Raw genomic sequence first — 111,440 nt, 5'->3', positions numbered from 1 at the left:
GGTGGTCCAGCAGGGGCGTGGCGGAGGCGAGATGGGTGTCGGTGTGGATCGCGGGCATGTCACCGGCCGACCAGCGGGTCTTCCCGGCGAGGAGGGCGGTGATGCGGTCGGCGCGGTGGGGCGCGGCGAACTCGACGCCGAGGGGGGCGGCCGGGCCGCGCTGGTTGGCCATCACGGCGACGCCGTCGCTCAGACCGGCGCGCGGCATGGCGTGCCAGCCGGTCCACGCGTGGCCCGGTTCCCAGGCGGGCACCGGCCGGACACCGTTGGCCTCGGCGCGCACCGGCACCCGGCCCGCGACCCGGTGCAGGAGGCCGCCCTCGGTGTCGGCGGCCTGGACCACGTTGACGGGCTCGGCCCACGCGTCGAAGGCACGGTCCACGTCGGCGACCCGGCGGGCCCGCAGCAGCGGCAGCAGGGCGCCGAAGCCGAGATCCGCCGTGACGCGGGGCGGGTAACGGAGGCTGAGCGCGACCGGGGTGCCGTCGTCGAGCCCCTCGGGGCCGCCGGCGATCACCGGACCGCGCTCCGTCTCGATCACCTCGACCCGCACCGGCTCCTCCCCCGCCACCTCGACGGTCTCCGTGTGCCGGGCGGCGCGCCGCCAGGTGCCGTCGGGGCCGAGCGCCTCGACTCCCGCGCCGGTGCGCCGCAACCGCTCGCGGTAGAGGTCCTGGTAGTCGGCCATCGCGTTGGTGATGGCCCAGGCGACGGTGCCGGTGTGGCCGAAGTGGGCGATGCCGGGGACGCCCGGGACGGCGAGGCCGACGACGTCGAACTCCGGGCAGGACAGGCGGATCTGCTGGTAGACGCCGGGGTCCTCGATGAAGCGGTGCGGATCGCCCGCGATCAGCGCCTGGCCGGTGGTGGTCCGTTCGCCGCTCACCAGCCAGCCGTTGCTGCCCGCGGTGGCGGGTCCGTCGGCGGCGAACAGGCCGACGGCCTCCTCCCCCAGGTGCTCCGCGGCCTGCTCGCGCCAGAGCTTCGCCGGGAAGCCGGCGAACAGGATGTGGGTGGCCAGCCAGACGCCGAGGGGGGTCCACGGCTCCCAGTGGCCGGGGGCGAGGCCGAGGTGGGAGAACTCGGGGGCCGCGCCGCCGGCCAGGCCCTCGTTGACGCCGTCGACGTACGCCCGGACCCAGTCCGCCGTCTCGGGGTCCTGTTCCACCAGGGCGGCGAAACAGCGTCTGGCGGTGTCGTCGAGGCGGGCCTGTCTCGCGAAGCGGTCCCAGGGGACGGCGTCGGTGCCGAGGAAGGCGGCCGAGGTGCCCTGCGCGCGGTGGCGCTCGACCTCCAGTTGCCAGGCCCGGTCGCGGGCGGTGACGCGGCCCTGGGCGCGGGCGAGTTCGCGTGCGCCGGACGCCCGCAGGTGCGGGATTCCCCAGGCGTCGCGGTAGGTCTCGGTGGTCACCCTGCGGCCCTTCTCTTTCTGCGGGCCTTCCGCTCTTCCGCAAGCCTTGCGGTCTGCTTCGGGCGTTCTGGCCTTGTTCAAGCCTTCTGGCCTGTTCACGCCTCTACGGCTTCCGTTTTAGTTAGGCTTGCCTAACTTCGACGACAGCGTACGCGACCCGTGCGGAGCCGGTGCACGCGCAGGGGCGTACCGGCAAACGCACCGCACACCGGCGCGCGACCGGGCCCCGCGCGCGGGATCATCGACGCATGGACGTCACACTTCACCTCGCCCAGGACCCCGAGGCCGACGCGCTCCTCGGACGCTCTCCGCTCGCCGCGCTCGTCGGCATGCTGCTGGACCAGCAGGTTCCGATGGAGTGGGCGTTCAAGGGGCCGGCGACCATCGCCGGGCGGCTGGGCGCCGACGACCTGGACGCGCACGAGATCGCCGCGTACGACCCCGACGCCTTCGCCTCACTGCTCTCCGAGAAGCCCGCCGTGCACCGCTACCCGGGCTCCATGGCCAAGCGGATCCAGCAGCTGTGCCAGTACCTCGTCGAGCACTACGACGGGAACGCCGAACTCGTCTGGAAGGGCGTCGACGACGGGCGCGAGCAGCTGCGCCGGCTCGAGGAGCTGCCCGGGTTCGGCAAGCAGAAGGCACAGATCTTCCTGGCGCTGCTGGGCAAGCAGCTCGGCGCACGGCCGAAGGGCTGGCGGGAGGCCGCGGGCGCCTACGGCGAGCCGCGGTCCTTCCGGTCCGTCGCCGACATCACCGGGCCCGAGTCGCTGACCAAGGTGCGGGCGCACAAGCAGGAGATGAAGGCGGCGGCGAAGGCCGCGAAGAAGTAACGCCAGCCGGCGGGCCCTGCCCGGTCCGGCACGGCCCACCCCGGTCCGGCCTGCCCTGGTCCGGGCCGGGGCCGCCCAGACGGCGCGGGCCGCCCAGACGGCGCGGGCCGCCCAGACGGCGCGGGCGGCGCGAGCGGCGCGGGCGGCGCGAGCATGGACCCTGCCCGGGCCACCGAGCGGCTCTCCCGGGGCCGGGACCGTGACGACCGCGGGATCGCCCGGCTGGTTGTGGTCGGCGGTGTCGTCGTCGAGATCGTCACCAGGCTGCCCGCCCGGGTCGGGCCGCCCGCAGGCCCCGCCCGCGCTCGGTGAACGCCGCGGGCGCCACCCGGCCGACGCCGGGCCCCGCAGCACCCGCCCCGCACCGTCAACCCCGGGCGCGCCGTCAACCGCGGTGCCCGGGGTACGCCGTGCGGGCGGATCTCACCGCGGACGCGATGAACACCGTAGGTCCGCCGGGGAGATGAGCCCCATGAGCACCGTACGAAGCCTCCCGCGCAGCCGTGCAGGGCTGCGGGCGCTCGTGTTGCTGCTCGTCCTGCTCGTGCCGGGCGCCCACACCGGGGCGCACGCGGCGCCGGCGACCGCCGTGGCCTCCGGTGAGACGAGCGAGCACGACGGTCTCGACACCGCCCTGCGGCCACCGGCCCGCGCCGCCCACCGACCCGTCGCACCCGTGCGCCCCGCGCCGCTACCCCGCCCGGCGCCCGGCATGGCGCGGAGCCGGCCGCCGGCCGCGCCCGAGCGGCCGCCGTACGCGCCGAACCCCCTGCGTTTGCGTGGTCCTGCGCTGCTGACAGTCCCGGCTTCCCAGGCCGGTCAGCCCGCACGAGACACACCGACGACGCGAGGAAATCCGTCATGCCCACAGACCCGTACGCGGTCCTGCGCGCCCTGCTGCGCGCTGAGGCCGCCCGCAGCACACCGAAACCGCAGCTGAAGGAGGCCAAGCCGCAGCAGCCGCCGCAGGAAGAGGACCGCTGACCCGTCGGCGGAGACGGACCCACCGTCTCCGCCGCCCGGTACGGAGGCGGCGATCCGAAGGGGCCTCCGCGGGCGGGGCGGGAGCGCTCCGGGCACCTCGGGAGTGGTGACCGACGGCACGGTTTCGCTGTCAGTCATCTCGGGCCCCTGTTACCTTTCACACCGGTTCGTAGGCATTTTCCGGCCTCGCTCTCCACCGCCATGGCTGCGCCCGGACGGTCTTGGCCGGTAGGCTTTCCGTGTGATCTTCAAGCGCATCGGAAACGGCCGGCCGTACCCCGACCACGGCCGGGAAAGCACCCGGCAGTGGGCGGACGTCGCGCCGCGCCCGGTCCGCCTCGATCAGCTCGTGACGACCAAGGGCCAGCTCGACCTGGAAACCCTGCTCGCCGAGGACTCCACGTTCTACGGCGACCTGTTCGCGCACGTCGTGAAGTGGCAGGGCGACCTGTACCTGGAGGACGGCCTCCACCGCGCCGTCCGCGCGGCACTCCAGCAGCGCCAGGTCCTGCACGCCCGCGTCCTCGAGCTGGACTGACGTCCTCGAGCCGGACCGACCGACCCCTCTTGTCCGCGGTCTTCGCCCACGGCGCCCCGATACGTCTCCGAGGCGCCGCCCTTCCGCATGCCCGCCCTCGCTCGCCCAGGTGAGCCGGGCTGTTGACCCTTTCGGGTTCTCCTGAGCGACGTCGAATGATCATCTAGTAGGAATCACCGCCGAGTCGCACTACGCTGCGCCCATGAGCATGCTGACTCCCCCTGGCATGGGCGGCCAGTACCGGATCACGGGGGACAAGTACCCGCGGATGCGACGGCCCCGGCGGCGCGGCAGGCTCGCGCTCGCGGTGATCGCCTCCATCGCCGCGCTCGGCCTGGTCGGCTGGGGCACCCTGCAGCTCATCGACGTCTTCACCGGCGGCGGCAAGCGCGCCGCGGCGGCCGGTGTCCGGTCGGCCTGCGCCACCAAGGCGAGCGCCTCACCGGGTACGGGAGCCGCACTGCCGAAGCCGGGGCAGATCACCGTGAACGTCTTCAACGCCACGCCGCGCGGCGGGCTCGCCAAGCAGACCGCGGACGAGCTCAAGAAGCGCGGCTTCAAGATCGGCGAAGTGGGCAACGCGACCAAGGAGTTCGACAAGAAGGTCAAGGGCACCGGAGTGCTGCTCGGCCCGGCGTCCTCCCTGCACACCTCGCTGCCGGTGCTCGCCACCCAGCTGGGCACCGCCGAGCGCCGCACCGACGCCGCCCGCAAGGACCGGACGATCGACCTGGTCCTCGGCACCGGCTTCAAGGCGCTGACGAAGAAGGCGGCCGCCGACAAGGCGCTGGCCAAGCTGACCGCACCCGGGCCGACGCCCGCCGTTTCGAAGAAGAGCTGCTGAGCAGCCGTAGGACGATCGCGTTCGGGGCCGGGGGCTACTCGGCCGCGCCGTACAGGCGGTCTCCGGCGTCGCCCAGGCCCGGCACGATGTAGCCGTGCTCGTTGAGCCGCTCGTCGACCGAGGCCGTCACGACCGTCACCGGGGTGCCCGCCAGCTCGCGCTCCATGATCTCGACGCCCTCGGGGGCGGCGAGCAGCACCACGGCGGTCACGTCGTCGGCGCCGCGCTTGATCAGCTCCCGGATCGCCACGACCAGGGTGCCGCCGGTGGCGAGCATCGGGTCGAGGACGTACACCTGACGCCCGGAGAGGTCCTCCGGCATGCGCGTCGCGTACGTGGAGGCCTCGAGCGTCTTCTCGTTGCGGACCATGCCCAGGAAGCCCACCTCGGCGGTCGGCAGCAGGCGCATCATGCCGTCGAGCATGCCGAGACCGGCCCGCAGGATCGGCACCACCAGCGGGCGGGGGTGGGACAGCTTGACGCCGGTGGTCGGGGCGACGGGGGTCACGATGTCGACCTGTTCGGTGCGCACGTCCCGCGTGGCCTCGTAGGCGAGCAGGGTGACCAGTTCGTCGGCGAGCCGCCGGAAGGTCGCGGAGTCGGTGCGCCGGTCGCGCAGCGTGGTGAGCTTGTGGGCGACCAGAGGGTGGTCGACGACGTGGAGACGCATGGCCACAACAGTAGCCGTGCCCGATGGGGGCGGCGCCCCCGAGCGGATCAGCAGGCCCGCGCGCCCGCTGGCGGGCATCAAACCCCTCGTCGGAGGGAAAACGGGAGGTTACGACTGGGGTGGTGTGCCGATGGCTGACCGAGAGTCCCGCGAGGACACTTCACGGGAGGAGACCGACTCCGAGCGCAGGCGGCGCCGGGCCCGCTTCCTGCGGGAGCTGACCGAGGCCCGCGAACTGCGGGACCGCGTGCAGCCCCGCCGCGCCAAGATCGCGCGGCTGCGCCACGCCATGCGTATGCGCACCTTCCGCTGGTGACCGGAGGGCTTTCACGCCCCTCCGAGGGCGGCCGAGTGCGTGTGCCGCCCGGGGGGCCGCGTACGATCCCGCTCGTGGACGATCAAAACGAGCGGACACAGGGAGCGGAAGACGTCCCCTGAACGCCTTGTTTCTGCCACGATTTCGAGTGGGTGGGGCTCGGAGCACAGCTCTCCCGCCCGCGACCTCCGCCGGGGGGACCCCCAACCGGCACGCCTAGGACCAGTGGGAGAGTCACGGTGTACTTCGCCGCACTGCTCGCGCGCACCGAAGACGGGTGGGAAGCGAGCGACACGGAGCTCGACAATGTGGAGAGCCTGTCGGATCTGGCCGAACTGGCCCGTGAAGCCTCCCCGGAGGACGACACGGTGCTGGTACTCATCGAGCAGGAGGACGCCTGGTTCGGCGTCGTCCGGATCGATGGCGAGGACGACCCTCGCATCTACGTCTCGGACGCCGCTGCCGCCGCTCGCAGCTCGTACGGCGAGATCCTGCTCACGGACGAACTTCTCGGAAGGGATCCCGGCGACGACGGCGTCGTCGACCTGGACTCCCTCGACCTCGACGGTACGGAGGACGGTGAACCCGACAACGACACGGACGACGAGGACGAGGACGCCGACAGCGGCACCTCCGCCGACGCGGTGCCGCACAGCCCCGTCGGCGACAGCGAGATCCTCGACGACCTGGGCGTCGGCGAGAAGGAACTGCGCGCCATGGACGCCGAGGAGGCGCTGAGTCACATCGCCGAGGCCCTGGGCGCCGCGGAGGTCCTGGAGACCGTCCGCTGACCGGGGCGAACCGCGAGGGCCCGCCACCGGGTCCGGGCGCGAGTCCGGACCCGGTACGCGACCGCTGGCGGGCCGCGATGCTGCTCGCCCTGGCCGAGGCCGAGCAGGCGGGCCACGGCGGGGACGTCCCCGTCGGCGCCGTCCTGCTGGCCCCGGACGGCAGGACCGTGCTGGCGGCCGCGCACAACGAACGCGAGGTCACCGGCGATCCGACGGCCCACGCGGAGGTCCTCGCCCTCCGGCGGGGCGCCGCCGCCCTGAGCGAGTCGGCGCGAACCGCCTCCGCCCGGGCCGGCCCGCGGCCGGGAGCAGGCGGGTGGCGGCTGCCCGGCTGCACGCTCGTGGTGACCCTGGAGCCATGCACGATGTGCGCGGGCGCCCTGGTCCAGTCCCGGGTGGACCGGGTCGTCTACGGCGCCCGCGACGAGAAGGCCGGCGCGGCCGGTTCCCTCTGGGACGTCGTACGCGACCGACGGCTCAACCACCGCCCCGAAGTGATCGAGGGCGTACTCGCCGAGGACTGCGCGCGGCTGCTCACGGACTTCTTCCGCGCCCGCTGATCCCCCGACGTCGGGGCGCGAAACGGATTTCAAACCATGCCCCGCCTTGCTGTAAGGTCTCCCTCGGTAGCGTGTCCGAGCGGCCGAAGGAGCTCGCCTCGAAAGCGAGTGTGGCGCAAGTCACCGAGGGTTCAAATCCCTCCGCTACCGCTTGAGAAGGGCCCCGTCGACAGACGGGGCCCTTTGTGCAGTCCTGAACGATCCCGGCGAAGTGTGTGAGGTTACACTCGCCGCCGGTCAACAGGGGACCCACGAGGCACAACAGTCACAGGGGAGGCCGCGGTGGCGGTGAATTCGAAGAAGATCGCCGTCTATGTGGTCGTGGTCTTCGTGCTGTATGTGATCATCACGGATCCGGCCAAGGCCGCCGACTACGTCCAGATAGGCTTCGAGGGCATATCGGACGCCGCCAAGGCGGTCGGTGACTTCATGTCGTGGATCGCCGACGGAGCCAAGAACTGACGCGGCCGACGCGGCCCCTTCGCACCCGCCCGGGAGAGTGCACATGATCCGCCACCTGGTCCTCTTCAAGCTCGACGAGGGCGTCGGGCGCGACGACCCGCGCGTCGTGGAGGGCGTCAAGGCCTTCCGGGGCCTCGGCGACCGGATCGAGGAGCTGCGCTTCTGGGAGTGCGACTGGAACATCACCGACCGGCCCATCGCGTACGACTTCGCGATCAACTCGGCGGTCGAGGACACGGACGCGCTCCAGCGGTATCTGGAGCATCCGGCACACCAGGCCGGCGTCGCGCTGTGGCGGGAGTTCGCCACGTGGGTGATCGCGGACTACGCGTTCTGAACGCCCCCACTTCGAAGCCCTCCGCCGGAACGGCGGGGGGCTTTTCTGCGCCCTACGGCTCAACTTGCCTTCAACACGGCGTTATGGGGTGCTTGCCTACAGTGCACATGTCTTGTGATGCTATGACCGCTTTTGACGGATGAGTTGACCGATGGATGACCGATGAAGAGGTGGCGTTGACCGTGTCGGCCAGTACCGCGCCGCCCCAGGAAGCCTCACCGGCCATTCCCGCCGCGACGGCCGCCCCCGCCACCCCGACCGCCACAGTGGCCCCAGCCGCCTCAACCGCCCCAGCGATCCCCGTCGTATCCGAAGCCGCGTCCGTGCCCGCCCCGCCGGACGCCGCCGACACCGGGTCCCTGCCCGCCTCACCGGACGCCGCCGACGCCGCGGACACCTCGGCCGCACAGGCCACCCAGGACGCCCAGAGCACTCAGGACACCCAGGCCACCCAGGACCCCCAGGACGCCGCCCCGGCCGTCCAAGACGCCCCGGCCGCCGCTCCGCAGCGCAGTCGCGGCGCCGACACCCGGGCCCTCACCCAGGTGCTCTTCGGCCAGCTCAAGGAGCTCCGTCCGGGCAGCCCGGAGCACGACCGGGTCCGCGGGGCGCTCATCGAGGCCAACCTCCCCCTGGTGCGCTACGCGGCCGCCCGTTTCCGCTCCCGCAACGAGCCGATGGAGGACGTCGTCCAGGTCGGCACCATCGGACTCATCAACGCCATCGACCGCTTCGACCCGGAGCGGGGCGTGCAGTTCCCGACGTTCGCGATGCCGACGGTGGTCGGCGAGATCAAGCGGTACTTCCGCGACAACGTCCGCACGGTCCACGTACCGCGCCGGCTGCACGAGCTGTGGGTGCAGGTCAACGGCGCGACCGAAGACCTGACGACGGCGTTCGGGCGCACTCCGACGACGTCCGAGATCGCCGAGCGGCTGCGCATCACGGAGGAGGAGGTGCTGTCCTGCATCGAGGCCGGGCGGTCGTACCACGCCACCTCCCTGGAGGCGGCGCAGGAGGGCGACGGGCTGCCGGGGCTGCTGGACCGGCTCGGCTACGAGGACCCGGCACTGGACGGCGTGGAGCACCGGGATCTGGTCCGTCATCTCCTGGTGCAGCTCCCGGAACGCGAACAGAGAATTCTCCTTCTGCGCTACTACAGCAATCTCACCCAGTCGCAGATCAGTGCGGAACTCGGCGTCTCCCAGATGCATGTCTCACGCCTACTCGCGCGTAGCTTCCAGCGACTGCGCTCCGCGAACCGGATCGAGGCGTAACCGCAAGCACGAGCGAGATGTCACCGGTGAGAGCGAATCGCTCACCAGCGTGGATCCCGGCGTTTTCGCGTTGATAAACCGTCAGACCGCCTTTATCCAGGGCGTATTCGCATCTCACATGTCGACATGTCACTACAGCGTGTTGCCGACATGTGACATTCTGCCGGAAGCGCGTTTGCCGTGGCTCCGGCTCCGGTATTCAGGTGAAGGCTGCGTTCCTCAGACGGGAGCGTCCGCCGCGACCGTCCCGCGACCCAAAGGGGGTGGCATGTCCGCAGATCAGGGCAGCTCGAAGGTGCTCACGCTCACGAAGAGCGAGGTTGCGCCCACGCTCGTCGACGATGTTGTGGTCCTCCAGGCTCCGCCGGCCCCGGCTCCGGCTCCGGCTCCGGCTCCGGCGCTTCCGACCTCGGGAGCCATCGACACCCGCACCCTGTCCCGCTCCCTTTTCCTGCGGCTCGCCGCACTGGACGAGAACAGCCCCGAGCGCGCGTACGTCCGGGACACGCTGATCGAGCTCAACCTCCCGCTGGTGCGCTACGCGGCCGCCCGCTTCCGCTCCCGCAACGAGCCGATGGAGGACATCGTCCAGGTCGGCACCATCGGCCTGATCAAGGCGATCGACCGCTTCGACTGCGAACGCGGCGTGGAGTTCCCGACGTTCGCGATGCCGACCGTCGTCGGCGAGATCAAGCGGTTCTTCCGCGACACCTCGTGGTCGGTGCGCGTCCCGCGCCGGCTCCAGGAGCTGCGGCTGGCGCTGACGAAGGCCAGCGACGAACTCGCCCAGAAGCTCGACCGCTCGCCGACCGTGGCGGAACTCGCCGTCGTTCTCGGCGTGTCCGAGGAGGACGTCGTCGACGGCCTCGCGGTCGGCAACGCCTACACCGCGTCCTCGCTGGACTCACCGGCCCCCGAGGACGACGGCGGCGAAGGCTCCCTGGCCGACCGCCTCGGCTACGAGGACACCGCGCTGGAGGGTGTCGAGTACCGGGAGTCCCTGAAGCCGCTGCTGGCCAAACTCCCGCCCCGGGAACGGCAGATCATCATGCTGCGCTTCTTCGCCAACATGACCCAGTCGCAGATCGGCGAGGAGGTCGGCATCTCGCAGATGCACGTCTCCCGGCTGCTCACCCGGACGCTGGCGCAGCTGCGGGAGGGGCTCATCTCCGACTGAGCCCGCACAAGGACCGCCCGCGTCTTCCTATTTGACGGAGCGTCAGCCACCATGGCGCGATGCTTCGAGCAACCAGGGCGATCAGGGCGACCTGTGCGGCACGGGTGACAGGGACGACATGGACACATGGCCGTCGAGGCGTCGTGATCGGCGCGTCGGCGGCCGTCGTCTGTCTGGGCGGGGCTCTCGCGGCGTGCGGGGGCGGCGGTGGCGGCGGGTACGTCGCCACCGGGGCCGCAGGCGGACCACCCCGGGTTTCCGGTACGGCGGTGACGCCGACGGGAGACGTGACGCTGGTGCCGCTCGACGGGACCGGCACGAGGGGACCCGGTGACTCCCCCGCCGGCGACGGCAGTCGGGGCGGGGAGCCGGGCGAGGCGTCCGCCGGGACGACCGGACGCGCGGCCGAGGGTGGCGGGAACTCCGGCGCGGACCACGCCGACGTCCGTACCGGTGGCGAAGGCGGTGCCGAGTCCGGCCCTGCCGCGGCGAGTTCACCGCCGGACCCGTCGTCCACGACCTCTTCCGGGCCCGCCACACCGCCCGGGCCGACGACCACGCCTTCTCCCGCGCCGGGCGGTCCCGCCGTGCTGAGCTGGCAGGACCCCGTGCGCGAGCCGACGGACAAGCGGTGGTGCGAGCAGGTGACCGTGGTGTTCCGCAACAGCGGTCAGAGCGCGGTGCGTTCGGGGACGGTGTCCTTCGGGACGCATGTCATCGGGGCGCTCGGCATCGACTGGGCGACCGTCGAGTCCACCGAGGACCTTCCGGCGCCGATCGGGGCCGGCGCACGGAAGGAGCGCACCTGGACGGTCTGTGTCGACGCCTGGAGGGTCCCGCTGGGCATGCACATCGAGACCCGGGACGTCTCCGTCCGGTGGAAGTAGCGGCTGGTCCTACTTGAGGGCGAGCCAGGCCACCGCCGCGACGACGACCACGGCGGCGACCACCGCGAGGATCACGCCGATACGGGGACCGGCGGGAGCCGCCGCCTGCTGCTGCCGGCCCTGAGGGGCCTCGTCGACGAACGCGCGGAACATCTGGGTGTTGCCGGCGGGGTCGTGGTTGCCCTGGGGGCCCTGCGTGTTAGCCATGCACCGAGACACTAGCGAATCTGCGGGGACGACCCAAGTGGGGGCACCGCCCCTGCACCACCTCTCCCCACCAGCACATTTATGTTCGTAATACTTGCCTTTGCCAAGTTTTTATACCAACCCTCCGCCGTTTTATTTGCCTGTAGCAACCAACCTCCTCTATGGTTGCCCTAAGCAACGAATACGGGAGGTGCGATGGGCGAGCAGACGCGATACGAGGAGCTGATCCGTCAGTTCAGCGCCTTCGGCGCCGTGAAGCGGGAGATGGGGCGGATACTGCCGGGCGACTGCCCGAGCGGATCCGCCGCCGTACTGACCCTGCTCGCCCGCCACGGGGACATGCGCATGAGCAAGCTCGCGGAGCTGCTCGCCGTGGACATGTCGGTGACCAGCCGGCATGTCGCGCACGTCGCCGAGCGGGGCTGGATCGAGCGCTCCCCCGACCCGGCGGACAAGCGCTCGCGCATCCTGCGCCTGACGCCCGCGGGTCTGACGCAGGTGGACGAACTGTCCCTGCGCACCACGCGGATACTCGCCGAGCGCCTGAGCGACTGGAGCGACGACGAGGTCGGCCAGCTCACCCGGCTCATGGCACGGCTGCGGGCCAGCTTCGACGACTGCCGTCCCTCATCGGTGACACCCGGAACACCCGGGGCACCCGTACACCGGCCCACAGAGCCGCCCGTACTCGAACAGACCACCCGTACACCCGCATAAGCACTGAAGAGAAGGAAGTCCATGGCAACGACCACACCAGCCGGTGTGCGGGCTCACGCCAAGCACGGGGGAGGCTCCCCCGACGGCGTCCAGATGACGCACCGGCAGATCATGGAGGCGCTCTCCGGGCTGCTGCTCGGCATGTTCGTGGCGATCCTGTCGTCCACGATCGTCACCAACGCGCTTCCCGAGATCATCGGCGACCTCGGCGGCGGCCAGTCCGCCTACACCTGGGTGGTCACCGCCTCCCTGCTCGCCATGACGGCGACCACGCCCCTGTGGGGCAAGCTCTCCGACCTGTACAGCAAGAAGGCTCTCGTCCAGATAGCCCTCGTCGTCTACGTGCTGGGATCGGCCGCCGCGGGTCTGTCGCAGAACCCCGGCATGCTGATCGCCTGCCGTGTCGTCCAGGGCATCGGCGTCGGCGGTCTGTCCGCCCTCGCGCAGATCGTGATGGCCGCGATGATCTCCCCGCGTGAGCGCGGGCGCTACTCCGGTTACCTCGGCGCCACCTTCGCCATCGCCACCGTCGGTGGCCCGCTGCTCGGCGGTGTCATCACCGACACCTCGTGGCTCGGCTGGCGCTGGTGCTTCTACGTCGGTGTGCCGTTCGCGGTCATCGCGCTGATCGTGCTGCAGAAGACCCTGCACCTGCCCGTCGTGAAGCGGGACGTGAAGGTCGACTGGGGCGGCGCGTTCTTCATCTCCGCCGCGGTCTCCCTGCTGCTGCTGTGGGTCACCTTCGCCGGTGACAAGTACGACTGGGTCTCGTGGCAGACGTACGCGATGGTCGGCGGCTCGGTCGCGCTCGGCCTGTTGTTCGTGCTGGTCGAGTCCAGGGCCAGCGAACCGATCATCCCGCTGCGGCTGTTCCGCAACCGCACCATCACCCTGTCCTCGCTCGCCTCGCTCTTCGTGGGCGTCGCGATGTTCACCGGCACCGTCTTCTTCAGCCAGTTCTTCCAGCTGGCCCGGGACAAGTCGCCGACCATGTCGGGTGTCATGACGATCCCGATGATCGGCGGACTGTTCATCTCCTCCACCGTCTCCGGGCAGTTCATCACCCGGACCGGCAAGTGGAAGGTCTGGCTGGTCAGCGGCGGCGTGCTGGTGACGGCGGGCCTGGGCCTGCTGGGCACCGTCCGGTACGACACGGACTACTGGAAGATGGCGGTCTTCATGGCCCTGCTGGGCCTGGGCATCGGCATGATGATGCAGAACCTGGTGCTGTCCACGCAGAACCAGGTGGCCCCGGCCGACCTCGGCTCGGCCAGCTCCACGGTCACGTTCTTCCGTTCCCTCGGTGGTGCGGTCGGCGTCTCCGCGCTGGGTGCCGTCATGGCCCACCGCATCACCGACTACGCCCAGGACGGCATCGCCGGTCTCGGCCCCAAGTACGCCTCCATGGCCTCGGGTTCCAGCTCCGACTCGATCCCGGACATGGACAAGCTGCCCGCGCCGCTGCGCACCGTCATGGAGAGCGCGTACGGCCACGGCATCGCGGACGTCTTCCTGATCGCCGGCGGCCTGGCCCTGCTCGCCTTCCTCATCACCCTGTTCATCAAGGAGGTCCCGCTGCGGACCAGCGGCGCGCTGGCCCAGGCGGCCGCAGCAGACGCCGGCACCGACACCGCTCCGGCGACCGTGCCCGCGGCCACCGCCGAGCCCTCGGCGCCGATCGCGGCGAGGACCCCGGCGTGGGCCGACACCGGCGAGACCGGAACCGGCCCCGAGGGCACGCGGGAGTTCGCGTCCGTCGCCACGGTCGCCGTCGCGGAAGCGTCCTTCGGCGGCGACGGGAGCCAGGCCGGCCGCGCCGGCGTCCCGGTCAGCGGCTTCGTCCGCGGCGCCGAGAGCGCGCCCGTCCCGCAGGCCGCCGTCACGCTGATCTCGCTCGGGGGACGGCAGTTGGGCCGGTCGGTCGCGCAGGCCGACGGCTCCTACGCGGTGGACGCGCCGGGCACCGGTTCGTACGTCCTGATCGCCTCCGCCGACCGGTTCCAGCCGCAGGCGTCCACCGTCGTCGTGAACGGCGAGCCGGTGGCGTACGACATCCTGCTCAGCGGCACCAGCGGACTGAACGGTCTGGTGCGCGCCGCGGAGTCCGGGGTGCCCGTGAAGGACGCCATGGTCATCGTGACCGATGTGCGCGGCGACCTGCTGGCCACCGGGACCACCGGTGAGCAGGGCGAGTTCGGCTTCACCGAGCTGGTGCCGGGTGCGGTGACCGTCGCGGTGAACGCCGCCGGGTACCGGCCGCGCGCCCTGCCCGTCGAGGTGGGCGGCACCGGGGTCACCCGGATCGAGGTCGACCTCGACGCCGGCGCCCAGCTCCAGGGTGTCGTGCGGGCGCCGCACGGCCCCCTCGCCGACGCCCGGGTGACGCTGGTGGACGCGGCGGGCAACGTGGTCGGCACGGCCACCACCGGCACGGACGGCGCGTACGCCTTCACCGACCTGGACAGCGGCGAGTACACCGTCATCGCGACGGGCTACCCGCCGGTGGCCACGGCACTGACCGTCAACGGCCGCGGGACCGACGGCCACGACATTCGACTCGCCCACCCCGGCGAGTAGGACGACCCCGGCCCGTGGCGGCGGGCGCGCTCCCGGCGGAGCCGCGCCCGCTGTCACGGGCCGCATTGTCGCGACCAATTTGTCATGATTCGCAGGGAGAAGAACGGGATGGGACTGACCGCGAGGATCCGCACGCGGGACGGATGGGCCGTGTCGCACGCGGTCGTCACGCTGACCGACGGGACCGGTTCGCAGGTCGTGCGCGCCGAGGCCGACGGCGACGGGGCCGTACGGGACGCGACCGCGCTCGCTCCGGGGGCGTACACCGTCATCGTCACGGCCGTCGGGTACGCGCCGACCGCCTCGAGCGCGATCGTCACCGCGAGCGGGCGGGCCGAGGTCGGGACGGTGACGCTGGCCCGGCAGGGCGGGGCCGAACTGCCGCCGCCCGGACCGTGGACCGTCGACCCCGCGCACTCCAGCGTGGGCGCGGTGGCCCAGCACCTGGGCATCTCCAGCGTGCACGGACGGTTCACGGACTTCGCGGGGTCGGTCGAGATCGCCCCGGACGACGTGACCAAGTCCCGTGTGGAGGCGGTGATCCGGGCCGCGTCCATCGACACCGGCAACGGGATGCGCGACACCCACCTGAAGTCCGCGGACTTCCTCGACGTCGACAGGCACCCCGAGATCACCTACCGCTCGACCGGCCTGACGGCGGCCGGCGCCGACCGCTGGACGGTGCACGGCGAGCTGGGCATGCGCGGGGTGGTCCGACCGGTCGCCCTCGACCTCGCCTACCTCGGCACCGGGTCAGACCCGTGGGGCGGGACGCGGGCGGCGCTCCGGGCGACGGCCGAACTGCGCCGCGAGGACTTCGCGATGAACTACAACCAGGTGCTCCAGGCGGGCGTCGCGGCCATCGGAACGACCCTGAAGGTGGAGCTGGACATCCAGGCGGTGCAGGGGGATTCACTGCCGCAGGCGTGACGGGAGGGCGGGGGGCCCAGGACAGGCAGCACAGGCCGGCCGGGCCGGTCCTACATGAGGCCGACGACGCGCGGCGGTGCGAAGAGGTGGCGGGCCCGGTGCTCCTCGGCGGCCATGATCGCCCCCGTCCGCGAGTCGGGCTCCTCCGTCCGCGACTCGGCTTCCCCCGTCCGCGGCTCCGGTGTCCGCTCCCCCTCGGCCAGGCTCGCCCGGTGGTGGGCGCAGGTCTCGCAGCCGGGCTCCCAGTCGGGCAGCGACCGGCGGTGCTCGTCGGCCAGATGACGGGCCAGGCTGATCTGCGTGCCGACGATGCTGTCCGTGACGTCCCAGTCGACGCCGGGATCCTCCGCGGTCAGCCCGGCTATGACGGCCTGCACATGCTTCATCGCCTCGTACCTGCGGACGCATTCGGCGCAGTCCCACATCCAGGCGGGCGGCAGCGGCCACTGGTCCTCGGGGTCGATGCGCTCTGCGCTCATACCCGTCAACAGTAGGGGCAAGGGCCCGGACTCCGCCCGGTTCACGGCCCATTCCGCCGCCGCACCCGGTGACCCTCGCCGGCCCGTCACACCCGCCGCGCACCGCTCACGCGCTTCACCGGCGCGACGGCGGCCGTCCGTCGCGGCTCACCCGGGCCGCCCGGGCCACCAGGTCGCCGCACAGGTCGCGGAGTTTGACGTTCCGGTCCTGCGAGGCGCGGCGCAGGCGTTCGAGGGCGATACTCGCGTCGACCCGCTCCTGCGCCATGAGGATGCCGATCGCCTGGTCGATGACGCTGCGTGAGAGCAGCGCGGTGCGCACGTCGGCGGCGGACTCCCGGCGGCGCTCGACCCGCAGCGCCGTGTTGACCGTGTCGGTCGCCCGGGCGGCGAACGTACGGGCCGCGTCCCGTCCCGCCTCCAGCGCTCCCGGCTCGACGGCGTACAGATTGATCGCGGCGCCCGTCTCGCCCTCGACGTCGAGCGGCACCGCCAGCACACAGCGGACGCCGGTGGACAGCGCGTACGCCGGATAGGCGGACCAGCGGGTCTCCTCGGCCAGGTCGGGGGAGTACTGCTCGGTCCTGGTCTCGGCCGCGTCCACGCAGGGCCCGGAGCCGTTCTCGTACTGACGCTGGTCGAGGCCGTTCGGCAGACCGCGGCTGCCCGCCAGGGTCAGCAGCCGGTCGGCGCGGCGCACCGTGATGCTGCACGCGACGGCCCCGGGCACGTCCTGCACGGCACGGTCGGTCAGATCGCGCAGCAGTGTGTCGAGTCCACTGCTGCGGGCCATGGCCTCGTCCAGGGTCTCGCGCGTCTCAGAACTCATGACGGTACGGATATCCCGGACCGGCCGGTACACGCCCGTCCCGTTCTGTGTCGTTGTTCATGCGTCGTTGTTCATGCGTCGTTGTCATGTTTGTTCGTGTCGACGATGCGGCGGGCGATGTCGCGCAGCTTGACGTTCTCCCGCTGCGAGGCCCGGACCAGGCTGTCGAAGGCCTCGGCCGCGTCGATGTCCAGGCGTTCCATGAGTATTCCGGTGGCCTGGCCGATCAGGTCCCGGGTGCGCATGGCCTCCGTCAACTGCTCGCGCGTGGTCGCCGACTCCAGGGCGAGGCTGACGTGTGCGGTGAAGAGCCGGCCGATCCGGGTGGCGGCCTCGTCGAAGACGTTCGGCTTGCGCGCGTACGCCGTGAGCACGGTCAGGCGGCGGCGGTCGGCGCGCAGGCGCAGCGCCAGGGCCGAGCGCAGTCCTGCGTCGGCCAGGGCGGTGTCGGCGGAGCCGGCCTCGCTGTCCTCGACCCGCAGCACGGGCGTGGTCCACAGCCGGTGTTCCCGGCCCGTGGTCTTGGCCTCCGCCGAGCGCACGACCTCGTCGGTCCAGGCGATGGTGCGGCGGTGATGGGGTCGCTCGATCTCGGAGATGCCGGCGTGTTCGGCGCCGGGCAGGATGTGCACGGCGAGGCGGACCGCCGTGCGCAGGGTGCTGTGCGGAGTGGCTGTCTCGTGCAGTTGGCGGGCCGCGACCGTCAGTGCTTCGGCCAGCTCGAAACCCACCGGGAAGCGGGGCAAATCAGGAAAATCAGGCGAAACCACCACGAACCTCTTCGGCATGCACGGCCAAAACAGCCATGCGCAGGAGAGCTCCGCAGCACATTCCCGACTGCGAGCACAGGACAGACAGCACTTTAGCCGCTCGCTTCCGCACTCCTGCGCGCTCGTGGTGGAATGGCCCGACAGGTCAGGAAGCGGCCTACCGGAATCCGGACGGACGTCTGCCAGGTGAGACCCGTGACCTTGATCCCGAAACCGCTGAATCTGCCCGACCGCACCGTGCTCGCCCTGCCCTCGGACATCGACCTCGCCAACGCCGAAGCCCTGTTCGCGCACGTCATGTCCGCCGTGGACGCCCGCGCCGGGCGACTGCGGGTCCTGGTCCTGGATCTGTCCGAGAACCGGTTCATGGACTCCCAGGGCGTCCGCCTCATCGACGACGTACGGCGCCGGGTACGGCCCCGGGTGCGCGTGCGGGTCGTGGCGGCGCCCGGCAGCGTGGCCGGCCGCGTCCTCGAACTGACCGGCCTGCGCCGCGACGTCCCGGTCTACGACAACCTCACCGAGGCACTGGCTTCTTGTGTCTAGCCTCGCGACGGGGCGAACGTCGCCTGTTTGCGGCACCGGCTCGTCCGACCCTTCCCGACGGGCGGATTGTCGGGCACGGCCTAGGCTGGGCCCATGGCACCGAACATCGCGACCAACACCGCCGTATCGCTGGACGAGTTGCTGGACTTCGTACGGCCCCGGCACCACGCCATCCTGCTGACCCGGCGGGCCGACGGAAGCCCGCAGGGGTCGCCGCTGACCTGCGGGGTCGACGACTCGGGGCGGATCGTCGTCTCGACGTACCCCGAGCGGGCCAAGACGCGCAACGCCAAGCGTGACCCCCGGGTCAGCCTCCTCGTGCTGAGCGACGACTGGAACGGGCCGTGGGTCCAGGTCGACGGGACCGCCGAGGTCGTCGACACCCCGGACTCGGTGGAGCCCCTCGTGGAGTACTACCGCAACATCGCCGGTGAGCACCCCGACTGGGACGAGTACCGCGCGGCCATGGTCAAGCAGGGCAAGTCGATCATCCGGATCACCCCGGAGCGGTGGGGACCGGTCGCGACCGGCGGCTTCCCGGCGCGGCTGGTGGAGGGCTGAGCGGACCCGGCGAAGCCTGGTTTCGGCAGCACACCGAAGGCCCCGGGGACCGCACGCGACCGACCACCCCCTGCCCACCGGCGGGCACGGCAGGTCGAAGGCTGCGCGGGCCCGCCGGAAGCCCGGTCCGGTTCGGCGGCGCACCGAAGGCCCCGGCGACCGCGCGCGCGACCGACCACCACCTGCCCACCGGCGGGCACGGCAGGTCGAAGGCTGCGCGGGCCCGCCGGAAGCCCGGTCCGGTTCGGCGGAGTGCTCGCAATGAGCCGGACCGTTTCCTCTTCGGGTGATCAGGTCTCGGACCGTTTCACCATCGCCTCGATCCCGGCCACCAGCAGGTCCAGGGCGAAGGTGAAGTCGCGGTCCAGCATCTCCGCGACCGTGTCGCCGCCGCGGGCCGCCATGATGTCCCTGGACTCGTGGACGACGTCCGCGGTGTCCGGGGAGTCGACCACCGCGCTCATGGCCTGCCGGAAGTAGTCGTCCGCGGTCACCCCGGCGTCCGCGACGCGGGCGAAGAAGTGGCCCTCGATCGTGCCGTAGCCGTAGACGAACTGGAAGACGGCGGAGATGGCGCCGGTGACACCGTGTGCGGGCAGTCCGGTGCGCCGGATGACGCGCTGGACCTGGCGGGAGAACGCCAGCGAGTGGGGGCCGATGTTGAGGTAGCGCCCGGCGAGCGGCGACAGCCAGGCATGGCGCACCAGCAGCGCGCGGTACCCGGCGGCCAGCGTCCGCAGCTGGTCGCGCCAGTCCTCGTCGCCGGCGTCCGGGTCGGGCAGGGGCAGTTCGCCGAATGCGGCGTCCAGGGCGAGTTCGAGCAGGTCGTCCTTGGTGTCGACGTACCAGTAGACGGACATCGCCGTGACGTTCAGCTCGGCGGCGAGCCGGCGCATGGAGAACTTGTCCAGGCCCTCCGCGTCCAGGAGCCGGACCGTGACCTCGGTGATCCGGTCCCGGTCCAGCCCCGACGGCTGCCCGCCGCCCCGCCCGCCCCGGCGCGCCTTGCCCTCCAGCCAGACACTGGTCCGTGCCGCCCGCTGGGCTGCCTTCACCATGGCGCACCTTCCTCGACATTCCGACGCCGGTCAGCTTAAGCAAGCCTCCGGGGGCGCGGGGAACCGTGCGACCAGCCACAACGAACCCACAGCCGCACGACCGCCCGGCCACCGCCCTCTCAGGCGACCACCACTTCGGAGTGTGCCCGCTCCGCCCTGCGCAGCAACGCCGCGGCGACCAGTCCGCCGAGCAGCACGGCCACCGCCCCCACCAACTGGCTGGTCTCCAGACCGGTGGAGAACGCGTCCGTCACACGCCTCCGCTCCGCCGCCGTGGACGCCGAGGCCAGCGCCGCGGGCAGCGAGGCCGACGCGATCGGAATCAGCGCCGCGAAGCGGGAGTTCAGCACCGCGCCGAGGACCGCCACCCCGAGCCCGTTGCCGAACTCGGCCAGCGTGCCGTTGACCCCGGCGCCGACGCCCGCCTTGTCCGGCGGTATCGCGCTCATGATCGCGTGTGCCATCGCCGGGTTGGCGACCGCGCAGCCCGCTCCGATCAGCAGGAGGCCGAGCAGGGTGCCGCCGTATCCGCCGGAGGCGAGGGTCGCGATCGACACCAGGCCGCCCGACATCAGGACCATGCCCAGCGCGATCGACACCGGTGTGCCCAGCTTCGCCGTCCACTTCGCCGACAGGCCGGAGAAGTTGAGCGCCACCACCGTCAGGGCCAGCGGCGCGGTGCGCAGGCCCGCCTCCAGGGGGCCGTAGCCGAGCACGAACTGCAGGTGCTGGGTGAGCAGGAAGAGGGCGCCGCCCATGCCGAAGGTGATCAGCACCGCACCGGCCACCGCACCGGTGAACCGGCGGTCGCGGAAGAAGTGCGGGTCGAGCATGGGATACGGGATGCGGCTCTCCCAGTACGCGAACAGCGCGAGGACGACGACCGCGACGGCCGCCGTCACCAGGACCCGCCCCGAGGTCCAGCCGTGCCCGGGGCCGGAGATGATCGCGTAGACCAGCGCGGTCATGCCGATCGTGGAGAGCAGGGCGCCGAGGAGGTCGGGGCGGTCGCCGCGCGGGTTCTTCGACTCGGGGACGAGCGCCACGACGGCCGCCACGCCCAGCGCCGCGACGGGCAGGTTGATCAGGAAGATCGCGCCCCACCGGAAGTGGTTCAGCATGAACCCGCCGATGAGGGGGCCGGCCGCGAAGCCCAGCGCGTTGACCGCGCTCCAGATGCCGATCGCCCTGGGCTGCTCGCCGGGCGCGAAGATCTGCATCGCCACGGCGAGGGTGGTGGTGAGCAGCAGCGCGCCGCCCACACCCATGCCGGCTCGCGCCGCGATCAGCTGGCCGGTGGTGGAGGCGAGACCGGCCAGCAGCGACCCGGCGCCGAACAGGGCCAGGCCGGCGATCAGCAGCTTCTTGCGGCCGTAGCGGTCGGCGGCGCTGCCCGCGGTGAGCAGCAGGCCGGACTGCACCAGTGAGTACGCGTTGATCATCCACTGGATGTCGGAGGTCGAGGCGTCCAGTTCCCGGGTCAGCGAGGGGATCGCGACGTTGAGGACCGTGTTGTCGAGCAGCACGGTGAGCTGTGCGAGGCAGATGACGCCGAGGATCAGCCAGCGCTGGGGGTGGCCCTGGGGGCCCACTCCGCTTGGGGTGCCTGCGGCGGCTGGGGGGCCTGCGGTGCTTTCGGAGGCGGACATGCTGTACACCGCAGAACGACTCTTGTACGCCGTACAACAGAAATACGGAGGAGGGCGGCGACCCCTCGGTCACCGCCCTCCTCCGCACCCGAACGTCAGCTGCTCGCCTCCTGCGTGAGGTCGTAGAAGGTGGCCGTGCCGACCGTGACCTTCTTGAAGGTGCTCTCGACCCACGAGGTGATCTGCGAGGACGTGCCGTCGCTGCTGCCGCCCATGCCGCCGCCGGAGCCGCTGGAGATGAAGTAGTGGATCTTTCCGTCCGCCACGTACTTCTTGAACTGCGCCAGCGTGGGAGACGGGTCGGTGCCGTTGAAACCGCCGATCGCCATCACCGGCTCACCGGTGGAGAGCTGGTAGCTCGCCGCGTTCTGGGCGCCGATGGCGGCGGCGGCCCAGGTGTAGTCGCCGGAGTCGGTCTCCAGCAGCTTCTTGGCCTCGGCGCTGACGGTGGCGCCGTTGAGCAGGCCGCCGACACCGCCGCCCCCGCCCATCCCGCCGCCGTCACCGGTCTGGCCGCCGGGCGTACCGCCCTGCTGGTTCTGGCCCTGGGTGTTGCCGTTGCCGTTCTGCTGGTTCTGGCCGGGCATGCCTCCGCCGGGGAAGCCGTTGCCCTGCCGGCCCTGCGTGTTGCCGTTGCCCTGCTGGTTCTGGCCCTGGCCCGGCATGCCACCGCCGCCGAAGCCGCCACCACCGCCACCGGGACCGCCGCCCCGGCCGCCCATCATGCTCGCGCCGGCCGGACCGGCCGTCACGATGGAACCGGTGTGCGCGGAGTTCACCGTGCTCAGTGTGTAGGCCGTCGGACCGGCCAGCGAGGCCACGATGCTCAGGCCCACCGCGGCGAGCGCCAGCCGACGGCTCACCCTGGCGGCGAAGACCAGGCCGAGGGCGCCGGCCAGGCCGCCGATCAGCACCAGCCACTTCAGCCAGGGCAGGTAGTCCGGGGTGCGGTTGAGCAGGACGTACCCCCAGGCGGCGGCCGCCACGACCGAGGCCGCGAGGGTGATCGACGCCCAGATCTCGCCGCGCTTCTCCCACAGGACCGCCGCGCCCATGCCGACCACGGCGGCGATGTAGGGGGCGAGAGCCACCGTGTAGTACTGGTGGAAGATGCCGGCCATGTAGCTGAGGACGACCGTGGTCATCAGCAGCGAGCCGCCCCAGACGAGGAACGAACCGCGGGTCACCGACGTCCGCTTCAGCCTGCGGGTGGCCACCAGGCCCGCGACGAGCAGGATCAGCGCGGCGGGCAGCAGCCATGAAATCTGGCTGCCGATCTCGGAGTTGAACATCCGGTCCCAGCCGGTCTCGCCCCACTGCCCGGTGCCGCCGCCCCCGCCACCGCCGCCGACGCTTCCGGTCTCGTCGCCGCTGAGGCGGCCGAGGCCGTTGGAGCCGAAGGTCAGCTCCAGGAAGGAGTTGTTCTGCGAGCCGCCGATGTACGGGCGGGAGGACGCGGGCCACAGCTCGACGATCGCGACCCACCAGCCGCCGGAGACCACGATCGCCACCGTCGCCAGGGCCAGCTGCCCGAGCCGCTTCCTCAGCCTCACCGGCGCGCAGACGCCGTAGACGAGGGCGAGCGACGGCAGGATCAGGAAGGCCTGGAGCGTCTTGGCGAGGAACGCGAAGCCGATCGCGACACCGGCCCACACCAGCCACTTCGTACGGCCGTCCGCCAGCGCCCGGACGACGAGGTAGCAGGCGACCGACATCAGCAGCGCCAGCATCGCGTCCGGGTTGTTGAACCGGAACATCAGCGCCGCGACGGGGGTGAGCGCGAGCACGGCGCCGGCGATCAGACCGGCCGCGGGGCTGAACCGGCGGCGCACGGAGGCGTACACGACGGCGACCGTGCCGACGCCCATCAGCACCTCGGGAGCGAGGATCGCCCACGAGTTGAGGCCGAAGACCCTGACCGCCAGCTCCATCGGCCACAGCGAGGCCGGGGGCTTGTCGACGGTGATGGCGTTGGACGCGTCCAGCGAGCCGAAGAAGAAGGCCTTCCAGCTCTCGCTGCCCGCCTGGACGGCCGCCGAGTAGAAGGAGTTGGCCCAGCCGGAGGCGCTCAGGTTGTAGAGGTAGAGCACCGCGGTGGCCAGCAGCAGGCCGAGGAACGCGGGCCGCACCCAGCGGGGGTCCTCGGGCCTGCCCCGCCACAGTCTGCGTACGAAGGGCTGCTCGGGTTCGCCGGAATCCGGGGCGGGCGGCAGGGCCGGCGCCTGCGGAGCCACGGGCTCCTGGACAGCCGTACCGCTCGGGCCGGGTCCGGCCGTGTCGCCTGTCGGCGGCCCCCACGAGGAGGGACCCGGTCCCCCCTGCTGGCTCGTCCGGTCGTAGTGGGTGGTCATCGGGAGTCCCTCGGATCGGTGTCGGTGGGGCGCACCGGCTGCAGCTGCATGGTCGCGTCCCTCCAGGTGCGGTCCGCGGCTTCACCGGCGCGGAACTGGGTCGTGTCGTACGGAGCCTGCGGGCGCGTGGGGTGGCCGGCGGAGTACGGGTGTGCCGTCGGGCGGTGCGACAGCGGCGGGTACTGCCCGGCGGGCGGTGTCGTCGGGTAGGTGGGGGAGGACGGGGCGGGCGCGTCCGGGTGGTGGGAGGCCACCACCGTCGACTCGTTGCGGTCCGGGAACACCCACGCCCGGAAGAGCAGGAACCGCAGCACGGTCGCCGCGAGGTTGGCGGCGACGAGGACCGCGAGTTCGGTGGAGTGCGCCGGATCGCTGGTGGCCGCGTTCAGCGCGGCGAGCGATCCACTGGTGAGGGCGAGGCCGATACCGAAGACGACCAGGCCCTGCGCCTGGTGCCGGACGGCCCCGCCGCTGCCGCGCACCCCGAAGGTCAGCCGGCGGTTCGCCGCGGTGTTGGCGACCGCCGACACCAGCAGGGCGAGCGCGTTGGCGACCTGCGAGCCGCCGAACTGCCGGAAGACGCTGTAGAGCAGCAGGTAGAAGAGGGTGGAGAGCGCGCCCACGACACAGAATCCGACGAGCTGGCGGGCCAGCCCCTTCGGCACGTCCTGGATCTCGCGGTCGCGCGGGTCGTCACCGAACGGGCGGGTGAGCCGGTCCAGCGGCAGCGAACCGGTGGCCAGGGCCTTGCCCACGCGCAGCACCCCCTTGAGGTCGTCGGCCGCCGTCTTCACGATGTGCACCGTCGAGTCCGGGTCGTCGACCCAGTCGACGGGCACCTCGTGGATCCGCAGCCCGGCCCGCTCGGCGAGCACCAGCATCTCCGTGTCGAAGAACCAGCCGGTGTCCTCCACCAGCGGCAGCAACGCCTGCGCCACGTCACGGCGGATCGCCTTGAAGCCGCACTGCGCGTCGGAGAAGCGGGCCTGGAGCGAGCCGCGCAGGATGAGGTTGTAGGAGCGGCTGATGAACTCACGCTTGGCACCGCGTACGACGCGTGAGGAGCGGGCCAGCCGGGAGCCGATCGCCAGGTCGGAGTGACCCGAGATGAGCGGCGCGACCAGCGGCAGCAGCGCGTTGAGGTCGGTGGACAGGTCCACGTCCATGTACGCGAGGATCGGGGCGTCCGAGGCGGACCAGACCGTCCGCAGCGCGCGGCCGCGGCCCTTCTGCTCCAGCCGGAAGGCCCTGACCTCCGGGATGTCCGCCTCCAGCCGTGCCGACACCCGCGGGGTGGTGTCGGTCGACGCGTTGTCCGCGATCGTGATGCGGAACGCGTACGGGAACGTGCGCTTGAGATGCTCGTGCAGTCTCAGCACACACGGCTGGAGGTCCTTCTCCTCGTTGTAGACGGGGATCACTACGTCCAGGACAGGCGTACCGGCGTCTCCGGCCGGGAGGTGCTCCCGCGCCGGCAGAGTGCCGGGAGAAGAGTCGGTTCGCATACCAACGACTCTGGTCAGGCGCCCTGTTGTACCCATATGGCAGCGCTGTGCTGTGCCTGTGAGTGCGATTGCCAATTCGTTTCCGGCGCCGGACGGGGCGTCTGCGGGCCGAGCGCGGGCAGGTGCACGGTGAAGACGGTGCGTCCCGGGGCGCTGTCGACGGTCACGGCACCCTGGTGCGCGGACGCGACGGCCTGCACGATCGCCAGCCCCAGACCGGTGGAGCCGGTGGCCCGGGAGCGCGCGGAGTCGCCGCGTGCGAAGCGTTCGAAGACCCGCGGGAGCAGGTCGGGCGGGATGCCCTGTCCGTCGTCCTCGACGTCCACGCACAGCCACGGCCCGCGCCGCTGCACGCGGGCGGTGACGGTCGTACCGGGCGGTGTGTGCGTTCTCGCGTTCGCCAGCAGGTTGACCAGCACCTGTTGCAGGCGGGCGGCGTCCGCCGACACCAGCGCGGGCTCGTCGGGCAGGTCGAGCCGCCAGTTGTGGTCCCGGCCGGCCGCGCGCGCGTCACTGATGGTGTCCACGACGAGCGGTACGAGGTCGGTCTGCTCGAACTGCAGGGGCCGGCCGGCGTCCAGGCGGGCCAGCAGCAGCAGGTCCTCGACCAGGAACGTCATCCGGCCCGCCTCGGACTCGATCCGTCCCAGGGCGTGCCGGGTGTCGGGGCCGACCTGCTCTCTGCCGCGCCGGGTGAGCTCGGCGTACCCGCGGATGGAGGCCAGCGGCGTACGCAGCTCGTGGCTGGCGTCCGCGACGAACTGCCGTACCCGCATCTCGCTCTGCTGGCGGGCGTGCAGCGCGCCGTGGACGTGGTCGAGCATGCGGTTGAGCGCGGCGCCGACCTGACCGACCTCGGTGTGCGGGTCGGTCTCGGACTCGGGGACGCGTTCGCTGAGGTGCACCTCGCCCGTGTGCAGGGGGAGTTCGGAGACACGGGTGGCGGTGGAGGCGACCCTGCGCAGCGGGCGGGTGGCCACGCCGACCAGGACGTAACCGGCGATGCCCGCGGCGACGAGACCGGCGGCGGTGACGCTGAGCTCGACGAGGATCAGGGTGTTGACGGTGCTGTTGGCGTCGTCGGTGGGGAGGGCGACGTAGTACGTGTCGCTGCCTTCCGGGTTGGTGGCGTACTCGACGCGGTACTCCCCGATGCCCGGGATGTCCACCGAGTGGGCCTTACCGTCCTTGGCCACGGAGGCGAGGGCCGCCTTCTGCGCGGCGCTGAGTTCGTCGGCGTTCATGCCCTGGAAGACGCCGTTGCTGTCACTCTTCTGCTCGGCGACGGCAGCACTGACGATCTTGCCGCTCTTCACGTACGCGGCGATGGTCTTGGGCTGCGTCGGGACCTGCGTGACGAAGTTCGCGGCCTTGGCGCTCGCCGGGATGTTGTTGTGGGCGGGCGGGCTCCCGCCACCGCCGGGCGGCTTCTTGCCGTCCATCCGGCCGCCCACCGCGCGCATGGCGTTCTCGTGCAGCTTGTCGTCCAGCTGTTCGTACAGGTGTGACCGCAGCGCCAGCGTCGTCACCGTGCCGATCACCGCGCAGACCACGGCGATCAGTACCACCGAAGCGACGACGAGCCGGGTCCGCAGGGTGCGCGGCTTACCTGCTCGCTTCTGCGGTCGCGGCCGTCGTCGCCCGCTCATGAGACGGCGGGCTTGATCAGGTAGCCGGCTCCGCGGCGGGTGTGGATCATCGGCTCGCGCCCGGCGTCGATCTTGCGGCGCAGGTAGGAGATGTAGAGCTCGACCACGTTGGCCTGGCCGCCGAAGTCGTACGACCACACGCGGTCGAGTATCTGCGCCTTGCTGAGGACCCGGCGCGGATTGCGCATGAGGAAGCGCAGCAGCTCGAACTCGGTCGCGGTGAGGTGGATGTTGTCGCCGCTGCGCGACACCTCGTGGCTGTCCTCGTCCAGGGTGAGGTCACCGACGACGAGCACGGAGTCGGAGCGCCGGTCGGCGGCACCGGAACGGCGGATGAGTCCGCGCAGCCGGGCCACGACCTCTTCGAGGCTGAAGGGTTTGGTGACGTAGTCGTCGCCACCGGCGGTCAGGCCCGCGATGCGGTCCTCGACGGCGTCCTTCGCGGTGAGGAAGAGGACGGGCACGTCGGGCAGCTCGCGCCGCAGCCGGCCGAGGACGGTGAGCCCGTCCATGTCGGGCAGCATCATGTCCAGGACGACGGCGTCGGGCCGGAAGTCGCGCGCCGTCTGGAGCGCGCCCGTCCCGTCACCCGCACTCCGGATCTGCCATCCCTCATAGCGAAGGGCCATGGACAGCAGCTCGGTGATCGACAGCTCGTCGTCCACCACAAGCACGCGGACGGGGCTCCCGTCCGGCCTCAGCAGTTCGGTGCGCCCCTGGGGCGAGGTCGTGGTCATGGTGGACACCTTGTCGGGGTCCTCTGAGAACACGCTTTCACCAATCTGTGATTTTCCTGAGAAACGCACAGGCGGCTCTCAGGGAACACCTGGGGGATTCCTTGCCCCCGCCCCTTGTGCAACGGGTGTCCGGCCCACTCGGGCACCCGCGCTCAGAACAGTCCGTCCTGCACGACGGCAACCGCTTTCATGAACTCCTTCACGGGGACCGTCAGTTCGTCGGCCTCGACGGGAAGCAGCTCCCAGCCGGTCATCAGCCTGGTGTCGAGAACGACGACGGTTTCGCGGGGCTCGGTGACTCCGGTGGCGGGGGGTTCAGTGCCGGTGGCTCCGGTGGCGGGGGGTCCGGTGCCGGTGGCTCCGGTGGCGGGGGGTTCAGTGCCGGTGGCTCCGGTGGCGGGGGGTCCGGTGCCGGTGGCTCCGGTGGCGGTGCCTACGACTCCGGCGGTTCCGACTCCGGTCGCTCCGGAGCCGGTGGCCCCGCCTCCGGTCGCTCCGGCTGCGGTGACCCCAGCTCCGGTCGCCCCGACTCCGGTCGCGAGGTGCAGGTCCGGGCCGGCGGCCGCCACCAGCCGGCCGCTGACCACACCGCCCGGGGCAAGCTCGGTCACGCTCCCGACCGCGGCCGGGACGCCCGCGAGCCCGAACACCTCGACATGGTCGACGACTTGGCAGGGCGCACGCTCCAGTGACTCCGGCCAGGCGGCCAGCGCCACGGCCCGTGCGTGCAACTCCGTGACCTCGGCTGCCCGTTCGGCCGCCGACTCCGGCAACCCGGACCGCACCGCGCGCTTGTCGGCGTACGGAATCCGGTCCGGCACCCCGAGTGCGGCGCGCAGCAGTTCCTCGGTGCGCCGCGCGGCCATCAACGGACCGGCCCCGAGCCAGCTGAAGCAGACGGCCCCTTGTTCGAGCAGCCTCGCCGAGCCGCGCTCGAGCGCGGTGATGCCGACCTTGGCCATGCCTGGCCCGAACCAGGCCAGATACACGTGGTACGGCCGAGGGTCGTCGGCGATTCGTGTCCGCGGCCACCGAGTGCGCCCGGTCCAGCCGCGCACACTGCTCGCACCGCGCCCCCGTACTCCGCCCCGGCACGGCCGCCCGCACCGGACAGGCGTTCCCCCGCGCCCCCAGGCACGACCGCACATCCCCTTCCGCGACCCCGAAGGCCACCCGCTTCCCCCAGGTCAGCGCACTGCGCCGGCCGCCCTCCCAGGTCAGCACGGGACCGTCCGCCGCCCACCGCAGCCCCGAGCACTTCCATGCCTGTCCCATTGCTCCCGAGGGTAGGCGCCGGCACTGACAACGGCGTTCCGGCCCGGACCGACCCGGTTCAGCCACCGGATCGGCGGCGGCGTCCGGCGCCGCGGAACCCGTACCGGAACCCGAACCCGCACGCGAGCCGGAGCCGGACGTCGGACGTCGGACGTCGGACCAGGCACGTACACGGCCGCGGTCAGCTCGACTGGTTCACCCGCACGACGACCCTGGCGAACAAGTACGTCGAGGAGCTCCGGGACCAGGACGCCGACCGCAACAGGCGGTGACCCGGCCTCCGTTCACCGCCCGATGGTGCAGCTGGCCCTACCCCCGGTCCGGTAGGAGGCTCCATCGTTCCGGCGGGCGAACGACGGGATCGTAGACCTCAGTTGATCCAGAGCGGTCAGAGCGATCAGAGGTCTCGGGGGCACAGGCTCCCGCCCGGAGGGAAACGAAATGAAGACGAAGGCCACCGGCCAGGACGCGGCACGCCGGACGCCGACCGGCCCCGGCCCCCTCGCCTCCTTCATCCGGTTCGTCGGCTGCGGCGGCGGCGTGGGCATCCTCTCCAGCGCCGCCGTCCCCCTCCTCGCCACGCAGATGACCTGGGCCCTGGCGAACGCCGTCATCACGGTCGCCTCCACCCTCCTGTGCACGGAGCTGCACGCGCTCATCACCTTCGGCACCGGGCGGCGTGCGGGCTGGCGCCGCCACCTGCAGTCCGCCGGTTCCGCCACGGCCGCCTACCTGGTGACCTGCGCCGCCATGTTCCTCCTGCACGCGGTACGGCCGTCCCCCGGCATGGCCTGGGAACAGACCACCTACCTCGGCGCGGCCGCCCTGGCCGGAATCGGCCGCTTCCTGCTGCTGCGCCTGTTCGTCTTCTCCACCCGGCCCGCGACCGACAGCCGCAGCACCGGCCGTCGCATCAGCCGTAGCCCCGGCGGTGGCGGTGCCGGCAACAGCAACGGCCGTCAGCACGCCGCGTGGAGGCCGACCGGCAGCCCCGCCCTGGCCGGCACGACCTGTTAGTCCGCCGGTCCGCGGACGGTGGTCCGCCGGCGGTCTACCTCCCGTCGCGCCCGTCCACCTGAGCCGCTTCGCCACGGCTGACGGTCATGGCCCAGCGGACGGTGGAGGGGGCCACGACGGAGACAGTCCCGCGGCGGTCCACCCCGGTCACGTCGAACTGGTTGTAGACGGTGCTGACCTCATCGGCAAGGCACTCCAGACCGAAGGACACGCGGATGGAGGACCGGACCTCGATCCGCCCCTTGCCGAGGCAGCGGACCTCGAAGGAGAGGGCGTCCCCCTTCCTGCCCTCGTCGAACGAGAAGGTGCCATTGCCGTTCGTGCCGTTCCGGCGACCGGCGAGCGTCTGGCCCGCGTCCGGTTCGGGAGCCTTCCGCAGGGAAGGCGGTGGCACGGCGGACTGGGTCGCGGCGGACTGGGTCGCGGCGGGATCGGTCGCGGCCGGATCGGCGCCGGCAGGATCGGTCGCGGCCGGATCGGTCGCGGCCGGATCGGTCGCGGCAGGGGACGCGGTCCCCGCCGTCCGGCCGACGGCGCTCACCGCCGCGGGGGAGTCTGTGCCTCGCGCCGCCTGTCCGGCATCGACACCGGCATCGCTGGTGGCGGAGGTACAGGCCGTCACCGGAAGAAGCAGCGCGGCGCAGACGACGCTCAGACCTGCCGGGGCCCTGCGGAACATGACAGATCTCCTTGGTCAGGGAAGGCGAGGCGCGCGATCGAGGACCCACCGGCGGCTGTCGCGATCATGCCAGCGTGAGGGGCGGAGCCACCACCTCAGTCGATCGTCAGTCGATTTCCTGCTCAACAGGCAACCCACACACCGTTTTCACCGGTCTCACAGGGTGCTCACAGAGACGGTCACCGAGGCGCGTGGGGTGCGTCCGTGGTGGTGGCCGGTCGTGAGCTGTCCAGTCCGATGCCTTTGACCATGGCACTCGCAGACGAGGAACCGATGACCAGTCAGTTACACCGCAGCCGCCTGAGGCGCTCGACGCTCGCCACCGGAGCCGTGCTCGCCGTCGTCGTCACCGCCGCCGGGGCTGCCCCCGGGGCCGGCGCCGCCCCGGCCAGTACGGCCGGAAAGCCGAAGCTCAAGCTGATCGCCGCGTCGAAGGCCGTGACCATCGACCGGTGGGAGGGGGAGCCCGGGGTCTATCTGGACCTGGGTACGTACGTCACCGTCGACAAGGCGCCGCTCGAGATCAAGGTGACCCGGAAGTCGTACAAGGACCCCGTCGTCGCCAAGCAGATCCTCCGCGACGGCACGCGGACGAAGACGAAGACCCTGCCCGCGGGCCTGGTGAAGGACTTCTCCGGCCTGCCCGGCTTCCTCCAGGTGTCGATCAGGGACGCGGCCGGGGTGGAGGTGTCGAAGTCGAAGGGCACGTTCTGCCCGAACAACGCCTCCGGACGCCTCCGTCCGGACGCCCCGGCGACCTCCCACTATCCGGAGAGCTGCTCCACCAACCCGTTCACGCTGGGATCGGTGTGGGGCGTCGAGAAGGGCTGGGCGTCCAACTCCAGCGCGGTCGACTACGACAAGCCCGTGGACCTGCCGGCGGGCGAGTACACGGCCAAGGTCTCGGTGGCGAAGAAGTACCGCGACCTGTTCGGCATCCCCGACGACCAGCCGACCGTCAAGCTGACGGTCCGGGAGGTCTCCAACGGCGGCGGCGAGGGCGTGACCGCCCCGCAGTCCTCGGCGCACTCCGCGCACCCCGGTGGCGGGCACGGCGCACAGCCGGCCCACGCCGCCCACCACTATGGCCCCCGCGGCGCCGACGCGCCCACCCCTCCCGCGCTCTCCCACGCGCTCGAGGACCTGGGCACGGCACACCACCTGGGTGACGGCCTCGGCCACACCGACGGTTCGCGTGTCGCGCCCGCCCTCCGGGCCAACGCCAAGCGGCCCACCGGCCGGGCGGGCGTCCCGGCCGACGTGCCCAAGCCCGACCTGCGGGCGCTGCCGGCCTGGGACATCGCCGTGACCGACGGCGAGGACGGTGACGTACCGGGCAAGGACTACCTCGCCTTCAGCGCGAACGTCTGGAACGCGGGCCCCGCGCCCCTCGTCGTGGACGGGTTCCGCAAGCCGGGCGCGGACCTGATGGACGCCTACCAGTACTTCTACGACGCCAAGGGCAAGCAGATCGGCTACACCCCCACCGGCACCATGGAGTGGGACCCCCGCGTCGGCCACGAGCACTGGCACTTCACGGACTTCGCGAGCTACCGGCTGCTGAGCGCCGACAAGACCGAGGAGGTGCGCAGCGGCAAGGAGGCGTTCTGCCTGGCCAACACCGACGCCATCGACTACACGGTGAAGAACGCCAACTGGCACCCGTACAACACGGATCTGTCGACCGCCTGCGGCGAACAGAACTCGATCTCCGTCCGCGAGGTCCTCGACGTCGGCTCCGGTGACACGTACACCCAGTACCGTCCCGGCCAGTCCTTCGACATCACCGACCTGCCGAACGGCACCTACTACATCCAGGTGATCGCCAACCCGGAGAAGCGACTGAAGGAGACCAGCCTCAAGAACAACGTCGCCCTGCGCAAGGTCGTCCTGTCCGGCACCCCGGGCGCCCGCAAGGTGACGGTCCCGCCGCACGACCTGATCAACACCCCGTAACGGACACCGCGCGAACCGGAGGCCCCGTGGATCACTCCACGGGGCCTCCTCGCCTGCGCGGCACCGCTGCGGGTCACCGCACCTGGTCCGTGGCGGCGGATTCCGTCGGCACGCCCGAACGCGCACCGGTGACGGCCGACCGTCGTCCGTCGTGCCTGCCCAGCGCCGCGAGGGTCAGGGTCACGGTGACCGATGCGGCCGCCATCAGCGTCATCGCCGTGGCCGGGGAGGTCAGTTGGGCCAGCGTGCCGGCGAGGGCGGCACCGACGCCCTGCAGGGCGGCCATGCCGGTGGCGTGGAGGCCGAGGGCCTGGCCCGCCAGATCGTCCGGAGTGAGGGACATCAGGCGTTCCTGAAGGACCAGGCTCGCGGCGAAGCCGACGGAGGCCACGGTGACGGCCACGGCCGACAGCGCCACTCCCGGCCGTAGGACGAAGAACAGGTAGGGAACCGCCAGCAGCAGGCGCAGCGGGGTCGCGAGACGGGGGCGCACCGCGGGCGGTACCAGGCGGCCCACCGCCATGTCGCCCACGAACATGCCCAGCGCCCCGAACGCGTACAGCGTGCCCGCGGCTTCGGGGGCGTAGGAGACGTACAGCGAATCGCCGCCGACCACCAGTCCGTTGGGGACCCACAGGCCCAGGTACGCCAGGCGGCGCGAGCGTGAGGACCACAGGAGGGCGTTGGTGCGCCAGGTCGCCGAGACGGACGGGCGGCCGGAGGAGCGCGGCGGGCGGGCCGTGAAGCCCAGGCGGCTGACGAGGGCCGACACCACGTACAGCGCCGCCGCGAGGAGCAGGCAGGTCCGCGGGGACAGGAGCGTCAGCAGTACGCCGCCCGTCGCGAACCCGGCCATCTGCACCAGTCCCCAGAGCATGTTGAACACCGAACGGCCCAGGACATAGCCGTCCTTGGACAGGATCTCGTTCAGCAGTCCCCCGCGCACTCCGCCGCCCAGCGACGCGACCAGTCCCTGCAGGAGTACGACGGCGAAGACCGCCCAGACCGGCAGGCCCGGCAGCGCCAGCACCGCCGTGCCGGCCGCGAAGGCGAGGGCGAGGCCGGTCAGGATCGTGCGCGGGGGCAGGCGGTCGGCGCCCGAGAGCAGAAACGCGGCCCCGAGCAACTGCGCCAGCTGCGGGCCGAACATGCTCACCGCCGACAGGAAAGGAGAGCCGGTGGCCCGGAAGACCAGCGTGCCGAGGGCCAGGCCGCCGATCGTCTGGGCCGCGGCGAAGGCGGCGAAGGAGAGGAGGAACGGGGTGAACTCCGGGGTGCGGAACAGGGTTCGGTAGCTGCGCATGGTCGAAGTCTCGAAGCTGTCCGGGGGCCGTGTTTACTGTTTCGCCGACACGCGAAAGGTCGTACGTGGTTCACGCCTGCAGCCTGAGTCGCGGTACTGGTCAGCCGCGCGCTGCCCTGATGCCGTTGATCAGGTTGATGACCACGCCCAGGACCAGGAACCAACCGAAGAAGAGGTAGATCCGGCCCGTCACCCGCTTGCTCTTGCGTGGCTGCGCTTCGGGGAGCAAGACGTCGGCCACACGTACAGGCCTGTCCGGGTTGATGATGCTGCGCCCTGTTCGGCGCTGGTGACGACCGACCGCGATGAGCGTCACTGCCACGACAAGACAGAACGCTGCGGTCTGGAAGTACGTCTCAGGTGACGACAGTTGCGCTGCCGCGTACCAGTGCATCGGGTGTGACCCCTTCCAAGATTCGAATGTGCGAGTGATCTCCTCACGAGGTGCAACAGCACGTCAACCAGGAAACGCGCTCAAGCGGCTGACGCTCCGCAACACCTTGGGAAACGTCAGGGTCTGCCCGACCTGCCTTCGCCGCTGCGGCCACCACGCAACGGATGACCCGAGGCAGGCCGCGTCCGGCGCAGGGCTGTCTTTGCGCTCGTGCGGTTGACGCTCCGCGGTGCGACGTAACCTTTCTGCACTGTCGGGCGTTGGGCACGACGACGCGTACAGGACGACACCCGTGGTCGCGTACGCAGACGAGGGGCCCCGAACGGTCTGCCCGGCCCCCGGGGCCCCTCCCCCACCCGCGATGCTGTGCGCGGCGCCTGGTCCACGCCGTACTCGACTACCACCACGACGGCTCCAGGACGAGGCCACCGTGCTGTCCTGCGAAGGAAACGGCACCGCCTACCAACGACTCCAGGACCCACCCATCGACGAGCTCGCCCGCCGGGCCCTCACGGAGTGAACCGGGCACACCCGCGCGCCCCTTACTCAGGCCGGGTTTTCGCCGTCCTGGCCGAAGCAGAGAACGGCACCACCACCCTCGACACCAAGGCAGCCGGCTTCACCGTCCGGTGACAGCGGCCGGCGGGTGCCGCTCAGCTCCCCGGTCACGGGCTCGCTCTCTTCAGGCCGCTTTCGTCGAATGAGGCCCGGGCCACCCTGTCCGGTGGTTGTCGGCGTTGATGCGCTGGGCTTCCTCGACCCGGTCTTCGAGGATGACGATCCGGCAGGCCGCCCCGACCGGGGTGCCCTGTCGACGACGCGATGCAGCAGCCCGCCCCCGCCGGTCAGGGCAGGGCAGAAGACGGCGAGACAGCGTCAACTGCAACCTGCTGCTCGCCGACGCCAACGGTGACCCTGGGAGTCAAAGCTGACGGACATCACTGCTCCAGGCCCCGGCCTCGGACCTGATCGACGGCGCGGGAGCCCGCAGGCCTGGCAGGGCGCCGTCAGGGTGCGTCGATCCGCGCGCTGTCGTCCACAGGGGCGACGTCGTGGGCTGCTGGGCCCGGGAAGAGGAGGTCTTCGAGCGCGTCCGCAGCGAGCAGGAAGGCCATCATCACGACCGGCAGGAGCAGGGCAAGCAAGATCACAGAACCTCCCGGCAGGTCGGTCTGTGGGCTTCGTGGCCCGGCTCTCAGGATGAGGCCGAATGGTGGAACGCGCACGGCGGGCCGCTGGTGCAGCCGACGCGGCCGACGGGCCAAGGCACGGAGCCGGCCCAGGTCGAGGTACTTGATCTGGCGGTCGTCAGGTCCTGCGCGAGGCGGCGCGGGAGCGCGTGGCCGGAAGCGAGGTCTTCATGCGGCCCCCACACCTCGTGGTCCTCAAAGCCCTGGGACGTGATCTCGACGTCCGCGGGCGTCGCCGACTCGGCAGAAATTCCCCCGCGGCTCCCGGACTGGGCACGGCACAGCGCGGCAATGGCCAGGAAGGGCGCAGTGAACCCGACATCGTTCTTTGCTTGAGAAGGCGGAAGGCCCTGCGTACGTGAGGTTGCGGCGCTACTGGCGGTGCCGGGGCGCCTGCCGCGGCGGCAGAGTCAGTGTGATTTGTCGGACGAGTTGCTGAAAGCACGCCAGGGACGCGAGGGCGGGTAGAGCGGCTCCGGCGATACCGGTGAAGGTCCGGTCGGCCTGAGCCACGCACAGCATGATCGCGACGGAGGAGAACAGCAGAACGATGAACCATGAGTGCAAAGCTCGGCGTTGATGCAAGGCAGTTCGCAGGATGGAGAGAGACGCCACCATCCAGGGGCCATACACGAGAAGAGGCCACTGAGGGATCATTCCGCTCGTCGTGCCGGACGAGATGTTCTGCAGAGGTTCGTAGGCCACCATGCCGCCGAAAACACTGACCATTGCCACAATGACGGCAACGAATGCGACGATGACGAAGCTACCGGTCTGCAACCACCTGAGTCGGAGTTTTCCGGCTCGGGTTTTCCGGTGCCCGGCAGAAGAGCGCCGGATGGGCGGAAGCTGAGCGGTGATCTGTGCCAGGCCCTCCATCGGATCGGTGAATTCGATCCCGGATGGCGACTCACTGCGAGGTGGCGAGGCCCCGGCCCCCTGCCCCGCCGGAACGGCCTCCTGCAAGAGATAGGCAAGTTCCTCAACCGGGTCCCAGCCCGAGTCGAGGGGAGGTACCGGCGGAACCTCCGGGTAAAGGGCGTCGACAGGACTTCCGTGCCAGTCAGTGGCCGACCCATAAGGGTATGCGTCGGAATGCCATTCGCGGCGCGCATAGGAGAGATCCGCATAGTCGTTATTCATGGAATCCGCTCCCGTCACACGCGGTTCGCGTGACAGCCGGACTTTTCCTGAGCGTCCCAGCGCTGATTGAGTTCCTCTTGGGCAGCCTCCAGCAGCGCGAGGAACTCGCGGAGCAGGGTCTGGGTGACCTGAGGTCCGTTCCACGCACCCTTCCCGTGCAAGGTGCCATGCGACTCGAGCGCCGAGTGTGCCAGACCAGGCACGTAAGTGTATTTCCTCACTACCACATCACGACTGGCAGACAGTTTATCCATCCCCGCGTGGCGGTGGGGCAAGCCATGGGGCCTTGCTTTCGTCATATCCCGCTAACGCAGCCCCCTATCCTCCAGATGCGCAGCAAACGAGTGACCCTGACCCGAGGGAAACGTTGAGGAGAGCGTTTCTTAATTTATGTCATCCGCGTCTCGGCACTTATGGGTCGAGCGGCTTGTCTTCTCACATATCCTTGGTCTGCAAATAGGATTCGCCGAGATACCACCATCTGTCCAACAGACAGAGACCAGAAGCTGACCGAAGTGGTCGAAGACCAGTACGACCCCGCCAGTTCGCGCAACAGCGAAGCGCTTGCATTGCGACGGCTGCTCGACAGGCTTCCCCGGTCAGCACGCCGAGGAAATCGCGCACCGCCGCCTCACAGTCCACCCAGGTCCGGCGGACCGCGGGATGCTCGACGGCCACCTGCTCAATGGCCCGTGACCACTGACACCCCAGAGACGCACCCCGACGGGGGCGGCGTGACCGGGGCGCGACTGGGTCGTTGGGGAGGAGGCAGAGGGTGATCCGGGGAGAGTCTCCGGGGCCGGTCGGCCCCGGAGATTCCGTCGCCCTCGTTCTCAGGCGTGCCTGGGCGGCCTCCCTCATGCGGAGCCCGGCAGAGGCGGTGCACATCCCCGCCGAGCCCAGCGGACGAGCAGTCGCCCCCGCGAGGCGTGGTCGGTGAGCCGGCCTCGATGAACCCTCGATGAGCGATCACAGTTCATGCGAAGCGATTCACGGCCGCGAAAGCCTCTTCGGCACGACAAAAGCAATGAGCAACCAGACCGACAGTCACATCATCGACGGCTTCTGCCGGGACCTCTTAGCCCAGCACAGCGACTTGGACGGCGGTATGCCATAACCCTGCTGCCTCTACAGCGTTTGCAGATGTGCGGGTGAGTACCCGCGGTGCTGTGAGGAAGGTAATGATCTATGAGACGGGCTACTCGAAACCGTGTGCTCGCTATTGCCGCCGCGTCCGGCGCGATGGCCGTGGCACTTCCCACGTCCGCCGTCTTCGCGGCCGACGGTGCTGACGCCGCGGGTACGGCGGCAGGTTCGCCCGGGGTGCTCTCCGGGAACAACGTCCAGGTTCCGCTGTCTGTGCCGGTGAACCTGTGCGGCAACACGGTGGACGTCGTGGGGCTGCTCAACCCGGCCATGGGCAACGTGTGTAAGAACAACGACGCGGTGAAAGCCGACGGTGCGGAATCCGGCGGCGGATCGGACTCGTCGGGCGAAGCGTCGGCCGACAGCCGCGTCGCGGACTCGCCCGGGCTGATCTCAGGCAACGGTTTGCAGCTCCCGATCGATCTGCCACTGAACGTTTCTGGAAACAGTGTCAACGCGGTCGGCGTGGGCAACCCGGCGATCGGCAACCAGTCGGTCAACGGCGGTGACCACTCTCGCCCCCACGTCCGCCGGCAGACTCCGGCCCCGAAGCCCTCAGTGTCGCACCCCCCGGCCTCCCGGCATCGGGCCGTTCCGGGCATCCCGGATACGGCGACGTCCACGCTGGCCCACACAGGAGCGGATCTGACGGTGTCTGCCGTCGCCAGTGGTGCCGCGTTCCTCCTCACGGGTTCGATCTTGTACCGCCGCTTCCGTCCAAACCACTGATCCGGAAGCCGGTACAGCCCCATCGGGCGTGTCCGATGGGGCTTACTGGCCCTGTCCAAGCCGTTGTACGCGGTGGATGAGCAGGCAGACAGCGAGGCCGAGGAAAGCTTCGGTCCACGGCCTCGACTGACGTTTCCCAGTCTCGTCTGTGGGGGCGTCATCCCCGACGCTCGTCAGGCGCGACCTCCGGGGGCCGGGTGGTGGCCATGGTCAGGGCAGAGCAGTCACTCCGAATCGGTGTACAAGGGCGCTCACGCCAGGCGACCACGCGGTACAGCCGCTTGTCCGTCTCGCCGACCGGCGTCGGACAGGAGCACCGAGAGGTGGTCCAGACCTTGCCGGCCGGTCGCCACGGCGACTTCGAGTAGGTGCTGCGGGTGCTCGACCCCGAGGTGACACTGACCGTCGACCCTCCGTCCGGAGTAGCCCGATCCTCGCGTTCACCGTCGTCGACGGCCGGATCACCGACATCACGGTCGTGATCGATACGGCCAAACTCGCGCTGACGAACCTTCCGTATCCGGCGTGAGTCCCTGCCTGGGCAGGTCGCCGACAAGCGGCCAGAGTCTGTGGATCGTCGGCCTTGGCGGGGAGGCGGCGCGAGCACAGGGGAAACTGAGGCGGCGCGAACGCTTCACGCGTCCACGCCGTCTCCGTGCAACCCCATGCAGTGATGGTGCCGACCGGCTCGAAACGGTTTGCGGGCAAAGGCCTTGCACCACGCGTGAAGGCAGGGGCGCTGCGCCGGCTCAATGGAGGGCGCGAGTTCGAGGTCGGTCAGAACGCCCGGCTGTTGCACCCCATGTCGGAACCCAGGCGGCTCTGCTGCGCACCCGCGGCCCCTTCTCCGTTCAGCAGGTTGCCGGCCAGGCCGGTGAGGGCTCCGACGCTGCCGAGCACCTCGATGTTCATGTCGTGCGAGCGGCACTCGATGCCCTGCGTGATGTCGACGCCGTCGCCGCCGTCGTGGCCCGGTTCGCCGTGCGCGAAGGCGGTGTTGGCGCCCAAGGAGCCGACACCGCTGAGGAGGGCGCTCAGGAGGACTACCTTGTGCAACTTGCGCATTCGAAGCTCCGTTAGTGAAGTGTGAAGATCTAACATGTCGAGTCAAGACTGAGGATGTGCAGGGCGCGGGCTGTCAGCCGAGTCGGGGAAGTCCCAGTTGTCCGACGGGGGGCGCCGCGAGCTGTCCGAGGCCGACGGGAGCCAACTGCGGCGCGCTCGCGGGCGTGATCGTCGGGTTGAGCAGCGGGTTCACCTGAGGGTTGACCTGCGGGTTCACCTGCGGGGCGACAAACATCGGGGGCTCCGGGGCGAACGCCTGGGGCATTGCTACCTGCGGGGCCACTTGCGGCATGACCTGCGGCATGACCTGCGGCACGACTGGTGGCGGGGCGGCCTGCACCGGCTGTGCGATTGCGGCCTGCACCGGCTGTGCTGGGGCGGCCTGCACCGGCTGTGCGATTGCGGCCTGCGCCGGCTGTGCTGGGGCGGCCTGTTGCGGGTACGGCGAGTTGGAGGCTTGGGCCGTTCCCTGCGATGAGGCCGAGGCCGAGGCGTATCCGGTCTGTTGTGGTCCTGACGGGACGGCCTGTGGGGCAGGTTGGGGAGCTGCGGCCGGAGCAATTGGCTGATCCGGAACCGATGCCGGAGTGGCACCGGGCTGCCCCACGGGGGTGTTGGCATAGCTGCTGCCGGCGCCGATGCCGGCCAAACCGCTGGCCGCTGCGACGACGAGCGCGGCCTTGTGAAGCTTCCGCATGAATCCCTCGGCCCTTCGTACCTGAAATGTGAGTCCATTGCATTCAGTGCGGTCACGCGTGCAGTTGGTGCGTTACTCGCATCGCGCCGGAGGCAACGGTTATTTCGAGGAGCACGCGGACTTTGTATCGGAGCTGACAGCCGAGCCTCCACCAGTGAAGATTTACGGTCGCTGCCCTCTCCTTCGAGGAACGAGGTTTCGGGGCCGCAGTCACGGCACTCGACGTCTCGTCACCCATTTGCCGTCAACCGATGCGAGCGTCACGGCGCGCACGCCTTGCATCAAAATGGGTGACCTCACCCCCGCACCCGTATCGAGTCCATGTTCATTTCGTTCCCCACGGGGCGATAGGGATGGCCCATCGCAGCCGAAGAGGGCACCAAAGGACAGCGAAGGCTGCGCTCCCCATCGGCTATTAGCTCCCGTGCACAGGTCAATTGAAGAGCCGAGGAACTCATGCGCAAGCTTCACAAGGTCGCGCTCGTCGTCGCAGCAGCCGGCGGCCTGTCCGGCGTCGGCGCCGGCCCAAGCTCCGCTGTTACCCCGTCCACCCCCAACGGCGCTGCTCCGCCGCCGATTTCACAGCCCGACGCCCAAGCCACCTCGGCGTCCTCCGCTCAGGCGACCGCGCAGACCTACGGCTCCTCGGCTCCGCAGCAGCAGGCACCGTCGCGCGGCACTCAGGTTTCCCCGCAGGTCAACCCGCAGCTGAATCCGCAGATCAGCCCGCAGATCTCTCCTGAAGCGCCGCAGAAGGGACAGGGTGCTTCGGCGGGGCAGGCCAACCTGTTCCGTCCTTACCAGGAGTGCAGCCCGCAGACCCTGCTCGACGCGAACGTCCCGGTTGCCCTGCTTGCCGCCTCCCAGACCCGGGGCGTCGAGTGCACCCAGGCCAACAGCCAGTCGAACTCTTTCGCCAACGCCAACGTGCAGTAACGCCGGCAGACCGCCACTCCGGTGCGGGCTACGGGCCGTGGACGACCGGGCTCGGCTGGGCCTGCGATAAGGCTTTGGGCGTTTCCTTCAGCGACACGAGGTCGGCGTGCCGTTGTCCATTTCGCGGCATTCATCCACTATTCTCCCGTAACTGTAAACGCGATCTACCACAGATCGCACGGACTCACCCCACCGGAGATGAAATGCGAAAGCTTCGCAACGTTGCCGTTCTGGTCGCTGCCCTCGGCAGCATCGGACTCGTGGGCGGCACGGCCCACGCCGGCGGTCACGGCGAGGGCGGCGACGGCGGCGACCAGTTCAACATCTCGCAGAGCTCCACGTGCAAGTCGCACGACCTGAACCTCGACATCCTCGGCCAGGTCGGCGTGCTGAACGGCCTGCTGGGCAACGCCCTCAACGGTGAAGGCAACCCGGGCGCCCAGTCCACCGACATCGGCTCCACCATGGGCTGCAACAACAGCGCCTTCTGAGTCCCCTTTGGCGTAAAGACGCCGAATCGTGAATGGTCCCGGCACTGGGCCTCAGGAAAAGTGCCGGGACCATTCACATGCGCCAAGCCTCTTACGAGGCGGCACAGCGTAGCGCTGGAACGCTTCCCGGCACTTCATTCTGGCGCCGTTGAACCCTTCGCATCACATAAAGGCGATCTCTCGAGATCTCATTCACCTCACTTCTTTCGGAGATGACATGCGCAAGCTCCGCACGGCCGCTGTTCTGATGGCCGCACTCGGAAGCGTCGGACTTCTGGGCGCCGGCGCCGCCCACGCAGACCAGGGCTGGGGCAGGGGCGATGGCAGCGGTCTCAACGTCTCGCAGCGCAACACCTGCCAGTCGCATGACAGCAACATCGACATCCTCGGTGAGGTCGGCATCGCCAACGGGCTGGGCGGCAACCTGCTGAACGGCGAGGGCAACTCGGGGGCGCAGAAGACGTCGCTGGGTTCAACCATGGGCTGCAACAACAAGGTTGGCGGCTAGGGGAAGTCCTCCCCGGGCCCCGCCTCGGCACGGGAACTCCGTATCACCTCGGGTAGGAGACCTACCCCTCCGAAACGAAATGCTGGTCCGGGAAACCCTTCCCGGACCAGCATTTTCCGTGAGCGCTCAGATACCGATGTGCGGCTTCTTGAACCCCTCGGGCAGCTTGGCCGTGTTGGAACACTCCACAACCGGCCCCTGCTTGACCGGTCCCTCCTTGGCAGGCCCGTCTCCCAGCAGTTGGTCCTGCTGCGAGACCACGTGCGGTCGGTCTGTTGTCGAGCACTGCCGGTCCTGCTTGATGACGTGCGTGCCGTCCTTTTCGATGTACGTGTCGCTCTTCTCAACGCAGATGACGTCCTCCTGCACGGTGGTGGGGCAGTCACCTGAGTCCCCCTCAGCATATGCATGTGTAGCACCGAGGCAGATGGCGGCGAGGCTTCCGACGAATGCTGCGGCGGCCGCGGTCTTCTGGGAAAAGAGCATGCGTTGCATTCCTTTGCAGTGAAGGACCGGACGGTCCTTTGGTGACCGGCGTCGCCCGGGCCGAGAAGGTCAAGCAATTGATCCTCTGCCCGTAGGCGGGGATGGCTGTAGCCCGGACGCGAACTGAGCGTCCGGGCTACCTGCACCACGGGGTATCACTCAGCGCACCGCTCATGGACTGAGCCGGTACGTAACCCCGACACTGAGTGAGACCGCGGCGGGCTTCAGCTCTACTCTTGGCCGCTGCCACCCTGCTCGGGCCCGTACTGGCCAGGACCCTGCTCGGGCCCGGAGCCCTCGCGCTCCTGCGGCTGAGCCGCGGGCTGAGCCGCGGGCTGAGCCGCAGGCTGAGCCGCAGGCTGAGCCGCAGGCTGAGCCGCAGGCTGAGCCGCAGGCTGAGCCGCAGGCTGAGCCGCAGGCTGAGCCGCAGGCTGAGCCGCAGGCTGAGCCGCAGGCTGAGCCGCAGGCTGAGCCGCAGGCTGGACGTAGTAGCCACCCCCGACGGCCACGGCGTTGGCCGACGAGTTGGCGACGGCGGTGACCGGCACGGGCGCGCCGTCGTTGCCGTCGGCGAAGCTGATGCCGGCGCCGAGGGCGGACAGCCCCGCAATCGCCACCGCTACGACCGCGGCGCGCTGAAACTTACGCATAACATGACCCTTTCCTGACCCAGGCGTGCCGCCTGGCTTGACCACTCACGGTAAGCATAAGCACACGGTGAGTAATCATTCGGGAACCGTGTCCGCATGTCGCTTCGGTGCCCTGTACGCCGTAACGCGTCCGTTCGGACGGCAATTCAGCCATCGCGCTCTCAGGGGAACAGGCCGAGCAGCTTCCGCTCCACGTCGGTCCCTTGAGGTGCTCCAGGCGAGGCAGGCGAACAGGTCACCTGAGGGCCGAGTCGTGTCGCGCCGGGGCCCATGGCGGCCGGCAGCGATACGGGCTGCACGGGCAAGCAGGTCTCCTGATGAGGAATGACGCCGCCCCTGGGGCCCTTACCTGCGATGCGCTGGACACAGGTGACGTCCCCCAGGAGGCTCCGAGTGCAAGAGGCCGGGTCTCCCGCGGCCTGCGCGTGCGCGATGCCGGTGGACGCCACGGCGAGCCCGCCGATGAGCCCCGAGAGGGCCGCGATCTTTTTCCTGCTGAACATGTGATGCGTGTCCTTTGTGCGGGTGCCCGGGCACCGCTCCCTCACGATCGGCCGCGCCGCGGGCGTGGTCTGCGACTCTCAAGGCAGTTGGCGGGCATTCGATCCCTTCGGGCTGCCGAAGGGATCCCGTACCAACCGTCGCGACGATGCGCCGCCGGCCTCAGCCAGTGAAGGCGCTGTTGTACTGACCGCAGGTGGTGTCCAGGGTCTGCCCGAGACCGAGCACCCCGATCGGGATGTTGTTCTCCGACACCGTCTGCGGGCTGCACTCCTGGTAGGGGCGGTAAACATCCAACACCTGCGGTCCGCTGTCATTGGTGTCGGCGACAGCCGTACCGGCACCGATGGCGGACAGGCCACCGGCCGCCACTGCTGCTGCGATCACGACCTGCTGAAACTTACGCATGGAACCCTCGGTTCTCCATTGCTTGCACATGATGGCTAGTTGCCTAGCGTGACTGAATAAACACTAGCAGTAGCGAACAGTGGTGCGCGCATGGATGCCTTACGTGTCCTACGGGGGAAAGGGACTCCGAAGGGCACTCGCGTGGGCGTCAACTGGCTTTGGGAAAAGACCTGTTGACATTCGGCGTACGGCAGGGCGCACGGCAGAGGAAGGTCGGCACCGCACAACGTCGCGTCAGCGTGGACGTCAACTGGCGCCACGAAAAAGACACTTTGCCGTCCGCCGTACGGCAGGGGAGCACGGACGCGAAGGCCGGCACCGCACACCGTCGCGTCAATACAAAGAAGAGCCCGCGAGTTGGATCGAGGAGCGATGCTCAGGACCTGTGCAGCTCCCCGGTTCCTCAGTCGGCCTCTCGCCCGCCACCGTCACCCGGCGCTACTCAGACCGGGGTTCCGGAACAGCCACTGAGCTTGTTCTTTTTCTTCCGGCCCCGAACGGTGTCTCGAACTAAGTCGCTCACCTGAGGGTTCGTCGGACGTGGGGGCGGCCTTCGTCTGATCATGTGCTCCGACCAAGGTGCACGTGACCACGACGAAGGCCGTGAGGATGAGTCTGCTGCCTGATGCTGTCCGCAGGGAAGCGTTCGCGGAAGCGTCACGCTTCCGGGGCGAGTTCTACGAGTGTCTGACCGCTCGGCGCGACGAACTGTTCGAGTTGGTGGACGCGGTGCTGTGTGCCGATGGTGCGGTGAAGTCCGCGGTGGACTTGACCCTTCTGCCCGAGCATCGGCGCGGGCACGGAGCGATGTACGGAGGCTTGAACCGCGGCCGGATCGACGTCGACCGGCTTCGGACGCTGCTGGCAGGGCTGCCCTTGCCGCGTTTCGACGGCGGGCGCCTGGTCTTGGCGGTCGATGTGTCGCCGTGGCTCCGCTCGGACGCGCCGTGCTCAGCCGACCGGCTGTTCTGTCACGTCTATGGCCGCGCGAAGACGGCATCGCAGTTCATTCCGGGCTGGCCCTATTCCTTCGTGGCCGTCCTGGAGCCGGGTGCCACGTCCTGGACCGCGATCCTGGACGCGGTCCGGCTCGGCCCGGCGGACGACGCGACCGCGGTCACGGCCTCCCAGCTGCGGGGTGTCATCGAACGGCTCATCGCCGCAGGCCAGTGGCAGGTCGGGGGCCCGGACATCGTGATCGTCATGGACGCCGGCTACGACGTCACCCGCCTGGCCTGGGTCCTGCGCGACCTGCCCGTCGAGCTGGTCGGCCGGGTCCGTTCCGACCGCGTCATGCGCCTGCCGAAGCCGCCTCGCGTCCACGACCCGAAGGGCGGGCGGCCACCCAAGCACGGCCCGGAATTCCGCTTCACCAAGCCGGAAACCTGGCCCGAGCCCGCGATCACCACGGTCACTGACACCACCAACTACGGCAAGGCCGAAACCCAGGCCTGGGACCGGGTCCACCCACGGCTCACCCACCGCTCCTCATGGCTCGACCACGACGGTGAACTTCCCCTGGTCGAGGGGACGTTGATCCGGTTGAAAGTCGAGCATCTGTCCAAGGACCGCGATGCCCCGCCGGTATGGTTATGGTCCTCCAAGACGGGCGCCACCCCGGAAGACGTGGACCGCTTCTGGCAGGCATTCCTCCGCCGCTTCGACCTGGAGCACACCTTCCGATTCGCGAAGCAGACCCTCGGCTGGACCACTCCGAAACTGCGTACTCCCGAGGCGGCGGACCGCTGGACCTGGATCCTGATCGTCGCTCACACCCAGCTCCGGCTCGCCCGGCCCCTCGCCGAAGACCTCCGCCGGCCGTGGGAGAAACCCGCCACCTCCGACCGGCTCACCCCGGCCCGGGTCCGCCGGGGGTTCAGGAACATCCGCGCCTACCTCGCCTGCCCGACCCGTGTTCCCAAACCCCGAGGCACCGGCCCCGGACGACCACCCGGCGCCAAGAACAGACACCGGGCACCCCGCTACGACGTCGGCAAGACCGTCAAACGCCCCGAGAGCCTCAAAGCCATCGGCAAGCCGGGAAGGTCTTGGTAGATAAAGAACAAGCTGAGACGATCAGCTCTCGCAGCTTCTCGACATACAGGCGTACGTTCTTACAGGCGACGTCCGTGTCCGGGTAGCGGCACGCGATCCACAGCCCCTCGTGAAGCCGGTTGACCCAGGCACACACCTGATCACCGTACGACACACGGAGCAACCCATATGCCCTTTGTTCGGTCCAGCAGACCGAACCGGGAATGAGGCGGGCATCCACATAGGAGATGATCGAGTACAAGTCGGGTGATGTGGGACGGAAGTCCTCGCCCAGGAGGCGCAGTACTCGGGCCAGAGGAATGCGCGCCAACGACCGATTGGCTTGCAACTGGGCCCGGACCGAGGCAAGCGCGGCGTCGAAGTCCAGTGCCGCAGGTACTTCGATCGGCGCGCCGCCGACATACCAGCCGACGGAGTCTGACCACGCGGACTTGACTCGGGTGTGGAACGGCACGACCGTGCGGTAGACCGGTTGCCCACCGATTTCGTGGACGATCAGACTGGTGGCGGCCAGGACGCCCACCAGGCTACCGCCGTAGGGCCGGCAATAGGTCTCGAACGCCGCGGCCGCGTCCGCATCGACGAGCGGCTCACGCATCAGTTTTTGTTCGGGCAGAATGCCGCCGGGCTGCAGGCCGAGATCGACAGCGAACTCCGGGAGCCTTCCGCCGCACCGGCCGATGAACTCCCGCCAGCGCGTGACAATCGCGTGTGTGTCGTCGATGGCGTTCGCGTTCACCCGCTCCTGCTCGCAGAAGTCTACGTAGCTGCTGACCGGTGTAGCGGTGGGGAGCCGCCCTGCGGCACGTGCCGTGTACAACTCCTGCACCTCGTGGGGGATGCGTTGCAGTGAGTAGGCGTCGACATTGGTGTGGTCGAATGCCAGATACACGCTGGTGGAGTCCTCGCGAACGACCGCCGTATAGATGAGATTGGGCCAGCCGAGAGCATCTGCCGCCTTGTCGAAACGGTCCTGCAGATGCCGGACCAACACGTCCGCATCGGCGAAGTCGCCAACCACCTCACGGTGGAGCGTGACATTGTCTTCGTCCAGAGTGAACCGGTGCATCTCGTCGCCCACCCATCTGAACCCGCTGCGCAGCGTCTCGTGGCGCAGCGTCCAGCCGTGCAGGGCCTGCTCCAGCACGTCGAGGTCAACCTGGCCGGGCAGGTCGAAAGCCGTCCCGAGCCAGGTCGGCACGAACAGCCCGCCCTCGCGCACCGACCGCGCCGTTCTGATGTGTGACTCCTGGATGTACGCCGGTGGCCGCGGATCCGTCGGCAGCACGGTTGCGGCCGCGACGGTCGCGGGGCTGAACCTCCACTCCACAAGCTGTCCGGGTCGGACCTCGCAGCGCTGAATGTCAGAAATTCGCACAGTGGCGTCTCCTTCTCGGAAAACCTAGGCTTGATCAACCTGAAGTCGTGCGCGAGCGCCGTCTGCCATGTCGCCTGCATTTCAGCGGAACGTGTGGCACGTCGAACGGTAGAGCGGCCCGTCGATCGCTCCCGATTGCAAGGCCGTTCGCGTCCTGGCTGGACACCAGATGCCTGACCCGCAGACCCTCAAGCCCGGTGTTGCGAACGCCCAGCCACTGAGCCGCCTCTTCGCGATTTCATCGAAATACTGGAGACGCTCCAGAAGGAACTCGGGGACCAGCCACACGAGACCTCAGTCGACGTTTCTGGTTTTCTCGCTCGGCAGGAGGGTCTGGCGTGCCCAGAGGGTCAGCAGCGATGTCCCACCGATCAACAGCGGCACTGGGTCACGGGCAGGAGGAGCCACCACGTATCCCAGCGTTGTGACCGTGCAGACCGTCAGGGGAATGAACGCCGCCGCACCCTCTGTCCCCCATCGCGACCTTGGCTGAGCGGTGCCCAGAAGGCTGGCCCCGCCGGGCAACCAAGGTCCGACAGCGACCACCAGCAGGCCCGCGGTGTTGCAGGTGTCGACCAGCTGACAGGACATCGACTCGGGGCTGTGCGGGCCGACCCTCGACAGTCCCAGAGTGTCACCGATCAGCATGAGGGACAGCCCAATGATCCCAACCCACAAGGTGATTCTCTGGTCGCTCCGTACGAGACGGCGCAGGGCGAACAGAAAACTGAGGAACACGACCTCCGCGGTCCAGAGGACACCGACCATCCCCGTCCCCAGCCGCCAGCCATCACCGGCCCCCCGCAGCAGTACCCATCCCGTCATGAACACGGCCCCGGCGGTGACGACCCCGTCAAGCACGCGCCGCAGCAAGACGTGCCGGCCTTTGCCCGCATCGGCCGCGACCACCAGACCGGCCATACCCAGGCCAACCGCCAGCGCCACTCCGGTGACCACCAGCGAACCGAGCAGCGATGGCTCGTCCCGTCCCGAATCCGGAGGTCGAGCCGACAGCACGCCGACCGCGCCCCGGTACACACCCCCGGCCACCGCCGAGCCCCCCAACAGGAGCAGACGCGTCCGCACCCGCCCACGCACCCCCCGCGCACGGAGCACCAGGGAGGCCGCCAACCCCCAGCAACCGGTGGACGGCCCGAAAACCACCATCCGCGTCGCCACGCTCCCGGCCACCCACGGCCCGCTGAGAGTCAGTGCTGTTCCCACGAGACAGGCCACGCCCACCGCACCCCAGGCCCACGCCCCGATCCGATGGCAGGGGCCCGCCCGGACCACGCGTACGCCCGGCGCCTTCCCCAACCCCGACATCAGGTGCGCCTTTCCCCGGCCCCCGCCCGCAGGGCCTTTCCCTCAGCCCTCGCATCCATTCAGAGACCGTAGAAGACGTGCCGCCTGCCCCTGACCGAACAACCGGATCATTCACCCGTACTGACGTAAGGGTGGAGAGATCACCGGCTCGCGGCTCTGCACGGCCATCACCGGCAGACCAACCGGCGACGGCCGGTGGATCTCCACGTGTAGCGCCGTCGCTCCGCGCCGAGGGAAGCGCGGTTGCCGTCAACGCAGAAACCCAGAGGCCCCGTGGATTCCTCCACGGGGCCTCTGGTCTGCTGTGCACTCGGCAGGATTCGAACCTGCAACCTTCTGATCCGTAGTCAGATGCTCTATCCGTTAAGCTACGAGTGCTTGTTTTGTTTTTGTCCCGCTCCCGGCTCTTTCGGCCCGCTCGCGGCGACAGGAAGAACATTACATGACTGCCGCCGCCATGTGAAATCCGTTAGCCATACCCGTTGTGAGCTGCGAAAACGGCTCTGTGGCCGGTCCTGGGATCGACTCGCGAACGACGAAGCCCCGGTCCTGTGGACCGGGGCTTCGGTGATCTTGCGCGGAGGCGGAGGGATTTGAACCCTCGATGGGATTGAAGTCCCAAACCGCATTAGCAGTGCGGCGCCATAGACCGGACTAGGCGACGCCTCCCGCACAGCCGCTCGCGCGAGCGCGATTGGTGCGTGCAGATGATGACACAGTCGAGCGTGGTGTCACCAATCGCCTCCTACGGTACTAGGCAGGCGGGCCGCAGGGCAAAGCCGTTGTCGGTGGTGGCGGGGGCGGTGGCGGTGTGTCGTCGGGGAGACGCGCAACGTCCTGGAGCGGGCTGCGTTAGTCAGGTCATGTCCCAGGTCAGTAGCGCTCACAGTCCTTCCGGTCCTCATGGTGACGTCCACCGTCCTTTCCGGTCCCTGCCCCACAGCACGCCCCGGCTCGCCCGGCTGCTCGTCGTCGCCGCCGGTTCCCTCGTCGCCGCCGGCTCCGTGTCCGCGGCGCCCGCCGCCGCCGGCACCGTGGTCCTCCCTCTCCTCTCCGACGGGGCGGGCGGCGATCACCTCACCGTCACCGTGCGGCACGCGGGCGGGTCCGCCGACGGGACGTACGAGCTGGACTGTCATCCCGGTGGTGGCAGTCATCCCGACGTCGGCGCTGCCTGCGCCGCGCTCGACCGGAACACGCGATGGGGGAGGGACACCTTCGCGCCCGTGCCGGACGGCAGCGTCTGCACCATGCAGTACGGCGGGCCGGCCACCGCGCATGTCACCGGGACCTGGGCCGGACGTCCCGTCGACGCCACGTACGACCGCGGCGACGGGTGCCGGATCGCCCGCTGGGACCGGCTGGTGCCGTTCCTGCCCGAGGTCGGGCCGTGACGGCCACCGCGGGGAAAGCGGGGAAGCGGGCAAAGCGGGTGAACACGGAGGGCGGTTCGGTGCCCCCTCCGGGCTCACTGGCATTTCAGGGCGGAATCCCCGGTGCCGCAAAAGTGCCGCGGAGGTCTCACGCGGGTGCGCGCAGGTGGGAGCCGAGGCGGGAGCGTAAGCGGAGGACGCGGTCACACGTTCTACGTCACTTCGTCGTGCGACCTCCCTCTCATCCGGCGTCGCGGGCGCAACCACTGCGCTTAGACTCCCTCGCGTGACACGTCGCGGGCCGGTTGGCAAGATGGCCCCCGCGGTCGGCAAGGTGCGGTAACAGGGAGGAAGCGTCTCGTGAGCAGCAGGCCATCCCGAGGCGCTGCTCGCCTCGCAGCCATACTCGACGCGCTTCCCGACGCGTTGGTACTGGTCAACGCCAACGGGACCGTCGTCAACGCGAACACGATCGCGCTCGAGGCCTTCGAGGCGCCGGGGACCGCGCTCGTCGGGCGCGGGCTGCTCGATCTGCTGCCGCAGTTCGACTCCAAGCTCATTCCCGGTTCCATGCGGCGGCCCGACCACATGGACCCGCGCGGCCGGACCAAGCCGACCCGGATGATCGCCCGGCGGACCGACGGGAGCGAGTTCCCGGTCGAGGTCACCAGCGCCAACCTGGAGAACGGCCAGCAGGCCTACGACAGCTACGGCTACACCTCCGACGAGCTGCTGATGCTCGTCGTCCGCGACCTGTCCGGGACCGTCGACACCGAGGCCGAGCTCGCGCGTTCGCAGCGGCAGACCGAGATGATCCTGCGGGCCGCTTCCGAGGGTGTGGTGGGTACCGACACCGACGGGCGGATCGTGCTCGTCAACCCGGCCGCCGCCCAGATCCTGGGCTACCGGGCCAGCGATCTCGGCGGACGGGAGCTGCACACGCTCGTGCTGCACTCGCGCGCCGACGGTTCGCCCTTCCCGTACGACGAGTCGCCGCTCGCCGACACCCTGCGCTCCGGGCGCAAGCACCGGGTGCGCGGGCAGGTGCTGTTCTCCAAGAGCGGCGACAAGGTCTCCGTCGACCTGACCACGGCACCCGTCCGCGACGGCGACCAGCTCGTCGGCGCCGTGATGACCTTCACCGACCGTCGGCCGTACGACACGCTCGCCGAGGAGAAGACGGCCGAGGAGAAGCGGCACCAGGACGATCTGGACCGCATGGAGGAGGAGCACGCCTCCGAACTCACCGCCCTGCGCCAGAAGCACGTGGCCGAACTCGAGGAACTGCGCGAGCAGCACGAGGAGGAGCTCGCCGCGGGCGAGGAGCGGTACGCGGCGCTCGGCGAGCGGGAGAAGGACCGCTTCGAGGCCCTCGCCGCCCGGCACGACCAGCTGCTGACCCTGCTGGCGGGCTCGCTGCGCGGGCCGCTCGACGAACTGCGCCGCGAGCTGGCCGCGCTGGCCGCGGACGACGCCGGGCAGTTGTGGCCCGAGGCCAACCAGGTGCTGCACCACCTGTCGGCCGGCTACTCGCGGATCACCACGCTCATCGACAACGTCCTGGGGTACCAGCGCCTGGACGTCGGGACCGACGGCATCAGCCGTACGAAGGTGATGCTCGACGCGGTCGTCGCGGCCGGCGTCGACGGGGCCGTGGAGCTCATCGGGCCGGGGCGCGTGCAGTTCGCCGTGCACGCGCCGCCCATCGAGGCCGAGGTCGACCAGAGACTGCTGGCCACGGCGCTGGCGCATCTCGTCGCCGATGTGGCGGGCGTCGACGCGACCGGCAACGCGCCGGTGTCGGCGGGCGGTTACATGGACAACACCGTCGTGGTGGCGGCGGCGCAGCGCGGCGAGGTCGTACGGATCGAGGTGCGCGGGCCGTACGCCGGCGGCGACCCGGTGCACGAGCCGATCGTGCGCGGGATCGTGCGCGCCCACGGCGGGGTGCTCCAGACGCACGAGGTGCCGGGCATGAGCGGCAGCGCGTACGTGCTCGAGGTGCCGATCGGCGGCGGGGCGGGGGCCGTTGCGGCCCAGGTCCCCGTTCCGGGTCAGCTCCAGATCGAGAACCACGCTCCCGCGCTCGGGTCGGGCGCGCAGGAGGCGGTGCCCGGCCAGGGCGCCGAGGCCGGACCGGCCGCCGTGCCCGAGCAGGCGGCGGGCGGCGGCGGGCGGCGGCGGGCCCGGCGCTCGTCCGTGGACGCGTTCCTGGACAGCGAGGTGCCGAGCGAGGTGCCGGAGGACGACGGTGGCCCGGGCGGCTCCGACCCGGAGAGCGGTGCGCCGACCGGGCGGCGCCGGCGGCGGGCGGCCGGCGGTCAGGAGATCGCGCCGGTTCCCGCACAGGTCTCCGCCGACACCGGCGACGGGTCCGGCGGTACCGGACGACGTCGTGGACGGCCCGCGGAGGACGCCGCCGCGGCGGCCGCCGAGGGTGCCGTCGCGGGTGTGAGCGAGGGTGCCGTCGTCATGGCCGGCGAGCACGGCGCGGGCACCGCGGCCGTGGGGTCGGGCCTCGGCGGCACCGTGCCGCCGCAGGGCGTACCCGCGCCCGGCGGACGGCGTGCCCGGCGCGACGGCGGGGAACCGCACGCGCTGCCGCCGGCCCTGCCCGCGGCTTCCGCCGAGTCACGGTCCGACGCTGCCCCGCAGGGCGAGAACGGCCAGCCCACCGGGCGCCGTCGCCGTGCGCTGGCCGCCGCGTCGGAGCGGGCCGCCGCGCAGGAGGCCGGTCCTCGTACGGTGTTCGCCCTGCCGCCCGCCGAAGCGGACCGCCCGTCCGAGGGCGCGGGTCAGCAACCCCAGGTCCAGGCGACCGGCCCGGCCGCCGCACAGGCACAGGTGCCTCCGCAGGCTCCCGGTCAGGGGCCTGGTCGGCAGGTTCCCGGGCAGCAGGGGCTCGCACAGATTCCCGGCCAGCAGGTCCCCGGTCATGTTCCCGGCCGGCAGGGGCTCGCACAGGTTCCCGGTCAGGGTGCCCCCGCTGACGCCCTGGTCGACGCCGGCCGCCATGACGCCGTCCCGCACGACCAGTCCGACGACCACACCCCGCCGCAACCGCATCCCACGACTTCGCCGACCGGGCGCCGCCGCCGGGCCGGGGCCCAGCCGACGGAGGCGCCGGGGCAGCCGGTTCCCGGCCAGGCGGTTCCGGGTCAGCCGGGCGCGGTCCAGCCGGGCCTGGCTCAGCCGGGCCTGGCTCAGCCAGGCGCAGGGCAGCCGGGGGTACCCGCCCCCGCGCAGGGCGTCGCGGCACCGGTCGGGCAGGCGGCTCCCGGCCAGGCGGTTGTGGGGCAGCAGCTGGTTCCCGGCCAGGCGGTAGGGGCGCAGCAGCCCGTTCCCGGACAGCCGGTTCCGGGGCAGGCCGTAACCGGTCGGCCCGGGCAGGTTCCGGGCGCCCCCGCGCAGAACCCGCCCGGTCTTCCCGACCAGGCGTCCCCCGCTCGGCCGACGGCACCCGGTCAGCCCGTGCCCGCCCAGGGCACCGGCGCCCAGCCCGTCTCCGGCCTGCCTCTTCCCGCCGAAGCGGCCCCCGGCCGGCCCGTTCCCCAGCCTCAGCACCAGTCCTGGCCCGCCGACGGAAACCCTGCCGACGGAAGCCCCGCCGACGGGCTTCCCGGTGCCGGCACCCCCGTACCGGCGAACGGCGCCGTCGTGCCCCCGCAGGCGCACCCGAATCAGCGGGCCGCCGCACAGCCCACGCAGTCACCGCAGGCTCCGCAGGTTCCCGGCACCCCCCTTCCCCCCGAGAACGCCACCGCGGCGCAGCCGCCCCGTGCAGCTCAGCCGTTGCCCGCCGAAGCCGCTGCCACGGCAGCGGCGGCAGCGGCCGCCGTGCCGGTCGATCCCAACTCGACGCAGGGGCGGGCGATCAGCGTGCGGACGCTGGGGCAGGGCGTGCCGTTCACCCGGCAGGCGGCCCAGGTCCAGCAGCCGGGTCCGTCGACGACGCCTCCCCCGCACACGAACGGCGGCTCGGGCCGCCGTCGCAAGCTGGGCACGCGTCCCGATCCCGCAGCCGGGAGCCCGGAGCAGGCGGCGCGTCCGCAGGCGCAGGGTGAGCAGGTCCCTGCCCAGCCGCAGCCGTCGATGGCCGGTCAGTCGCGGCTGGCGCAGACGACCGAGGGGACCGGACGGTCGTACGCCATAGGAGCACCGGACGAGAACGCGGCCGAGGGGCCCGAACCGCTGGACGGTCCCGGCGGGGCCGTCGAGGTGGCGGACCCCCCGCGGCCGCAGCCGATGGACGACGAGCTGCCCCCTGAGCCGCTGGACAACCCGCGTCGGCTGCTGGTGTGGCCGGTGCCGGACGTCACCACGCAGCAGGCGCTCAGTGACCGCGGCTACCGGCCCGTCATCGTGCACTCGCGCGAGGAGGTCGACGCGCAGATCGCCGCCTTCCCCGCCGCGCTCTTCGTCGACCCGCTCACCGGGCCGATCACCCGCACCGCGCTCCAGTCGCTGCGGCAGGCGGCGGTGGCGGCCGAGGTCCCGGTGCTGGTCACGGCCGGGCTCGGGCAGGCGACGCGCGAGGCGGCCTACGGCGCCGATCCCGCCGTACTGCTGAAGGCCCTCGCCCCGCGCGACACCGAGCAGCACCCGCCGCGGGTTCTGCTGATCGAGGAGCACGCGGAGATCGCGCTGGCGCTGACCGCGACGCTGGAACGACGCGGTATGCAGGTGGCGCGGGCGGCGAGCGACGCCGACGCGGTGACGCTGGCGGGGCAGCTGCGGCCGAACCTGGTCGTCATGGACCTGCTCCAGGTGCACCTGCGCCAGGCCGGGATCGTCGACTGGCTGCGGGCGAACGGGCAGCTGAACCGCACCCCGCTCGTCGTCTACACGGCCGCCGTCGACCAGGCCGACCTGCCGCGGCTGGCCTCGGGCGAGACGGTGCTGTTCCTCGCGGAGCGGTCCAACAGCAGCGAGGTGCAGAGCCGGATCGTCGACCTGCTGGCGCGGATCGGCACCAACTAGCCCTCGGCCGGCCGAAGGCCACCGACCACCGCCACTGTTTGACGCGACGAGCCGGCGACCGCTACGGCTTGACCACGAGTCGGCCACCGCCACCGCTTGGCGACGAGTCGGCCACCGCCACCGCTTGGCGACGAGCCGGCCACCGCCACGCTTGACCACGAGCCGGCCACCGCCACGCTTGACCACGAGCCGGCCACCGCCACGCTTGACCACGAGCCGGCCACCGCCACGCTTGACCACGAGCCGGCGACCGCTACGGCTTGGCGACGAGTCGGCGTGCCGCCTCCTTGACCGAGGCGCGCAGCCGCTCGTGGGCCGGGTCCTCGCCGCCGACCAGGATGCGCTTCATCTGCGGTACGACGGTGGACCAGTTGGCCAGTGCGACCAGCAGGAACAGCAGGTCGCGGGCGGGGATGGCGTCGCTGATGACGCCCCGGGCCTGACCGTCCTCGACGGCCGCGACCTTGCGGGCGTAGTGCTCCTGGCGCTCGGCCTCGTCCGGCAGCTCGGCGGTGCCGTACTCGATGCCCTCCCAGAAGAGCAGCCGCAGCAGTTCGGGGTGGGCGGCGTGGTAGTCCATCAGCCGGTCCATCCAGCCCTCGATGTCGTCCACGTCGACGGGGAGGGCGATGGCGAGGTCGACCATGCATCTGCCGAGGACCTGGGTGAACAGTTCCGCCTTGTTGCCGAAGTAGGCGTAGATCAGCTGCTTGTTGGCCCTGGCCTCGGCGGCGATGCGGTCGATGCGGGCGCCCGCGATGCCGTGCCGGGCGAACTCGGCGACCGCCGCCTCGAAGATCCGCGCCTTGGTGGCCTCGGGGTCTCTCACTGCCATGGGCTCAGGGTAACGCCGAAGCAACCAACTATTTGGTTGACAGGGAATGGAGGGCGGGTTCAAGGTGTTCCAGTGTTCCAACCAACCAGTTAGTTGCCAGCGGCATCGCCGGCGACATCAGGACACGACACCCACCGAACGCCACGCCGAAGGAGCCCGGCCGCTCATGTCATCGGTCACCAGCGAGCGACGGACCACCGCCCAGGGCGCGGTCACCTCCGCCCGCGCCTCCGCCCTCCTCCTCCCACTGATCGCCGTCTGCACCGCCGTGACGGCCGCCAACATCTACCTCGCGGCCCCGCTGCTCCCCCTCATCGCCCACGACTTCGGCTCGGCACCCGCGGCCGTGGCCTGGATCGCCTCGGTGGCGCAGTTCGGCTACGCGGCCGGCCTGCTCCTGTTCGCCCCGCTCGGCGACCTCGTGAACCGGCGCCGCCTGGTCGCCGTCCTGTCCCTGGTCACGGCCGCCGCCCTGATCGCGGGTTCGGCCGCCGCCGGGACCACCGCGCTCGCGGCCGCCGTCCTGGTCGCCTCGGCGGCGACCGTCGTCCCGCAACTGCTCGTCCCGCTGGTCGCCCAGCGCGCACCCGCCGACCGCCGCGCCCGCCATGTCGCGGCCGTCATCGCCGGTCTGTTCACCGGCATCGTGGCGGCCCGGGTGCTCGGCGGGCTGGCCGGACAGGCCTTCGGCTGGCGGACGGTGTTCGTCGGCGCGGCCGTGCTGACGGCCCTGCTGGGCCTGGCGACGGCGTACGTCCTGCCCGCGCAGCGCCCCGACCGCACCGGATCCCTGCTCTCCGGGCTCGCGGCCCTGCCCGGCGTCGTCCGCCACTCGCCCGACCTGTGGCGCGCCTGCGTACGACAGGCCGGGATGTACGGCGCCTGGAGCGCGCTGTGGACCTCGCTCGCGCTGCTGCTCACGGGGGAGAGGTACGGCCTGTCCACCGCGAACGCCGGCCTGTTCGGCCTCTTCGGGCTGGCGGCCGCCGTGGTCGCGCCGCTCGCGGGCGGCTTCGTGGACCGTTTCGGCGCCGCCAGGGTCGTACGGTCCGCCTACCTGGTCGCGGCCGTGTCCGTGCCGCTGTTCTGGCTGGGCGGGCACGTGCTCTGGGCCCTGTTCGCGGCGGCGATCCTGATCCACGCGGCCCTGGTGGCCTCCCACGTCGCCAACCAGACGCTGGCCCTGACCACCACCTCGACCCCGGCCACCGCGAACACCGCCTACGTGGTCGCCGGCTTCGCGGGCGGCGCGACGGCCTCGGCCCTGGCCGCGCTCGCGTTCGGCCACTGGGGCTGGGGCGGGGTGTGCGCGGTGGCCGCGGTGGGTCTGGCGCTGGGATGGGGGACGACGGCCGTACGGAGGTGACGCGCGCGTGCCCGTACGCGTACGCCGGGCCGGAGCCGTGGAAGCGGCGCCGTGCCCGGCGTACGTGTTCCTGGTGCCCGTGACCTGGCCGAAGGCGCCCTGGCGCGCGGCCCTCCGGTCAGAGCCGGGTGATGTCCAGCTCCCCCTCCGCGTACTGCCTGCGGAGCACCTTCTTGTCGAACTTGCCCACGCTCGTCTTCGGCACCGTCTCGATGATCGTCCAGCGCTCCGGGAGCTGCCACTTGGCGATGTGGCCCTCGTCGGCGAGGAAGGCGCGCAGGGACTCGAAGTCGGCCGTGGCACCCTCCTTGAGGACGACCGTGGCCAGTGGGCGCTCGCCCCACTTCTCGTCGGGGACGGCGACGACGGCTGCCTCGGCGACGTCCGGGTGGGACATCAGGGCGTTCTCCAGGTCGACGGAGGAGATCCACTCGCCGCCCGACTTGATCACGTCCTTGGCGCGGTCGGTGAGGGTGAGGAAGCCGTCGGGGCTGATGGTGCCGACGTCGCCGGTCTTCAGCCAGCCGTCCTCGCTGAACTTGTCGGCGGGGCGCAGCGGTTCGGCGGTGGGGCCGTTGTAGTAGGCGCCCGCGATCCAGTTGCCGCGCACCTCCAGCTCGCCGGCCGACTCGCCGTCCCACGGGAGGCGTTCTCCGCCGGGGCCGGTGAGGCGGGCCTCGACGCCCGCCGGGAAGCGGCCCTGGGTGAGGCGGTAGGCGAACTCCTCGTCCGTGCCGACCGCGTGGGCCGGCGGGCGGGCGACCGTGCCGAGCGGGGAGGTCTCCGTCATGCCCCAGGCGTGACAGACCCGCATGCCCAGCGCGTCGAAGGCCTCCATGAGGGAGGGCGGGCAGGCGGAGCCGCCGATGGTGACCTGGGTGAGGGACGAGACGTCGCGGGGCCGCGCGGTCAGCTCGGCGAGCAGGCCCTGCCAGATGGTGGGCACGGCGGCCGCGTGCGTCGGCCGCTCGCCCTCGATCATCTCGGCGAGCGGGGCGGGCTGCAGGAAGCGGTCCGGCATCAGCATGTTCACGCCGGTCATGAAGGTGGCGTGCGGCAGACCCCAGGCGTTGACGTGGAACTGGGGGACCACGACGAGCGAGGTGTCCTGGTCGGTGAGGCCCATGGACTGGGTCATGTTGACCTGCATGGAGTGCAGGTAGATCGAACGGTGGCTGTAGATCACGCCCTTGGGGTCGCCCGTGGTGCCGGAGGTGTAGCACATGGCGGCGGCCCGGCGTTCGTCCAGCTCCGGCCAGTCGTACGTGGTCGGCTTGCCGGCGATGAGTTCCTCGTACTCGTGCACCCGCGGGTGCGTGCCCTCGAGGGGGGAGCGGTCGCCGGGACCGAAGACGACGAGGTGCTCGATCGTCGGCAGCTTGGGCAGCAGCGGCGCGAGCAGGGGGATCAGCGAACCGTTGACGACGACCACGCGGTCGGCGGCGTGGTTGACGATCCACGCGAGCTGCTCGGCCGGAAGCCGGAGGTTGAGGGTGTGCAGGACCGCGCCCATGGACGGGATCGCGAAGTACGCCTCGACGTGCTCGGCGTTGTTCCAGGCGAAGGTCGCGACACGCTCGTCGTCGACGACGGAGAGGTCCTCGCGCAGGGCGTGTGCCAGCTGGGCCGCCCGGGCGCCGATCTCGGCGAAGGAGCGCCGGTGCGGCTCGCCCTCACCGGTCCATGTGGTCACCTGTGATGTCCCGTGGACCGTCGACCCGTGGGTCAGGATCCTTGAGATCAGCAGCGGTACGTCCTGCATGGTGCTCAGCACGGCGTCCTCCCGGGGCGACATTGCCTACGCGGTAGTAAGGGTCGCGCTGATTCTGCGCACATACCACGTGGTATGTCACTAGGACCGGGTGATCGATCACGTCACGTTGCGTTCACAACGGGGAGGAGCTACCCCCGCGGGACATACGGACGGTTTCTGAACGGTTCCTACCGGGCCAGGCCCAGCTCGGCGTCCTCACGGAGTTTCCCCAGGGCCCGCGACACCGCCGACTTCACCGTGCCCACCGACACGCCGAGCACCTCCGCCGTCTGGACCTCGCTCAGGTCCTCGTAGTACCGCAGGACGACCATCGCCCGCTGCCGGTCGGGCAGCTTCATGATCGCCCGCCACATCGCGTCCCGCAGCGCCTGCCGCTCCGCCGGGTCGTCCCCGGCCGGCATCGGTTCCGGCTCGGGCAGTTCGTCGCAGGCGAACTCGTCGACCTTGCGCTTGCGCCACTGTGACGTCCGGGTGTTCAGCAGCGCCCGGCGCACATACCCGTCCAGGGCACGGTGGTCCTCGATCCGCTCCCAGGCGACGTACGTCTTGGTGAGCGCGGTCTGCAACAGGTCCTCGGCGTCGCTCGGATTCGCGGTGAGCGACCGGGCGGTGCGCAGCAGCACGGGCTGGCGGGCCCTCACGTAGGAGGAGAACGTGGGATAGGCCGGGTGCGGGCGGGTCTGCGTCGCCCGCGTCACGACGTTCGAAGCGCTGGTGCAGACGGGTGTGGTCATGACTCCAAGTTATGAGGGGGGTGCCTTCCGGCGGATCGGCCGCAGGTGCCGAAGACGCGTCCGCCTCAGGTTGTAGGGCTGGGGTCGGCTGCACCTCCTGAAGGTGGACGTACGGACGACAGGTACTGCGGGTTCACCCGTAGGGTCACCCGGACGAGTCCCCCTCCTCTCACGGCACCCCCACCCACCTCATCCCCGCCACCTCACCCGGCAGCCGTCAGCACCAGCCCCGATGTCGGCACCCCGGTCCCCGCCGTGACCAGGACTCGTCCGGCACCCGGTATCTGGTTCACCGCCGTCCCCCGGATCTGCCGTACGCCCTCCGCGATCCCGTTCATGCCGTGCAGGTACGCCTCCCCGAGCTGTCCTCCGTGGGTGTTGAGGGGCAGCCGCCGCTCGGCCACGAAGCCGGCCGCCTCTCCCGCGGCGCAGAAGCCGAACTCCTCCAGCTGCATGAGCACGAACGGGGTGAAGTGGTCGTACAGGATGCCCACGTCGATGTCGGCCGGGCCGAGGCCGGAGGTGCGCCACAGCTGGCGGGCGACGACGCCCATCTCGGGCAGGCCGGTCAGGTCGTCGCGGTAGAAGCTGGTCATCTGCTCCTGTCCGCGCCCCGCGCCCTGCGCGGCCGCGGCGACGACGGCGGGCGGGTGGGGCAGGTCGCGGGCCCGCTCCAGGGAGGTGACCACGAGGGCCTGGCCGCCGTCGGTCTCCTGACAGCAGTCCAGCAGGCGCAGCGGCTCGACGATCCAGCGGGAGGCCGCGTGGTCGGCGAGGGTGATCGGCCGGCCGTGGAACCAGGCGGCCGGGTTGGTCGCCGCGTACCCGCGGTCCACGACGGCCACGTGCCCGAACGCCTCCGGGGTCAGTCCGTGGGCGTGCAGATAGCGCTGGGCCGCCATCGCCACCCAGGAGGCCGGCGTGAGCAGCCCGAAGGGGAGGGACCAGCCGAGCGCGGCGCCCTCGGCGGACGGTTCGCGGTGCTGCACTCCGGAGCCGAACCGGCGTCCCGACCGCTCGTTGAAGGCGCGGTAGCAGACCACCACCTCGGCCACGCCGGAGGCGACGGCGAGCGCCGCCTGCTGGACGGTCGCGCAGGCCGCCCCGCCGCCGTAGTGCACGCGGGAGAAGAAGGAGAGGTCGCCCATCCCGCAGGCCTGGGCCACGGTGATCTCCGGGCTGGTGTCCATCGTGAAGGTGACCAGCCCGTCCACGTCCGCCGGCGTCAGCCCCGCGTCGTCGAGCGCGGCCCGCACCGCCTCCGTCGCCAGCCGCAGCTCGCTGCGTCCCGAGTCCTTGGAGAACTCGGTGGCCCCGATGCCGACGACGGCCGCCCGTCCGCCGAGGCTGTCCCGGCCGCGTACGCTCATCCCGCTTCCCCTGTCGGGAGGGTGACCGTCACCGTGCCGGTCACATGGGTGCCGATGCCGTTCGCGCCGACGACCCGCACCGTCGCCGTCCCGCCGTCGACCGTCTCGACCGTGCCCCGCAACACCATGGTGTCGCCCGGGTGGTTGGGGGCGCCCAGCCGGATGGCCACCTTGCGGAGGGTCGCGCCGGGCCCGATGTGGTCCGTGATGTAGCGGCCGACCAGGCCGTTCGTCGTGAGGATGTTCATGAAGACGTCGGGAGAGCCCTTCCGCCGGGCCGCCTCCGCGTCGTGGTGGACGTCCTGGTAGTCGCGTGAGGCGATGGCGCCCGCGACGATCAGCGTGCGGGTGACCGGGATCTCCAGCGGGGGCAACTCGTCGCCCGGCCTCATGCCACGGCCTCGCAGGACCGGAAGACGGGAAGCACCAACTCCTCGTCGTACGACTGGAACTCGAGCCGCACGGGCATGCCGATCCGGACTTTGTCGTACGGCACTCCGGTCACGTTGCTGATCATCCGCACGCCCTCCGCCAGCTCGATCAGCCCGACCGCGTACGGCCCCGCCGCGTCGGCACCCTGGTCGGATGCCGGGGTGAAGGCGGGGAACGGCGGGTGGTGCATGACGACGTACGAGTAGACGGTCCCCTCGCCGCTCGCCTCGACGGTGTCCCAGTCCGGGCAACCGCAGGCGTTGCAGCCGGGGAGCCAGGGGTGGCGCGGGGTTCCGCAGCCGGTGCAGCGCTGGATGAGCAGCCGGTGGTGCCGGACGCCCTCCCAGAAGCCGGCGTTGTCGCGGTTGACGACGGGCCGGGGGCGGCGGGCGGCGGTCTTCGGGCTCCGGACCGCCGGGGCGTACTTGAGGATGCGGAAGCGGTGCGTCCCCACGAGGTCGGGGCCGACCCGGACGTCCATGCGGGTCGTGACGAAGTACCCGGTGCCGAGCTTCGTCGTCTTCCGCCCCGACACCGACTCGATCACCGCGTCGAACGTGACCTCGTCGCCGGGGCGCAGGGGGCGCGGGTACTCCTGCTCGCAGTCGGTGGCGACGACCGAGGTGCAGCCGGCCTCGTCGAGCAGGCCGAGCAGTTCGTCGTACGGCCCGGAGCGCCCCGCGTGCCCGGAGAGGCCGCCCATCGTCCACGCCTGGAGCATGGTGGGCGGGGCGACGGCGTCGGGGCCGGTGTACGCCGGGGCGGTGTCGCCCATCGCCTCGCACCAGTGGCGGATCATGGGCAGGTTGACGGGGTCCCGGCCCCGGCCGGCCACGGCGGCCGGCCGGCCTTCGAAGGCCTTCAGTCGCACGCCGAGGGCGTCGTGAGCATCGTGACGGCCATGGTCCTCGCGACGGCTGTGGCCCTCGTGACGGTCGTGGTCGTCTCGACGGTCGTGATTCTCGGCGTTGTCGCGATGGTTCCGGTCGTCGTGATCGTCGCGCTCCATGGTCCGGGCCTGCCCTCCGGATGTCGTTGTTCCACAGGGTTTCTGACTGTCCGTCAGATATGGCAGCCTGTCAATACGCTGCCGCCCAGTCGGATCCACACCCCGTGACACCGTCTTCCGCAGGCGGAAACGCCTGTGCGGCGGCGCCGAAGCACCGCCGCACGGACGCGTTGCACCCCCGGAGAACGCCCCCCGGGCCGGGCCCTCCCGACCCCCTCAGATCACCACCACAGCGGGGTGAAGTTGACGGACGTGTTGTTGTTCCCCTGGTTGATGGCCGTGAACGCGGAGCCGTTGACCTGGGCGGTGTTGCTCTGGGTCGAGGCGCCGGAGCCGACCGCCTGCTGTTGCGTGGTGGACGAGTTGCCCCTGTTGTCGTGCCCGACCCCGCTGCCGCTGACGGTCGCCACGCCCGCGTTCGATCCGTCGTCCGCGAAGGCGCCGTTGTCCGCCGCCGCGACGCCGGCGAAGAGGGCGACCGCGAGCGGAAGGGCGGAGACGGCGGCGATGACGCGGGCGGTACGGATGCTTGCCATGTTGTTCCTCCAGAACACGTTACGCACCGGCCTTGCTGCCGGAAGTGCGTGAAGTACGGCTTGGACCAGGGCAGTTGGCCGACCGTCCCGGCGCTGTGCACGACGTCGCGAATCCAGAGTTGCCCACCGAATCCCCGGCGAACCACCCCAGAAGCCGTTATTCGCCCTCAAGCGTGATGACAAGTCGATAAACCCCCTTCTGCCACTTGAGCCGCAGGTCAGGGCACGACGGAACGAGTCGGGCGGCCTCGACCCAGGTCCCGCATGAGGCGAAGCGTTCCGGCAGATTTCCGGCCAATTCGACCGCATCGGCGCGTCGACCCCACTCCCCCTTCCCTTTTTCGAACGTACGTACGAACATGGAGGTATGGCCACCACCGACCGGCAGGCCACGACGCTGGCCCTCGCTCACGCCCTGTCCGCCGCCGAAGGCGGCCTGGCCGTCATCCCCCTGTCCCGGACGAAGCTCCCGGCCCTGCGCTCCCCGCACCGCGACCTCCCGGACCCCGCCCCCTGCCACGGCGAATGCGGCCGCCCGGGCCACGGGGTCTACGACGCCTCCACCGACCCGGCGCGCATCCGCGAACTGTTCGCCGCGGCCCCCTGGGCCACGGGCTACGGCATCGCGTGCGGCCTGCCCCCCTACCACCTGATCGGCATCGACCTGGACACCAAGTCGGGCACGGACTCCTCCGCCGCCCTGCGCGAACTCGCCCTGCGCCACCTCTTCACGATCCCCGCCACGGTCATCGTCCTGACCCCCAGCGGCGGCCGCCACCTCTGGCTGAGCGGCCCGCCGGACACCGTCGTCCCCAACTCGGCCGGCCGGCTGGCCCCCGGCATCGACATCCGGGGCGCGGGCGGCTACCTGGTGGGCCCCGGCTCCCGCACGGAACACGGCAGCTACGCCACCGCCCCCGGCTCCGCCCACCTGGCCCCCGCACCCTGTCCGCCCGCCCTGCTGCGCCTGCTGCTCCCCCCACCCCGTGCACATCACCCCACCCCGATGTCGGCCGGCGGGCACGGCCAGGGCCTCGTCCAGTTCGTCCTCGCCGCGCACGAGGGCCAGCGCAACACCCGTCTGTTCTGGGCGGCTTGCCGTGCGTACGAGAACGGCATCGGCCCCGACCTCGTCGAACCCCTCGTCGAGGCGGCCCGGGGCACCGGCCTGACCGAACGCGAGGCCCGCGCGACGATCGCCTCGGCGGCACGGATGACAGGGCCGCGGCCATGACATCCACCGGACCGTTATGGAGCGGCGCCCCAGAACGCGGACCATGTCCCTGACCGGTGTCGTCCTCTCCTCCGGCCGCCCGGTCGACCTGTGCGAGCTGCGGCTCACCTCGACGTACGGCGGAACAGCGGAGGGCTACCCCTGCCGACCCGTCAACGACCTGCGGATCAAGGACCTCCTGGCCACCGCCGAACGCGACTTCCCGCTGTCACCGCTCCACCTCGTCCCGCCCCCGCGCGAGCTCCCGGACCAGTACGCGGGCGCCCTGGGCCCGGTGGAGCTGCTGCCGCCCGTGGCCTGCGTGGGCGCGTTCCGCTCCACGGCACTGGACCCCGCCCACGACCCGGACCTGTACCGCTCCGCCCTGACCGTCGTCTGGTTCCAGCCCACCCCTCAGATCCCCACCGACTGCGCCGCCGAGACCACCCTGCGAGAACTCCCCTGGGAGCAACTCGCCCAGGACTACGAGCTGTAGAACCCGGCCACCCGGCCCGGACACCGGCCACCCACGGGCAGAGCGCATGACGGCGGCCCCTGACCGCACTACCTGGTCAGGGGCCGCTCACCTGCGGTGGGTGTGGGATTTGAACCCACGGTGACTCGCGCCACGACGGTTTTCAAGACCTTTCGCCGATCACGGGCGGCGAGGTCTCCGCCGCAGGTCAGACGGGTACGAGCGCCCCCGCCAAGCCGTCGTCATCGTCGTCGTGCCCGCTGCGTGCCCCACGGTCGTGATCGTGCCCGTTGACCCACGCGTCCGAGGCTTCGGCCACCTGGTCATCGCGGCCGGCGACTGGGCGGGCGTAGTGCCGAGTGGTCACGCTCGCATTCGAGTGCCCGAGGCGATGAGCGGCTGTCATGACACCGTACTTGTCGGCGACCCAAGTCCCGTGCGAGGCCCGAAGGTCGTGCGGGGTCACGTCGGTGAGACCGGCCCCCAACACGGCGGGGTCGAAGTAGGCCTTGCGCCACTGGTTGTAGCGCAGTGGCTTGCCCGCGAGCGTGGTGAACAGGAGCGCATCGCCATCGTCCGGCAAGGTCTCCAGGTGCTTCGCGAGCCGCTTCGCGAGGGTGGGCGCCACGCGCAGGAGCCGATTCTGGTGAGACTTCGGTGTGTCGAAGACCAGAGCGCCGTTCGCCTCGGCAAGGTTCTCGTCGACCAGCACCGTCCCGCCCAAGACGTCCACATCGTTGCGACGCAGCGCGAACCCCTCCCCAACTCGCAGGCCAGCGAAGGCCAGGAGTGCGATCAACAGGTCGTGGGGCTGCTCAGCCTTCCGCACGAGACGTGAGGCTTCGAGCGGAGTCAGGATGTGAGGCTCGGTCTGCGACATCCGAGGGAGGCGAACACCTCGACAAGGCGTCTGCGCGATCAGGTCGTTGTCGACCGCCGAAGCCATGACCTGTGACAGCACCCGGTACGCCTGCCGAATGCGCGACGGGCTGAGTCCCTTAGTGCGCATCTGGGCGACCCACTCGGTCACCGTGATCGGCCGCAGGCTCGACAGCTCGCGATCCCCAAGCACGGGGTTGATCCGCGAGTTGATCAGAGATCGGTATGAAGCTTGTGTCTTGTGCTTGAGCTGTGGGGACACTGCGGCCAGCCAGCGAGCCGACCATTCCCGGACCGTCGTCTGACCTTCTGCCGGGTCGATCCAGCGACCATCTTCGATCTCGATGCGCTTCTTGGCGAGCCAACGATCAGCGTCCGTAGTCGTGGCGAACGTCCGATCAGCAGGCCGCAGCACCCCATCAGGCCCCGGGTACCGAGCCTGATACCTCCCTGAAGGCAGCTTCCGAATCCGGCCGAAGCCACGGCGAGACTTGCGCTTCCCAGCCACTAGGCGGCCCTCCTGAGAGCTGTGGGCCGAAGGATCACTGGCTGCACGGTATTGGCCTCGATGAACGCCTCTACGACGCTCTCCTTGATCCGGACGTACCGGCCGACCTTGACAAAGGCGATGCGGCGCTCTTCGATCAGGCGACGCGGGAAACGCTCCCCGCTCTCCTTCCAGGTCCCGAGCCGTTCGGCGACTTGCGCCACCGTCAGCAGACGATCAGCCATGCTCACGCCTCCCCAAGGTCGTCATTGAGCAGTTCTTCGCGTGCGATCTCGCGGTTGTGTTGCATGTCGCGGCGGATGTTGGCGGCGAGCCAGGATTCGCCGGGGGTGTGACCGTGGCCGGCGTAGGTCCAGTGGGCGAGGGTGAGCGTGGTTGCCTCCGGGTCGTCGGGGTCAGGTAGGCCGAGGGCTTGGCGTTGCTGGGTGGCGCGGTAGTCGGCGCGGGTCTGGCGTAGGGCGCCGAGGGTGGTGGAGTAGCGGCGGGACTTGGTGGAGAAGTGGCCGCGGAAGCCGAGCATGTGAGCCCAGTCCCGTAACTTCCGGTCCGGATACAGCGCGTGGAGGTCGAGGCAGGCCGCGATCAGCCGGGCGGGATGATCGGGCACCTCGAGCAGGACGAGGGCCTCTTTGTTGCCGATACGGCGGTCGACGGTGCCGGTGGTTTCGGCGGCTTTGGTGGCGTACTTGGCGACGTAGGAGGCCACGGCCGCTTCGGTGATCTCTTCGCCGTTGCCGAAGGCGCCGATCGGCTGCACGTCGAGCTGGGTCCCCCACCGCAGGGTGCGGGCCGGCTCGTCTCCGGCGGGCGGGACGTCGACCGCGACACGGGCAGCGGCGGCATGGATCGCGTCGGTGAGCAGATCGAGGGTGGCCCACGCTGGCGGCGGGGAGTCGGGACCCTCGGGTCCGTCGAAGCGGATCACCGCGTGGAAGTGGACGGCGCCGCGCTTTTGGTATTCGGCGACCTTGCCGAAGGAGACGCGGGACTGTTCGTGGGCGGCTTTTTGGGTGAGGCCGGCGCGGCGGGCGATCTCGCGGCGGAGGTAGATCGTGAAGTAGCGCCACAGGTCGGAGGCGTGGTTGTTCCACAGCACCGCGCCCGCGTAGTCGTAGGCCTCGGGGTCGAGCGGGGTGCCGAGGTCGGCAGCGTCCTCGCTGTGGCGGGTGCCGCAGCGGCAGGGCCGGTCGCCGGGGCGGTTGTGGACCGGGCCGAACGAGGGCGCGGTGAGGGTGGCGAAGACGCGGGGGTGGTCGCGGATCGTTGCGGGGGTGCCCTTGGCGGGGTCGCCGACGAGTCCGGCACGGATGAGGTGGTAGGTGTCGCCGGCGTAGGTCCACGCGCACGAGGGGCAGCGGGAGGCCCGCCGGTTGCCGCACGCAATCCGCAGCCGGCCACCCGGCTCGGTGTCCGTCGAGTACGAGTGCAGGACGTGCCCAGTCGCCGCGTCGCGGGTGACGGTGGCGCCTTGCAAGTGGATGGGGTCGGAGCAGCCGCCCGTGCGCTTGATCTGGTCTTGGATGCGGTCGAAGCCGTCGGACCCGGCCAGCCTCAGCACGTCGGCGAGGGTGGCCGGGTCCAGGCCCGCCAGGGTGGCGGCGTCGGTCACGCGATCATCCGTTCTTCCGGGCGTGGGCGGGGCCGTGGTTGGCGGTGTAGCCCTCGACCAGGGCGCGTACCTGGGCGTCACCGGTTGCCGTGGCGGAAGCACCGCAGTGGCAGAGCGCCGATCCCGTGGCGGGCGCGGTCGGAGAGGGCTTACTGACGTGCAGGCCGGGGCGGTCCGGGGTCGGGGTGAGGTCAGACACGACCGGTCACCTCCGACGTGTCGACGGCCATGGCGTCCAGGGCTCCGGCGGCCTCGATCGCTGCGGCAGCGAGGTTGCGCAGGGTCTGGGAGGTCCCGAGGGCGGCGAGCAGGGCGATCTCGGCGAAGTCGCCCTCAATGCGGAGGCTGACGAAGGGGTGGCCACGGTCCGCGAAGGGCGTGACGCGGAAGCGGGTGTCCGTCTCGAAGTGGGCCGTCGTGGTGATGGTCTGCACGGCGATCACCTCCCCGTGCGGACGAGGGCGGGGGCGGTGCGGGTGCGGCCGGTGCCCTTGCAGTCCGGGCAGGTGATGCGGACGGTGGTGCGGGAGCCGTCGCGGTTGCGGGTGCCGGTGGTGATGGCGACGACGGGGAAGCCGTCGCAGGCACGGCAGACGGGCAGGCTCGGGGCGTGCTGGGGCATGATGGGGCTTCCCTTTCGGGTCCGTTGGATCTGGAAGGTCAGGCCGTCCGGGGCGGCGGAAGTTTGGCGACCGAGGCCGCCCCGGACGGGCGTTACTTGCGGCGGTTGCGTCCGCGCGGGATGGGCGGGATGGAGTCGTAGGACTCCTGGCCGTGCTGGAAGGACGCGGCGTCGGTGTCGCCGTTCGCGGTGTCGGAGAACTCGCGGCCGATGCGGCGCATGGTCTTGCGGTCACCGTGCCGGCGGGCGATGGCGAACTCGCGGCCCAGTTCGGCCATGGCCGGGTTGCTCGGTGTGTCGTCGCTCTTGCGGCTGAAGATGCCCATCTCAGTGGTTCCTTTCCTGGTTGAGCATCGAGCGGAGGACGACCGCGACGACGGCCACGGACATTCCGGTGATGGCGACGGCCAGGAGCAGGGAGACCAGGACCGCGCCGACGACGAGGACCACGGCGGTACCGCCGCCGACGAGGGCGAGCGTGGTGCCGGGGGTGAGCTGGATGGTCGGCCGGTTCGAGACCGGAGCCACCGCAGCCGAGGCCGTGGCCGGCACGCTGGCCACGGGGTCGGACGCCGGGGCCGGGGCGGGTGCGGAGGTGGGCGGTGGGGCGGTGTCCGGGGTGGGGTACTTCGGGGTGAACACGGCTGTGATCCCTTCGGATTGGGTTACTTGACGGCGGTGCCGATGGCGGGGCCGAGGAAGCTGTCGGCGAGGAGGTAGCCGCCGAGCAGGAGGACAGCCACGAGCCACCAGGGCGGGCGGACGAGCTTGACGCCGAGGGCTCCGACGACGATCAGGGCGAGCCAGAGCGGAACGTCCATGACGAGGTCTCCTGTCAGGCCTTGCAGCGGTGGGTGCGGGCGGCGAGTTCGGCGCCAGAACGGTCGTGGTAGTCGGCGGAGAAGCCGCAGCCGGGGGCGGAGCAGGCCGCCGTGTGCTTGTCCCGGCCGCGTCCGTCGAAGTAGGTGGCGACCTGGACGGGGCCGATACGGATCACGTCGCGGAAGCGGCGGTGGACGGGCATGACGGTCCTTTCCGATCAGGTGAGTTGGAGTTGCGCGGCAATGGCCTCGGTCATCGGACCGGGCAGCCCGAGCCGGGCAGACAAGGCGTCCGCGGCCATCGGAGATCAAGTTGCGGCGCGGTGGCTTTCGGCGATCTTCCGGGCGTGATCCAGGAGCGCGGCCGGCACCGTCACCGCAGGAGCCGGAACAGGCGGTGCGGCCGGCAGCTCCGGGGCAGCCAGAGGGGCGGGCTCTTCGCGGCGTACGTCGACACCGGTCGGGGTCGGTTCGTCCACAGCCTGTGCAGGAGCCGCGGCCGGTGCCGGGGTGTCGGTGGGTGCGTGGACGAGGAGGGTGCCGCCGAGGAAGGCCAGGGCGGGCCAGCCGGCGACGAGGATGCACAGCCAGTCGGGCACGTGAGCCAGGTCGAGGAGTCCGGCGGTGGCGACGTTCGCGCCGAGTGAGGCGAACAGGGCGATCACGAACCAGGTCCAGGCGGAGCGGTCGCGGCGGGCGGTGCGTAGCCGGCGCCATGCGGCGACAAGGAGCAGGTCGACGCTGATGGGGTAGGCCCAGGCTTTCCAGCCGGACTGTCCGGCGGCTTCGGCCAGGTCGTGCAGGTGGGCGAAGGACAGCGCGCCGGCAATGACGGCCTGAACGAGCACGGCATCCGGTCGGATCGAGCGGGACATGTCTTCACCTCCTTCAAGGGGTTGGGCCGGGGCGGGCGGGGAGCTGGGTCCGGCCGCCCGGTCCCGGCGAGGTCAGTCGGTGGCTTCGCCGGTGCCGAAGCAGGCCAGGCAGATGCCGGACTGTTCGCCGACCACACGGCGCTTGCGGCCCACGTGGACCGTGCGGGCGACCTCACCGGTGCCCTGACAGGGCCCGCACTTCGCCGGGACAGGGGCGGGGCGCGGGGTGCGCTTCTTGGCGACCACAGGTCTCACCAGCCGCCGGGGTAGTCGGGACCCTGGTCGGGGTCGTAGCCGGGCGGGAAGACGCCGGGCGGCGGCTCGGGCAGGGAGGCGGCCAGCGACGGGCCCACCGCCTCGATGAACGCGTCGTCGGCGTCGGCCTGGTCCGCGTACAGGGCCAGCGCGCCGAGCATCAGCACCGTGCGCTGGAAGTCCTCGATGTGCTCACACATGGGATGGGTCCTCCGGATTGCGGCATGGCTCGGGTAGGGACCTGGCGCGAGACGGTCACGCCAACCGGGGGTGGAGCAGAGGGCTAGTCGGTGGCCGGGATCGGCTTGACCAGCGACGGGCCGTCGACCTTCGGCGCGGGAACGTAGGGCCGGAACGGGTCGAGGGCGGGCAGGTGCGGGACCAGGTGGGCGAACTCCCGGCACACCGCCGTGGCTTCGGCCGGCGTCGTCATCGGGGTGCGGATGCGGGACCAGCCGCCGGAGGAATCAGCGGCGACCGCAAGCCCGGCCTTGTCCGGCGGAATCGTGGTGACCAGCGGGACGGCTTCGGGGGCGACGTCCCCGAGGCCCATTTCGGCGGTCTGCTTGTCGTTGACCCGGTGCACCACACGGCCGGTGAGCTGAGCGCGGAGCATCGTGGCGCCCTTGCCGAGTTCGGAACCGAAGCGCTGCCCGCAGATCTCCAGAAAGATCCCGGCGGCCCGGGCCATCTGTGCGAGCCGGATCAGCGAAGTGACCAGGCGTTCGCGGCGCTCCTCATCCTTGCGGGAGGAGATCAGGAACAGTTCAGCTATCTCGTCCACCAAGACCACGATGGGCGCCGGCCGCACCGTCTCCGGCAGCTCCCACAGGTCCGAGACGCCGTGCAGGCTCAACAGGTCGAAGCGAGATTCCATCTCGGCGACCAGGACATCCAGCAGCGAGGCGGCATCATCCGGAGTCGTGGCAAGCGCCGACAGCCGGGATGCGTAGGCGGACTGTTCGACACCACGCTTGCAGTCGATGCCGACCAAGGCCACCGGCAGTTGAGCCAGGCCCTTGACCAGGTTGCGCTGATACATCGACTTGCCGGACTGATTGGCGCCCAGGGTCAGCGCCATGGGCACCTTGCGGTAGTCGCGGACGAAGGCGGTCCCGTCCTCCCGCAAGGCGACCGGCACGATCATGTCGTGAGGGCGAGCCTTGCGCGGCATCCGCACCCGGCGCAGCACGTCATAGCCGGTCATCCGCAGTTCCACGAACCCCGGCTTCGTCTCGGTCACGTTCACCGAGTGCACGCCCCAGGCGTGGCGCAGGCGTTCCGAGGAAGCCACGACATCCGCCGGCTCCAGACCCGCGGGCAGCCGCAGCGTGATGCGCAGACCGGTCGAGGTTCCCCGGACCCGGCGGACCTTCGGCGGCACCGGCTGCACCAGATCCGGAAGAAATCGCACCAGCCCCAGAAAACAACGATCTAGACGGGCTCCGTGTCGCCCTTACGGGGCATCCCGCGTTGAGCAGTCTGTTCGATCGAGGGCCCAGTTCCCCCACTCCGTCTCTTGCCGACTTCCGCCGACTCGTGGGCGAGGCTTGGGAGTACGTACACGCGTCGAGCTTTGCGGCTCTGAGCGATCATCTCGCCATGCTGCTCCCCAGCATTGAGGTGGCAGTGCGCCATGCGCCGGCGGCCGACCGCGCCGAGCTGCATTCGCTGAGGGCGCGTACCTACCAGGTGGCCGCCGCGAGCTTCACACGACAGGACCAGGCGGACGCGGCGTGGGTCGCCTCGGACCGCGCCCTCCAAGCCGCCGAGATGGCCGGCAAGCCCCTGGAGGTCGTTGCCGGGCTGTTCCGCATGGCTCACGCTTTCATGCGGCAACAGCAGATGGACCAGGCCGAACAAGCGGCCAAGTCGGCAGTCGAAGTCCTGGACCCGCGGGCGGAGGACCCCGCCTGCCCTCCCGAGGAGCTGTCACTTCTGGGGGCCATGAACCTCGTCCTGGCAGTGATCAATGCACGGGAAGGCAACCGCCCTCAGACCCATGCACACCTCACCCGGGCAGAGGAGATCGCCGAGCGCCTGGGGGAGGACAGGAACGACTTCGACACCGAGTTCGGCCCGACGAACGTCCAACTTCACGCGGTGAGCACGGCGGTAGAACTCGGAGACGCCGGCTTGGCGCTGGAAGTAGCCGCGGAAGTCGACGCAGGTGGGCTCTCGACTGAACGCCAGGCGCGATTTCTGCTAGATGTGGCACGGGCCCACGCGCAGCGCCGGCATGTCGGCGAGGCAACCGCCGCGCTCCTGGAAGCCGAAACGGTGGCTCCGGAACAGGTCCACGATCATCACTTGGCGCGCGAGATCGTGCGGGACCTCGTCCAGCTCTCGAACCGGCGCGTACCCGATGCGCTGCGGGAGCTTGCAGAGCGTTGTGCCGTGATCTGACCTGTTACAGGTTTCTCTACCTCATCAAGGCCCGCGCACGGCGCGGGCGCGCGCCGCCTCTGCGGCGCGGCCTGCCTCCTGTCTGCGCCCCGGCTGGCCGCGCCCGGCGGCGCGCTACGTGCAGCGGGCAGAAGTGAGGAGTCACCCGCAGGTCAAGGACATGCCTCCGGCGGGGGCGCTCAGGCTCCAGGATGGCGGGGGCGCCGTTCGCGGGTGCCGGCCGTGAGTGGCTGGTGCGGGAGCTCCCATCCCGTCTGCCGTCGACCCAGGCAGAGCCGAGCAGTCGCGGCCCAGGGCGTCAAGGTCGTTCGTACAGTGGCGCGCTCCACCTTGACGCCCTGAACCACGCCCGCTCCACGGTGTGTGGGTCGACGGCAGACGGGATGGGAGCCAGGGCGAGTGGTGGTAAAGGAAGCGCAGCTCGGCGTCTGAGCTCCTAGGGGCAGGACCGAGAGAACACCCGCTTCACCTGAATCTTTCGACAAGGGCTTGCTGCTCTGCGTTGCGGATGTACAGACGCTTCCAACGGACGTGGTCGAATCCAGGCTCCTCCCGCCATGGCTCGGCCATGCACACCAGCCAGTTCCAGTGCAGGAGGATCCCGCTGCTAAGCCGCTCGGTGTTTGCAGATCGCTCCGCTGCCGTACCAAAGGGAGGCAGCGACATTGCTTGGATGTAAGAACTCAAGATCGGGACGACCTCAGACAGCAGGTTGGACACGCTCGCTGCGGCCCGATGCTCGTCGGACCCAGGCGGCTGAGTCTCTTGCACCTGGCGGAGTCTCGGCCCAAGGAAGCGCTCGATCGCCTCCACGTCCGAACTGGCAAGCTCATCGGACCACCGCAGCACCCGGTCCATGAAATACCCCACCTCTTTCACCTGGGCACAGGCAACACGTTGCGCTGGCTCTACCCAACCGGGGGCGACTCCCCACCAGGAACAACAGTTGCCGTGCCCCTTGCGTGCCCGGTAGACCGGGAAACCACGGGGAACAGCGGGAGCCCTCGGACACCGACCAAGCCGAAGGCCCCCGACCGATGTAGCTGGTCAGGGGCCGTTCGCCTGCGGTGGGTGTGGGATTTGAACCCACGGTGACATCGCTGCCACGACGGTTTTCAAGACCGTTCCCTTAGGCCGCTCGGGCAACCCACCCGCGCCCCGGCCCACCAGGGACGGAGCGGGTACAGCGTACCGGGCGCGGGCGTCTCGCGGGGGCGTGGTCCGCGCGGGGTCGGTTCGAGCGCGATCAGGCGAGTGCCGGTGGACGTCCGGCCGCCGAGGGTGGCAGGGGCGAATCCGTTGCCCCGGGTTGTTCATGTCACGGGACCGTGACGGGGTCGTCCTGGATCAAGGACCGAGGCATCTGTTCGGGTCCCGGCCCCCTCATAGTGATCAGACAGGCGCCGGGGAACCGACCTCACCTCGGCACCAACCCACCGACTACGCAGGGGAATCGACCCATGGTGCGCAACCGTCGCAAGGCCTTTCTCGTCTCCGCCGCGCTCCTGGGCGGCACCCTGCTGATGACGGCGTGCAACCAGGGCGACGACGCCGCCGACAGCTCCTCCGGCAAGGCCGACACGGCCGTGGCGGCGAACAAGTCCGGCGGCAAGGGCGTCAGCGGCAGCTTCGCGGGCGGGACGGTGAAGTACCTCGCTTCGGGCAAGTACATCGTCAGCGTGTCCGGAAAGTCCGACCAGCAGTTCTGGATCGCGGACGACACCAGGATCCTCGGCGCGGGCACGATCTGCGGCGACGCCTCCTCGAAGGTGGACGCCCCGTGCGAGGAGGCCGACCTGGAGACCGCCACCAGGGACGGACGCTCCGTCAAGGCCGATGTGGTGATGAAGGACGGCAGCGCGACGCAGATCACCGAGCGCCGCGCCGCCACGTCCTCCTCCGGCTCCGGGAGCCCGTCCGACGGCAGCACGTCCGGCTCCGGGTCCGACTCCGGCGAGACCGTCGTGGAGGGCCTCGACAAGGGCAAGGGTGTCGACGGGACCTGGTACGGCATCGTGCGGTACGTGGCGCCCGGAAAGTACCTGGTCGACGGTGCCTCGGCCCGGGGCTCCGGCGGAGAGCAGCAGGCCTTCTACCTCGCCGAGGACACCGTGATCCTGGGCGGGGGCCAGATCTGCGGCGCCGCCGGCTCGAAGGTGGACGCCCCGTGCGAGGAGGCCGACCTGGAGAAGGCCGCCAAGAAGGGCGTGGAGGCCGAGGTCGTGATCGAGAACGGCATCGCCACCAAGATCACTGACGGTGCCGTTCTCTGATCCTGTGGCTCGCGACGAACGGAGGCGGTCTGCCGGAAGTCACGCTTCCGGCAGACCGCCTCTTTCGGTGACGCGTCTCAGCGGACCGCCCAGCCGCGGTCGCCGTGGCCTCGGGGGCGGCTTCCGCCTCCGGGCCGTTGGCGGAAGCCGAGTCCTAGGCCGGGTCCGAGTCCGCGGTCAGCTGTCGCCCTGGCGGGAGCCGAGGGTGAGGTCGACCGTGTGGGTCTTGCCGCCGCGCTCGTAGGTGATCGTCACCTTGTCGCCGGGCTGGTGGGTCCAGATCTCGCCGATCAGGGTCGGACCGGAGTCGATCACGTGGTCGTCGAGCTTGGTGATGACGTCGCCGGGCTTGAGGCCGGCCTTGGCCGCGGGGCCGCCCGACTCGACGGCGGCGGAACCGCTGGCACCCTGTTCGGTGATCTTCGCCCCGTTCGTCGACTCGTCGAGGGAGACCGACGCGCCGATCTTGGCGTAGACCGGCTTGCCCGTCTTGATCAGCTGCTGGGCGACGTACTTGGCCTGGTTGATCGGGATGGCGAAGCCCAGGCCGATCGAGCCGGACTGGGTGGTGCCGCCCAGGCCGCCGCTGCCGGTGGACTGGATCGCGGAGTTGATGCCGATGACGTTGCCCTGCGCGTCCAGCAGCGGGCCGCCGGAGTTGCCCGGGTTGATCGAGGCGTCGGTCTGCAGGGCGCTCATGTACGAGGCGTTGCTGCCACTGCCGTCACTCGACGCGACCGGGCGGTCCTTGGCGCTGATGATGCCGGTCGTGACCGTGTTGGACAGGCCGAAGGGCGCGCCGATCGCGATGGTCGAGTCGCCGACGGCCACCTTGTCGGAGTTGCCCAGCGTGAGGGGGTTGAGGTTCGACGGGGCGTTCTTGAGCTTGATGACGGCCACGTCGTAGCCCTGCGCGTGGCCGACGACCTCGGCGTCGTACTTCTTGCCGTCGGGGAACGTGGCCGAGAGCTTGCCGCCGTCGACCGCGTCCGCCACCACGTGGTTGTTGGTGACGATGTGGCCCTCGGTGTCGAAGACGAACCCGGTGCCGGTGCCGCCCTCGCCACTGGTGCTCTCGGCCTGGATGGTGACGGTGCTCGGCAGGGCCTTGGCGGCGACGCCCGCGGTCGTGCCCGGGTCGCGCTTGACGGAGCCGCCGCTGTCGGAGGCGGAGACCGTGGTGGAGGAGCCGTTGTCGTTGTTCTTGGCCAGGGTGTAGCCGAGGCCGCCGCCCAGGCCGCCCGCGACCAGCGCGGCCACCAGGATGGCGGCGACGAGGCCACCGCGCCCGCTGCGGGGCTTCGGCGCCGGCTGATGCTGCTGGTAGGAGGAGCCCCAACCGCCGCTGTCGCCTCCGCCGTCGGCGTACGAGGGCGTGGCGGGCGGCGGAGGCGGCCAACCGCCCTCGGGGGCGGGCCCCGCGCCGTACGGTGCCTGCCCAGGGGAGCCCGCCGAGGCGTACGCGGGGGACTGACCGGCGTGCACCAGTTCCTGCTCCGGTGCGGCGGGCGGGCCCTGCGGCACCGAGGGCGGCGGGGTCGTCGGTGCTCCGCTGCCGGGCGCGGCGGCCTGCGGGGAGGCTGCGGGGGAGTCCACCGGCACGGGAGGTGCGGACGGGGCCGGGGGTACCGCAGTGCCCTCGTTCTCGGTGTTCACAGCTTTACTCCTAGATCCACGGCTGTTGTTCCGGTACGCACTCGGCCACGCCCGTTCACGCTTGTCGACGGTCCGGCGCGATGCAGCTGTGCATGTGCTTTTGTATGCCGCCAGCTTTTCCCACGGGACGTCAGGGCACCATAAGCGGTTACTGTGCGTCCGAGGCCATCCTTTATATAGGACCTGTAGTACTAAAAAGGCGCAATCCGTAACCTTCATGCGGCCCTCGTGTGCCACGCGTACCCCCGCACGGTGGCACCATGACGCGGTGACCCACGCACGACCGCACCGAACCCAAGTCGTCGCCCACCGCGGCGCCTCCGAAGAAGCGCCCGAGCACACGCTGGCCGCGTACCGGAAGGCCATCGAGGACGGTGCCGACGCCCTCGAGTGCGACGTACGCCTGACCGCGGACGGGCATCTCGTCTGCGTCCACGACCGGCGGGTGAACCGTACGTCCAACGGCCGTGGCGCCGTCTCGGCGCTCGAGCTCGCCGATCTCGCCACCCTCGACTTCGGCTCGTGGAAGAACCGGGAGTCGTGGCGCGGCCGGGACGAGGAACCGGACTGGGAGCACCGCCCCGAGGACCTGGAGGACACCTCCGTCCTCACCCTGGAGCGGCTGCTGGAGCTCGTCGCCGACGCCGGTCGGACGGTGGAGCTGGCGATCGAGACCAAGCACCCCACGCGCTGGGCGGGGCAGGTGGAGGAGCGGCTGCTGGTGCTGCTGAAACGGTTCGGGCTCGACGCCCCGGCGCCCGCGGAGTCCACGATCCGTGTGATGAGCTTCTCGGCGCGCTCGCTGCACCGGGTGCGGGCCGCCTCGCCGACCCTGCCGACGGTCTATCTGATGCAGTTCGTCTCGCCCCGGCTGCGTGACGGCCGGCTGCCCGCCGGTGTCCGGATCGCGGGCCCCTCGATGCGGATCGTGCGCAACCACCCCGGGTACATCGAGCGCCTGAAGGGGGCCGGTCACCAGGTGCACGTGTGGACCGTGAACGAGCCCCAGGACGTGGAACTCTGCGTCGACCTGGGCGTCGACGCCCTCATCACCAACCGCCCGCGCGCGGTGCTGCGTCAACTCGGTCGCTGACTGGTAAAGACCTGTGACGGAGCCTTGACCCGGCCGGGCCGGTGCAGCATTCTCCGATCTCGGCCACACCGTCGAGTTCCGGCCACGCACTCACAGGGAGTGCTCCGGCGCGTTCGGTCCGTGTTCGAGCGTGGTGAATGCGTCGCCGGACGTGGATTGGCCGGTTTCCGGTACAGGCCAATGGGGCATCCACACCGTGGCGTGGGGCAAAGGAGGTCTCGGGGGTGGCGTTGGTGGTGGCACAGGAGGTGCCCACGTCGTCGAGCATGGCCGTACCCCATGGCCCTGCGGGCGTGGGCAAGGCGAGACACTGCATGCGCGATCAGCTGCGTACGGGGGGTGTGTCGGAATCGGTCATCGACGATGCCGTACTGATCCTTTCCGAACTCCTGAGCAATGCGTGCAAGCACGGCCGGCCGCTGGGTGACGCGCTGGCCGGGGACGGCGACGTGCGCGCCGCGTGGCGCGTGGAGACGGGCGGCAGACTCACGGTCGAGGTGACGGACGGGGGCGGGCCCACGCGCCCTGCTCCGGCCACGCCCTCGGTCACCGCGCACGGCGGCCGCGGGCTCAACATCATCACCGCGCTGGCCAACGACTGGGGCGTCCGGGACGACACCTGCGGCGAGGTCACCGTGTGGGTGATCGTCCACGACGATGTTCATGATCCGGACGCCAGGCACCGGCGCGACGACTTCGCTACGCGCGTCACGGCCCCGGCCGTGGCACTGCCCGGCCTGGACTTCGCGGACGCCTTCGACGACCTGGACTGAGGTCATGGTCGGGCCCGGGGCCGACCCGGCCGGACCGGGGCGTTGTCCACAGGGTCCCGTCGGAGACGGCACAAACGGCTAGGCTCCCGCCCGTACGAGACGAGCCGTAACCGGGAGACACCCACGATGGCCAAGAAGCGACCCCAGACGAAGGCCAAGCGGCCGCAGCCCAGCGATGCGGTCAGCGTCGGCGCCGACGGAGAGGTTCCGGTCGTCGGCGCGCGTGAGCCCTGCCCCTGCGGCAGCGGCCGCCGCTACAAGGCCTGCCACGGCCGTGCCGCCGCGCACGCCGCGACCGAGCTGGTGCACCGCCCGTTCGACGGACTGCCGGGCGAGTGCGACTGGGTGGCGATGCGCGAGCTGGTCCCGGCCGCCACGGTCGCGCTGCCCCTGAAGGGCGGCCTCCCCGAGGGCGTCCCGTCGGTCACCCTCGCCACGGTCCTTCCGATGGCCTGGCCCGCCCTGCGCCGCGACGACGGCTCGGTGCTGCTGGGCCTGCAGAACGACACGGCGTCCGGCGACATCAGCCGTGACCTCGCCGACACCCTTCGGCGCGCGCTCACCGCGGAGCCGGGAACGCCGGTCCAGGGCCGCCGTGCCCCGGCCGACGGTCCGCGTCTGCAGGACCTGCTCGACCCCGAAGGCGCGTTCGAGCCAGTTGTGCACCCGGGCTTCGAGTTCTGGGTCCCGGACCCGGAGAACTCCACGCCGGAGGTCGCCGCCTCCCTGGAGCGGGCGAACGCCGCGGCCATCCCGACCGCGAAGCTGACGGGCGTGGACGCCGCCTACTGGTGCGAGACCCCGGAGAAGAACCACCTGCGCTGGGTCATGCCGCACCCGGAGGAGCAGCTTCTGGACGCTCTCGCGCGGCTGCACGCGGCGGGCCGCTCGAACCTCGGCGAGGGCACCCGTCTCGTCGGTTCCTTCCGCGCTCACGGCCTGACCGTGCCGGTCTGGGATCTGCCGAGCGGAGTGACGGCGGAGGACATCGAGAAGCCCGCCGCCGAGTTCGCCGAGCGCCTCGCCGGGGCTCTGGCCTCGGACGCGCCGCTCACCGCGGACGAGCGCCGGGCGCGCGGCGGTCTGACCAACCGACAGGTCACGCTCAGCTGACCCACAGGTACCACGTGCCGTGCGGCTGACCGGTCGGTCAGTCGCACGGCGCGGTGCCGAACGGGCGGGCTCCTCGGGCAACTCCCGTAGAAGTCAAGCCAGTCGGTGTCCGAATAGCCGAGGAATCCCCGAGATCGAATTTGCGAACAGCCGATCTCTTGTTACCGTTCGAGTAGCCCGGTTGCTGGTGCATCCCCCGTCGCCAGCAACCGGGTCTTTTCATGCGCCTCTTCCTTTACGGAATGACGGCACCCGTCAACTCCCCGCAGGCGCCCCGGAGTTGCTCCCCGACCGCAGCAGCAGCGGCCCCTGTCCGGCCCGCGTGGCGAACTCCGTGACCGCCGTGTAGGCGTCCGGCTTCCCCCGCAGTCGCTCCCGGGGTGTCTCGCAGGTCCCCGGCTCGTCCTCGGCACCCACCACGCAGCGCATCTGCACGGTGCGGCCGGCCGGCCCCAGCAGGCTCAGCATGGAGTCCACCGCGCCGCCGGTCGCGTTGCGGTAGTAGGTGCGCGCCCAGGTCTCCTCCCCCTGCGTCATGACGCAGGTCTGCGCCTCGATTCCGTCCGGGGAGGCCAGTTCGGGGCCGCAGCGGGCGGCGGTGGCCAGGCCCAGGCCGAGCAGGAGGGGCGAGCGGCCGGATTCGGCGGGGGACGCCTTGTCGTCGGCGCGCAGCGGAGCCGGCGAGGGGGGAGCGGGCAGCGCGGTGCGTACGGACCGTACGGCCGAGCGACCCTCCTCGCCCACCGGTCCCGCGGACGCCACGGCCAGCGGCAGCGCGACCGCGCACGCCACGACGCCCGCGAGGGCGAGCAGACGGAGGTTCATGGTGGGGAACATAACGAGCGGGGACGGTCAGGGCGTTCCGCGCGCGCCCGACACCCTTACAACTCGGGTGCGCTCACACCCGTACGAGTGAGCGCCTCGACGACCGCGTCCACCACGGCCTCCACGTCGGGCACCCAGGGGGCGGCCGAGCCGGGCAGCGGTGCGCGCTCCCAGGTGATCGGGCCCTGGCCGGACTCGGAGGGGGGCAGGGCGAGGTAGCCGCCCTCGCCGTGGAAGCGGAGCGAGCCGGGGACGAAGTCCTGGGCGTAGAGCAGTTCGCCCAGCTGTTCCATCGAGTACGGCTTCACGAGCAGCGCCCAGCGGGTGGGCGCGGCGACGACCGGGCCGAGACGCATGCCTCTGCGGTCGAGCGCGGCGAGGGCCCGGGCGGCCGCGGCGGCGGGCAGGCTGACCGCGCAGGGTGCTCCCCCGCCCAGGGCTCCGGCCGAGCGGGAGGGGGCCCCGGTGGCCAGGACGATCGGCGCGGTGGGCCGGTTGGTCCACCACCAGCGCACCATGCGTTCGTCGGTGGTGGCCGCGAGGAGGCCGGGGTCGAAGGGATGTGCGCCGGGCACCGAGCAGTCCGGGTCGGGGCAGGCACAGCCGCCCCGTCCCCGCGGATCCGCCGCCACGCCGGGGAGTACGGGCCACTGCCATTCCGTCGCGAAGGTCAGGGCCGCGCCGATCAACTCAGGCCGCCCGTCGCTGCGCTGGGACAGGAGCCTGCGTCGCCTTCCGAGGATCTCGCGCATGAGCGCTCGTTCCTTTCCGTTGCACGCCGGCAACACCGTGGTCCATCACACCATGTGTCGATCACTTCACTGTGCGTACCTGTTGGCGCATCACACCCCGGTCGGAGACAAGGGGGTCCCTATGGGCCGAACGTCTGGCTGTGTCCGTTTCCATACTGCGTCCATCAAAAGCATGGACGTGGCGCGGGGGTGGCGAAGTCTGGCGTTTTGCTGTCGCGCGTATTTCTCTTCGCCTCCGACGCGGGAGGATGGGGCACGGTCGTCGGTGGCTAAGACGCCCGGGTCCGTCACCAGGTTCCGGGCGACTGTCAACCACCCCTGGCCTTCTCCGAGTACGTACCCATCACGACCGCTGTGACGCTCCGTCGAGCAAGCCCAGTCGACCGCAATAGGCCCTTACCCGAGTCAGTTTTAAGCCAACTTTGCCATTCTGTACGAAGTGCCCTGGTTGCCCATGGACACCAGGAATCCCGGCAGGACAATGCTGGACATCCCCTCACGAGTGCGTGTACATGTGGAGACACCGCTAGCGGCGCAGAATGACATGGGGGTTTGCGATGCTTTTGAGCAAAACGCACCGGTCGGAAAGCCGGACGCCATGAACGCCCCTCACCCTTCGAAAGTGGCTGGAATCGATTCAACGGTTCCCGCGCCCGCACACACTGTCGCGCCCGCGCCCGCCGCCTCGGGCACCTCCCCGGCCCCACCGCCCCACGCACCGAGTGCCCTGCTCCAGGACCGTCTCGCCGCCTGGGTCTCCGACCTCACGACACTCCACGAACTCACCGAACGCCTGGTCCGGACCGACACGCTCGCCGACGCCCTCCAGGAACTGCTGCGCGCCGGAGCCGCCCTGGTGGGTGCCCGGCGCGGTCTGGTCGTGCTGGAGCCGGGCGACGGGCTGGGCCCGGACACCACCATCGGCCTCGGCCTCGCGCGGGCCGACCTCGGGCACATCGAGACCGTGCCGCGCAGTTCCCTGTCGTACGGCCGGATCCTCGAAGGGCTGCCCGGCGCGGACGGCGAGATCGCCGAGCCCGACCTGTTCGCCGAGGACGCCCTCGATCCCCGGCACCGCGAGGTGGCCGCCCGACTCGGCTACGCCGCCAGCTACGCGCTCCCGCTGACCTCCGAGGACATCGGCCGGCTCGGCGCCGCCGTGTGGCTGTACGACGAGCCCGCCGAGCCCGGCGAACGCCAGCGCCACCTTGTCGGCCTCTACGTCCGCTACGCCACCGAGCACCTGGCCCGCCTCCTGGAGATCGAGCGCACGCGCGCATGCATGGCGACGATGTCCGAGGAACTGCTGCCCTCACGCCTGCCCCGGGTGGCCGGCGTCCGGCTCGCCGCCCGGCACCGCACCGGCCCGCGCGGCGGCGGCGACTGGTACGACGCGCTGCCCCTGCCGGACGCCGCGCTGGGCCTGGCGGTGGGCTCGGTGACCGGCTCCGGGCCGAGCGCCGTCGCCGCGATGGGACGGCTGCGGGCCAGCCTGCGGGCGTACGCCGTGATGGAGGGCGAGGACCCGGTCGCCGTCCTGTCCGACCTGGAACTGCTGCTCCGACTGACCGAGCCCGCCCGCTCCGCGACCGCTCTGTTCGCCTACTGCGAGCCGGCCCTGCGCAAGATCACCCTCGCCGGTGCCGGGCACAGCCCGCCGCTGCTGATCGGCGAGCGGCGCACGGAGTTCGTGGAGACCTCCGTGTCCGCGCCGCTCGGGATGCTCGCCTGCTGGGAGGCGCCGAGCGTGGAGATCCAGGCGGAGCCGGGAGAGACGGTCCTGCTGTACACCGACGGGCTGCTGCACCGCACCGGCGACCCCACCGACCGCGCCTTCGCCCGGCTGCACGCGGCGGCGGCCGGCGTACCGAGGGCCCTGCGGCACGATCCGGGCGCGGTCGCCGATCACGTGCTGCGGACGGTGCTGCCGGACGGCCTGGACGCGGCGGACTCGGCGGAGGACGTCGTCCTGCTGGCGGCACACTTCGAGTGAACGCCGGTGAGCCACCGGTAACAGGTCCTCACCCCCTGGGCCCCCTTCCGTACGACCGTACGATGGAGGGGGTCCAGTGCCGTATCTAGGAGGATGACCGTGGCAGAACAGCTCCCGGCAGTATCTGATGACGCTGCTACCGCAGCCGGTCCGGAGACTGCCGAGGAAGAGCCCGTCAAGCAGCGCAAGAACGGCCTGTACCCGGGCGTGTCCGACGAGCTGGCGGAGAACATGCAGTCCGGCTGGGCCGACACCGAGCTGCGCGACCTGCGGCCGGTCCCCCAGGCCGCCGAGGCCGCCGCCCGCCGCGCCGCGCTGTCCGCGCGCTTCCCGGGCGAGCGTCTGGTGGTCCCCGCGGGCAACCTGAAGACCCGCTCGAACGACACCGAGTACCCCTTCCGGGCGTCCGTCGAGTACGCGTACCTCACCGGCAACCAGACCGAGGACGGCGTGCTCGTCCTGGAGCCCACCGCCGACGGCCACCGGGCCACGATCTACCTGCTGCCCCGCTCCGACCGCGAGAACGGCGAGTTCTGGCTGTCCGGCCAGGGCGAGCTGTGGGTCGGCCGCCGGCACTCGCTCACCGAGGCGGAGCAGCTGTACGGCATCCCCGCCTCCGACGTGCGCGAGCTGGCGGACACCCTGCGCGAGGCCACCGGCCCGGTCCGCGTCGTACGTGGTCACGACGCCGGCGTCGAGGCCGCACTGACCGACAAGGTCACCGCCGAGCGGGACGAGGAACTGCGCGTCTTCCTGTCCGAGGCACGTCTGGTCAAGGACGCGTTCGAGGTCGGCGAGCTGCAGAAGGCCGTCGACTCGACGGTCCGCGGCTTCGAGGACGTGGTCAGGGTCCTCGACAAGGCCGAGGCGACCAGCGAGCGCTACATCGAGGGCACGTTCTTCCTCCGCGCCCGGGTGGAGGGCAACGACGTCGGCTACGGCACCATCGCCGCCGCCGGCCCGCACGCGTGCACGCTGCACTGGGTGCGCAACGACGGCCCGGTGCGCTCCGGGGACCTGCTGCTGCTCGACGCCGGCGTCGAGACGCACACGCTCTACACCGCCGACGTCACGCGCACGCTGCCGGTCAACGGCACCTACAGCGACATCCAGCGGAAGATCTACGACGCGGTGTACGACGCCCAGGAGGCCGGCATCGCGGCGGTGCGGCCCGGTGCCAAGTACCGCGACTTCCACGACGCGGCGCAGCGCGTGCTGGCCGAGCGGATCGTCGAGTGGGGCCTGGTCGAGGGCCCCGTCGAGCGGGTCCTGGAGCTGGGCCTCCAGCGCCGCTGGACCCTGCACGGCACCGGCCACATGCTCGGCATGGACGTCCACGACTGCGCCGCCGCGCGCGTGGAGTCGTACGTGGACGGCACGCTGGAGCCGGGCATGGTGCTCACCGTCGAGCCCGGTCTGTACTTCCAGGCCGACGACCTGACCGTGCCGGAGGAGTACCGGGGCATCGGGGTGCGGATCGAGGACGACATCCTGGTGACCGAGGACGGCAATCGGAACCTGTCCGACGGCCTGCCCCGGCGGTCGGCCGAGGTCGAGTCCTGGATGGCCGCGCTGAAGAGCTGACGCACGACCGAGTGGCCGGGTACTGGTGAGTGCCCGGCCATTCGTCTGCCGACGGTCGGTCGGTCGCACGTCCGCGGGTGGCTTGCTCGTCACTCGCGGGTGGGCGGTGGGGCGTCCGCGGGTACTCGGTGGCCGGTCGCGTCAGTGCGGCGGGACCGCGGTCGGTACGGCTCCGCGCCCCGAGGGGGCGCGGTACTCATGTGGGGGGTTCGTGGACGACTTCTGGTCGGGTGTCGGTGTCGATCTGCATCTGGAGCCGGACGCGGCGGACGGACGCCGGGCCGGGCTCGAACGGGCACTGCGCGAAGCCGTGCGGGACGGGCGGCTGACACCGGGGACCCGGTTGCCGGCGACCCGGCGGCTGGCGACCGAGCTCGGCATCTCCCGGGGGACCGCGAAGGCGGCGTACGACCAACTGGTCGCCGAGGGATACCTCACGGCCCGGCAGGGCTCGGGTACCGAGGTCGCCTCGCTGCCGTCCCTCGACGCCCGGGCGCCGGGATCGGCCGCACGCGCGCGCGTGCCCCGCCTCGATCTGCGGCCGGGCAGCCCGGACGTCGGGACGTTCCCGGCCGCCGCGTGGCTGCGGGCGCTGCGCCGCGCCATCGCGACGGCACCCTCACTGGCGTACGACTACGGCGACCCGCGCGGCCGGATCGAACTGCGTACGGCGCTGTCGGGGTACCTGGGCCGGGCCCGCGGAGTGGTCGCGCCGCCGGAGCGGATCGTGATCACCTCCGGGTACGTCCAGGGTCTGTCGCTGCTCACGCGCGTCCTGGACGGTGCCGGCATCGCCATGGAGGATCCGGGGCTGCCCTTCCACCGGGAGGTGGTGCGCCGGGGCGGCGGGACCGTGCTGCCGGTGCGGGTCGACGAACTGGGCGCCGTCACGGAGGGGTTGGACCGGGCGGCGGCCGTCGTCCTGACGCCCGCCCACCAGTACCCGACGGGCGTGACCCTGCACCCGGAGCGACGGCGGGCGCTCACCGACTGGGCACGCGCGCGTGGCGGGCTGATCGTCGAGGACGACTACGACGGGGAGTTCCGCTACGACCGGCAGCCCGTCGGCGCGCTCCAGGGGATGGCGCCGGGGCAGGTCGCCTACCTCGGCACCGCGTCCAAGACGCTGGGGCCCGCGCTGCGGCTCGGCTGGATGGTGCTGCCCCCGCACCTGGTCGACGCGGTCGCCGACGCCAAGTTGCACAGCGACCACCACACCGAGACCATCGGCCAGTTGGCGCTCGCCGAGCTGATCGACAGCCACGCCTACGACCGCCACGTGCGCGCCTGCCGGTTGCGCTACCGGCGCCGCCGGGACCAGCTGCTGTACCGGCTGGGCCCGCGCCGGCCCGTGCGCGGGATCGCGGCCGGTCTGCACGCCCTGGTGGAGGTCGCCGACGAGACGGCGGTACTGGCGCGGGCCGAGGAGGAAGGGCTCGCCGTCGGGCACCTGGGCGACCACTGGCACGCGCCGGGCGGTGCGGGACGGCCGCAGGGGCTGGTCGTGGGCTACGGGACGCCTCGGGAGCGGATGTTCCCGGAGGCGCTGGACGTGCTGGTCAAGGTGCTGGAGTGCGGTTGAACACCTGAGCCCGGGCCGGCGGAATTGGACCACTGAAGAGGCTTCGTATTGGGCCTGCCCGGGGGTCCACTCCGCTCCTAGGCTCGGTGGCATGACGAACCCCCTCGTCCCGCCCGCGGGCCCGCAACGCGTCCTGGCGCTGGCCCAGTTGACCAACTCCGTCGGCGACGGCGCCTACTACGTGACCTCGGCCCTCTACTTCACCCACGTCGTGGGCCTCGCCCCCGCGCGCGTGGGACTCGGGCTGACCCTCGCCTGGGCGGTCGGCTCACTGGTGGGCGTGCCGCTGGGACGGCTCGCGGACCGGCGCGGACCACGGGGCACGGCTGTGCTCCTCGCCCTGGCCACCGGACTCGCGGTCGCCTCCTTCCTGGTCGTGCGGGGCTTCGTGCCCTTCGTGGCGGCGGCCTGTGCCTACGCGTCCGCCCAGTCGGGGCTGGCCGCGGCCCGCCAGGCGCTGCTCGCCGGGCTGGTGTCCGCCGGGGAGCGGACCGGGCTGCTGGCCCACCTCCAGTCGACGCTCAACGCCGGTCTGGCCGTCGGCGCCGGCCTCGGCGGACTCGCGCTGCACGCCGGGACACGGGCGGCGTACCTCGGGGTGTTCGCCCTGGACGCGGTGAGCTTCCTGATGTGCGCGGGCGTACTGCTGCGGCTGACTCCGGTGGCGCCGGTCAGGCCGGGGGCGGCGGTCGCGGCGGGCACGGCGGTCGCGGCGGGCACGGCGGTTGCGGCGGGCACGCCGGGTACGCCGGGTACGCCGGGTACGGCGGGTACGCCGGGTACGCCGGGCACGCCGGGGGCGCCGGGCACGCCGGCCACGTCGAGGGACGTGCGCCGGCCCGGCGTCCTGCGCGACCGGCCGTACGCCCTCGTCACGCTGCTCAACACGGTTCTGCTGCTGCGGATGCCGCTGCTCAGCCTCGGGCTGCCGCTGTGGATCGCCGAACGGACCACCGCCCCGACCTGGCTGGTCTCCGCGCTGTTCGTGCTCAACACCGGTGCGGTGATGGCCTTCCAGGTGCGGACGGCACGCGGGGTGACCGGGCTCGCGTCGGCCACGCGCGCGGTGCGGCGGTCGGGCTGGGTGATGCTCGGGGCGTGCGCGGTGTTCGCGCTGTCCGCCGGGGCCTCCCCCCGGGTGGCCGTGGGCGTCCTGGTGGTGGGCGCGGTGTTGCAGGTGGCCGCCGAGATGGGGCAGTCGGCGGGGTCCTGGCAGCTGTCCTTCGATCTGGCCCCCGCCGACCGGGTCGGCGAGTACCAGGGCTTCTTCGGGGCCGGCGTCACGGTGGCCCGCACCCTCGGCCCGCTCGTCCTGACCTCGCTGCTGGTGGAGTGGGGAACGCCAGGCTGGCTGCTGCTGGGCGCGGTGACGCTGGCGGCCTCGTACGCGATGGGGCCGGCGGCGCGGAAGGCCGCCGCCGGCCGGGCGGGCGAGGAGATCAGGCCGCCCGTGCCCGCGCCCGCGAACTGACGGGCACCGGCAGCGAGTCGAGGAACAGCGCCCCGGCCAGCAGACCCGCGCTGCCCCTGGGACTCCACACGCGCGCGTGGAGGTCGGTGTCGAGGGCGGCCAGGGCCTGCCGGCCCGCCTCCGTCGCCGTACCTCCCGCCTCCAGCACCCCGCGGGCCCCCGCCTGGACGTGCCGGAGCCCCAACGGCCCCGCCGCGTGCAGGAGTTCGGTGTCCTGGAGCGTGGACATCACGGTGAGCAGGGCGTCCAGCCGGGCCTGCGGTTCGGTGGCGCCGGCCGAACGTGCCGCGGCGAGCGCGTCCAACGCCCGCCGCACGTGCGGGAATCCGGCCCGGGCCTCGCCGCGTGCCCCGGCGGCGCCGTACTTCGCCGAGACCGACGAACCCCGGGAGGGCCGCCGCGGGGCACGCTTGTCCGGGTGTGCGGCGATGCGCTTGGCGGCCGCGGCGACGTCCGGGGCCGCGGCACCGGGGTCGAGGGCGGCCGCCGCGACCAGCAGGCCGAGCGCCCACAGGGCGCCCCGGTGGCCACCGCCCGCGAGCGCGACCGAGTGCTCGGTGCACCGGCCGATCGCGCCCAGCTCCGCCCGGAGCCGGGGCGTGGGCTCGCCGGTACGGCGGGCGGCGGCCGCCATCGCCACCAGACCGGGCGCGAGCGCCCTGGCCGACCAGCGCAGGGAGCAGTGGTCCACCCGGGTCGTACGGGCACTCAGGTCACGCGGGTCGGGCAGACCGGGCTTGGGCAGCAGGGCCAGCTGCCCGGTCAGCGCGTCCACGGCGGCACGCGCCAGCGCCTCGTCCTCGGGACCGCTCATGGCCGCCCCCTATGAAGACGCCGAGGCCGACGGGGAGGCGCTGTCGCTCGGCGCGTCACTCGGCGGGGTGCCGGTCGGGGCGTCGCCGGGTGAGCCGCTCGGAGGTGTCCCACCGCCGCCGCTGCCCGCGCCGGTGTTCTCGGCGTCGGGGTCGACGCCGAAGGTCAGGGAGCCCTTGTAGCCCTTGGACGGGTCGCTCTTGTGGACGGCCTTGAGGGTGAGGAGGCCGCTGGTGGCGCCCCCGCCGTCGTACACCATGTCGTTGTCGAGGGTGGTGTAGCTGCCGGAGTGCTTCGCGTACGGCTCCAGCGTGAAGATCTCCTCGGCGATGTCGTCGGCGAAGAACAGCTGGCCGGTGTAGTTGACCTTGCCGCCCTCGTAGGTGCCGTCCTCCTTCTCGCCGCCGGTGTGCACCTTGACGTGGATGTGGCAGGTGCGCGGGGTGTACCAGCCCGGGAAGATCGTCTCGAACTTGACCACCCCGTTGGCGTTGGCGATCTGGTAGCCGCGCAGATAGGTCTGGTCGTCGGCGGTCGAGCCGTCCTCGCTCTCGGCCGGAGCCGAGCCGCCGGGGTTGGCGGTGGTGTAGCCGGAGTAGTAGCCCCAGGCGTCGCAGTGCCAGATCTCCACGGCCGCGCCCGGGACCGGCGTGCAGCCGTCGGTGGCGTCCACGACGGTGAGGCGCAGCGTCAGCGGGACGCCGCTCTTGCCCTCGGTGATGTCCTTCCGCACGAGGGCACCGTCGAGGTAGTACGGGCCTTCCGTGACGCTCGACATCAGGGTCATGCAGGTGCCGCTGGTGGCGGAGGCGGCGGCCGCCTCGGTGGTGGTCGCCGTCGCGTCGTCCGCGAAGGCCGACTGGTAGCCGGCGACGGCCAGGCCGCCGGCCGCGAGCGTGCCTCCGGTGACCGCGAGCGCACGGCGCCTGGTGATCGTGGTGTTCCTGTGGTTTCCCGTCATGGACATGAACGTAGGAACGCGGCCAGTCAAGGGCGTGGGTGTGGGCTGTGCACGGGCTGAGAGTGCTGAGGAAGCTGAAACCCGGTTCCGTGGCGGTCCGTCGCCGCCCGGCCCGGCCTACGCCGTCAGGAGGGAGGGGTCCGACTTCCACTTGAGGATCTTGTCGAAGCGCACCACCGCGCCGCCCCGGCCCGGCTCGTTGCCGATGTGGACGTGGTCGGCGAGTTCCTGGATGAGACAGAGGCCTCGCCCGTGCTCGGAGCCGACGGGAGCCGGCGCGGGGCGGACGGCCTGGGTGCGGGCGAAGCCGGGGCCCGAGTCGGCCACCTCGATACGGCACTTCTCGCCGTCGAGGTAGGCGGTGACGCGGTACGCCTCCGACGAGCCTCCGCGCCCGGTGTCCCCGCCGTGCTCGACGGCGTTCGCACAGGCTTCGCTCAGGGCCACGGACAGGTCGTAGGAGACGTCGGGGTCGACCCCCGCCGACTCCATCGTGCCGAGCAGCAGGCGCCGGGCGAGCGGAACGCTCGCAGCCTCACGCCGCAAATGGAGTGACCACCAGATGCTCATGCTCCAGCCTCCCGGCCGCGGCTCGACATACCGTTACGTATTGCCGCCCGAGCCCGGGTGTAAGCACACAGTTGACGTGATGCCGCCCATATGGGGGATGTGCCGAGCGCAGTTGGCGGTGTATGTGGGGCGACTGGTACCAGAGGGTGACCTTCCAGTCGTAGCGCATCTTGCGGACCTGCCGCATGGCGGTCGGGGGGCCAGTGCGATGATGAGCCCGCCATGACTGCCCCCCACCCACGCACGGCACGCTCCGGACCCGGTCTCCGGGTCCTGCGGGCCGCGGTGTTCGCCGCGGTCTGTGTCGTGCTGGCCGCGGCCGGTCACACCCTCGCCGCCTGCGCCACGGTTCCGCTCTGGACGCTGGGCGCGGCGTTCCTGGGGGTCGTCCTGGTCGCGGTGCCGCTCGCCGGACGCGAGCGCTCGCTGCCGGGGATCGTGGTTCTTCTCGCGCTCGGACAGACCGTGCTGCACACCCTGTTCGGGCTCGGCCGGCACGCGACGACGGCCGCCGCGCAGTCCGGCACGATGTCCATGGGCTCCGGCTCCTCGGTGTCAGACACCATGTCCGCCGCCGCGATGTCCGACGCCTCCCTGGTCCAACAGGCAGCCCGGCTCGCGTGCGGGACCACGGCGGCGGCGATCAGTCCCGCCCGGGCCTACCGGATCCTGGTCGACGCGCGGGTCCATCCGGACGCGGGCACGAGCGCCGGCATGAGCTCCATGCACCACCCGGCGGACGCCCTGTCCACCTCCGCGGACACCTCCGCGACCTCCATGTCGCTGCTGCCCTCCCTGCCGATGCTGCTCGCGCACGTCCTCGCGGCACTCGCCACCGGATGGCTGCTGCGCCGGGGGGACCTAGCCCTGCTGCGGCTCGCCGAACTCTCGGCGCACTCGGCCCAGTCGGTCACCGAAGGGGCGCTCGTACGGTCCCTGCGCGGGGCGCTCGCGCTGGTGCGCGCCCTGCGTGCCGGGCTTCCGGGCACCCCCGAGCTCGCCCCGCGCCGCCCGCGCAGCGCCGCGCTCGCGCCGCCCGGACCCCGCACCACCGCACTCCACCACACGGTGATCAGGCGCGGCCCGCCGGCCGCCGCCGCGCTCGTTCTCGCCGCCTGACGCGACGCGACCACCTCTCCACCTCCCAGTGGGCCCACTCCCGTGGGCGAAGGGGCCGCCGTCGTGCGGCACACACCCGCGCCCCCGCGTGCCCGTTCACGTCCTCGTGATCGATCACGCCCCGCGCGTACCCCTCGTCACCACCGGAATTCGCCGAATCCGTCGAACACGCCGGCCACCGCCGGAATCCCACGGGTTCTCACTCGAAGTGGAGTGCTCCGCATGAAGGCCTCTCGTCTCGCCGCCACCGGCGCCGTCGCCGCCACCGCCGTCGCCGTCCTGTCCACGCCCGCCTTCGCGCACGTGTCCGTGCAGCCCGAGGGAGCGGCCGCCAAGGGCGGCTACGCGGTCGTCGACTTCAAGGTTCCCAACGAGCGCGACAACGCCTCCACCACCAAGCTCGAGGTCAACTTCCCGACCGACCACCCGCTGGCCTCGGCGATGCCGGAACCGATCGACGGCTGGACCATCAAGGTCACCCGGTCCAAGCTCGCCAAGCCGCTCGAGATGCACGGGGAGAAGATCACCGAGGCCGTCTCCAGGATCACCTGGACCGCCGACGGCAAGGGTGTCCAGCCCGGCTTCTTCCAGAAGTTCCCGGTCTCCGTCGGCGCCCTGCCGGAGGACGCCGACGAACTGGTCTTCAAGGCCCTCCAGACGTACTCCGACAAGGAGGTCGTGCGCTGGATCGAGGTGCCGGAGGACGGCGAGGAGGAGCCCGAGAACCCCGCCCCGGTGCTCACCCTCTCCGCCGCCTCCACCGACGAGCACTCCCACGGCGCGTCCACCGCCGAGAACGCCGCCGAGAAGACCTCCGACGACGCGAAGCCCGCCAGGAACAACGCCGCCGACACCTCCGCCTCCGCCGACGGCAGCGACACCACCGCCCGGGTCCTGGGCGTGGTGGGCATCGTCGTCGGCCTGCTGGGCGTGGCGTACGGGGTGCTCGCCGGCCGTCGGCGCACCGACGCCTGAGACCCCGCCAGAACTACTCGGAACCATCGAAGGAGCGCCCCCGTGTCCCGGCTCACGGTCTTCCGGCCGCGGCCCGGGGGCCGCTCCCCAGGAGAATGCAGTATGCGCAAGAAGACGTTCGCCGCGGCCGCAGTGCTCGCCGCCGCCGCACTGACCCTCTCCGCCTGCGGCAGCGGCGACGACAGCAAGTCACCCGTCGCCGTGGTCTCCGAGGACGCCGGCGCGGACCAGGCCGCCACCGTCCTCGACCAGCCGTTCGAGAAGCCGGACCTCGTCCTCACCGACACCCACGGGAAGAAGTACGACCTCCGCAAGGAGACCGCGGGCAGGCCGACCCTCGTCTACTTCGGCTACACCCACTGCCCCGACATCTGCCCGCTGACGATGAACAACCTCGCCGTCGCCAAGAAGCAGCTGCCGAAGTCCGAGCAGGACCGGCTGCGCATCGTCTTCGTCACCACCGACCCCGGCCGGGACACCGCCGCCGAACTCGGCAAGTGGCTCAAGGGGATCGACAGCCAGATCATCGGCCTGACCGGGGACTTCGCCACCATCCAGGCCGGCGCGCGCACCCTCGGCATCTCCATCGAGCCGACGCACAAGGACAAGAACGGCAAGCTCGTCTCCGTGCACGGCACCCAGGTGATCGCGTTCTCGCCGAAGACCGACGGGGGCTATCTGCTCTACGGCGAGGACGCCACCGTCGCCGACTACACCAAGGACCTGCCCAAGATCATCAAGGGGGCGACCCCGTGAGGCGGCCCGCCCTCCCGGCGCTCGCCGTGGCCGGCACCCTGGCCCTCGCGGGCTGCGGCTCGGACGGCACCGGCTCCTCCGTCGCCTCGGACGCCCACGCCGCGCTCTCCGTCGTCTCCGCCTACATGCCACAGCCCGTCTCGGACTCCATGGCGGCCGGTTTCCTGACGATCGTGAACGCCGGCGGTACGAAGGACGAACTGACCTCCGTCAGCAGCGCCGAGGCCGGCGAGGTCACCGTGCACAGGACCGTCGGCGGCACGATGGAACAGGCCGACCGCCTCACCGTCCCCGCCCACGGTCAACTCGTGTTCAAAAGCGGCGGCAACCATCTGATGTTCGAGAAGCTGAAGCGCCAACCGAAACAGGGCCAGACGGTCTCGGTCGAGCTGCACTTCACCACGTCCGACCCGGTCCTCGTCACCATGCCGGTGAAGCCGGCGACGTACACACCCAAGACCGGGCACTGAGGGAGGGACCACCTTGACCCAGACCATCGCCCCCCGCGTGCGGACCCTGGTGCTGCTGCTCCTGGCCGCCACCGGCCTGCTCCTCGCGGGCGCCGGGCCGGCCTCCGCACACGCCGCACTGACCGGCAGCGACCCCCAGCAGGGGGTGGTGGTCGACAAGGCACCCACCCAGGTCACGCTCACCTTCTCCGAGAAGGTCGCCACGTCCGACGACTCGCTGCGCGTGCTCGACCCCAAGGGCAAGCGCGTCGACACCGGCAAGCCGTCCGACGTGAGCGGCACGACGTACGCCGTGCGACTGCACAGCGGCCTGCCCGACGGCACGTACACCGTCACCTACCAGGTGGTGTCCGCGGACAGCCATCCGGTCGCCGGCGCCTACACCTTCTCCATCGGCGCCCCCTCGACCACCTCCGTGTCGGTGTCCTCGCAGACCGCGGGCGGTGGCGTCGTCGGATGGCTGTACGGCTTCGGTCGGTACATGTCGTACGCCGGCTTCATCGTCCTGGTCGGCGGTGCCGCCTTCGTGCTGGCCTGCTGGCAGCGCGGCTCCGGGGTGCGGGCCCTGCAACGGCTCGTCGTCTCCGGCTGGGTCGCGCTCACCGCGGCCACCCTGTGGCTGCTGCTCCTGCGCGGCTCCTACACCGGCGGCGGGACGTTCGGCGACGTCTTCGAGCTGAGCCTGCTCGGGCAGGTACTCCAGACCAAGACCGGCGCGGCCCTCGTGTCCCGGCTGCTGCTGCTCGCGGCCGGAGCACTGTTCATCGCCGTGCTGTTCGGGGCCTACGACAAGCGCGAGGACGAGGAGAAGCGGGACCTGACCTTCGGGCTCGCGGTCGGCGGGACCGTGGTCGCCGCCGGGCTCGCCGCGAGCTGGGCGATGGCCGAGCACGCGTCCACCGGTCTCCAGCCGGGCATCGCGATGCCCGTCGACATCGTCCACCTGCTGGCCGTGGCCACCTGGCTCGGTGGGCTCACGGCACTGCTCGTCGCGCTCTACCGGGCTCCCGAGGAGACGGCGGTCGACGCCGCCGCCGTACACCGTTTCTCGCGCGTCGCCTTCGGCAGCGTCGTCGCCCTGGTCGCCACCGGGATCTACCAGTCGTGGCGTCAGCTCGGCTCCTGGTCGGCGTTCACCGACACGAGGTACGGGCAGCTGCTGCTCGTCAAGATCGGACTCGTGACCCTGCTGGTCGGCATCGCGTGGATCTCACGGCGGTGGACGGCACGACTGGCACAGTCGGTGCCCGCGGCGGCCCGCCGGCAAGCGGCGGAAGCGGCGGAGGTCCGCGAGGAGAAGCGGACGGACGAGGAACCGGAGGCGGAGGCGCCGGAAGAGCGGGTGAAGGAGCACGCCTCGGCGCGCGCCGTCAGCCGCGAGAAGGGGCAGGACGACGCCGGCACCGCCACCGGTGACACCAAGCGCGCCGCCCAGCTCGCCCGGCAGCGGGCCGCCGTCGACGCCACGAGGCAGAAGCGGCTGCGGGACGCGGACCCGAACCGGTTCGGGCTGCGCCGTTCGGTGCTGGCCGAAGCGGGCGTCGCCGTCGTCCTGCTCGCCGTGACCACCGTGCTCACCCAGACCGAGCCCGGCCGCACGGAGGAGGACGCCAAGGCGGCCACCGCGTCCTCGTCCTCCTCTTCGTCGTCTTCGTCCTCGTCAGGTTCGTCGGACTCCTCGGCCGGGGCGCTGACCCTCGACATGTCCTTCGACACGGGCGGCGAGGACGGCAAGGGCGTCGTCACGGTCGACTTCGACCCCGCGCGGGTCGGCGGCAACGAGATGCACGTCTACGTCCAGCGGCCCAACGGGCGCGCCTTCGACGTGCCCGAGGTGAAGGTCGCCTTCACCCTCGCCGCCAAGGACATCGGGCCGCTGCCCGTCACCCCCGACCACATCACCACCGGACACTGGTCGGCGAACGGGGTGCAGATCCCGCTGGCCGGCGACTGGAAGATCGCCGTGACGGTGCGCACCTCCGACATCGACCAGGCGACCGTCTCCAAGAACGCGCAGATCGGCTGAACTGAACCATGGCTGACCAGTCCCTTCCCGAGGCCGGGACGAGCACCCGATCGGACCGGGCCGAGCGGGCCGACCGGCCCGAGCGGCCCGAGCGGGCCGACCCCGCCGACAGGGTTTCGCAGGCGGCTCTCAAGGAGGACGGCTCCGGGAGGTCGTCCGGCTCCGGCGGGTCATCCGGCTCCGGCGGGTCGTCCGGCTCCGAGGACGCCGTCCTCGGGGAGGGCATCTCACGTCGGCGGTTGCTGGGGACCGCCGGAGCCACCGGGCTCGTACTCGGTGCGGCCGGCACGACCGCCGGATACGCGGCCCAGCCCGCCGCCGCCGCACCGCTCACCTCCGTGGGCGCGGGTCAGGTGATGTTTCACGGGAAACATCAGCCCGGCATCACCGACGGCCTCCAGGCGCGCGGCCACGTCGTCGCCTTCGACCTGGCGGCGGGCGCGGGCCGCAAGGAGGCGGCCGCACTGCTGCGCCGCTGGTCCGAGACGGCCCGACGGCTGATGGCGGGCGAGGCCGCGACCCAGGACGACACGGATGTCGCCCGGGACGCAGGCCCCTCCTCGCTCACGGTCACCTTCGGCTTCGGGCACAGCTTCTTCGCCCGGACCGGCCTGGACAGGCAGCGCCCGGTCGCCCTCGACCCGCTGCCCGACTTCTCCTCCGACCATCTCGACAAGGCGCGCAGCAACGGCGACCTGTGGGTGCAGATCGGCGCCAACGACGCGCTCGTCGCCTTCCACGCGCTGCGCGCGATCCAGAAGGACGCGGGCAGCGCGGCCCGCGTCCGCTGGCAGATGAACGGCTTCAACCGCACGCCCGGCGCCACCGCGCACCCGATGACGGCCCGCAACCTCATGGGCCAGATGGACGGCACCCGCAATCCGAAGCCGGCCGATCCGGACTTCGACCGGCGGATCTTCGTCCCCGCGTCCGGTTCGGCCGACCCCGCCTGGATGGCCAACGGCTCCTACGCCGTCGTACGCCGCATCCGCATGCTCCTCGACGACTGGGAGCAGCTCTCGGTCAGGGCCCAGGAGAACGTCATCGGGCGCCGCAAGGCCGACGGGGCCCCGCTGTCCGGGGGCACCGAGACGACCGCGATGGACCTGGAGAAGACGGACGCCCAGGGGAACTACGTCGTCCCCGTCAACGCGCACGCCCGTATCACCCGGCCCGACCAGAACGGGGGTGCGGCGATGCTCCGACGCCCGTTCTCCTACCACGACGGCATCGACGCGGACGGTGCACCGGACGCCGGTCTCCTCTTCATCTGCTGGCAGGCCGACCCCGTACGCGGTTTCGTCCCCGTCCAGCGCAAGCTCGACCGGGGTGACGCGCTCTCGCAGTACGTCCGGCACGAGGCGAGCGGACTGTTCGCGGTGCCCGGCGGAGCCGCGGCGGGGGAGTACGTGGGGCAGCGGCTGCTGGAGGGCTGAGGAACCCCGCTGTCCACCATCGCTGTCACCCGCCCCGGTGCGCACGCGCCCCGGTTCACTCACAGGAGGGTCTCCGGTGAGACGCGGGAGCCGCGCCCCTGTAGGCCCATTAGGGTGAGTGCATGCCAGCGAGCTATGCGTATCTCGGTCCTGAAGGCACCTTCACCGAAGTCGCCCTGCGCACGCTTCCGGAGGCGGCCACCCGGGAGCTCATCCCGTACGTGTCCGTGCAGTCCGCGCTCGACGCGGTGCGGGCCGGCGAGGCCGAGGCCGCGTTCGTGCCGATCGAGAACTCCGTCGAGGGCGGGATCACCACGACCCTCGACGAACTGGTCGCGGGCGCGCCACTGATGATCTACCGCGAGGTGCTGCTGTCGATCACTTTCGCGCTGCTCGTCAGGCCCGGCACCAAGCTGTCGGAGATCAAGACGGTCACCGCCCATCCGGCGGCGCAGCCGCAGGTCCGCAACTGGCTCAAGGCGAACCTCCCGGACGTGCTCTGGGAGTCGGCCGCCTCGAACGCGGACGGCGCGCGCCTGGTCCAGGAGGGCCGCTACGACGCCGCCTTCGCGGGCGAGTTCGCGGCCGCCCGCTACGGTCTGGTGCCCCTGGAAACCGGGATCCACGACGCGGAGAACGCCCAGACGCGGTTCGTGCTGGTCGGCCGGCCCGCCCGGCCCGCGGCACGCACCGGCGCCGACAAGACCTCCGTCGTGCTGTGGCAGCGCGACGACCACCCCGGAGGACTGCGCGACCTCCTCGGCGAGTTCGCCACCCGGGGCATCAACCTGATGTTGCTGCAGTCCCGGCCGACCGGCGCGGGCATCGGCAACTACTGCTTCTGCGTCGACGCCGAGGGTCACATCTCGGACCGCCGGGTCGCCGAGGCGCTGATGGGACTCAAGCGGATCTGCCACCAGGTTCGCTTCCTCGGCTCGTACCCGCGCGCCGACGTGGGGGTGGAGGGCCTGCGTGCTCTCCTGCCGGGGACCTCGGACGAGGAGTTCGTGGCGGCGTCGGACTGGGTGGCGCGCTGCCAGGACGGCCGGTTCTGAGCGGGGCGCCGGTGGCTCGGGCGCTGGGGTTTGGGCGCTGGTTCCGAACGCGGGTTGTCGGCTTGAACGCGGGTCGCGGGCCTGAGCGCGGGTTGCGGGCCTGAGCGCGGGTGAAGGGCGGGTGGCCGGTAGGCGCCCGCCGTGTTTCCGGCAGGTTTCGGACAGTCCTACCTGCAGATTTTCGTTATCCACAGGAGTTATCCACAGGCTGGCTTCTCGACCTGGGGACAAGTCGACAACGAACCGCTACCTAGTCGACAAATCGCCCTGGAGCCCCCCAACCCGTCCACAGTCAGGCACGTCACCCTTCGTCCACCCGTTTCCTTTGATCAATCCTTTGGGGCGACTCATTTCCACTCGAAAGTGGGCGTGAAGCCAGTTTGGGACGGGAATTCCTCACCTCACCCGCCCGACTCGGAATGATCAATTCCGAAGTCCACAGATCTTTCGCACAGCCTGTGGATAACTTTTCGGGAGCGCGGATTCCTGTGGACATCCAGCCCTCCAAGTCCCGCTTGCCGCAAGGAAATCGAGTCAACCAGCCGCCCGGCTCCTGCCCCGTTCCAGGGAGTGAGACGCTCATTATTGACGCGTGTGAACACTTCCGGCAATTGCCCCATAACCGAACGTAAGCCGTAGTTCGGAATAGTGAGTCGTGAGCCGTCACCCCGCACCGGTAGCCTTGACCGCGTGATTGACCTTCGCCAGCTCCGTGAGGACCCCGACCGTGTGCGTGCGTCGCAGCGCGCCCGTGGAGAGGACGTCGCGCTCGTCGACGCTCTCCTGTCTGCCGACGAGCGGCGCAGGTCGTCCGGCGTCCGCTTCGACGAGCTCCGTTCCGAGCAGAAGGCGCTCGGCAAGCTGATCCCCAAGGCGTCCGGGGACGAGAAGGCCGAGCTGCTGAAGAAGACCGGCGAGCTCGCCGCCGCCGTCAAGGCCGCCGACGCCGAACAGCACGAGACAGACGAGGAGACCAAGCGCCTCCTGCTCCAGCTCGGCAACCTCGTGCACCCCGACGTCCCGGTCGGCGGCGAGGAGGACTTCGTCGTCCTGGAGACGCACGGCACCATCCGCGACTTCGGCGCCGAGGGCTTCGAGCCCAAGGACCACCTGGAGCTCGGCGAGGCGCTGGGCGCCATCGACGTCGAGCGCGGCGCCAAGGTGTCCGGCTCGCGCTTCTACTACCTCACCGGCGTCGGCGCGCTCCTGGAGCTGGCCCTCGTCAACGCGGCGATCGCGCAGGCCACCGAGGCCGGCTTCATCCCGATGCTGACCCCGGCGCTGGTCCGCCCGCGCGCCATGGAGGGCACCGGCTTCCTCGGCCAGGCCGCGGAGAACGTGTACCACCTGGAGAAGGACGACTACTACCTGGTCGGCACCTCCGAGGTCCCCCTCGCCGCCTATCACATGGACGAGATCCTCGACGCCGACAAGCTGCCCCTGCGCTACGCCGGCTTCTCGCCCTGCTTCCGCCGCGAGGCCGGGACGTACGGCAAGGACACCCGCGGCATCTTCCGCGTGCACCAGTTCGACAAGGTCGAGATGTTCTCCTACGTCGTTCCGGAGGACGCCGAGAACGAGCACAAGCGGCTCCTGGAGTGGGAGAAGCAGTGGCTGACCGGCCTCGAGCTGCCCTTCCAGGTGATCGACGTGGCCTCGGGCGACCTGGGCGCGTCGGCGTCCCGCAAGTTCGACTGCGAGGCGTGGATCCCGACCCAGGGCAAGTACCGCGAGCTGACCTCGGCCTCCAACTGCGACAGCTTCCAGGCCCGCCGCCTGTCGGTGCGCCTGCGTGACGGCAAGAAGGTGCAGCCGCTGGCCACGCTCAACGGCACGCTGTGCGCCGTACCGCGCACGATCGTGGCGATCCTGGAGAACCACCAGCAGGCCGACGGCTCGGTCCTGGTCCCCAAGATGCTGCGCCCCTACCTGGGCGGCCGAGAGGTCCTGGAGCCGATCGCCAAGTGAGCACGGTCTTCCCCTACCGCCTCGTCGCCACCGACCTCGACGGAACGCTGCTGCGCTCCGACGAGTCGGTCTCGACGCGCACGCGTGAGGCGCTCGCCGCGGCCACCGCGGCGGGCGCGGCCCACATCGTGGTGACGGGGCGTGCCGTCCCGTGGACCCGGCACATCCTCGACGACCTCGGCTACCGGGGCCTCGCGGTCTGCGGCCAGGGTGCCCAGGTGTACGACGCCGGAGAGCACCGCCTTCTGACGTCGGTGACCCTGGACCGTCAGCTGGCGGGCGTGGCGCTGGCCAAGATCGAGGCGGAGGTCGGTCCGCTGTTCCTCGCGGCGAGCCGTGACGGTCTGGACGGCGACGTGCTGGTGGGGCCCGGATACGCGGTCACCGGCGCCCTTCCGTCAACTCCGTTCACGGACGCGTCGGATTTGTGGACGGCCCCGCTGAACAAGATCTACATCCAGCATCCGACGTTGACGGACGACCAGCTCGCCGAGGCGGCCCGGCAGGCCGCGGGTGGTTTCGTCTCGGTCGCGATGGCCGGCGAGGGGATCGTCGAGCTGCTTCCCCTCGGCCTGTCGAAGGCGACGGGACTGTCACTGGCGGCCCGCCGTCTGGGGCTGAAGGCGGCGGACACCATCGCGTTCGGCGACATGCCCAACGACATCCCGATGTTCGCCTGGTCGGCTCGTGGCGTGGCCATGGCCAACGCTCACCCCGAGCTGAAGGCGGTCGCGGACGAGGTGACGACCTCCCACGAGGAGGACGGGATCGCGGTGGTACTGGAGCGCCTGCTGGCGTAGGGGCGGACGCCTTGGCGCGGGCGCGGCGGCGGGCACGGCCGTCGCCGCGTCGCACGCACGGGCACAGGCACAGGCACAGGCACAGGCGGAGCACCTGCAGGCCGTCGCCACGTCGCAGACGCGTCAGCAGCCGCAGGCACATGCGAGTCATGGGGCAGGCTCGTCGGATCCGCAGGCACAGTCATGGCGCAGGCACGTCGCCACACTGCCTGCGCGTAGCAGCCGCAGGCACGGGCGCGTCGGGATCCGCAGTCACAGTCTTGCCGCAGGCGCAGACGTGTCGCCACGTCGCAGCCGCGTCAGCGCCGCAGGGACATGCGAGTCATGCGGCAGGCTCGTCGGATCCGCAGGCACCGTCTCGCCGCAGCCGCAGGCGCAGTCGCGTCGCCACGCGCAGGTTCGTAGCAACCGCAGCCGCAGACACAGGCACAGGCGAGTCGCAGCCGTGTGCGGCTGGGGCGGTCGTGCCGCTGGGACGGCGCGGGTGGGCGCGACGGCACCGCGTGGCGCCGCGTCGCGTGATCCACTCGCCCGCCCCAGCGCGGGGAAGGCGGCCCACGCGACAGCGAGTTCGCGTGCTCGAAGCGGCCGCCCCGGGCCCCGTACGCGCGGGCTCGACGGAGAGGTGGCTACTCCGAAACCCGCCACGGGCTGCCCTGAGGAGAGCCCGGCGTGCTGTCGTGCGTCGGCATCGCCCCGCTCCTCTCCCGAAACCCACCGCCGGCCAGATCCGGCGTAGTGGACTCCTCCACTGTGCCGTGGTGACGGGGTGGGCGCCACCGAATTCGAGGCGGCGGCGCCTTCTCTACCGGCGGCGCCACCTGCGTCGACGTGCCTTGCTGAAGAACCATCCCGCGGGCGGCTCCTCGGAGCGCCAGGGCTGTGGTTCGGGCTGCTCGGCACGCCAGCGCGCGGCGAGCATCCGGGCCCGCGCGGACGGTTCCGCGTTCTCGGCGGACCGTATGAACGTCTCGTCCAGGACCAGTTCGTCCCAGACGGTGTCGCCGGACTGCCCGCTGCCGTCGTGCTGTGGCGTCTCGCCCGCCATCCCGTCCTCCCCGTCCTCGTGGATCGTGTCTGACACTCGCGCCGGATCAGCGGGCGGCGCCGGTGCGTGCGCCGCAAGGCGAAGGAGCACACCCGCGTACCGGGTGATCTCACATCGTCCGACGGTTGCCCGACTGCCGTCCGACGGCAACACGGCGAGGTGCCGTGCCGGACGCCGTCCGCCCAGCGGAAGGGGTTCCGACACGGCCCAACTGTGCGTCCCTCGGCCCAGTGTGCCGATACGGACGTGAAGCCCCCGTCAAGACCGGTGGCGGCTACTCCTCGCCCGCAAGCTTCAGCGACCGCAGCTTCTGACCGGCGTACCAGGTGGCGAGCACGGTCACCGCGACCAGCAGCACCGTCGCCGTCGTCAGGCCGACGTCCGAGGTGACCAGGTCGGTGCCGGCGACCTTGTGGGCGACGGCCAGCGACCACTGCTGGACGCTCAGCGTGCGCGCCCCGGGCACCAGGGAGCCGAACAGGGCCTCCCAGACGAGCGCGTAGACGAGCCCGAAGACCACCGCGTGCCGGGACACGGTGCCGAGCAGCAGGAAGAGCGCCGCGTACGCGATGGAGGCGACCAGCGCGGCGACCGTGTAGGCGACGGCGATCTGCTGTCCGTTGCCGTTGAGGATCAGGCCCGCGATGAGCGTCGGCACGGCCGAGAACACCATCGTGACGGCGACCGCGACGATCAGCTTGGTGAAGATGATCGTCGGTCGTTTCAGCGGCTTGGACAGCAGGTACACCACGGAGCCGTCGTCGATCTCCGGTCCGATCGCGCCGGTGCCCGCGATGACGCCGATGATCGGCACCATCGTGGCGAGCGCGAGCCCGCCGAGCAGGTCCGACGCCGTCTGATCGTCGGCGCCGGCGAGGCCGCGCACCACGACGGAGATGGCGATCAGCAGCAGTGGCAGCGCGCCGAGGATGAGGGCCCGGCGGCGGCCGAGCAGGGCTCGGTAGGTGAGCCGGGCGACTGTGGGGTCGTACATCTTTCGGCCTCCTACGCCGCGACGAGATACGAGAAGACGGACTCGAGGGACTCGTCGGACGGCGAGACCGTGAGCAAACGGATGCCGTTGTCCCTGGCGACCCTCGGCAGCAGGGCCGTGAAGCGGCCGAAGTCGACGGCCTGGATACGCAGCGCGCCCTCCGCCAGGTCGACCTCGATTCCGGACGTGGACGGGTCGGCGATCAGCGCGGCCGCGAGCGCGCGGTCGTCGCTGGAGCGCACCAGATAGCGGTGCGGGCGGTCGGTCATCAGGCGGCGGATCTTGCGGAAGTCTCCGCTGGCCGCGTGCCGTCCGGCGACGACGACCTCGATGTGCCGGGCGAGTTGCTCGACCTCTTCGAGGATGTGGGACGAGAACAGCACGGTGCGACCCTCGTCGCCCATGCGCCTGAGCAGATCCATGAGCTGCATGCGCTGGCGCGGGTCCATGCCGTTGAAGGGCTCGTCGAGCAGGAACAACGACGGGTCGTGGACCAGCGCGGACGCCATCTTCACGCGCTGGCGCATGCCCTTGGAGTACGTGGCGATCTTGCGGTCCTGCGCGTACTCCATCTCGACCGTGGCGAGGGCCTTCTGCGCAGCCTTGTCGCCCAGACCGTGCAGCTCCGCGTTGGCGACGACGAACTCACGGCCGGTGAGGAAGTCGTACATCGCCTCGCGCTCGGGGACGATCCCGATGTGCTTGTAGATCTGTTCGTTGCGCCAGGTCGGCTGTCCGTCGAGGGTGACGGTGCCGGTGGAGGGGGCCAGGAAGCCGCCCATCATGTTGATCAGGGTGGACTTCCCGGCGCCGTTGGGGCCGAGGAGGCCGGTGACGCCGGGGCCGATGGTCATGGTGATGTCGTTGACGGCGACCACGTTGCCGAACCAGCGGGACACATGGTCGATGGAGAGCGTGGTCACAGTCCGACCTTTCGGTAGCGGCGCGTCAGAAGGCCGTAGGTGGCGGCGACGAGACCCAGGGTGACCAGGACGTACACCGCTCCCTCGCCGTTCGAGGGTCCGACACCGCCGGGGAACGCCGAGCTCGCGCCCAGGAACGCGGACTGGACACCGTCGATGAGTGTGACGGGCGAGAACAGGCCGATCCAGGCGATGGCTCCGCTGCTGCCCTGCGCGTCGGCAATGGCCTGGAGCGTGGACACCGCGCCGTAGGAGATGGTCAGGACGGCGATCACGGCCGCGATGCCGAAGCCACGGCGTGGCGTGACCGCCGCGATGACCAGGCCCAGGCCGGCGAAGAGCAGTGACAGAAGTGCCACGGAGACCAGCCCCTGTGCGAATCCCTTGGTCTGGTCGGTGAAGTCGAGTTTCGCCAGCAGCGCGCCCACATAGAGCACCAGGAGCGGGGCGGCGGTGAGGACGAAGAGCGCCGAGGCCAGCGCGGCGAACTTGGCGAGGACGTAGTCGGCGGTCTCGATGGGCCGGGAGAAGTACAGCGGTACGGTCTTGAAGCGCAGGTCGCGCGAGACGGACTGGGGCGCCTGCGAGGCGACGTACAGGCTGATGACGGCCTGCATGACGATCGCGTAGCGCGTGTAGTCGACGGGCAGGTCCTTCGCCTTGGTGGCGACGGCGACGGCGACCATGATGGCCGCGGGCACGCACATCACCACGAACAGCAGCATCGGCAGCACCTTGGACTTGACCGACCGGCCGAGGCCGTAGGCGCCGCGCAGGGACTGCGAGTACAGCGAGCGGCGGGCGTAGGCGCGGCCCAGGCGCGGGCCGTCGTAGGTGCGGTAGCCGATGTTGTGGATGCGCGTCTGTTCGCCCGACGCCGTGGCCGGGGTCCGCAGGGGCTGCTCAACCGCCATGGCCGACCGCCTCCTTCCGCTGCTCGTCGCTGTCGGTGAAGACCTCCGCGATGTGGTGCCGGCGCTGCTCCATGCGCACCAGGCCGAGTCCGAGGTCGGCGACCAGGTCACGCACCAGGTCGTAGGTCTCCTCGCCCTCCGCTGTCAGCAGCAGGACGTGGCCGGCGCCCGGCAGACCGGTGCCGTCGTGGACCTCCACCCCGCGCGCGTGGAGCGCGTCCCGCACCGCGCGGGTGCCGTCCGGGTGGTCGTCGGTGTCGGTGACCTCGATCGCGAGGGTGGTCGTGGACTGGGTGAAGTCGGTGGTGGAGCTGGAGCGCAGGAGCTTTCCGCCGTCGACCACGACCACGTGGTCGCAGGTGCGCTCCAGTTCGCCCAGCAGGTGCGAGGTGACCAGGACCGAGATGCCGAAGTCCGTGTGGATGCGGCGGATGAGGCCGAGCATCTCGTCGCGGCCGACCGGGTCGAGGCCGTTGGTCGGCTCGTCCAGGAAGACCAGCTGCGGGTCGTGCACGAGGGCCTGGGCCAGCTTCACGCGCTGCTTCATGCCCGTCGAGTAGCCGCCGATGGGGCGGTAGCGCTCCTCGTACAGACCGACGTGGCGCAGTGTGTCCGCGGTGCGCTCGCGCGCGGCGGTGGGAGGCAGGCCGGACATCCGCGCCATGTGCACGACGAACTCGGTGGCCGAGACGTCGGGCGGCAGGCAGTCGTGCTCCGGCATGTAGCCGACCCGCTCGCGGATGTCGGCGCCCTTGGTGGCGACATCGAGTCCGAGCACTTCGGCGCGGCCCTCGGTGGCGGGGGACAGACCCAGAAGGATCTTGATCAGTGTGGACTTGCCGGCTCCGTTGGCTCCGACGAGTCCGGTCACACCGGGTCCGACGTCCACGGAGAGCCGGTCAAGCGCGGTCACCCGGGGGAACCGCTTGCTCAGGCTTTCGGTCGCGATCACAGTCACGTCGTCGAGAGTAGTGACGCGGACCACCCCGGTCGTCAGACCGAGGGGTCGTCTTGAAGTCAGCCTCGAGTCGTACGGGTACCTAGGGGTCCCCCTGAAGTCGAACAACGGGCACCCGGTTGTCCACATCCGCGAGGTTGTCCACAGGTCGGGGGGACTCTATTGACGCAGCCTCTAACAACTGTCACATTCACCGGTGTCACGTTACGGACGCGTATCGCAGTCGGCGGGGACGAGGGTGGGCGGCATGACGACGGCAGTGTCGGATGAACTCTCCGTGGAACTACGGGGGTTCCGGAAAGTGCAGCGCCTGGCGTACGAGTGTGCCGAGGCGGTCGCGGCGCGGCTTCGGCCCGGCGTGACCGAGCGGGAGGCCGCCCGCATGCAGCGCGAGTGGCTGCGCGCGCGGGGCGTACGGGACTGGTTCCATCTGCCCTTCGCCTGGTTCGGGGACCGCACGGCGTTCGTGAACTTCCGCCTGCCGCTCCAGTTCTTCCCGACCAACCGCAGGCTGGAGCCCGGGATGCCCTTCATCCTGGACATGGCTCCGATCTACGAAGGTCACACGGCGGACATCGGGTACTCGGGTTCCCTCGGAACCAATCCGGTGCAGGACCGGCTGATGGCCGACCTGGAGGCGCACCGCGAACTGCTGCTGCGCGAGGTGCGCGAGCGCCGCTCCCTGCGCGAGATCTACGAGGACGTGGATCGCCTCATGGTCCGCCAGGGCTACGCCAACCGGCACCGCGCGTATCCCTTCGGGGTGATCGCGCACAAGGTCGACCGGGTCGGGCAGCGCCGCTGGTCACCGCACGTGTTCGGGTTCGGCACCCAGTCCCTCAGGGGTCTGGCCGCCGACGCGTTGCACGGCCACCGCGAGGGCTGGTCGCCGCTCTGGTCGCCGTACCGCTTCTCCGACCACCCGCCGCGACCGGGCCTGTGGGCGGTCGAACCGCACCTCGGTTTCCGGGGCACGGGCGCGAAGTTCGAGGAGATCCTCGTGGTCACCGACTCCCGGGACCCCGAACAGAGCGCCTTCTGGCTGGACGACGATCTGCCGCACGTGCGGCGCTGGGCGGAGGAGAAGTGACACAGGTGAGTCTCGAGGGCGCGCGGGAACGCCGGGTGCGGACCGGCGGGGTCGAGCTGTGCGTGGCCGAGCTGGGCGACCCTTCGCAGCCGACGGTCGTCCTCGTGCACGGCTACCCGGACAGCAAGGAGGTGTGGTCAGAGGTCGCCGCGCGGCTGGCCGGGCGCTTCCACGTCGTCCTGTACGACGTCCGCGGCCACGGCCGGTCCACCGCGCCGCGCCCGTTGCGCGGCGGGTTCACGCTGGAGAAGCTGACGGACGACGTCCTGGCGGTCGCGGACGCGGTCAGCCCGGACCGGCCGGTGCACCTGGTGGGCCACGACTGGGGATCGGTGCAGGCCTGGGAGTTCGTCACGGTCAAACGCACCGAGGGTCGGATCGCGTCCTTCACGTCGATGTCCGGTCCCTCCCTCGACCATTTCGGGCACTGGATCAACAGCCGTCTGAAGCGGCCCACTCCGCGCCGGGTCGGCCAACTCCTCGGCCAGGGCGCCAAGTCCTGGTACGTGTACCTGCTGCACACCCCCGCGCTGCCCGAACTGGCCTGGCGCGGCCCGCTCGGCAGGCACTGGCCGAAGATCCTGCAACGGGTCGAGAAGGTCCCCGCCGGCGGCTATCCGACCTCGTCGCTGCCCTCGGACGCGGCGCACGGCGCGTGGCTGTACCGGGACAACGTGCGGGCCCGGCTGCGCAGGCCCCGCGCGGACGCGTACGCACACGTACCCGTGCAGCTCGTCACGCCGCTCGGGGACGCCTTCCTGTCGGAGCGGCTCTACGACGAACTGGAGACGTGGGCGCCCCGGTTGGTGCGCCGCACCCTGCCCGCCAAGCACTGGATCCCGCGCACCCGTCCCGACCGGGTGGCAGGCTGGATCGCGGAGTTCGTCGCGTCCGTGGAGGCCGGCAGGCCGGAGGCGGTGACGGCCACCGGCAGGTACGCCGACCGCTTCGGCGGACAGCTCGTCCTGGTCACCGGCGCGGGCAGCGGCATCGGACGGGCCACGGCGTTCGCGTTCGCCGAGGCGGGCGCACGCGTGGTGGCTGTCGACCGGGACGCCGAGTCCGCCGCCCGCACGGCCGAGCTGTCCCGCCTGGTCGGTGCCCCGGAGGCCTGGGCGGAGACGGTCGACGTCTCCGACGAGGAGGCCATGGAGAAGCTCGCCGGAAAGGTCGCCGCCGAGTACGGCGTGGTGGACGTCCTGGTCAACAACGCCGGGATCGGGCTGTCGGGCTCCTTCTTCGACACCACCGCGGAGGACTGGAAGAAGGTCCTCGACGTCAACCTGTGGGGCGTGATCCACGGCTGTCGGCTCTTCGGGAAACAGATGGCGGAGCGCGGGCAGGGCGGCCACATCGTCAACACCGCGTCCGCGGCAGCCTTCCAGCCGTCGAGGGCGCTGCCCGCCTACAGCACGTCCAAGGCGGCCGTGCTGATGCTGAGTGAGTGCCTGCGCGCGGAACTCGCGGGCCGGGGGATCGGCGTGACGGCGATATGCCCGGGCATCGTCAACACCAACATCACCTCGACAGCGCGCTTCGCGGGCGTCGACGCCGACGAGGAGAAGCGGCGCCAGAAACGGACCGCGCGCCTGTACGGGCTGCGGAACTACCCGCCGGAGAAGGTCGCCGACGCGATCCTGCGGGCGGTCGTGCGGAACGAGGCCGTCGTCCCCGTGACCCCCGAGGCCCGCGGCGCCCACCTCCTGTCCCGCTTCGCGCCGGCCGCGCTGCGGACGTTGGCGAGGCTGAACCCACCGCTGTGAGCCGGTGAGCCGCGGGCGGTCGTACCGCTGGACTTCCCCGTCCCGCGGCGCCGCCGCACTCGCCGGGCCACGCCTCCCACCCCCGCCATCGACGCCGCGCACCACAAGGACAGCGCACATGACCGAACCCTCGGCCGCACCCGCCTACCGGATAGAGGACCTGGCCAACCTCAGTGGCGCCACGGTCCGCACCATCCGCGCCTACCAGGACCGCGGGCTGCTCCCCCGCCCGGAGCGGCGCGGTCGCGCCAACGTGTACTCGGACGCGCACCTCGCCCGGCTGCGCCGGATCGCCGGGCTCCTCGACCGCGGCTACACCCTGGCCTCCATCAAGGAGCTCCTGGAGGCGTGGGACGCGGGACGCGGCCTGGGCGGAGTGCTCGGTCTGGTCGCCGAGGTGGACGGGCCGTGGACCGACGAGGAGACGGTGCGGATCTCGCGCGCCGAGCTGACGGCACGGTTCGACGGCACTTCCGACGACGCGGCGGTCGCCGAGGCCGTGGAGCTCGGTGTGCTGGAGCCCGTCCCCGGTGACGACGACTCCTTCCTCGTGCCGAGTCCCCAAGAGCTGGCGGTGGCCGTCGAGTTGCACTCCGCCGGCGTACCGCTGTCCGCGATCTCCGACCACCTGCGGGAGTTGCGTGGTCAGGTGGAGCACATCGCCTCCCGTTTCCTGGAGTTCACCACCGAGCACGTCTTCGCCCGCTACCTCGCCGGTCCACACCGCCCGACCGACGCGGACGCGGCCGAAGCGGCATCTCTCGTACGGCGACTGCGGCCGCTCGCGCGACAGACGGTGGACGCCGAACTCGCGCGTGCGATGCGCCTGTTGGCGGTCCGGCAACTGCGCGGTCACCTCGGCGGGGACAAGGCCGCCGCACCGCAGAACCGAGACCGGTTCGTGGCGCTGCCCGAGGAGACAATGAGAGCCGTCGACCGGCTGGTTGGCTCGCCGCGGACTGCCGAGTTCGTGGCACTTGCCGTCGAACGCGAGCTCCGTGCGCGGGCCTTGGACCGACTCGCCTCAAGTCACGCCGCGTCAGATGATCTTGGCCAAACGCCCTGATTCCAAGGGTGGTTGTCCACAGAATCGCCAAATCGCCTGTGGATAACCGCACTTGGCTGTGGATCAAACATCGGAGGCAAAATCGTTCGCGTGATTCACGTCTCTCCCGGCACGCTGTGAGGATGGATGAAAGACGCACTGTGAAGGTGTCGAAGTACCTCTCGAAACATCTGCGCCACCAGCCGGAACGGATCGGACTGACGCTCGACGAGGGTGGCTGGGTCGAGATCGACGTGCTGATCGCCTCGGCCGCCGCGCACGGATTCACGTTCACGCGGCACGAACTGGACCATGTGGTCGTCGCCAACGACAAGCGGCGCTTCGCCGTCGAGGGCACCAGGATCCGCGCCAGCCAGGGCCACAGCGTCGAGGTCGACCTCGGCCTGCCCACGGCGACCCCGCCTTCGTACCTCTACCACGGGACCGTGGACCGGTTCCTGGACGCGATCCGCGCCGAGGGCCTACGGCCCATGAACCGGCACGACGTACACCTCTCGCCCGACCGGGAGACGGCTACCCGCGTCGGTGCCCGCCGCGGGCGCCCCGTCGTGCTGTCCGTGGACACGGCAGCGATGCACCACGACGGCCATGTCTTCCAGGTGAGCGCGAACGGGGTGTGGCTGACGAAGGCGGTACCACCGCAGTACCTGCGGTTTCCCGAGTCGCACTGATCTCGCTTCCGCCATGATCGGTGGTATGGACCACCTCCCCACCACCGAGGCCGCGGTGACGGCCCTGCGCGAGATCGCCGCCGAGTACTCGCGCGAGATCGAGATCACCCATGACATCGGGGCCGACCAGACCTCCCGTCGCAGCGCGGCGGGCGTCGGGGTCACCGCCGACCCGGACGGCTCCCTGCCGCACGAGGCGTACGCCGAGTTCGGCGGCCTGCCCAGGGTGAGCGTGCGGCTCTATCCCGAGGACGACGCCCTGATCTCCGTCGAAGGCGTCGAGTGCCCCGACATCCCGCGCGACGACGTGCCGGCCTTCCTCCGCTCCGTCTTCGGCGGCCTCGCGTACGTCAAGGCCCGTCGCTTCCCGCCGGGCCGCACCCTGATCGTGCCGCTGCCCGGCGACCGTACGTACAGGGAGTACCTGCCGATGATCCACCTGACCCCATGGCTCAGCGGACGCGTGCGGTGACCAGGTGTGACTGTTTCACGTGAAACCGGGCCGCCCGCATAGGCTCGAACCATGAGCCTGCGTCTGAGCACCGTGATCCTCCCCCACCTTCGCTGGCACGAAGGTGGCCGTTCGGCATGGCAGCGCGCGGAGCAGCTCGGCTTCCACACCGCCTTCACCTACGACCACCTCTCCTGGCGCACGTTCCGGGACGGGCCCTGGTTCGGTGCCGTGCCGACGCTGACCGCTGCCGCCGCCGTGACCGACCGCCTGCGTCTGGGCACCCTGGTGACCTCACCGAACTTCCGTCACCCGGTGACCCTCGCCAAGGAACTGATCTCCCTCGACGACATCTCCGGCGGCCGGGTCACGCTCGGCGTCGGTGCGGGAGGCACCGGCTTCGACGCCACCGCGCTCGGGCAAGAACCGTGGACCCCTCGT

General features: G+C 71.0%; 112 protein-coding genes, 4 tRNA genes and 2 pseudogenes (2 of these 118 only partly in view). 57 read left to right on the top strand and 61 right to left on the bottom strand.

The features are described from left to right. Positions 1–1,411, bottom strand: partial view of a penicillin acylase family protein gene (locus OG985_RS24275; RefSeq protein ID WP_371670444.1) — the 5' portion only. The gene continues 692 nt to the left of window position 1, outside the view; the window shows 1,411 of its 2,103 coding nt (coding positions 1–1,411); the start codon lies at positions 1,409–1,411; its stop codon lies off the left edge, out of view. 248 nt (positions 1,412–1,659) lie between these two features. Between OG985_RS24275 and OG985_RS24270 the strand changes: the two genes are divergently transcribed. The 5 genes from OG985_RS24270 to OG985_RS24250 all read left to right on the top strand — a co-directional run bounded on the left by OG985_RS24270 (position 1,660) and on the right by OG985_RS24250 (position 4,610). Beyond that, complete coding sequence (locus OG985_RS24270; protein WP_371670443.1) at positions 1,660–2,244, top strand: HhH-GPD-type base excision DNA repair protein; 585 nt, start codon at positions 1,660–1,662, stop codon at positions 2,242–2,244. 153 nt (positions 2,245–2,397) lie between these two features. After that, a complete protein-coding gene (locus OG985_RS24265; RefSeq protein ID WP_371670442.1) occupies positions 2,398–2,556 on the top strand; it encodes a hypothetical protein in 159 nt (52 codons plus the stop codon). Positions 2,557–3,105: 549 nt separating this feature from the next. Next, on the top strand, positions 3,106–3,228 hold the full coding sequence (locus tag OG985_RS24260) for a hypothetical protein (protein WP_371670441.1): 123 nt from the start codon (positions 3,106–3,108) through the stop codon (positions 3,226–3,228). Positions 3,229–3,469: 241 nt separating this feature from the next. After that, complete coding sequence (locus OG985_RS24255; RefSeq protein WP_003999914.1) at positions 3,470–3,766, top strand: type II toxin-antitoxin system VapB family antitoxin; 297 nt, start codon at positions 3,470–3,472, stop codon at positions 3,764–3,766. A gap of 202 nt (positions 3,767–3,968) precedes the next feature. Further along, the gene (locus tag OG985_RS24250) at positions 3,969–4,610 is read left to right on the top strand and encodes a LytR C-terminal domain-containing protein (RefSeq protein ID WP_371670440.1); all 642 of its coding nucleotides are present in this window, start codon (positions 3,969–3,971) and stop codon (positions 4,608–4,610) included. Positions 4,611–4,644: 34 nt separating this feature from the next. Here OG985_RS24250 and upp read toward each other — a convergent pair whose 3' ends face one another. Next, a complete protein-coding gene (upp, locus tag OG985_RS24245; RefSeq protein WP_371670439.1) occupies positions 4,645–5,280 on the bottom strand; it encodes a uracil phosphoribosyltransferase in 636 nt (211 codons plus the stop codon). 130 nt (positions 5,281–5,410) lie between these two features. Here upp and OG985_RS24240 point away from each other — a divergent pair, with 130 nt between their 5' ends. The 9 genes from OG985_RS24240 to OG985_RS24200 all read left to right on the top strand — a co-directional run bounded on the left by OG985_RS24240 (position 5,411) and on the right by OG985_RS24200 (position 11,087). Then, positions 5,411–5,596, top strand: coding sequence for a hypothetical protein (locus OG985_RS24240; RefSeq protein WP_371670438.1), 186 nt, complete (start codon positions 5,411–5,413; stop codon positions 5,594–5,596). 239 nt (positions 5,597–5,835) lie between these two features. Continuing rightward, on the top strand, positions 5,836–6,387 hold the full coding sequence (locus tag OG985_RS24235) for a hypothetical protein (RefSeq protein ID WP_371670437.1): 552 nt from the start codon (positions 5,836–5,838) through the stop codon (positions 6,385–6,387). Positions 6,388–6,464: 77 nt separating this feature from the next. After that, positions 6,465–6,947 (top strand): nucleoside deaminase, encoded by a 483-nt coding sequence (locus OG985_RS24230; protein ID WP_371670436.1) that lies wholly within the window; start codon positions 6,465–6,467, stop codon positions 6,945–6,947. Positions 6,948–7,012: 65 nt separating this feature from the next. Continuing rightward, positions 7,013–7,097: transfer RNA gene (locus tag OG985_RS24225), tRNA-Ser, on the top strand. A 132-nt stretch (positions 7,098–7,229) separates the two neighbouring features. Beyond that, a complete protein-coding gene (locus OG985_RS24220; RefSeq protein ID WP_371670435.1) occupies positions 7,230–7,409 on the top strand; it encodes a hypothetical protein in 180 nt (59 codons plus the stop codon). A 43-nt stretch (positions 7,410–7,452) separates the two neighbouring features. Next, positions 7,453–7,746 (top strand): Dabb family protein, encoded by a 294-nt coding sequence (locus OG985_RS24215; RefSeq protein ID WP_371670434.1) that lies wholly within the window; start codon positions 7,453–7,455, stop codon positions 7,744–7,746. A 323-nt stretch (positions 7,747–8,069) separates the two neighbouring features. Continuing rightward, positions 8,070–9,023, top strand: a complete 954-nt coding sequence (locus OG985_RS24210; protein ID WP_371674481.1) for an RNA polymerase sigma factor SigF — start codon at positions 8,070–8,072, stop codon at positions 9,021–9,023. 268 nt (positions 9,024–9,291) lie between these two features. Continuing rightward, positions 9,292–10,200: an RNA polymerase sigma factor SigF gene (locus OG985_RS24205; RefSeq protein ID WP_371670433.1), complete on the top strand. Its 909-nt coding sequence runs from the start codon at positions 9,292–9,294 to the stop codon at positions 10,198–10,200. 143 nt (positions 10,201–10,343) lie between these two features. Beyond that, the gene (locus OG985_RS24200) at positions 10,344–11,087 is read left to right on the top strand and encodes a hypothetical protein (RefSeq protein ID WP_371670432.1); all 744 of its coding nucleotides are present in this window, start codon (positions 10,344–10,346) and stop codon (positions 11,085–11,087) included. Positions 11,088–11,096: 9 nt separating this feature from the next. Here OG985_RS24200 and OG985_RS24195 read toward each other — a convergent pair whose 3' ends face one another. Beyond that, the gene (locus OG985_RS24195) at positions 11,097–11,294 is read right to left on the bottom strand and encodes a hypothetical protein (protein WP_371670431.1); all 198 of its coding nucleotides are present in this window, start codon (positions 11,292–11,294) and stop codon (positions 11,097–11,099) included. Between the two features lie 195 nt (positions 11,295–11,489). Between OG985_RS24195 and OG985_RS24190 the strand changes: the two genes are divergently transcribed. The 3 genes from OG985_RS24190 to OG985_RS24180 all read left to right on the top strand — a co-directional run bounded on the left by OG985_RS24190 (position 11,490) and on the right by OG985_RS24180 (position 15,518). Then, positions 11,490–12,011 carry a MarR family winged helix-turn-helix transcriptional regulator gene (locus OG985_RS24190; RefSeq protein WP_371670430.1) on the top strand — a complete coding sequence of 174 codons (522 nt, stop codon included), beginning with the start codon at positions 11,490–11,492 and terminating at the stop codon, positions 12,009–12,011. Positions 12,012–12,032: 21 nt separating this feature from the next. Continuing rightward, on the top strand, positions 12,033–14,588 hold the full coding sequence (locus OG985_RS24185; protein ID WP_371670429.1) for an MFS transporter: 2,556 nt from the start codon (positions 12,033–12,035) through the stop codon (positions 14,586–14,588). A gap of 108 nt (positions 14,589–14,696) precedes the next feature. After that, complete coding sequence (locus OG985_RS24180; RefSeq protein ID WP_371674480.1) at positions 14,697–15,518, top strand: YceI family protein; 822 nt, start codon at positions 14,697–14,699, stop codon at positions 15,516–15,518. 50 nt (positions 15,519–15,568) lie between these two features. Here the strand turns inward: OG985_RS24180 and OG985_RS24175 are convergent, their stop codons facing one another. The 3 genes from OG985_RS24175 to OG985_RS24165 form a co-directional block, all read right to left on the bottom strand. Further along, on the bottom strand, positions 15,569–15,997 hold the full coding sequence (locus tag OG985_RS24175; protein WP_371670428.1) for a hypothetical protein: 429 nt from the start codon (positions 15,995–15,997) through the stop codon (positions 15,569–15,571). A gap of 115 nt (positions 15,998–16,112) precedes the next feature. Beyond that, a complete protein-coding gene (locus tag OG985_RS24170; protein ID WP_371670427.1) occupies positions 16,113–16,826 on the bottom strand; it encodes a GAF and ANTAR domain-containing protein in 714 nt (237 codons plus the stop codon). Between the two features lie 71 nt (positions 16,827–16,897). After that, positions 16,898–17,614: an ANTAR domain-containing protein gene (locus OG985_RS24165; protein WP_371670426.1), complete on the bottom strand. Its 717-nt coding sequence runs from the start codon at positions 17,612–17,614 to the stop codon at positions 16,898–16,900. Between the two features lie 177 nt (positions 17,615–17,791). Here OG985_RS24165 and OG985_RS24160 point away from each other — a divergent pair, with 177 nt between their 5' ends. Next, positions 17,792–18,142 carry an STAS domain-containing protein gene (locus OG985_RS24160; RefSeq protein ID WP_371670425.1) on the top strand — a complete coding sequence of 117 codons (351 nt, stop codon included), beginning with the start codon at positions 17,792–17,794 and terminating at the stop codon, positions 18,140–18,142. Positions 18,143–18,235: 93 nt separating this feature from the next. Further along, a complete protein-coding gene (locus OG985_RS24155) occupies positions 18,236–18,703 on the top strand; it encodes a PPOX class F420-dependent oxidoreductase (protein ID WP_371670424.1) in 468 nt (155 codons plus the stop codon). A gap of 290 nt (positions 18,704–18,993) precedes the next feature. Here the strand turns inward: OG985_RS24155 and OG985_RS24150 are convergent, their stop codons facing one another. The 7 genes from OG985_RS24150 to OG985_RS24120 all read right to left on the bottom strand — a co-directional run bounded on the left by OG985_RS24150 (position 18,994) and on the right by OG985_RS24120 (position 28,614). Next, the gene (locus OG985_RS24150) at positions 18,994–19,761 is read right to left on the bottom strand and encodes a TetR/AcrR family transcriptional regulator (protein WP_371670423.1); all 768 of its coding nucleotides are present in this window, start codon (positions 19,759–19,761) and stop codon (positions 18,994–18,996) included. A 119-nt stretch (positions 19,762–19,880) separates the two neighbouring features. Beyond that, complete coding sequence (locus tag OG985_RS24145; protein ID WP_371670422.1) at positions 19,881–21,410, bottom strand: MFS transporter; 1,530 nt, start codon at positions 21,408–21,410, stop codon at positions 19,881–19,883. Between the two features lie 95 nt (positions 21,411–21,505). Continuing rightward, on the bottom strand, positions 21,506–23,761 hold the full coding sequence (locus OG985_RS24140; protein WP_371670421.1) for an ArnT family glycosyltransferase: 2,256 nt from the start codon (positions 23,759–23,761) through the stop codon (positions 21,506–21,508). Continuing rightward, the gene (locus tag OG985_RS24135) at positions 23,758–25,266 is read right to left on the bottom strand and encodes a glycosyltransferase (protein WP_371670420.1); all 1,509 of its coding nucleotides are present in this window, start codon (positions 25,264–25,266) and stop codon (positions 23,758–23,760) included. Before OG985_RS24135 ends, OG985_RS24140 begins: the two co-directional genes overlap by 4 nt. A 14-nt stretch (positions 25,267–25,280) precedes the next feature. Further along, positions 25,281–26,915, bottom strand: coding sequence for an ATP-binding protein (locus OG985_RS24130; RefSeq protein ID WP_371670419.1), 1,635 nt, complete (start codon positions 26,913–26,915; stop codon positions 25,281–25,283). Beyond that, a complete protein-coding gene (locus OG985_RS24125; RefSeq protein WP_371670418.1) occupies positions 26,912–27,652 on the bottom strand; it encodes a response regulator transcription factor in 741 nt (246 codons plus the stop codon). Before OG985_RS24125 ends, OG985_RS24130 begins: the two co-directional genes overlap by 4 nt. Positions 27,653–27,804: 152 nt before the next feature. Further along, the gene (locus tag OG985_RS24120) at positions 27,805–28,614 is read right to left on the bottom strand and encodes a DUF2797 domain-containing protein (protein ID WP_371670417.1); all 810 of its coding nucleotides are present in this window, start codon (positions 28,612–28,614) and stop codon (positions 27,805–27,807) included. Between the two features lie 754 nt (positions 28,615–29,368). Between OG985_RS24120 and OG985_RS24115 the strand changes: the two genes are divergently transcribed. Further along, positions 29,369–29,944 (top strand): GtrA family protein, encoded by a 576-nt coding sequence (locus tag OG985_RS24115; protein ID WP_371670416.1) that lies wholly within the window; start codon positions 29,369–29,371, stop codon positions 29,942–29,944. Positions 29,945–29,978: 34 nt separating this feature from the next. Here OG985_RS24115 and OG985_RS24110 read toward each other — a convergent pair whose 3' ends face one another. Beyond that, positions 29,979–30,623: a hypothetical protein gene (locus OG985_RS24110; protein WP_371670415.1), complete on the bottom strand. Its 645-nt coding sequence runs from the start codon at positions 30,621–30,623 to the stop codon at positions 29,979–29,981. 273 nt (positions 30,624–30,896) lie between these two features. Between OG985_RS24110 and OG985_RS24105 the strand changes: the two genes are divergently transcribed. Beyond that, entirely contained in the window at positions 30,897–32,579 is a 1,683-nt protein-coding gene (locus OG985_RS24105; RefSeq protein ID WP_371670414.1) for a lysyl oxidase family protein, read from the top strand. 73 nt (positions 32,580–32,652) lie between these two features. On the opposite strand, the gene OG985_RS24100 is transcribed toward OG985_RS24105, so the two are convergent. The 5 genes and pseudogenes from OG985_RS24100 to OG985_RS24080 all read right to left on the bottom strand — a co-directional run bounded on the left by OG985_RS24100 (position 32,653) and on the right by OG985_RS24080 (position 36,609). Beyond that, positions 32,653–33,882 (bottom strand): MFS transporter, encoded by a 1,230-nt coding sequence (locus tag OG985_RS24100; protein ID WP_371670413.1) that lies wholly within the window; start codon positions 33,880–33,882, stop codon positions 32,653–32,655. A gap of 100 nt (positions 33,883–33,982) precedes the next feature. After that, on the bottom strand, positions 33,983–34,276 hold the full coding sequence (locus OG985_RS24095; protein WP_371670412.1) for a hypothetical protein: 294 nt from the start codon (positions 34,274–34,276) through the stop codon (positions 33,983–33,985). Positions 34,277–34,958: 682 nt separating this feature from the next. Continuing rightward, positions 34,959–35,111, bottom strand: a pseudogene (locus OG985_RS24090) (MerR family transcriptional regulator); the annotation flags it as partial. Between the two features lie 172 nt (positions 35,112–35,283). Further along, a complete protein-coding gene (locus OG985_RS24085) occupies positions 35,284–35,427 on the bottom strand; it encodes a hypothetical protein (RefSeq protein WP_371670411.1) in 144 nt (47 codons plus the stop codon). 411 nt (positions 35,428–35,838) lie between these two features. Further along, positions 35,839–36,609, bottom strand: a complete 771-nt coding sequence (locus OG985_RS24080) for a DUF2637 domain-containing protein (RefSeq protein WP_371670410.1) — start codon at positions 36,607–36,609, stop codon at positions 35,839–35,841. A 1,242-nt stretch (positions 36,610–37,851) separates the two neighbouring features. Between OG985_RS24080 and OG985_RS24075 the strand changes: the two genes are divergently transcribed. Next, on the top strand, positions 37,852–38,484 hold the full coding sequence (locus OG985_RS24075; RefSeq protein WP_371670409.1) for a chaplin: 633 nt from the start codon (positions 37,852–37,854) through the stop codon (positions 38,482–38,484). 777 nt (positions 38,485–39,261) lie between these two features. Here the strand turns inward: OG985_RS24075 and OG985_RS24070 are convergent. Both OG985_RS24070 and OG985_RS24065 read right to left on the bottom strand, forming a co-directional pair. Beyond that, complete coding sequence (locus OG985_RS24070) at positions 39,262–39,549, bottom strand: hypothetical protein (protein ID WP_371670408.1); 288 nt, start codon at positions 39,547–39,549, stop codon at positions 39,262–39,264. A gap of 73 nt (positions 39,550–39,622) precedes the next feature. Continuing rightward, positions 39,623–39,913, bottom strand: coding sequence for a hypothetical protein (locus tag OG985_RS24065; RefSeq protein WP_371670407.1), 291 nt, complete (start codon positions 39,911–39,913; stop codon positions 39,623–39,625). Between the two features lie 789 nt (positions 39,914–40,702). Here OG985_RS24065 and OG985_RS24060 point away from each other — a divergent pair. From OG985_RS24060 to OG985_RS24050, 3 genes are all read left to right on the top strand, one after another. Beyond that, a complete protein-coding gene (locus tag OG985_RS24060; RefSeq protein ID WP_371670406.1) occupies positions 40,703–41,182 on the top strand; it encodes a hypothetical protein in 480 nt (159 codons plus the stop codon). 203 nt (positions 41,183–41,385) lie between these two features. After that, a complete protein-coding gene (locus tag OG985_RS24055; protein ID WP_371670405.1) occupies positions 41,386–41,673 on the top strand; it encodes a hypothetical protein in 288 nt (95 codons plus the stop codon). Between the two features lie 217 nt (positions 41,674–41,890). Next, entirely contained in the window at positions 41,891–42,181 is a 291-nt protein-coding gene (locus tag OG985_RS24050) for a hypothetical protein (protein ID WP_371670404.1), read from the top strand. A 126-nt stretch (positions 42,182–42,307) separates the two neighbouring features. Here OG985_RS24050 and OG985_RS24045 read toward each other — a convergent pair whose 3' ends face one another. Then, positions 42,308–42,676 carry a hypothetical protein gene (locus OG985_RS24045; protein ID WP_371670403.1) on the bottom strand — a complete coding sequence of 123 codons (369 nt, stop codon included), beginning with the start codon at positions 42,674–42,676 and terminating at the stop codon, positions 42,308–42,310. Between the two features lie 227 nt (positions 42,677–42,903). On the opposite strand from OG985_RS24045, the gene OG985_RS24040 reads away from it, so the two are divergent. Next, complete coding sequence (locus OG985_RS24040) at positions 42,904–43,335, top strand: hypothetical protein (RefSeq protein ID WP_371670402.1); 432 nt, start codon at positions 42,904–42,906, stop codon at positions 43,333–43,335. 645 nt (positions 43,336–43,980) lie between these two features. Here the strand turns inward: OG985_RS24040 and OG985_RS24035 are convergent. Beyond that, positions 43,981–44,226: a hypothetical protein gene (locus OG985_RS24035; protein ID WP_371670401.1), complete on the bottom strand. Its 246-nt coding sequence runs from the start codon at positions 44,224–44,226 to the stop codon at positions 43,981–43,983. Positions 44,227–44,835: 609 nt separating this feature from the next. On the opposite strand from OG985_RS24035, the gene OG985_RS24030 reads away from it, so the two are divergent. After that, on the top strand, positions 44,836–46,281 hold the full coding sequence (locus OG985_RS24030) for an NF041680 family putative transposase (protein WP_371674479.1): 1,446 nt from the start codon (positions 44,836–44,838) through the stop codon (positions 46,279–46,281). Here the strand turns inward: OG985_RS24030 and OG985_RS24025 are convergent. The 4 genes from OG985_RS24025 to OG985_RS24010 form a co-directional block, all read right to left on the bottom strand. Then, complete coding sequence (locus tag OG985_RS24025; protein WP_371670400.1) at positions 46,247–47,659, bottom strand: condensation domain-containing protein; 1,413 nt, start codon at positions 47,657–47,659, stop codon at positions 46,247–46,249. The two genes, OG985_RS24030 and OG985_RS24025, sit on opposite strands and share 35 nt — an antisense overlap. A 294-nt stretch (positions 47,660–47,953) precedes the next feature. Then, positions 47,954–48,745 carry a hypothetical protein gene (locus OG985_RS24020; RefSeq protein WP_371670399.1) on the bottom strand — a complete coding sequence of 264 codons (792 nt, stop codon included), beginning with the start codon at positions 48,743–48,745 and terminating at the stop codon, positions 47,954–47,956. 545 nt (positions 48,746–49,290) lie between these two features. Then, positions 49,291–49,363 (bottom strand) — tRNA-Arg (locus OG985_RS24015). Between the two features lie 200 nt (positions 49,364–49,563). Continuing rightward, positions 49,564–49,654, bottom strand: a tRNA-Ser gene (locus OG985_RS24010). 194 nt (positions 49,655–49,848) lie between these two features. Here OG985_RS24010 and OG985_RS24005 point away from each other — a divergent pair. Both OG985_RS24005 and OG985_RS24000 read left to right on the top strand, forming a co-directional pair. Next, positions 49,849–50,379: an SSI family serine proteinase inhibitor gene (locus OG985_RS24005; RefSeq protein ID WP_371670398.1), complete on the top strand. Its 531-nt coding sequence runs from the start codon at positions 49,849–49,851 to the stop codon at positions 50,377–50,379. A 339-nt stretch (positions 50,380–50,718) separates the two neighbouring features. Then, positions 50,719–55,338 (top strand): PAS domain-containing protein, encoded by a 4,620-nt coding sequence (locus OG985_RS24000; protein ID WP_371670397.1) that lies wholly within the window; start codon positions 50,719–50,721, stop codon positions 55,336–55,338. 253 nt (positions 55,339–55,591) lie between these two features. Here OG985_RS24000 and OG985_RS23995 read toward each other — a convergent pair whose 3' ends face one another. Next, positions 55,592–56,173, bottom strand: a complete 582-nt coding sequence (locus OG985_RS23995; RefSeq protein ID WP_371670396.1) for a TetR family transcriptional regulator — start codon at positions 56,171–56,173, stop codon at positions 55,592–55,594. A gap of 166 nt (positions 56,174–56,339) precedes the next feature. Between OG985_RS23995 and OG985_RS23990 the strand changes: the two genes are divergently transcribed. After that, entirely contained in the window at positions 56,340–57,539 is a 1,200-nt protein-coding gene (locus tag OG985_RS23990; RefSeq protein ID WP_371670395.1) for an MFS transporter, read from the top strand. A 118-nt stretch (positions 57,540–57,657) separates the two neighbouring features. Here the strand turns inward: OG985_RS23990 and OG985_RS23985 are convergent, their stop codons facing one another. From OG985_RS23985 to OG985_RS23965, 5 genes are all read right to left on the bottom strand, one after another. After that, entirely contained in the window at positions 57,658–59,334 is a 1,677-nt protein-coding gene (locus OG985_RS23985) for a long-chain fatty acid--CoA ligase (RefSeq protein WP_371670394.1), read from the bottom strand. Positions 59,335–59,480: 146 nt separating this feature from the next. Continuing rightward, positions 59,481–60,047, bottom strand: a complete 567-nt coding sequence (locus OG985_RS23980; RefSeq protein ID WP_371670393.1) for a SigE family RNA polymerase sigma factor — start codon at positions 60,045–60,047, stop codon at positions 59,481–59,483. Positions 60,048–60,250: 203 nt separating this feature from the next. Continuing rightward, entirely contained in the window at positions 60,251–61,417 is a 1,167-nt protein-coding gene (locus OG985_RS23975) for a lipid-transfer protein (protein ID WP_371670392.1), read from the bottom strand. Next, the gene (locus OG985_RS23970; RefSeq protein ID WP_371670391.1) at positions 61,414–61,809 is read right to left on the bottom strand and encodes a MaoC/PaaZ C-terminal domain-containing protein; all 396 of its coding nucleotides are present in this window, start codon (positions 61,807–61,809) and stop codon (positions 61,414–61,416) included. Before OG985_RS23970 ends, OG985_RS23975 begins: the two co-directional genes overlap by 4 nt. Further along, positions 61,806–62,684 (bottom strand): bifunctional MaoC family dehydratase N-terminal/OB-fold nucleic acid binding domain-containing protein, encoded by an 879-nt coding sequence (locus OG985_RS23965; RefSeq protein WP_371674478.1) that lies wholly within the window; start codon positions 62,682–62,684, stop codon positions 61,806–61,808. Before OG985_RS23965 ends, OG985_RS23970 begins: the two co-directional genes overlap by 4 nt. Positions 62,685–62,732: 48 nt before the next feature. Between OG985_RS23965 and OG985_RS23960 the strand changes: the two genes are divergently transcribed. Further along, on the top strand, positions 62,733–62,966 hold the full coding sequence (locus tag OG985_RS23960) for a hypothetical protein (protein ID WP_371670390.1): 234 nt from the start codon (positions 62,733–62,735) through the stop codon (positions 62,964–62,966). A gap of 113 nt (positions 62,967–63,079) precedes the next feature. On the opposite strand, the gene OG985_RS23955 is transcribed toward OG985_RS23960, so the two are convergent. After that, entirely contained in the window at positions 63,080–63,394 is a 315-nt protein-coding gene (locus OG985_RS23955) for a hypothetical protein (protein ID WP_371670389.1), read from the bottom strand. Positions 63,395–63,761: 367 nt separating this feature from the next. On the opposite strand from OG985_RS23955, the gene OG985_RS23950 reads away from it, so the two are divergent. Together OG985_RS23950 and OG985_RS23945 are read left to right on the top strand one after the other, a co-directional pair. After that, on the top strand, positions 63,762–64,628 hold the full coding sequence (locus tag OG985_RS23950) for a bifunctional DNA primase/polymerase (RefSeq protein ID WP_371670388.1): 867 nt from the start codon (positions 63,762–63,764) through the stop codon (positions 64,626–64,628). A gap of 43 nt (positions 64,629–64,671) precedes the next feature. After that, positions 64,672–65,103, top strand: a complete 432-nt coding sequence (locus OG985_RS23945) for a hypothetical protein (RefSeq protein ID WP_371670387.1) — start codon at positions 64,672–64,674, stop codon at positions 65,101–65,103. 187 nt (positions 65,104–65,290) lie between these two features. On the opposite strand, the gene OG985_RS23940 is transcribed toward OG985_RS23945, so the two are convergent. The 14 genes and pseudogenes from OG985_RS23940 to OG985_RS23875 form a co-directional block, all read right to left on the bottom strand. Further along, a complete protein-coding gene (locus OG985_RS23940) occupies positions 65,291–66,469 on the bottom strand; it encodes a tyrosine-type recombinase/integrase (RefSeq protein ID WP_371670386.1) in 1,179 nt (392 codons plus the stop codon). Beyond that, positions 66,469–66,693, bottom strand: a complete 225-nt coding sequence (locus OG985_RS23935; protein WP_371670385.1) for an excisionase family DNA-binding protein — start codon at positions 66,691–66,693, stop codon at positions 66,469–66,471. The genes OG985_RS23940 and OG985_RS23935 overlap by 1 nt, the downstream gene beginning before the upstream one ends. A gap of 2 nt (positions 66,694–66,695) precedes the next feature. Continuing rightward, on the bottom strand, positions 66,696–68,078 hold the full coding sequence (gene repSA / locus OG985_RS23930) for a replication initiator protein RepSA (RefSeq protein WP_371670384.1): 1,383 nt from the start codon (positions 68,076–68,078) through the stop codon (positions 66,696–66,698). 4 nt (positions 68,079–68,082) lie between these two features. After that, positions 68,083–68,277: a hypothetical protein gene (locus OG985_RS23925; RefSeq protein ID WP_371670383.1), complete on the bottom strand. Its 195-nt coding sequence runs from the start codon at positions 68,275–68,277 to the stop codon at positions 68,083–68,085. Then, a complete protein-coding gene (locus tag OG985_RS23920; protein WP_371670382.1) occupies positions 68,270–68,512 on the bottom strand; it encodes a hypothetical protein in 243 nt (80 codons plus the stop codon). Before OG985_RS23920 ends, OG985_RS23925 begins: the two co-directional genes overlap by 8 nt. Positions 68,513–68,517: 5 nt before the next feature. Next, positions 68,518–68,700, bottom strand: coding sequence for a hypothetical protein (locus OG985_RS23915; protein WP_371670381.1), 183 nt, complete (start codon positions 68,698–68,700; stop codon positions 68,518–68,520). Positions 68,701–68,792: 92 nt separating this feature from the next. Then, positions 68,793–69,026 (bottom strand): hypothetical protein, encoded by a 234-nt coding sequence (locus tag OG985_RS23910; RefSeq protein ID WP_371670380.1) that lies wholly within the window; start codon positions 69,024–69,026, stop codon positions 68,793–68,795. A gap of 1 nt (position 69,027) precedes the next feature. Next, on the bottom strand, positions 69,028–69,342 hold the full coding sequence (locus OG985_RS23905; protein WP_371670379.1) for a SpdD protein: 315 nt from the start codon (positions 69,340–69,342) through the stop codon (positions 69,028–69,030). Between the two features lie 23 nt (positions 69,343–69,365). Then, positions 69,366–69,521, bottom strand: coding sequence for a hypothetical protein (locus OG985_RS23900; RefSeq protein ID WP_371670378.1), 156 nt, complete (start codon positions 69,519–69,521; stop codon positions 69,366–69,368). Positions 69,522–69,535: 14 nt separating this feature from the next. Further along, positions 69,536–69,724: a mobile element transfer protein gene (locus OG985_RS23895; protein ID WP_371670377.1), complete on the bottom strand. Its 189-nt coding sequence runs from the start codon at positions 69,722–69,724 to the stop codon at positions 69,536–69,538. 15 nt (positions 69,725–69,739) lie between these two features. Continuing rightward, a pseudogene (locus tag OG985_RS23890) lies at positions 69,740–70,396 on the bottom strand (DUF2637 domain-containing protein). A gap of 72 nt (positions 70,397–70,468) precedes the next feature. Further along, the gene (locus OG985_RS23885; protein WP_371670376.1) at positions 70,469–70,651 is read right to left on the bottom strand and encodes a hypothetical protein; all 183 of its coding nucleotides are present in this window, start codon (positions 70,649–70,651) and stop codon (positions 70,469–70,471) included. Next, complete coding sequence (locus OG985_RS23880; protein ID WP_371670375.1) at positions 70,648–70,851, bottom strand: hypothetical protein; 204 nt, start codon at positions 70,849–70,851, stop codon at positions 70,648–70,650. The genes OG985_RS23885 and OG985_RS23880 overlap by 4 nt, the downstream gene beginning before the upstream one ends. Before the next feature lie 83 nt (positions 70,852–70,934). Continuing rightward, the gene (locus OG985_RS23875) at positions 70,935–72,065 is read right to left on the bottom strand and encodes an FtsK/SpoIIIE domain-containing protein (protein ID WP_371670374.1); all 1,131 of its coding nucleotides are present in this window, start codon (positions 72,063–72,065) and stop codon (positions 70,935–70,937) included. Positions 72,066–72,253: 188 nt separating this feature from the next. On the opposite strand from OG985_RS23875, the gene OG985_RS23870 reads away from it, so the two are divergent. Next, positions 72,254–73,057, top strand: coding sequence for a transcriptional regulator (locus OG985_RS23870; RefSeq protein ID WP_371670373.1), 804 nt, complete (start codon positions 72,254–72,256; stop codon positions 73,055–73,057). 465 nt (positions 73,058–73,522) lie between these two features. On the opposite strand, the gene OG985_RS23865 is transcribed toward OG985_RS23870, so the two are convergent. Together OG985_RS23865 and OG985_RS23860 are read right to left on the bottom strand one after the other, a co-directional pair. Beyond that, positions 73,523–73,915, bottom strand: coding sequence for a hypothetical protein (locus OG985_RS23865; RefSeq protein WP_371670372.1), 393 nt, complete (start codon positions 73,913–73,915; stop codon positions 73,523–73,525). Positions 73,916–74,122: 207 nt separating this feature from the next. Then, a tRNA-Ser gene (locus OG985_RS23860) sits at positions 74,123–74,209 on the bottom strand. A 308-nt stretch (positions 74,210–74,517) separates the two neighbouring features. Between OG985_RS23860 and OG985_RS23855 the strand changes: the two genes are divergently transcribed. Beyond that, positions 74,518–75,330: a hypothetical protein gene (locus OG985_RS23855; RefSeq protein ID WP_371670371.1), complete on the top strand. Its 813-nt coding sequence runs from the start codon at positions 74,518–74,520 to the stop codon at positions 75,328–75,330. A gap of 177 nt (positions 75,331–75,507) precedes the next feature. Here OG985_RS23855 and OG985_RS23850 read toward each other — a convergent pair whose 3' ends face one another. Then, positions 75,508–76,986, bottom strand: a complete 1,479-nt coding sequence (locus OG985_RS23850; RefSeq protein WP_371670370.1) for a S1C family serine protease — start codon at positions 76,984–76,986, stop codon at positions 75,508–75,510. A gap of 268 nt (positions 76,987–77,254) precedes the next feature. On the opposite strand from OG985_RS23850, the gene OG985_RS23845 reads away from it, so the two are divergent. The 3 genes from OG985_RS23845 to OG985_RS23835 all read left to right on the top strand — a co-directional run bounded on the left by OG985_RS23845 (position 77,255) and on the right by OG985_RS23835 (position 79,965). Next, a complete protein-coding gene (locus tag OG985_RS23845) occupies positions 77,255–78,079 on the top strand; it encodes a glycerophosphodiester phosphodiesterase (RefSeq protein ID WP_371670369.1) in 825 nt (274 codons plus the stop codon). A 137-nt stretch (positions 78,080–78,216) separates the two neighbouring features. Continuing rightward, on the top strand, positions 78,217–78,852 hold the full coding sequence (locus OG985_RS23840; protein WP_371670368.1) for an ATP-binding protein: 636 nt from the start codon (positions 78,217–78,219) through the stop codon (positions 78,850–78,852). A 126-nt stretch (positions 78,853–78,978) separates the two neighbouring features. Continuing rightward, positions 78,979–79,965 carry a DUF5926 family protein gene (locus OG985_RS23835; RefSeq protein ID WP_371670367.1) on the top strand — a complete coding sequence of 329 codons (987 nt, stop codon included), beginning with the start codon at positions 78,979–78,981 and terminating at the stop codon, positions 79,963–79,965. A gap of 255 nt (positions 79,966–80,220) precedes the next feature. On the opposite strand, the gene OG985_RS23830 is transcribed toward OG985_RS23835, so the two are convergent. Together OG985_RS23830 and OG985_RS23825 are read right to left on the bottom strand one after the other, a co-directional pair. Next, positions 80,221–80,790 (bottom strand): hypothetical protein, encoded by a 570-nt coding sequence (locus OG985_RS23830; protein WP_371670366.1) that lies wholly within the window; start codon positions 80,788–80,790, stop codon positions 80,221–80,223. 56 nt (positions 80,791–80,846) lie between these two features. Then, on the bottom strand, positions 80,847–81,542 hold the full coding sequence (locus OG985_RS23825; protein ID WP_371670365.1) for a bifunctional DNA primase/polymerase: 696 nt from the start codon (positions 81,540–81,542) through the stop codon (positions 80,847–80,849). Positions 81,543–82,023: 481 nt separating this feature from the next. Here OG985_RS23825 and OG985_RS23820 point away from each other — a divergent pair, with 481 nt between their 5' ends. From OG985_RS23820 to OG985_RS23805, 4 genes are all read left to right on the top strand, one after another. After that, the gene (locus tag OG985_RS23820) at positions 82,024–83,535 is read left to right on the top strand and encodes a PP2C family protein-serine/threonine phosphatase (protein WP_371674477.1); all 1,512 of its coding nucleotides are present in this window, start codon (positions 82,024–82,026) and stop codon (positions 83,533–83,535) included. A gap of 93 nt (positions 83,536–83,628) precedes the next feature. Beyond that, a complete protein-coding gene (locus OG985_RS23815; protein ID WP_371670364.1) occupies positions 83,629–85,119 on the top strand; it encodes an aminopeptidase P family protein in 1,491 nt (496 codons plus the stop codon). A 211-nt stretch (positions 85,120–85,330) separates the two neighbouring features. Beyond that, on the top strand, positions 85,331–86,701 hold the full coding sequence (locus OG985_RS23810) for a PLP-dependent aminotransferase family protein (protein ID WP_371670363.1): 1,371 nt from the start codon (positions 85,331–85,333) through the stop codon (positions 86,699–86,701). 91 nt (positions 86,702–86,792) lie between these two features. After that, positions 86,793–88,172 carry an MFS transporter gene (locus OG985_RS23805; RefSeq protein WP_371670361.1) on the top strand — a complete coding sequence of 460 codons (1,380 nt, stop codon included), beginning with the start codon at positions 86,793–86,795 and terminating at the stop codon, positions 88,170–88,172. Here OG985_RS23805 and OG985_RS23800 read toward each other — a convergent pair. From OG985_RS23800 to OG985_RS23790, 3 genes are all read right to left on the bottom strand, one after another. After that, positions 88,141–88,986, bottom strand: a complete 846-nt coding sequence (locus OG985_RS23800) for a triphosphoribosyl-dephospho-CoA synthase (RefSeq protein WP_371670360.1) — start codon at positions 88,984–88,986, stop codon at positions 88,141–88,143. The two genes, OG985_RS23805 and OG985_RS23800, sit on opposite strands and share 32 nt — an antisense overlap. 9 nt (positions 88,987–88,995) lie before the next feature. Next, complete coding sequence (locus tag OG985_RS23795) at positions 88,996–89,946, bottom strand: intradiol ring-cleavage dioxygenase (RefSeq protein ID WP_371670359.1); 951 nt, start codon at positions 89,944–89,946, stop codon at positions 88,996–88,998. A 117-nt stretch (positions 89,947–90,063) separates the two neighbouring features. Further along, positions 90,064–90,516, bottom strand: coding sequence for an ATP-binding protein (locus OG985_RS23790; protein ID WP_371670358.1), 453 nt, complete (start codon positions 90,514–90,516; stop codon positions 90,064–90,066). A 222-nt stretch (positions 90,517–90,738) separates the two neighbouring features. Between OG985_RS23790 and OG985_RS23785 the strand changes: the two genes are divergently transcribed. From OG985_RS23785 to OG985_RS23745, 9 genes are all read left to right on the top strand, one after another. Beyond that, the gene (locus OG985_RS23785; RefSeq protein ID WP_371670357.1) at positions 90,739–91,635 is read left to right on the top strand and encodes a hypothetical protein; all 897 of its coding nucleotides are present in this window, start codon (positions 90,739–90,741) and stop codon (positions 91,633–91,635) included. A 222-nt stretch (positions 91,636–91,857) separates the two neighbouring features. Next, complete coding sequence (locus tag OG985_RS23780; RefSeq protein WP_371670356.1) at positions 91,858–92,610, top strand: YcnI family protein; 753 nt, start codon at positions 91,858–91,860, stop codon at positions 92,608–92,610. A gap of 102 nt (positions 92,611–92,712) precedes the next feature. Further along, positions 92,713–93,366, top strand: coding sequence for an SCO family protein (locus OG985_RS23775; protein ID WP_371670355.1), 654 nt, complete (start codon positions 92,713–92,715; stop codon positions 93,364–93,366). Next, the gene (locus OG985_RS23770; protein ID WP_371670354.1) at positions 93,363–93,836 is read left to right on the top strand and encodes a copper chaperone PCu(A)C; all 474 of its coding nucleotides are present in this window, start codon (positions 93,363–93,365) and stop codon (positions 93,834–93,836) included. The genes OG985_RS23775 and OG985_RS23770 overlap by 4 nt, the downstream gene beginning before the upstream one ends. 13 nt (positions 93,837–93,849) lie before the next feature. Then, on the top strand, positions 93,850–95,862 hold the full coding sequence (locus OG985_RS23765; RefSeq protein ID WP_371670353.1) for a copper resistance CopC/CopD family protein: 2,013 nt from the start codon (positions 93,850–93,852) through the stop codon (positions 95,860–95,862). Between the two features lie 8 nt (positions 95,863–95,870). Further along, positions 95,871–97,298, top strand: a complete 1,428-nt coding sequence (gene efeB, locus OG985_RS23760) for an iron uptake transporter deferrochelatase/peroxidase subunit (RefSeq protein ID WP_371670352.1) — start codon at positions 95,871–95,873, stop codon at positions 97,296–97,298. 122 nt (positions 97,299–97,420) lie between these two features. Further along, positions 97,421–98,353 carry a prephenate dehydratase gene (gene pheA / locus OG985_RS23755; protein ID WP_371670351.1) on the top strand — a complete coding sequence of 311 codons (933 nt, stop codon included), beginning with the start codon at positions 97,421–97,423 and terminating at the stop codon, positions 98,351–98,353. A 690-nt stretch (positions 98,354–99,043) separates the two neighbouring features. Then, a complete protein-coding gene (gene serS / locus OG985_RS23750) occupies positions 99,044–100,321 on the top strand; it encodes a serine--tRNA ligase (RefSeq protein ID WP_371670350.1) in 1,278 nt (425 codons plus the stop codon). Beyond that, positions 100,318–101,121 (top strand): HAD family hydrolase, encoded by an 804-nt coding sequence (locus tag OG985_RS23745; protein WP_371670349.1) that lies wholly within the window; start codon positions 100,318–100,320, stop codon positions 101,119–101,121. Before serS ends, OG985_RS23745 begins: the two co-directional genes overlap by 4 nt. Positions 101,122–101,926: 805 nt before the next feature. Here the strand turns inward: OG985_RS23745 and OG985_RS23740 are convergent. The 5 genes from OG985_RS23740 to OG985_RS23720 all read right to left on the bottom strand — a co-directional run bounded on the left by OG985_RS23740 (position 101,927) and on the right by OG985_RS23720 (position 105,952). Beyond that, positions 101,927–102,169, bottom strand: a complete 243-nt coding sequence (locus OG985_RS23740) for a hypothetical protein (RefSeq protein WP_371674476.1) — start codon at positions 102,167–102,169, stop codon at positions 101,927–101,929. A 274-nt stretch (positions 102,170–102,443) separates the two neighbouring features. Then, complete coding sequence (locus OG985_RS23735; protein ID WP_371670348.1) at positions 102,444–103,163, bottom strand: ABC transporter permease subunit; 720 nt, start codon at positions 103,161–103,163, stop codon at positions 102,444–102,446. A gap of 11 nt (positions 103,164–103,174) precedes the next feature. After that, positions 103,175–104,086 (bottom strand): ABC transporter ATP-binding protein, encoded by a 912-nt coding sequence (locus tag OG985_RS23730; protein WP_371670347.1) that lies wholly within the window; start codon positions 104,084–104,086, stop codon positions 103,175–103,177. After that, a complete protein-coding gene (locus OG985_RS23725; RefSeq protein ID WP_371670346.1) occupies positions 104,083–105,000 on the bottom strand; it encodes an ABC transporter permease in 918 nt (305 codons plus the stop codon). The genes OG985_RS23730 and OG985_RS23725 overlap by 4 nt, the downstream gene beginning before the upstream one ends. Then, the gene (locus tag OG985_RS23720) at positions 104,990–105,952 is read right to left on the bottom strand and encodes an ABC transporter ATP-binding protein (RefSeq protein WP_371674475.1); all 963 of its coding nucleotides are present in this window, start codon (positions 105,950–105,952) and stop codon (positions 104,990–104,992) included. The genes OG985_RS23725 and OG985_RS23720 overlap by 11 nt, the downstream gene beginning before the upstream one ends. Positions 105,953–106,205: 253 nt before the next feature. Between OG985_RS23720 and OG985_RS23715 the strand changes: the two genes are divergently transcribed. The 6 genes from OG985_RS23715 to OG985_RS23690 form a co-directional block, all read left to right on the top strand. Beyond that, on the top strand, positions 106,206–107,048 hold the full coding sequence (locus tag OG985_RS23715) for a M24 family metallopeptidase (RefSeq protein ID WP_371670345.1): 843 nt from the start codon (positions 106,206–106,208) through the stop codon (positions 107,046–107,048). Positions 107,049–107,053: 5 nt separating this feature from the next. After that, positions 107,054–108,811 (top strand): SDR family oxidoreductase, encoded by a 1,758-nt coding sequence (locus OG985_RS23710; protein ID WP_371670344.1) that lies wholly within the window; start codon positions 107,054–107,056, stop codon positions 108,809–108,811. A 118-nt stretch (positions 108,812–108,929) separates the two neighbouring features. Then, the gene (locus OG985_RS23705) at positions 108,930–109,877 is read left to right on the top strand and encodes a MerR family transcriptional regulator (protein WP_371670343.1); all 948 of its coding nucleotides are present in this window, start codon (positions 108,930–108,932) and stop codon (positions 109,875–109,877) included. 122 nt (positions 109,878–109,999) lie between these two features. Further along, positions 110,000–110,548, top strand: coding sequence for an RNA 2'-phosphotransferase (locus OG985_RS23700; protein ID WP_371670342.1), 549 nt, complete (start codon positions 110,000–110,002; stop codon positions 110,546–110,548). A 13-nt stretch (positions 110,549–110,561) separates the two neighbouring features. Next, on the top strand, positions 110,562–111,020 hold the full coding sequence (locus tag OG985_RS23695; RefSeq protein ID WP_371670341.1) for a hypothetical protein: 459 nt from the start codon (positions 110,562–110,564) through the stop codon (positions 111,018–111,020). A gap of 51 nt (positions 111,021–111,071) precedes the next feature. Beyond that, positions 111,072–111,440, top strand: partial view of an LLM class flavin-dependent oxidoreductase gene (locus OG985_RS23690; protein ID WP_371670340.1) — the beginning only. Its footprint extends 534 nt past the window's final position; the window shows 369 of its 903 coding nt (coding positions 1–369); the start codon lies at positions 111,072–111,074; its stop codon lies off the right edge, out of view.

Origin of the sequence: Streptomyces sp. NBC_00289 (assembly GCF_041435115.1) — a bacterium.
GTDB lineage: Bacteria > Actinomycetota > Actinomycetes > Streptomycetales > Streptomycetaceae > Streptomyces.
The sequence above is the reverse complement of the archived record's forward strand: the minus strand, read 5'-3'. Positions and strand labels throughout refer to the sequence as shown.

What these genes read in the sequence shown, in the direction of transcription:
- OG985_RS24270 (WP_371670443.1), top strand. Translation starts at nt 1,660, where the DNA reads ATGGACGTCACACTTCACCTCGCCCAGGACCCCGAGGCCGACGCGCTC.
- OG985_RS24265 (WP_371670442.1), top strand. Translation starts at nt 2,398, where the DNA reads ATGGACCCTGCCCGGGCCACCGAGCGGCTCTCCCGGGGCCGGGACCGT.
- OG985_RS24260 (WP_371670441.1), top strand. Translation starts at nt 3,106, where the DNA reads ATGCCCACAGACCCGTACGCGGTCCTGCGCGCCCTGCTGCGCGCTGAG.
- OG985_RS24250 (WP_371670440.1), top strand. Translation starts at nt 3,969, where the DNA reads ATGAGCATGCTGACTCCCCCTGGCATGGGCGGCCAGTACCGGATCACG.
- upp (WP_371670439.1), bottom strand. Translation starts at nt 5,280, where the DNA reads ATGCGTCTCCACGTCGTCGACCACCCTCTGGTCGCCCACAAGCTCACC.
- OG985_RS24240 (WP_371670438.1), top strand. Translation starts at nt 5,411, where the DNA reads ATGGCTGACCGAGAGTCCCGCGAGGACACTTCACGGGAGGAGACCGAC.
- OG985_RS24230 (WP_371670436.1), top strand. Translation starts at nt 6,465, where the DNA reads ATGCTGCTCGCCCTGGCCGAGGCCGAGCAGGCGGGCCACGGCGGGGAC.
- OG985_RS24215 (WP_371670434.1), top strand. Translation starts at nt 7,453, where the DNA reads ATGATCCGCCACCTGGTCCTCTTCAAGCTCGACGAGGGCGTCGGGCGC.
- OG985_RS24205 (WP_371670433.1), top strand. Translation starts at nt 9,292, where the DNA reads ATGTCCGCAGATCAGGGCAGCTCGAAGGTGCTCACGCTCACGAAGAGC.
- OG985_RS24195 (WP_371670431.1), bottom strand. Translation starts at nt 11,294, where the DNA reads ATGGCTAACACGCAGGGCCCCCAGGGCAACCACGACCCCGCCGGCAAC.
- OG985_RS24190 (WP_371670430.1), top strand. Translation starts at nt 11,490, where the DNA reads ATGGGCGAGCAGACGCGATACGAGGAGCTGATCCGTCAGTTCAGCGCC.
- OG985_RS24185 (WP_371670429.1), top strand. Translation starts at nt 12,033, where the DNA reads ATGGCAACGACCACACCAGCCGGTGTGCGGGCTCACGCCAAGCACGGG.
- OG985_RS24180 (WP_371674480.1), top strand. Translation starts at nt 14,697, where the DNA reads ATGGGACTGACCGCGAGGATCCGCACGCGGGACGGATGGGCCGTGTCG.
- OG985_RS24175 (WP_371670428.1), bottom strand. Translation starts at nt 15,997, where the DNA reads ATGAGCGCAGAGCGCATCGACCCCGAGGACCAGTGGCCGCTGCCGCCC.
- OG985_RS24170 (WP_371670427.1), bottom strand. Translation starts at nt 16,826, where the DNA reads ATGAGTTCTGAGACGCGCGAGACCCTGGACGAGGCCATGGCCCGCAGC.
- OG985_RS24165 (WP_371670426.1), bottom strand. Translation starts at nt 17,614, where the DNA reads ATGCCGAAGAGGTTCGTGGTGGTTTCGCCTGATTTTCCTGATTTGCCC.
- OG985_RS24155 (WP_371670424.1), top strand. Translation starts at nt 18,236, where the DNA reads ATGGCACCGAACATCGCGACCAACACCGCCGTATCGCTGGACGAGTTG.
- OG985_RS24150 (WP_371670423.1), bottom strand. Translation starts at nt 19,761, where the DNA reads ATGGTGAAGGCAGCCCAGCGGGCGGCACGGACCAGTGTCTGGCTGGAG.
- OG985_RS24145 (WP_371670422.1), bottom strand. Translation starts at nt 21,410, where the DNA reads ATGTCCGCCTCCGAAAGCACCGCAGGCCCCCCAGCCGCCGCAGGCACC.
- OG985_RS24140 (WP_371670421.1), bottom strand. Translation starts at nt 23,761, where the DNA reads ATGACCACCCACTACGACCGGACGAGCCAGCAGGGGGGACCGGGTCCC.
- OG985_RS24135 (WP_371670420.1), bottom strand. Translation starts at nt 25,266, where the DNA reads ATGCGAACCGACTCTTCTCCCGGCACTCTGCCGGCGCGGGAGCACCTC.
- OG985_RS24130 (WP_371670419.1), bottom strand. Translation starts at nt 26,915, where the DNA reads ATGAGCGGGCGACGACGGCCGCGACCGCAGAAGCGAGCAGGTAAGCCG.
- OG985_RS24125 (WP_371670418.1), bottom strand. Translation starts at nt 27,652, where the DNA reads ATGACCACGACCTCGCCCCAGGGGCGCACCGAACTGCTGAGGCCGGAC.
- OG985_RS24120 (WP_371670417.1), bottom strand. Translation starts at nt 28,614, where the DNA reads ATGGCCAAGGTCGGCATCACCGCGCTCGAGCGCGGCTCGGCGAGGCTG.
- OG985_RS24115 (WP_371670416.1), top strand. Translation starts at nt 29,369, where the DNA reads ATGAAGACGAAGGCCACCGGCCAGGACGCGGCACGCCGGACGCCGACC.
- OG985_RS24110 (WP_371670415.1), bottom strand. Translation starts at nt 30,623, where the DNA reads ATGTTCCGCAGGGCCCCGGCAGGTCTGAGCGTCGTCTGCGCCGCGCTG.
- OG985_RS24105 (WP_371670414.1), top strand. Translation starts at nt 30,897, where the DNA reads ATGACCAGTCAGTTACACCGCAGCCGCCTGAGGCGCTCGACGCTCGCC.
- OG985_RS24100 (WP_371670413.1), bottom strand. Translation starts at nt 33,882, where the DNA reads ATGCGCAGCTACCGAACCCTGTTCCGCACCCCGGAGTTCACCCCGTTC.
- OG985_RS24095 (WP_371670412.1), bottom strand. Translation starts at nt 34,276, where the DNA reads ATGCACTGGTACGCGGCAGCGCAACTGTCGTCACCTGAGACGTACTTC.
- OG985_RS24080 (WP_371670410.1), bottom strand. Translation starts at nt 36,609, where the DNA reads ATGAATAACGACTATGCGGATCTCTCCTATGCGCGCCGCGAATGGCAT.
- OG985_RS24075 (WP_371670409.1), top strand. Translation starts at nt 37,852, where the DNA reads ATGGCCGTGGCACTTCCCACGTCCGCCGTCTTCGCGGCCGACGGTGCT.
- OG985_RS24070 (WP_371670408.1), bottom strand. Translation starts at nt 39,549, where the DNA reads ATGCGCAAGTTGCACAAGGTAGTCCTCCTGAGCGCCCTCCTCAGCGGT.
- OG985_RS24060 (WP_371670406.1), top strand. Translation starts at nt 40,703, where the DNA reads ATGCGCAAGCTTCACAAGGTCGCGCTCGTCGTCGCAGCAGCCGGCGGC.
- OG985_RS24055 (WP_371670405.1), top strand. Translation starts at nt 41,386, where the DNA reads ATGCGAAAGCTTCGCAACGTTGCCGTTCTGGTCGCTGCCCTCGGCAGC.
- OG985_RS24050 (WP_371670404.1), top strand. Translation starts at nt 41,891, where the DNA reads ATGCGCAAGCTCCGCACGGCCGCTGTTCTGATGGCCGCACTCGGAAGC.
- OG985_RS24045 (WP_371670403.1), bottom strand. Translation starts at nt 42,676, where the DNA reads ATGCAACGCATGCTCTTTTCCCAGAAGACCGCGGCCGCCGCAGCATTC.
- OG985_RS24035 (WP_371670401.1), bottom strand. Translation starts at nt 44,226, where the DNA reads ATGCGTAAGTTTCAGCAGGTCGTGATCGCAGCAGCAGTGGCGGCCGGT.
- OG985_RS24030 (WP_371674479.1), top strand. Translation starts at nt 44,836, where the DNA reads ATGAGTCTGCTGCCTGATGCTGTCCGCAGGGAAGCGTTCGCGGAAGCG.
- OG985_RS24005 (WP_371670398.1), top strand. Translation starts at nt 49,849, where the DNA reads ATGTCCCAGGTCAGTAGCGCTCACAGTCCTTCCGGTCCTCATGGTGAC.
- OG985_RS23995 (WP_371670396.1), bottom strand. Translation starts at nt 56,173, where the DNA reads ATGGCAGTGAGAGACCCCGAGGCCACCAAGGCGCGGATCTTCGAGGCG.
- OG985_RS23990 (WP_371670395.1), top strand. Translation starts at nt 56,340, where the DNA reads ATGTCATCGGTCACCAGCGAGCGACGGACCACCGCCCAGGGCGCGGTC.
- OG985_RS23985 (WP_371670394.1), bottom strand. Translation starts at nt 59,334, where the DNA reads ATGTCGCCCCGGGAGGACGCCGTGCTGAGCACCATGCAGGACGTACCG.
- OG985_RS23980 (WP_371670393.1), bottom strand. Translation starts at nt 60,047, where the DNA reads ATGACCACACCCGTCTGCACCAGCGCTTCGAACGTCGTGACGCGGGCG.
- OG985_RS23975 (WP_371670392.1), bottom strand. Translation starts at nt 61,417, where the DNA reads ATGAGCGTACGCGGCCGGGACAGCCTCGGCGGACGGGCGGCCGTCGTC.
- OG985_RS23970 (WP_371670391.1), bottom strand. Translation starts at nt 61,809, where the DNA reads ATGAGGCCGGGCGACGAGTTGCCCCCGCTGGAGATCCCGGTCACCCGC.
- OG985_RS23955 (WP_371670389.1), bottom strand. Translation starts at nt 63,394, where the DNA reads ATGGCAAGCATCCGTACCGCCCGCGTCATCGCCGCCGTCTCCGCCCTT.
- OG985_RS23950 (WP_371670388.1), top strand. Translation starts at nt 63,762, where the DNA reads ATGGCCACCACCGACCGGCAGGCCACGACGCTGGCCCTCGCTCACGCC.
- OG985_RS23945 (WP_371670387.1), top strand. Translation starts at nt 64,672, where the DNA reads ATGTCCCTGACCGGTGTCGTCCTCTCCTCCGGCCGCCCGGTCGACCTG.
- OG985_RS23935 (WP_371670385.1), bottom strand. Translation starts at nt 66,693, where the DNA reads ATGGCTGATCGTCTGCTGACGGTGGCGCAAGTCGCCGAACGGCTCGGG.
- OG985_RS23915 (WP_371670381.1), bottom strand. Translation starts at nt 68,700, where the DNA reads ATGCCCCAGCACGCCCCGAGCCTGCCCGTCTGCCGTGCCTGCGACGGC.
- OG985_RS23910 (WP_371670380.1), bottom strand. Translation starts at nt 69,026, where the DNA reads ATGGGCATCTTCAGCCGCAAGAGCGACGACACACCGAGCAACCCGGCC.
- OG985_RS23900 (WP_371670378.1), bottom strand. Translation starts at nt 69,521, where the DNA reads ATGGACGTTCCGCTCTGGCTCGCCCTGATCGTCGTCGGAGCCCTCGGC.
- OG985_RS23895 (WP_371670377.1), bottom strand. Translation starts at nt 69,724, where the DNA reads ATGCCCGTCCACCGCCGCTTCCGCGACGTGATCCGTATCGGCCCCGTC.
- OG985_RS23880 (WP_371670375.1), bottom strand. Translation starts at nt 70,851, where the DNA reads ATGTGTGAGCACATCGAGGACTTCCAGCGCACGGTGCTGATGCTCGGC.
- OG985_RS23870 (WP_371670373.1), top strand. Translation starts at nt 72,254, where the DNA reads ATGCTGCTCCCCAGCATTGAGGTGGCAGTGCGCCATGCGCCGGCGGCC.
- OG985_RS23865 (WP_371670372.1), bottom strand. Translation starts at nt 73,915, where the DNA reads ATGGACCGGGTGCTGCGGTGGTCCGATGAGCTTGCCAGTTCGGACGTG.
- OG985_RS23855 (WP_371670371.1), top strand. Translation starts at nt 74,518, where the DNA reads ATGGTGCGCAACCGTCGCAAGGCCTTTCTCGTCTCCGCCGCGCTCCTG.
- OG985_RS23840 (WP_371670368.1), top strand. Translation starts at nt 78,217, where the DNA reads ATGCGTCGCCGGACGTGGATTGGCCGGTTTCCGGTACAGGCCAATGGG.
- OG985_RS23835 (WP_371670367.1), top strand. Translation starts at nt 78,979, where the DNA reads ATGGCCAAGAAGCGACCCCAGACGAAGGCCAAGCGGCCGCAGCCCAGC.
- OG985_RS23830 (WP_371670366.1), bottom strand. Translation starts at nt 80,790, where the DNA reads ATGAACCTCCGTCTGCTCGCCCTCGCGGGCGTCGTGGCGTGCGCGGTC.
- OG985_RS23825 (WP_371670365.1), bottom strand. Translation starts at nt 81,542, where the DNA reads ATGCGCGAGATCCTCGGAAGGCGACGCAGGCTCCTGTCCCAGCGCAGC.
- OG985_RS23820 (WP_371674477.1), top strand. Translation starts at nt 82,024, where the DNA reads ATGCTGGACATCCCCTCACGAGTGCGTGTACATGTGGAGACACCGCTA.
- OG985_RS23815 (WP_371670364.1), top strand. Translation starts at nt 83,629, where the DNA reads ATGACCGTGGCAGAACAGCTCCCGGCAGTATCTGATGACGCTGCTACC.
- OG985_RS23805 (WP_371670361.1), top strand. Translation starts at nt 86,793, where the DNA reads ATGACGAACCCCCTCGTCCCGCCCGCGGGCCCGCAACGCGTCCTGGCG.
- OG985_RS23800 (WP_371670360.1), bottom strand. Translation starts at nt 88,986, where the DNA reads ATGAGCGGTCCCGAGGACGAGGCGCTGGCGCGTGCCGCCGTGGACGCG.
- OG985_RS23795 (WP_371670359.1), bottom strand. Translation starts at nt 89,946, where the DNA reads ATGACGGGAAACCACAGGAACACCACGATCACCAGGCGCCGTGCGCTC.
- OG985_RS23790 (WP_371670358.1), bottom strand. Translation starts at nt 90,516, where the DNA reads ATGAGCATCTGGTGGTCACTCCATTTGCGGCGTGAGGCTGCGAGCGTT.
- OG985_RS23785 (WP_371670357.1), top strand. Translation starts at nt 90,739, where the DNA reads ATGACTGCCCCCCACCCACGCACGGCACGCTCCGGACCCGGTCTCCGG.
- OG985_RS23780 (WP_371670356.1), top strand. Translation starts at nt 91,858, where the DNA reads ATGAAGGCCTCTCGTCTCGCCGCCACCGGCGCCGTCGCCGCCACCGCC.
- OG985_RS23775 (WP_371670355.1), top strand. Translation starts at nt 92,713, where the DNA reads ATGCGCAAGAAGACGTTCGCCGCGGCCGCAGTGCTCGCCGCCGCCGCA.
- efeB (WP_371670352.1), top strand. Translation starts at nt 95,871, where the DNA reads ATGGCTGACCAGTCCCTTCCCGAGGCCGGGACGAGCACCCGATCGGAC.
- pheA (WP_371670351.1), top strand. Translation starts at nt 97,421, where the DNA reads ATGCCAGCGAGCTATGCGTATCTCGGTCCTGAAGGCACCTTCACCGAA.
- OG985_RS23740 (WP_371674476.1), bottom strand. Translation starts at nt 102,169, where the DNA reads ATGGCGGGCGAGACGCCACAGCACGACGGCAGCGGGCAGTCCGGCGAC.
- OG985_RS23735 (WP_371670348.1), bottom strand. Translation starts at nt 103,163, where the DNA reads ATGTACGACCCCACAGTCGCCCGGCTCACCTACCGAGCCCTGCTCGGC.
- OG985_RS23725 (WP_371670346.1), bottom strand. Translation starts at nt 105,000, where the DNA reads ATGGCGGTTGAGCAGCCCCTGCGGACCCCGGCCACGGCGTCGGGCGAA.
- OG985_RS23715 (WP_371670345.1), top strand. Translation starts at nt 106,206, where the DNA reads ATGACGACGGCAGTGTCGGATGAACTCTCCGTGGAACTACGGGGGTTC.
- OG985_RS23705 (WP_371670343.1), top strand. Translation starts at nt 108,930, where the DNA reads ATGACCGAACCCTCGGCCGCACCCGCCTACCGGATAGAGGACCTGGCC.
- OG985_RS23700 (WP_371670342.1), top strand. Translation starts at nt 110,000, where the DNA reads ATGGATGAAAGACGCACTGTGAAGGTGTCGAAGTACCTCTCGAAACAT.
- OG985_RS23695 (WP_371670341.1), top strand. Translation starts at nt 110,562, where the DNA reads ATGATCGGTGGTATGGACCACCTCCCCACCACCGAGGCCGCGGTGACG.